General features: G+C 52.8%; 100 protein-coding genes, 1 tRNA gene and 1 pseudogene (2 of these 102 running past the window's edge). 42 read left to right on the top strand and 60 right to left on the bottom strand.

The window, feature by feature from the left end; translation table 11 throughout:
• A protein-coding gene (gene pdxR, locus I6L54_RS09690) for a MocR-like pyridoxine biosynthesis transcription factor PdxR (RefSeq protein WP_040230603.1) crosses the window boundary here: on the top strand, window positions 1-1,375 show its 3' portion. It extends 107 nt beyond the left edge of the window; 1,375 of the gene's 1,482 nt are visible here — the last part of the coding sequence; the start codon falls outside the window, past its left edge; it ends in the stop codon at window positions 1,373-1,375.
• A gap of 71 nt (window positions 1,376-1,446) precedes the next feature.
• On the opposite strand, the gene uxuA is transcribed toward pdxR, so the two are convergent.
• The gene (gene uxuA / locus I6L54_RS09685; RefSeq protein WP_040230602.1) at window positions 1,447-2,637 is read right to left on the bottom strand and encodes a mannonate dehydratase; all 1,191 of its coding nucleotides are present in this window, start codon (window positions 2,635-2,637) and stop codon (window positions 1,447-1,449) included.
• 202 nt (window positions 2,638-2,839) lie between these two features.
• Between uxuA and I6L54_RS09680 the strand changes: the two genes are divergently transcribed.
• From I6L54_RS09680 to yejF, 9 genes are all read left to right on the top strand, one after another.
• Complete coding sequence (locus I6L54_RS09680) at window positions 2,840-4,306, top strand: mannitol dehydrogenase family protein (RefSeq protein WP_040230601.1); 1,467 nt, start codon at window positions 2,840-2,842, stop codon at window positions 4,304-4,306.
• A 119-nt stretch (window positions 4,307-4,425) separates the two neighbouring features.
• The gene (locus tag I6L54_RS09675) at window positions 4,426-5,412 is read left to right on the top strand and encodes a CobW family GTP-binding protein (protein ID WP_005129264.1); all 987 of its coding nucleotides are present in this window, start codon (window positions 4,426-4,428) and stop codon (window positions 5,410-5,412) included.
• A 34-nt stretch (window positions 5,413-5,446) separates the two neighbouring features.
• Window positions 5,447-6,160 (top strand): phosphatase PAP2 family protein, encoded by a 714-nt coding sequence (locus I6L54_RS09670; protein ID WP_005129267.1) that lies wholly within the window; start codon window positions 5,447-5,449, stop codon window positions 6,158-6,160.
• Between the two features lie 413 nt (window positions 6,161-6,573).
• Window positions 6,574-7,143 carry a bifunctional murein DD-endopeptidase/murein LD-carboxypeptidase gene (mepS, locus tag I6L54_RS09665; protein WP_040230600.1) on the top strand — a complete coding sequence of 190 codons (570 nt, stop codon included), beginning with the start codon at window positions 6,574-6,576 and terminating at the stop codon, window positions 7,141-7,143.
• Window positions 7,144-7,325: 182 nt separating this feature from the next.
• On the top strand, window positions 7,326-8,885 hold the full coding sequence (locus I6L54_RS09660; protein WP_040230599.1) for a cyclic di-GMP phosphodiesterase: 1,560 nt from the start codon (window positions 7,326-7,328) through the stop codon (window positions 8,883-8,885).
• Between the two features lie 100 nt (window positions 8,886-8,985).
• Complete coding sequence (locus I6L54_RS09655) at window positions 8,986-10,800, top strand: extracellular solute-binding protein (protein WP_040230598.1); 1,815 nt, start codon at window positions 8,986-8,988, stop codon at window positions 10,798-10,800.
• Window positions 10,801-11,895, top strand: coding sequence for a microcin C ABC transporter permease YejB (locus I6L54_RS09650; RefSeq protein ID WP_040230596.1), 1,095 nt, complete (start codon window positions 10,801-10,803; stop codon window positions 11,893-11,895). It begins immediately after the preceding gene.
• Window positions 11,895-12,920, top strand: coding sequence for an ABC transporter permease (locus I6L54_RS09645; RefSeq protein ID WP_005129278.1), 1,026 nt, complete (start codon window positions 11,895-11,897; stop codon window positions 12,918-12,920). Before I6L54_RS09650 ends, I6L54_RS09645 begins: the two co-directional genes overlap by 1 nt.
• 1 nt (window position 12,921) lies before the next feature.
• Window positions 12,922-14,511: a microcin C ABC transporter ATP-binding protein YejF gene (gene yejF, locus I6L54_RS09640; protein ID WP_005129280.1), complete on the top strand. Its 1,590-nt coding sequence runs from the start codon at window positions 12,922-12,924 to the stop codon at window positions 14,509-14,511.
• Window positions 14,512-14,514: 3 nt separating this feature from the next.
• Here yejF and I6L54_RS09635 read toward each other — a convergent pair whose 3' ends face one another.
• The 3 genes from I6L54_RS09635 to rsuA all read right to left on the bottom strand — a co-directional run bounded on the left by I6L54_RS09635 (window position 14,515) and on the right by rsuA (window position 17,106).
• Entirely contained in the window at window positions 14,515-14,859 is a 345-nt protein-coding gene (locus tag I6L54_RS09635; RefSeq protein WP_087051313.1) for a YejG family protein, read from the bottom strand.
• Between the two features lie 333 nt (window positions 14,860-15,192).
• Window positions 15,193-16,383, bottom strand: coding sequence for a Bcr/CflA family multidrug efflux MFS transporter (locus I6L54_RS09630; RefSeq protein ID WP_040230595.1), 1,191 nt, complete (start codon window positions 16,381-16,383; stop codon window positions 15,193-15,195).
• A 15-nt stretch (window positions 16,384-16,398) separates the two neighbouring features.
• Window positions 16,399-17,106, bottom strand: coding sequence for a 16S rRNA pseudouridine(516) synthase RsuA (gene rsuA, locus I6L54_RS09625; protein WP_005129288.1), 708 nt, complete (start codon window positions 17,104-17,106; stop codon window positions 16,399-16,401).
• 151 nt (window positions 17,107-17,257) lie between these two features.
• Here rsuA and radD point away from each other — a divergent pair, with 151 nt between their 5' ends.
• Together radD and rplY are read left to right on the top strand one after the other, a co-directional pair.
• The gene (gene radD, locus I6L54_RS09620; RefSeq protein WP_040230594.1) at window positions 17,258-19,018 is read left to right on the top strand and encodes a DNA repair helicase RadD; all 1,761 of its coding nucleotides are present in this window, start codon (window positions 17,258-17,260) and stop codon (window positions 19,016-19,018) included.
• Between the two features lie 124 nt (window positions 19,019-19,142).
• Window positions 19,143-19,427 (top strand): 50S ribosomal protein L25, encoded by a 285-nt coding sequence (rplY, locus tag I6L54_RS09615; protein WP_005129291.1) that lies wholly within the window; start codon window positions 19,143-19,145, stop codon window positions 19,425-19,427.
• Between the two features lie 120 nt (window positions 19,428-19,547).
• On the opposite strand, the gene yejK is transcribed toward rplY, so the two are convergent.
• Entirely contained in the window at window positions 19,548-20,555 is a 1,008-nt protein-coding gene (gene yejK, locus I6L54_RS09610; protein WP_005129293.1) for a nucleoid-associated protein YejK, read from the bottom strand.
• 134 nt (window positions 20,556-20,689) lie between these two features.
• On the opposite strand from yejK, the gene I6L54_RS09605 reads away from it, so the two are divergent.
• From I6L54_RS09605 to narP, 4 genes are all read left to right on the top strand, one after another.
• Entirely contained in the window at window positions 20,690-20,917 is a 228-nt protein-coding gene (locus tag I6L54_RS09605; RefSeq protein WP_003027506.1) for a YejL family protein, read from the top strand.
• A gap of 31 nt (window positions 20,918-20,948) precedes the next feature.
• Window positions 20,949-22,709: an LPS biosynthesis-modulating metalloenzyme YejM gene (gene yejM / locus I6L54_RS09600; protein WP_005129294.1), complete on the top strand. Its 1,761-nt coding sequence runs from the start codon at window positions 20,949-20,951 to the stop codon at window positions 22,707-22,709.
• Window positions 22,710-22,784: 75 nt separating this feature from the next.
• Window positions 22,785-22,861: transfer RNA gene (locus I6L54_RS09595), tRNA-Pro, on the top strand.
• 209 nt (window positions 22,862-23,070) lie between these two features.
• Entirely contained in the window at window positions 23,071-23,718 is a 648-nt protein-coding gene (gene narP / locus I6L54_RS09590) for a nitrate/nitrite response regulator protein NarP (RefSeq protein ID WP_040230593.1), read from the top strand.
• Between the two features lie 101 nt (window positions 23,719-23,819).
• Here the strand turns inward: narP and I6L54_RS09585 are convergent, their stop codons facing one another.
• The 15 genes from I6L54_RS09585 to napF all read right to left on the bottom strand — a co-directional run bounded on the left by I6L54_RS09585 (window position 23,820) and on the right by napF (window position 36,279).
• Complete coding sequence (locus I6L54_RS09585; protein WP_040230591.1) at window positions 23,820-24,869, bottom strand: cytochrome c-type biogenesis protein CcmH; 1,050 nt, start codon at window positions 24,867-24,869, stop codon at window positions 23,820-23,822.
• Complete coding sequence (dsbE, locus tag I6L54_RS09580; RefSeq protein WP_040230589.1) at window positions 24,866-25,423, bottom strand: thiol:disulfide interchange protein DsbE; 558 nt, start codon at window positions 25,421-25,423, stop codon at window positions 24,866-24,868. Before dsbE ends, I6L54_RS09585 begins: the two co-directional genes overlap by 4 nt.
• Window positions 25,420-27,375: a heme lyase CcmF/NrfE family subunit gene (locus tag I6L54_RS09575; protein ID WP_005129317.1), complete on the bottom strand. Its 1,956-nt coding sequence runs from the start codon at window positions 27,373-27,375 to the stop codon at window positions 25,420-25,422. Before I6L54_RS09575 ends, dsbE begins: the two co-directional genes overlap by 4 nt.
• Complete coding sequence (ccmE, locus tag I6L54_RS09570; protein WP_005129319.1) at window positions 27,372-27,851, bottom strand: cytochrome c maturation protein CcmE; 480 nt, start codon at window positions 27,849-27,851, stop codon at window positions 27,372-27,374. Before ccmE ends, I6L54_RS09575 begins: the two co-directional genes overlap by 4 nt.
• Window positions 27,848-28,060, bottom strand: coding sequence for a heme exporter protein CcmD (ccmD, locus tag I6L54_RS09565; protein ID WP_020996676.1), 213 nt, complete (start codon window positions 28,058-28,060; stop codon window positions 27,848-27,850). Before ccmD ends, ccmE begins: the two co-directional genes overlap by 4 nt.
• Complete coding sequence (locus I6L54_RS09560) at window positions 28,057-28,794, bottom strand: heme ABC transporter permease (protein WP_040230584.1); 738 nt, start codon at window positions 28,792-28,794, stop codon at window positions 28,057-28,059. The genes ccmD and I6L54_RS09560 overlap by 4 nt, the downstream gene beginning before the upstream one ends.
• An 88-nt stretch (window positions 28,795-28,882) precedes the next feature.
• Window positions 28,883-29,542 (bottom strand): heme exporter protein CcmB, encoded by a 660-nt coding sequence (gene ccmB / locus I6L54_RS09555; RefSeq protein ID WP_005129323.1) that lies wholly within the window; start codon window positions 29,540-29,542, stop codon window positions 28,883-28,885.
• A complete protein-coding gene (ccmA, locus tag I6L54_RS09550; RefSeq protein ID WP_040230582.1) occupies window positions 29,539-30,150 on the bottom strand; it encodes a cytochrome c biogenesis heme-transporting ATPase CcmA in 612 nt (203 codons plus the stop codon). Before ccmA ends, ccmB begins: the two co-directional genes overlap by 4 nt.
• Before the next feature lie 20 nt (window positions 30,151-30,170).
• Window positions 30,171-30,773, bottom strand: coding sequence for a cytochrome c-type protein NapC (gene napC, locus I6L54_RS09545; protein ID WP_040230580.1), 603 nt, complete (start codon window positions 30,771-30,773; stop codon window positions 30,171-30,173).
• A 156-nt stretch (window positions 30,774-30,929) separates the two neighbouring features.
• The gene (gene napB / locus I6L54_RS09540; protein WP_005129333.1) at window positions 30,930-31,379 is read right to left on the bottom strand and encodes a nitrate reductase cytochrome c-type subunit; all 450 of its coding nucleotides are present in this window, start codon (window positions 31,377-31,379) and stop codon (window positions 30,930-30,932) included.
• Window positions 31,380-31,511: 132 nt separating this feature from the next.
• Window positions 31,512-32,363, bottom strand: a complete 852-nt coding sequence (gene napH / locus I6L54_RS09535; protein ID WP_005129335.1) for a quinol dehydrogenase ferredoxin subunit NapH — start codon at window positions 32,361-32,363, stop codon at window positions 31,512-31,514.
• Window positions 32,350-33,045, bottom strand: a complete 696-nt coding sequence (gene napG / locus I6L54_RS09530) for a ferredoxin-type protein NapG (RefSeq protein ID WP_005129337.1) — start codon at window positions 33,043-33,045, stop codon at window positions 32,350-32,352. Before napG ends, napH begins: the two co-directional genes overlap by 14 nt.
• A 6-nt stretch (window positions 33,046-33,051) precedes the next feature.
• Window positions 33,052-35,538, bottom strand: coding sequence for a nitrate reductase catalytic subunit NapA (gene napA / locus I6L54_RS09525; protein ID WP_005129339.1), 2,487 nt, complete (start codon window positions 35,536-35,538; stop codon window positions 33,052-33,054).
• A complete protein-coding gene (napD, locus tag I6L54_RS09520; protein WP_040230578.1) occupies window positions 35,535-35,798 on the bottom strand; it encodes a chaperone NapD in 264 nt (87 codons plus the stop codon). The genes napA and napD overlap by 4 nt, the downstream gene beginning before the upstream one ends.
• Window positions 35,788-36,279 (bottom strand): ferredoxin-type protein NapF, encoded by a 492-nt coding sequence (gene napF / locus I6L54_RS09515; protein WP_040230577.1) that lies wholly within the window; start codon window positions 36,277-36,279, stop codon window positions 35,788-35,790. The genes napD and napF overlap by 11 nt, the downstream gene beginning before the upstream one ends.
• 413 nt (window positions 36,280-36,692) lie before the next feature.
• On the opposite strand from napF, the gene eco reads away from it, so the two are divergent.
• Window positions 36,693-37,190: a serine protease inhibitor ecotin gene (eco, locus tag I6L54_RS09510; protein WP_005129346.1), complete on the top strand. Its 498-nt coding sequence runs from the start codon at window positions 36,693-36,695 to the stop codon at window positions 37,188-37,190.
• A 47-nt stretch (window positions 37,191-37,237) separates the two neighbouring features.
• Here eco and mqo read toward each other — a convergent pair whose 3' ends face one another.
• The gene (gene mqo, locus I6L54_RS09505; RefSeq protein ID WP_040230576.1) at window positions 37,238-38,899 is read right to left on the bottom strand and encodes a malate dehydrogenase (quinone); all 1,662 of its coding nucleotides are present in this window, start codon (window positions 38,897-38,899) and stop codon (window positions 37,238-37,240) included.
• 278 nt (window positions 38,900-39,177) lie between these two features.
• On the opposite strand from mqo, the gene I6L54_RS09500 reads away from it, so the two are divergent.
• Complete coding sequence (locus I6L54_RS09500; RefSeq protein ID WP_005129349.1) at window positions 39,178-40,425, top strand: SulP family inorganic anion transporter; 1,248 nt, start codon at window positions 39,178-39,180, stop codon at window positions 40,423-40,425.
• On the opposite strand, the gene mgtE is transcribed toward I6L54_RS09500, so the two are convergent.
• The 6 genes from mgtE to I6L54_RS09470 all read right to left on the bottom strand — a co-directional run bounded on the left by mgtE (window position 40,388) and on the right by I6L54_RS09470 (window position 47,709).
• Complete coding sequence (gene mgtE / locus I6L54_RS09495; RefSeq protein ID WP_005129351.1) at window positions 40,388-41,824, bottom strand: magnesium transporter; 1,437 nt, start codon at window positions 41,822-41,824, stop codon at window positions 40,388-40,390. The two genes, I6L54_RS09500 and mgtE, sit on opposite strands and share 38 nt — an antisense overlap.
• 106 nt (window positions 41,825-41,930) lie before the next feature.
• Window positions 41,931-43,574: a multidrug ABC transporter permease/ATP-binding protein gene (locus I6L54_RS09490; RefSeq protein ID WP_040230575.1), complete on the bottom strand. Its 1,644-nt coding sequence runs from the start codon at window positions 43,572-43,574 to the stop codon at window positions 41,931-41,933.
• 69 nt (window positions 43,575-43,643) lie between these two features.
• Entirely contained in the window at window positions 43,644-44,294 is a 651-nt protein-coding gene (gene alkB, locus I6L54_RS09485; protein ID WP_040230573.1) for a DNA oxidative demethylase AlkB, read from the bottom strand.
• The gene (ada, locus tag I6L54_RS09480) at window positions 44,294-45,358 is read right to left on the bottom strand and encodes a bifunctional DNA-binding transcriptional regulator/O6-methylguanine-DNA methyltransferase Ada (protein ID WP_005129364.1); all 1,065 of its coding nucleotides are present in this window, start codon (window positions 45,356-45,358) and stop codon (window positions 44,294-44,296) included. Before ada ends, alkB begins: the two co-directional genes overlap by 1 nt.
• Before the next feature lie 79 nt (window positions 45,359-45,437).
• Window positions 45,438-46,493, bottom strand: a complete 1,056-nt coding sequence (gene apbE / locus I6L54_RS09475) for an FAD:protein FMN transferase ApbE (RefSeq protein ID WP_005129367.1) — start codon at window positions 46,491-46,493, stop codon at window positions 45,438-45,440.
• Between the two features lie 115 nt (window positions 46,494-46,608).
• The gene (locus I6L54_RS09470; RefSeq protein WP_005129375.1) at window positions 46,609-47,709 is read right to left on the bottom strand and encodes a porin OmpC; all 1,101 of its coding nucleotides are present in this window, start codon (window positions 47,707-47,709) and stop codon (window positions 46,609-46,611) included.
• A gap of 741 nt (window positions 47,710-48,450) precedes the next feature.
• Here I6L54_RS09470 and rcsD point away from each other — a divergent pair.
• Both rcsD and rcsB read left to right on the top strand, forming a co-directional pair.
• A complete protein-coding gene (gene rcsD / locus I6L54_RS09465; RefSeq protein ID WP_040230572.1) occupies window positions 48,451-51,120 on the top strand; it encodes a phosphotransferase RcsD in 2,670 nt (889 codons plus the stop codon).
• 16 nt (window positions 51,121-51,136) lie between these two features.
• Window positions 51,137-51,787, top strand: coding sequence for a response regulator transcription factor RcsB (gene rcsB / locus I6L54_RS09460; RefSeq protein WP_003027592.1), 651 nt, complete (start codon window positions 51,137-51,139; stop codon window positions 51,785-51,787).
• A 112-nt stretch (window positions 51,788-51,899) separates the two neighbouring features.
• Here rcsB and rcsC read toward each other — a convergent pair whose 3' ends face one another.
• Both rcsC and gyrA read right to left on the bottom strand, forming a co-directional pair.
• Window positions 51,900-54,746, bottom strand: a complete 2,847-nt coding sequence (rcsC, locus tag I6L54_RS09455; RefSeq protein ID WP_005129385.1) for a two-component system sensor histidine kinase RcsC — start codon at window positions 54,744-54,746, stop codon at window positions 51,900-51,902.
• A gap of 120 nt (window positions 54,747-54,866) precedes the next feature.
• Window positions 54,867-57,503, bottom strand: a complete 2,637-nt coding sequence (gene gyrA / locus I6L54_RS09450; protein WP_005129387.1) for a DNA topoisomerase (ATP-hydrolyzing) subunit A — start codon at window positions 57,501-57,503, stop codon at window positions 54,867-54,869.
• Between the two features lie 158 nt (window positions 57,504-57,661).
• On the opposite strand from gyrA, the gene ubiG reads away from it, so the two are divergent.
• The 5 genes and pseudogenes from ubiG to I6L54_RS24495 all read left to right on the top strand — a co-directional run.
• Window positions 57,662-58,390 carry a bifunctional 2-polyprenyl-6-hydroxyphenol methylase/3-demethylubiquinol 3-O-methyltransferase UbiG gene (gene ubiG, locus I6L54_RS09445; protein WP_005129389.1) on the top strand — a complete coding sequence of 243 codons (729 nt, stop codon included), beginning with the start codon at window positions 57,662-57,664 and terminating at the stop codon, window positions 58,388-58,390.
• A 487-nt stretch (window positions 58,391-58,877) separates the two neighbouring features.
• A complete protein-coding gene (gene nrdA, locus I6L54_RS09440) occupies window positions 58,878-61,163 on the top strand; it encodes a class 1a ribonucleoside-diphosphate reductase subunit alpha (RefSeq protein WP_040230570.1) in 2,286 nt (761 codons plus the stop codon).
• 111 nt (window positions 61,164-61,274) lie between these two features.
• Window positions 61,275-62,405 (top strand): class Ia ribonucleoside-diphosphate reductase subunit beta, encoded by a 1,131-nt coding sequence (gene nrdB, locus I6L54_RS09435; protein ID WP_003834668.1) that lies wholly within the window; start codon window positions 61,275-61,277, stop codon window positions 62,403-62,405.
• Window positions 62,405-62,659: a class I ribonucleotide reductase maintenance protein YfaE gene (yfaE, locus tag I6L54_RS09430; RefSeq protein WP_005129393.1), complete on the top strand. Its 255-nt coding sequence runs from the start codon at window positions 62,405-62,407 to the stop codon at window positions 62,657-62,659. The genes nrdB and yfaE overlap by 1 nt, the downstream gene beginning before the upstream one ends.
• 17 nt (window positions 62,660-62,676) lie before the next feature.
• Window positions 62,677-62,769, top strand: a pseudogene (locus I6L54_RS24495) (LysR family transcriptional regulator); the annotation flags it as partial.
• Window positions 62,770-62,831: 62 nt separating this feature from the next.
• Here the strand turns inward: I6L54_RS24495 and glpQ are convergent.
• Complete coding sequence (gene glpQ / locus I6L54_RS09425) at window positions 62,832-63,899, bottom strand: glycerophosphodiester phosphodiesterase (protein ID WP_137378517.1); 1,068 nt, start codon at window positions 63,897-63,899, stop codon at window positions 62,832-62,834.
• A 3-nt stretch (window positions 63,900-63,902) separates the two neighbouring features.
• The gene (gene glpT / locus I6L54_RS09420) at window positions 63,903-65,261 is read right to left on the bottom strand and encodes a glycerol-3-phosphate transporter (RefSeq protein WP_040230110.1); all 1,359 of its coding nucleotides are present in this window, start codon (window positions 65,259-65,261) and stop codon (window positions 63,903-63,905) included.
• Window positions 65,262-65,533: 272 nt separating this feature from the next.
• Here glpT and glpA point away from each other — a divergent pair, with 272 nt between their 5' ends.
• The 4 genes from glpA (at window position 65,534) to I6L54_RS09400 (ending at window position 70,711) form a co-directional block, all read left to right on the top strand.
• Window positions 65,534-67,162, top strand: a complete 1,629-nt coding sequence (gene glpA / locus I6L54_RS09415; protein WP_040230112.1) for an anaerobic glycerol-3-phosphate dehydrogenase subunit A — start codon at window positions 65,534-65,536, stop codon at window positions 67,160-67,162.
• On the top strand, window positions 67,152-68,411 hold the full coding sequence (glpB, locus tag I6L54_RS09410; protein WP_040230114.1) for a glycerol-3-phosphate dehydrogenase subunit GlpB: 1,260 nt from the start codon (window positions 67,152-67,154) through the stop codon (window positions 68,409-68,411). The genes glpA and glpB overlap by 11 nt, the downstream gene beginning before the upstream one ends.
• On the top strand, window positions 68,408-69,598 hold the full coding sequence (gene glpC / locus I6L54_RS09405) for an anaerobic glycerol-3-phosphate dehydrogenase subunit GlpC (RefSeq protein ID WP_040230115.1): 1,191 nt from the start codon (window positions 68,408-68,410) through the stop codon (window positions 69,596-69,598). Before glpB ends, glpC begins: the two co-directional genes overlap by 4 nt.
• Window positions 69,599-69,781: 183 nt before the next feature.
• Window positions 69,782-70,711 (top strand): Rpn family recombination-promoting nuclease/putative transposase, encoded by a 930-nt coding sequence (locus I6L54_RS09400; protein WP_005129410.1) that lies wholly within the window; start codon window positions 69,782-69,784, stop codon window positions 70,709-70,711.
• 38 nt (window positions 70,712-70,749) lie between these two features.
• On the opposite strand, the gene I6L54_RS09395 is transcribed toward I6L54_RS09400, so the two are convergent.
• Window positions 70,750-71,946 (bottom strand): nicotinamide mononucleotide deamidase-related protein YfaY, encoded by a 1,197-nt coding sequence (locus I6L54_RS09395; protein WP_040230116.1) that lies wholly within the window; start codon window positions 71,944-71,946, stop codon window positions 70,750-70,752.
• A 79-nt stretch (window positions 71,947-72,025) separates the two neighbouring features.
• On the bottom strand, window positions 72,026-72,568 hold the full coding sequence (locus I6L54_RS09390; RefSeq protein WP_040230118.1) for a YfaZ family outer membrane protein: 543 nt from the start codon (window positions 72,566-72,568) through the stop codon (window positions 72,026-72,028).
• A gap of 315 nt (window positions 72,569-72,883) precedes the next feature.
• Between I6L54_RS09390 and nudI the strand changes: the two genes are divergently transcribed.
• The 8 genes from nudI (at window position 72,884) to arnF (ending at window position 80,970) form a co-directional block, all read left to right on the top strand.
• Window positions 72,884-73,309, top strand: a complete 426-nt coding sequence (gene nudI / locus I6L54_RS09385) for a nucleoside triphosphatase NudI (RefSeq protein ID WP_005129417.1) — start codon at window positions 72,884-72,886, stop codon at window positions 73,307-73,309.
• A 284-nt stretch (window positions 73,310-73,593) separates the two neighbouring features.
• Entirely contained in the window at window positions 73,594-74,733 is a 1,140-nt protein-coding gene (gene arnB, locus I6L54_RS09380) for a UDP-4-amino-4-deoxy-L-arabinose aminotransferase (protein WP_005129418.1), read from the top strand.
• A 2-nt stretch (window positions 74,734-74,735) separates the two neighbouring features.
• Window positions 74,736-75,719, top strand: coding sequence for an undecaprenyl-phosphate 4-deoxy-4-formamido-L-arabinose transferase (gene arnC, locus I6L54_RS09375; protein ID WP_005129419.1), 984 nt, complete (start codon window positions 74,736-74,738; stop codon window positions 75,717-75,719).
• Window positions 75,716-77,698, top strand: coding sequence for a bifunctional UDP-4-amino-4-deoxy-L-arabinose formyltransferase/UDP-glucuronic acid oxidase ArnA (gene arnA / locus I6L54_RS09370; protein ID WP_040230120.1), 1,983 nt, complete (start codon window positions 75,716-75,718; stop codon window positions 77,696-77,698). Before arnC ends, arnA begins: the two co-directional genes overlap by 4 nt.
• Window positions 77,695-78,597, top strand: a complete 903-nt coding sequence (gene arnD, locus I6L54_RS09365) for a 4-deoxy-4-formamido-L-arabinose-phosphoundecaprenol deformylase (protein WP_040230121.1) — start codon at window positions 77,695-77,697, stop codon at window positions 78,595-78,597. The genes arnA and arnD overlap by 4 nt, the downstream gene beginning before the upstream one ends.
• Window positions 78,594-80,252 (top strand): lipid IV(A) 4-amino-4-deoxy-L-arabinosyltransferase, encoded by a 1,659-nt coding sequence (arnT, locus tag I6L54_RS09360; RefSeq protein WP_040230122.1) that lies wholly within the window; start codon window positions 78,594-78,596, stop codon window positions 80,250-80,252. The genes arnD and arnT overlap by 4 nt, the downstream gene beginning before the upstream one ends.
• Window positions 80,249-80,584, top strand: a complete 336-nt coding sequence (gene arnE, locus I6L54_RS09355; protein ID WP_040230124.1) for a 4-amino-4-deoxy-L-arabinose-phosphoundecaprenol flippase subunit ArnE — start codon at window positions 80,249-80,251, stop codon at window positions 80,582-80,584. The genes arnT and arnE overlap by 4 nt, the downstream gene beginning before the upstream one ends.
• On the top strand, window positions 80,584-80,970 hold the full coding sequence (arnF, locus tag I6L54_RS09350; RefSeq protein ID WP_040230125.1) for a 4-amino-4-deoxy-L-arabinose-phosphoundecaprenol flippase subunit ArnF: 387 nt from the start codon (window positions 80,584-80,586) through the stop codon (window positions 80,968-80,970). Before arnE ends, arnF begins: the two co-directional genes overlap by 1 nt.
• A 2-nt stretch (window positions 80,971-80,972) precedes the next feature.
• Here the strand turns inward: arnF and pmrD are convergent, their stop codons facing one another.
• From pmrD to I6L54_RS09305, 9 genes are all read right to left on the bottom strand, one after another.
• Window positions 80,973-81,236 carry a signal transduction protein PmrD gene (gene pmrD / locus I6L54_RS09345; RefSeq protein ID WP_005129436.1) on the bottom strand — a complete coding sequence of 88 codons (264 nt, stop codon included), beginning with the start codon at window positions 81,234-81,236 and terminating at the stop codon, window positions 80,973-80,975.
• 95 nt (window positions 81,237-81,331) lie between these two features.
• Complete coding sequence (menE, locus tag I6L54_RS09340) at window positions 81,332-82,756, bottom strand: o-succinylbenzoate--CoA ligase (protein ID WP_040230127.1); 1,425 nt, start codon at window positions 82,754-82,756, stop codon at window positions 81,332-81,334.
• Entirely contained in the window at window positions 82,753-83,715 is a 963-nt protein-coding gene (gene menC / locus I6L54_RS09335) for an o-succinylbenzoate synthase (protein WP_005129439.1), read from the bottom strand. The genes menE and menC overlap by 4 nt, the downstream gene beginning before the upstream one ends.
• Window positions 83,715-84,572 (bottom strand): 1,4-dihydroxy-2-naphthoyl-CoA synthase, encoded by an 858-nt coding sequence (gene menB / locus I6L54_RS09330; protein WP_040230128.1) that lies wholly within the window; start codon window positions 84,570-84,572, stop codon window positions 83,715-83,717. The genes menC and menB overlap by 1 nt, the downstream gene beginning before the upstream one ends.
• A 14-nt stretch (window positions 84,573-84,586) precedes the next feature.
• On the bottom strand, window positions 84,587-85,345 hold the full coding sequence (menH, locus tag I6L54_RS09325; RefSeq protein WP_040230129.1) for a 2-succinyl-6-hydroxy-2,4-cyclohexadiene-1-carboxylate synthase: 759 nt from the start codon (window positions 85,343-85,345) through the stop codon (window positions 84,587-84,589).
• Window positions 85,342-87,012 carry a 2-succinyl-5-enolpyruvyl-6-hydroxy-3-cyclohexene-1-carboxylic-acid synthase gene (gene menD, locus I6L54_RS09320; RefSeq protein WP_040230130.1) on the bottom strand — a complete coding sequence of 557 codons (1,671 nt, stop codon included), beginning with the start codon at window positions 87,010-87,012 and terminating at the stop codon, window positions 85,342-85,344. Before menD ends, menH begins: the two co-directional genes overlap by 4 nt.
• Window positions 87,013-87,099: 87 nt before the next feature.
• Window positions 87,100-88,398: an isochorismate synthase MenF gene (gene menF / locus I6L54_RS09315; protein ID WP_040230131.1), complete on the bottom strand. Its 1,299-nt coding sequence runs from the start codon at window positions 88,396-88,398 to the stop codon at window positions 87,100-87,102.
• 94 nt (window positions 88,399-88,492) lie between these two features.
• Complete coding sequence (gene elaB, locus I6L54_RS09310; RefSeq protein WP_005129450.1) at window positions 88,493-88,798, bottom strand: stress response protein ElaB; 306 nt, start codon at window positions 88,796-88,798, stop codon at window positions 88,493-88,495.
• Window positions 88,799-88,851: 53 nt separating this feature from the next.
• Window positions 88,852-89,313, bottom strand: coding sequence for a GNAT family N-acetyltransferase (locus I6L54_RS09305; protein ID WP_005129453.1), 462 nt, complete (start codon window positions 89,311-89,313; stop codon window positions 88,852-88,854).
• 67 nt (window positions 89,314-89,380) lie between these two features.
• Here I6L54_RS09305 and rbn point away from each other — a divergent pair, with 67 nt between their 5' ends.
• On the top strand, window positions 89,381-90,298 hold the full coding sequence (gene rbn / locus I6L54_RS09300) for a ribonuclease BN (protein WP_040230132.1): 918 nt from the start codon (window positions 89,381-89,383) through the stop codon (window positions 90,296-90,298).
• A gap of 64 nt (window positions 90,299-90,362) precedes the next feature.
• Entirely contained in the window at window positions 90,363-91,367 is a 1,005-nt protein-coding gene (locus I6L54_RS09295) for a chemotaxis protein (protein ID WP_005129463.1), read from the top strand.
• Between the two features lie 59 nt (window positions 91,368-91,426).
• Here I6L54_RS09295 and nuoN read toward each other — a convergent pair whose 3' ends face one another.
• From nuoN to lrhA, 14 genes are all read right to left on the bottom strand, one after another.
• Window positions 91,427-92,884 (bottom strand): NADH-quinone oxidoreductase subunit NuoN, encoded by a 1,458-nt coding sequence (gene nuoN, locus I6L54_RS09290; protein ID WP_005129464.1) that lies wholly within the window; start codon window positions 92,882-92,884, stop codon window positions 91,427-91,429.
• A gap of 6 nt (window positions 92,885-92,890) precedes the next feature.
• Window positions 92,891-94,420 carry an NADH-quinone oxidoreductase subunit M gene (gene nuoM, locus I6L54_RS09285; protein ID WP_005129465.1) on the bottom strand — a complete coding sequence of 510 codons (1,530 nt, stop codon included), beginning with the start codon at window positions 94,418-94,420 and terminating at the stop codon, window positions 92,891-92,893.
• Between the two features lie 250 nt (window positions 94,421-94,670).
• Window positions 94,671-96,512 (bottom strand): NADH-quinone oxidoreductase subunit L, encoded by a 1,842-nt coding sequence (nuoL, locus tag I6L54_RS09280; RefSeq protein WP_005129466.1) that lies wholly within the window; start codon window positions 96,510-96,512, stop codon window positions 94,671-94,673.
• Window positions 96,509-96,811: an NADH-quinone oxidoreductase subunit NuoK gene (gene nuoK / locus I6L54_RS09275; RefSeq protein WP_000612644.1), complete on the bottom strand. Its 303-nt coding sequence runs from the start codon at window positions 96,809-96,811 to the stop codon at window positions 96,509-96,511. The genes nuoL and nuoK overlap by 4 nt, the downstream gene beginning before the upstream one ends.
• Window positions 96,808-97,362, bottom strand: a complete 555-nt coding sequence (gene nuoJ, locus I6L54_RS09270; RefSeq protein WP_003028059.1) for an NADH-quinone oxidoreductase subunit J — start codon at window positions 97,360-97,362, stop codon at window positions 96,808-96,810. Before nuoJ ends, nuoK begins: the two co-directional genes overlap by 4 nt.
• 11 nt (window positions 97,363-97,373) lie before the next feature.
• Window positions 97,374-97,916 (bottom strand): NADH-quinone oxidoreductase subunit NuoI, encoded by a 543-nt coding sequence (gene nuoI / locus I6L54_RS09265; RefSeq protein WP_005129470.1) that lies wholly within the window; start codon window positions 97,914-97,916, stop codon window positions 97,374-97,376.
• Between the two features lie 14 nt (window positions 97,917-97,930).
• Window positions 97,931-98,908, bottom strand: a complete 978-nt coding sequence (gene nuoH, locus I6L54_RS09260; protein ID WP_003028063.1) for an NADH-quinone oxidoreductase subunit NuoH — start codon at window positions 98,906-98,908, stop codon at window positions 97,931-97,933.
• Window positions 98,905-101,631 (bottom strand): NADH-quinone oxidoreductase subunit NuoG, encoded by a 2,727-nt coding sequence (gene nuoG, locus I6L54_RS09255; RefSeq protein WP_005129471.1) that lies wholly within the window; start codon window positions 101,629-101,631, stop codon window positions 98,905-98,907. The genes nuoH and nuoG overlap by 4 nt, the downstream gene beginning before the upstream one ends.
• Window positions 101,632-101,712: 81 nt before the next feature.
• Complete coding sequence (gene nuoF / locus I6L54_RS09250; RefSeq protein ID WP_005129472.1) at window positions 101,713-103,050, bottom strand: NADH-quinone oxidoreductase subunit NuoF; 1,338 nt, start codon at window positions 103,048-103,050, stop codon at window positions 101,713-101,715.
• Entirely contained in the window at window positions 103,047-103,547 is a 501-nt protein-coding gene (gene nuoE / locus I6L54_RS09245) for an NADH-quinone oxidoreductase subunit NuoE (RefSeq protein ID WP_003028069.1), read from the bottom strand. Before nuoE ends, nuoF begins: the two co-directional genes overlap by 4 nt.
• Before the next feature lie 2 nt (window positions 103,548-103,549).
• Window positions 103,550-105,352 carry an NADH-quinone oxidoreductase subunit C/D gene (gene nuoC, locus I6L54_RS09240; protein ID WP_082031705.1) on the bottom strand — a complete coding sequence of 601 codons (1,803 nt, stop codon included), beginning with the start codon at window positions 105,350-105,352 and terminating at the stop codon, window positions 103,550-103,552.
• Between the two features lie 85 nt (window positions 105,353-105,437).
• Entirely contained in the window at window positions 105,438-106,100 is a 663-nt protein-coding gene (nuoB, locus tag I6L54_RS09235; protein ID WP_003028075.1) for an NADH-quinone oxidoreductase subunit NuoB, read from the bottom strand.
• 15 nt (window positions 106,101-106,115) lie between these two features.
• A complete protein-coding gene (gene nuoA / locus I6L54_RS09230; protein ID WP_040230134.1) occupies window positions 106,116-106,559 on the bottom strand; it encodes an NADH-quinone oxidoreductase subunit NuoA in 444 nt (147 codons plus the stop codon).
• A gap of 626 nt (window positions 106,560-107,185) precedes the next feature.
• Window positions 107,186-108,124 carry a transcriptional regulator LrhA gene (gene lrhA / locus I6L54_RS09225; protein WP_005129482.1) on the bottom strand — a complete coding sequence of 313 codons (939 nt, stop codon included), beginning with the start codon at window positions 108,122-108,124 and terminating at the stop codon, window positions 107,186-107,188.
• Between the two features lie 925 nt (window positions 108,125-109,049).
• Here lrhA and alaA point away from each other — a divergent pair.
• Both alaA and yfbR read left to right on the top strand, forming a co-directional pair.
• Window positions 109,050-110,267 carry an alanine transaminase AlaA gene (gene alaA / locus I6L54_RS09220; RefSeq protein WP_005129483.1) on the top strand — a complete coding sequence of 406 codons (1,218 nt, stop codon included), beginning with the start codon at window positions 109,050-109,052 and terminating at the stop codon, window positions 110,265-110,267.
• A gap of 84 nt (window positions 110,268-110,351) precedes the next feature.
• On the top strand, window positions 110,352-110,951 hold the full coding sequence (yfbR, locus tag I6L54_RS09215) for a 5'-deoxynucleotidase (protein ID WP_005129485.1): 600 nt from the start codon (window positions 110,352-110,354) through the stop codon (window positions 110,949-110,951).
• Window positions 110,952-111,052: 101 nt separating this feature from the next.
• Here yfbR and I6L54_RS09210 read toward each other — a convergent pair whose 3' ends face one another.
• From I6L54_RS09210 to yfbV, 4 genes are all read right to left on the bottom strand, one after another.
• Window positions 111,053-112,885 (bottom strand): SLC13 family permease, encoded by a 1,833-nt coding sequence (locus I6L54_RS09210; protein ID WP_005129486.1) that lies wholly within the window; start codon window positions 112,883-112,885, stop codon window positions 111,053-111,055.
• A gap of 77 nt (window positions 112,886-112,962) precedes the next feature.
• Window positions 112,963-113,640: a sugar phosphatase gene (locus I6L54_RS09205; protein ID WP_087051296.1), complete on the bottom strand. Its 678-nt coding sequence runs from the start codon at window positions 113,638-113,640 to the stop codon at window positions 112,963-112,965.
• Window positions 113,633-114,127 (bottom strand): YfbU family protein, encoded by a 495-nt coding sequence (locus I6L54_RS09200; protein WP_003028086.1) that lies wholly within the window; start codon window positions 114,125-114,127, stop codon window positions 113,633-113,635. Before I6L54_RS09200 ends, I6L54_RS09205 begins: the two co-directional genes overlap by 8 nt.
• An 83-nt stretch (window positions 114,128-114,210) precedes the next feature.
• Entirely contained in the window at window positions 114,211-114,666 is a 456-nt protein-coding gene (yfbV, locus tag I6L54_RS09195; protein WP_003028087.1) for a terminus macrodomain insulation protein YfbV, read from the bottom strand.
• 339 nt (window positions 114,667-115,005) lie between these two features.
• On the opposite strand from yfbV, the gene ackA reads away from it, so the two are divergent.
• A protein-coding gene (gene ackA / locus I6L54_RS09190) for an acetate kinase (RefSeq protein WP_005129491.1) crosses the window boundary here: on the top strand, window positions 115,006-115,343 show its start. The gene runs 865 nt beyond the window's last position; 338 of the gene's 1,203 nt are visible here — the first part of the coding sequence; it begins with the start codon at window positions 115,006-115,008; its stop codon lies off the right edge, out of view.

The following is a 115,343-nucleotide window of genomic DNA, read 5'->3' as shown; positions in this document are numbered from 1 at the left end:
ACTGCCCTCTATCCGCGAGCAGGCGCAGACGTTAAACGTGGCCAAAATCACGGTGGTGATGGCGTATGAAAAACTGATGGCGGCCGGTTTTATTAAGAGCAGGCAGGGTATCGGCTATGAGGTCACATTTACGGCACCTATGCGTAGTCCCCCGGCACACGTGCCATCTGTGGAAGGCTCACCACCGATAAAGCCTAAGCCCGCCGGTGTTTCTACCGATGTTTACGCTGAAATGGGGCGTGAGTGCTATTGCCGGGTGGGCGTCCCTGACCCCAATGCGTTTCCCTGGTCAAGCTGGCGTAAATGGAATAATGCCCCCAGCGTACTTAAAGAGCAGTTACTGACCCGGTATCATTCACCAAATGGATTATTTTCATTGCGTGAGCAAATTGTCAGATACCTTAATTTATCCCGTGGCATTAATACCAGCGCACAAAATATCATCATTACTGATGGAATTCAGGAAGGATTATCACTGCTCAGTCAAATATTCATTATTCATCATGCACTAAGCCAGAATAAAAAATGTCACGTGGTCGCCGAATCACCTTGTTATTCTGGCGCATGGCATCTGTTTAATTATTATGGTGCCGATATTACGTCTATTGCCGTGGATAATCACGGGCTGTGCACCGATAATTTACCCGAAGTTGAAACCCAGCTTTGTTATGTGACACCCGCTCATCAGTATCCCATGGGCAGTGTTCTGTCACTTGAACGACGTAAGTCATTACTCTCGTGGGCACAGCGAGTGGGTGCCTGGATTATTGAAGACGATTACGACGCCGTATTTACGTATGGCGAGAATCCCCTTCCGGCACTGAAAGCCATGGATTACCACAACCGGGTTATCTACATGGGGACCTTCTCAAAAACGCTGGGACCGGGGGCACGTCTCGGTTACCTCGTTTGCCCTGATGAACTGCTGCCCGCCATTCAAAATATGAAAGCGCTGAACAACAATGGTAGCCAGTGGTTATTGCAGCAGTTTTTAGCCGAGTTAATGCAAAACCAGGTGTTTTATACCCATCTCGGCAAGCTAGCCTGCAACTACGCAGCACGCCTCGCATTACTGCGTGATGGCTTATCAACCCTGTTCCCTGAAGGAAAGATCGATGGTGCCACGGCAGGGTTACATCTCTCATTGCGCCTTAACTGGTCGCCTGACGTCATCGCAAAACTACGTCAGCGCTGTCTGCGGGCAGGGGTACGCTTTGATACATTACAGGAAATTGAAAACGGCTCAGAAACAGCCTGGCGGCAAAAAAATTCCGATGCGGTGATGTTCTTTGGTTTTGGCGGGCTGCAGGTGCCGCACCTCAGAAAGGTATTAAACGTACTGGAACAGGAAAGGTGTGCGTTATTACAGCAATAACAACGCACCTGAGTATTGCCAGAGGACGGGACAAGCGCCATCCGGCAATTTATCGCCTGGTGTTGGGCGAATTACAGCAGATCGCAGAACTGCGTTTTTTTCAGCGCCATCTCCACGCCGCGAACTTCTGCCAGCCCTTTCAGGCGACCAATCGCGGAGTAGCCCGGATTCGTTTTCTTGTGCAGATCATCAAGCATCTGATGCCCATGATCCGGGCGCATTGGGATCGGACGCAAATCACCCGCTTTCTTACGGCGTTGCTCTTCACTCAAAATGGCTGCCACCACCGATACCATATCCACATCGCCCTGCAAGTGTGCGCCTTCGTGGAAGGTTTTCGGGTTTTCTTCACGGCAGGTTGAACGCAAGTGTGTGAAGTGAATACGATCGCCAAAGGTCTCAATCATTTTTACCAGATCGTTATCGGCGCGCACGCCGTACGAACCGGTACACATAGTGAAACCGTTATTGATACTATCAACTGTTTCTTTCAGCCATTGCATATCTTCAATGGTCGACACGATACGTGGCAGACCGAGGATTGGCCGTGGCGGATCGTCAGGATGCACTGCCAGACGTACGCCAACTTCCTCAGCAACAGGCACAATCGCCCGCAGGAATACCGCCATATTATTGCGCAGATCGTCTTTGCTGATGCCGTCATATTCAGCAAGACGCGCGCGGAACTGATCCAGCGTATATCCCTCTTCGGCACCAGGCAGGCCAGCGATAATGTTGCGGGTCAGCTTTTCAATGTCGGCAGCGGTCATTGCATTGAAGTAATCCAACGCCTGACGCTGCTCTTCAGCGGTGTAATCGGCTTCTGCACCCGGACGTTGCAGAATGTGCAATTCAAAAGCCGCGAACGCAATCTGGTCAAAACGCAGTGCTTTGGATCCATCCGGTAACTGATATTCAAGGTCGGTACGCGTCCAGTCGAGGATCGGCATGAAGTTGTAGCACACAGTATCAATACCGCAGGTCGCCAGGTTACGAATACTTTGCTGGTAGTTTGCAATCCACGTCTGATATTGGCCGGATTGTGTTTTGATATCTTCGTGGACGGGGATGCTTTCCACCACCGACCAGGTCAGCCCTTTTTCGGCCAGAATCGCCTGGCGCTTTTGAATTTCTTCTACGGGCCACACTTCACCGTTTGGAATGTGGTGCAAGGCGGTCACAACACCCGTTGCGCCAGCCTGCCGCACATCATCAAGCGATACTGGATCGTTTGGTCCGTACCAACGCCAGGTTTGTTCCATTGCTTCACCTCACAAGTTGTTATACCAAATTAACCGACTTTTATGACGACTACCATACAGGCATCCGCTATACGATCAACACATCGCCCATCATTGATTGATCCAGCTCACATTACCCGGATAAATGAGGCACACCAATTCAATTTGTTGTCATATAACTTTATACTGCCATTGTTAATTAATGGTTAATCAGGTGTATTTAATGAAGACTATTGCCTCAGCGTCTCTTGCGGAAAATGTCGTGATGCCTCAGTACGATCGCCAACAGCTAAAAACGCGGATCGTACATTTTGGTTTCGGTGCATTTCATCGTGCCCATCAGGCGTTATTGACCGACCGGGTGCTAAATTCGCAGGGCGGAGACTGGGGAATTTGTGAGATCAGCCTGTTCAGCGGCGACCGGTTGATGAGCCAGCTACGCGAACAGGATCATTTATTTACCGTGCTGGAAAAAGGTGCGGCCGGCAACCAGCCGATTATCGTCGGGGCCGTCAACGAGTGTCTGAATGCAAAGCTGGATTCACTGGCGGCTATTATCGAAAAATTTTGCGAGCCTCAGGTCGCGATTGTCTCGTTAACCATTACGGAAAAAGGCTACTGTATTGATCCTGCCACGGGGTCACTCGATATCGCTAACCCGCGCATTATTCACGATCTGCAAGTACCGCATGAACCCCATTCTGCACCGGGTATTATTGTTGAGGCACTACACCGCCGACGTCAACGTGGGCTGCAACCGTTTACCGTCCTCTCCTGTGATAACATCCCGGACAACGGTCATGTGGTAAAAAACGCCGTACTGGGAATGGCGGAGAAACGCTCACCTGAACTGGCTAACTGGATTCGAGAGCACGTCAGTTTCCCGGGAACCATGGTAGACCGGATTGTCCCGGCAGCGACTGAAGAATCACTGGATGAAATTGCCCGCGAATTAGGCGTGGCAGACCCTTGCGCAATCAGCTGCGAGCCGTTTATTCAGTGGGTCATTGAAGACCATTTTGTCAGCGGCCGTCCGCAATGGGAAATGGCCGGTGTACAGATGGTTGATGACGTTTTGCCGTGGGAGCAAATGAAACTGCGGATGCTGAACGGTAGCCATTCGTTTCTCGCTTACCTCGGTTATCTGGCGGGATTCCAGCATATCAGCGACTGTATGCAGGACAGCGCATTTCGCGAAGCGGCTCATCGCCTGATGCTCAGCGAACAAGCCCCGACGCTGCGCATCACCAACGTTGATTTAGACCAGTATGCCGACAGCCTGCTGGAACGCTTTGCCAATCCGGCGCTGAAACATAAAACCTGGCAAATCGCGATGGATGGCAGCCAAAAATTACCCCAACGTATGCTGGACGGGATTCGCGTTCATTTAGCACGCCAAAGCGAGTGGCCGCTGCTGGCGCTCGGCATTGCGGGCTGGATGCGCTACGTAAGCGGGATTGATGATTCAGGTGAAATTATCGATATTCGTGACCCGATGAGTGACAAAATCCGCACTATCGTCGAACAGAGTACGGAATCAGAACGCGTCAGCGCGCTGCTTTCACTGCACGAAATCTTTGCCACTGACCTCGCACAGAACCCACGCTTCGTCGATACCGTAGAAAGAGCCTGGCAACGTATCGCCCAATACGGTGCACATCAGGCGGTCATCGAGACGTTAAAAAGTTAACGATTTCTGCCATTAAACAGGACGAAGTTCGTCTTCGTCCTCTCTGCGCTTCTCTTTTCCCCCGTTTTTCGCCAGGATTGTTAAAAGCCATCACGGTAATTTATGAATCTGGAGTAAACGTGACTAAAACCAATCTCATCACGGGTTTTCTTGGCAGTGGCAAAACCACATCTATTCTTCATCTATTGGCCAACAAAGATCCCGCAGAGAAGTGGGCCGTTCTGGTCAATGAGTTTGGCGAAGTGGGTATCGACGGCGCGCTGCTCGCCGACAGCGGCGCAATGCTCAAAGAGATCCCCGGCGGCTGTATGTGCTGCGTTAATGGTTTGCCCATGCAGGTTGGTCTCAATACGCTGTTACGTCAGGGAAAACCGGATCGACTGCTGATTGAGCCCACCGGTCTCGGGCATCCCAAACAAATTCTGGATTTACTCACCGCGCCGGTTTACGAACCGTGGATCGACTTGCGCGCAACGATCTGTATCCTTGATCCGCGCCTGTTGCTGAATGAAAAAAGCGTCGCGAATGAGAATTTCCGCGATCAGTTGGCCTCTGCCGATATTATCGTTGCCAATAAATCCGATCGTGCCACGACAGAAAGCGAAACTGCTCTGCAAACCTGGTGGCAGCACTACGGCGGTAACCGCCAGTTAGTTTATGCCGATCATGGACAGATCGACGGACACTTACTGGATTTGCCCCGACTGAATCTGACGGAGCTTCCCTCCAGTGCGGCACATACTCACCAGCATGCTGATAAAAAAGGGCTGGCAGCACTAAGCCTGCCTGCGCAGCAACGCTGGCGTCGCAGTCTGAACAGCGGTCAGGGGCATCAGGCCTGCGGCTGGATTTTTGACGCTGACACGGTGTTCGATACCATCGGCCTGCTGGAATGGTCACGTCTCGCCCCTGTCGGCCGCGTGAAGGGAGTGATGCGTATTAAAGAGGGGCTGGTGCGTATCAATCGTCAGGGTGAGGACTGGCATATTGAGACCCAAAACGTCGCCCCTCCAGATAGCCGCATTGAACTCATCTCCGATACCGAGACCGACTGGAATGCATTACAGAGTGCATTGTTGAGGCTTCGTTTAGACGCTGGCGCGTAAGGTTGCCTCCGTTTTATGGCAATGGTAAACGACGATGAAAACCCGATACCCACTAATACTCCTGCTTAATATTGCTGGTCTGGCGCTGTTTTTGTCCTGGTACCTTCCACACGGGCATGGGCTCTGGTTTTCTCTTGATTCGGGCATCTTCCACTTCTTCAATCATAAGCTGGTTGAGAGCCCGCTGTTCCTGTGGATTGTCGCGGTCACCAATAACCGGGCATTTGACGGCTGTTCATTATTGGCGATGGGCGCATTAATGCTGAGTTTTTGGTTAAAAGAAACGCAGGAAGGTCGTCGTCGTATTGTGGCGATTGGGCTGGTGATGCTGCTTACAGCGGTGATATTAAACCAACTGGGCCAGGCGCTTATTCCGGTTAAGCGCGCCAGCCCCACCCTCACGTTCGATAATATTAATCGCGTCAGCGAGCTGCTGCATATTTCAACAAAAGATGCGTCCAGAGACAGTTTTCCTGGCGATCACGGTATGATGCTGCTTATTTTTTCCGCATTTATGCTACGTTATTTCGGAAAAGTCGCAGGAATAATCGGCCTTATTATCACTGTGGTTTTTGCCTTTCCACGCGTAATGATCGGCGCACATTGGCTCACAGATATCGTGGTAGGTTCAATGACCGTCGTATTGATTGGCTTGCCCTGGTGGTTAATGACGCCATTAAGCGACCGCCTGGTTACGCTGTTTATTCATTATCTTCCCGGCAAAAATAAACAATTTTTAAACAAATAACGCAAAGTAATTAACATCATCAGGAATGCTTCTGATTTCCTGATGATATCTGCCAGGAAATTATCCTTCTGACTGTCATTCTCCTGTCATATTATTCCTGTTTAAAATGAATGAATTGCGTGTTTTTCACTCTATCTGTTCTTAATTTAGCCAATGCAGTTTATTCACTTTCTGTATCACTTTTTCTTATAAGAAATCACATAAAATCACTCGCAATGACCGGAGCGATCGGGTAATCTCAGACTCGTTTTGCCTCGCAGGATAATTGTTCACTATAAGAATAAATTTGTGCGTTCTGCCACAGATTTGACCTTAAAGAATTGTCTCATCATGCGTTGGTAATTAGTCTCGTCACGTTTGGCATTTTTTATAACGATATTTATCGTTAAGGACTTCAAGGGAAAACAAACAAAATGGTCAAATCTCAACCGATTTTGAGATATATCTTGCGGGGGATACCCGCGATAGCAGTTGCGGTTCTGCTTTCTGCATGTAGCACATCGAACACCGCGAAGAATATGCATTCTGAGACGCATGCTGTGGGTAATGGAGATAACTCTTCACTGCAAGCCTCTCAGGATGAATTTGAAAGTATGGTACGTAATATCGATGTTAAATCACGTATTATGGATCAATACGCTGACTGGAAAGGCGTGCGTTACCGCCTTGGCGGCAGCACTAAAAAAGGCATTGATTGCTCAAGCTTCGTACAGCGTACATTCCGCGAGCAATTTGGTTTAGAGCTTCCGCGCTCAACCTACGAGCAACAGGAAACGGGCAAATCCGTTTCGCGCACTAATCTGCGCACAGGCGATCTGGTTCTGTTCCGTGCGGGTTCCACCGGCCGTCACGTCGGTATCTATATCGGCAATAACCAGTTTGTACATGCCTCGACCAGCAGTGGCGTTATCATTTCCAGCATGAACGAGCCTTACTGGAAAAAACGTTACAACGAAGCTCGCCGGGTCCTGAGCCGCAGTTAATTTCGTTTGGCAGCTATCCCTTGGCTATCCTGATGAGACTTATCAAAAGCACTGCTTCGGCAGTGCTTTTTGCGTTGCGCTATATTTAAGAAAAATCTCACCATACGAATCAATCCAGGTTATAGTTTTACAGATCAAGCAGTTTAATAATAAGCAAATACCCCAGGTAAACATAAGGAACTATGTTCAGACGTCCCTCATCTTCCAGTCGAAATGTCCTTTTTACCTGTATTTTTACGGGGGTAGTCGTCGCGGTACTTGTCAGCACCCTGCAGTTTGTTGCCACCTGGCACAAACGAGATGTTAAGTACGAAACGCTTCTTTCCGATATCGATTCTTACATCAGCAGTTACCTCTCAGACCTCAAAAGCACAACAGATTCCCTGCAGCCGCTGGTCTCATACAATTGCCAACAAGTTGCCGCCAGGCTGACCGCCAGCGCAGCGTTTAACCTCAATGTACGCGCTTTTTTATTGGTAAAAGATGGTATTGCTTTCTGCTCCTCCGCAACTGGCGCGATGGACTCGCCTATTCTGTCGCTGGTTCCGAAGCTGGATCTCAAGCAAAATATCGATGTGGAATTACTGTCCGGTACCCCGATGATGCCGGACAATCCAGCGATCATGATTTGGCAGCGGAATCCTTCATTTAAGAATAGTGGCGTGTTTTCCTCACTGAATATCAATCTGGCGCCTTACCTGCTCTATACCGCCCGAGAAGATGATTTTGACGGTCTTGCAATTATTGTTGGTGATACCGCTATCACGACATTTTCATCCCAACTGATGGACGTTTCCGCGCTTCCGGAAACCACCTGGCGCCAGACAACGCTGAAAGGGATCCCGATGAAGATCCGGCTATACGCGCAAGAGTGGACGTACACTGACGTCTGGTATGCCGTCATGTTGGGATGTATGGCCGGGATCATGACCGGGTTGCTTTTGTGGTACTACAACTACGCCGTTCGTTTACGCCCGGGAAAGGATATTCTCAACGCTATCAAGCACGATCAGTTTTATGTGGTCTACCAACCGGTCGTTGAAATGCAGACGCTGGAAGTAAAAGGCGTAGAAGTATTGTTACGCTGGCGCCACCCGACAACAGGTGAGATCCCGCCAGATGCGTTTATTCACTACGCTGAATCACAGCAAATGATCGTGCCGCTGACGCAGCATCTGTTCAAACTGGTGGCCCGTGATGCCCCCGCATTAAAAAAAGAGTTACCGCAAGGCGCAAAGCTCGGGCTCAACATCGCCCCAACGCACCTGCATGGTGAGAGCTTTAAAGACGATATTCAGCGCCTGAACGCCTCCCTGCCGCCACACCATTTCCAGGTTGTACTCGAAATCACCGAACGCGATATGCTCAATCAGCATGAAGCATCAAAGTTATTTGAATGGCTACACGCTGCCGGATTCGAAATTGCCATTGATGATTTCGGCACCGGCCATAGCGCACTCATTTATCTGGAACGCTTTACCGTTGACTATCTGAAAATCGACCGAGGATTTATCAACGCTATTGGGACAGAAACGCTAACGTCTCCGGTACTGGATGCGGTGTTGACACTGTCTAAGCGTCTTAATATGCTGACGGTTGCCGAAGGGGTAGAAACGCCTGAGCAAGCCCGATGGCTGCGCGATCGCGGGGTTCATTTCTTCCAGGGATACTGGATCAGCCGCCCATTAGTGCTTGATGATTTTGTACGTTGGATGGCGCAATCCGATAAGCCAACGTGGTGATCGCACCAGGCGATTTATATATTTTCATTCGCCATCCCAACCGCTATTTCTCAGGCAAGAAGCCTGTCGGGTTGTGACAGGAAAAGGAAACCTCTGTGATATGATTCCTCGCGTACTGCTTCTGTTTATCGCCCTTATCGGGTTTAACGTTCATGCCCAATCCATCAAAGAAAGCTACGCCTTTGCCGTGTTGGGCGACCCCAAGTACGCGTTTAATTTTAATCACTTTGATTATGTTAACCCCGCAGCCCCTAAAGGCGGGCAGCTCACCCTCTCTGCCCTTGGTACCTTCGACAACTTCAACCGCTACTCGATGCGCGGCAACCCTGGCGCACGCACCGAAACGCTCTACGATACGCTGTTTACCACCTCGGATGACGAACCCGGCAGCTACTACCCGCTCATCGCTGACAGAGCGCGTTACGCCGATGATTACTCGTGGGTAGAAATCGCGATTAATCCGCGGGCCCGTTTTCACGATGGTTCACCCATTACCGCACGCGATGTCGAATTCACCTTCCATAAATTTATGACCGAAGGCGTACCGCAGTTTCGTCTGGTCTACAAAGGAACAACGGTAAAGGCAATTGCCCCGTTAACAGTGCGAATTGAACTCGCCAAACCGGGTAAAGAGGATATGCTCAGCCTGTTTTCCTTACCCGTTATGCCCGAAAAGTACTGGAAAGATCACAAGCTCAGCGACCCCTTGTCGTCTCCACCACTTGCCAGCGGCCCTTATCGCATCAGTCAATGGAAAATGGGACAGTACATTGTTTATTCGCGCGTTAAAGATTATTGGGCGGCAAACCTGCCCGTCAATCGCGGGCGCTGGAACTTTGATACCCTCCGCTACGATTACTATTTAGATGATAACGTCGCTTTTGAAGCATTTAAGGCTGGAGCGTTCGACCTGCGACTTGAAAACGATGCAAAAAATTGGGCAACCCGTTATACCGGTAAGAATTTCGCCAATCATTACATTATCAAAGACCAACAAAAGAATGAGTCCGCGCAGGACACTCGATGGTTAGCCTTTAATATTCAACGTCCAATGTTTAGTGACCGACGTGTACGGGAAGCGATTACGCTGGCCTTCGATTTCGAATGGATGAATAAGGCCCTGTTTTATAATGCCTGGAGTCGGACAAACAGCTATTTCCAGAACACCGAGTATGCAGCCAGAGGTTATCCCGATGCGGATGAACTGGTGATCCTCGCGCCATTGAAAAAAGAGCTGCCACCGGAAGTCTTCAGTCAAATCTATCAACCACCGATGTCGAAAGGCGATGGCTACGATCGTGAAAACCTGTTGAAAGCCGATACGTTACTCCAACAGGCGGGATGGATACTAAAAGGACAACAACGGATAAATATCACCAGCGGTAAACCGCTGACCTTCGAGTTATTACTCCCGGCAGGCAGCAACAGCCAGTGGGTATTGCCATTCCAGCACAACCTGCAACGGTTAGGTATTACGATGAATATCCGCCAGGTCGATAACTCGCAAATCACTAACCGTTTGCGCAGCCGTGACTATGACATGATGCCCAGGCTCTATCGCGCAATGCCGTGGCCAAGCTCAGACCTGCAAATTCTGTGGGCCTCTGAATATATAGACTCCAGCTATAACGCGCCCGGTGTGCAAAGCCCGGTCATTGATAAACTGATTAGCCAGATCATTGCCGCACAAGGGAATAAAGCCAAACTGATCCCGTTGGGGCGGGCACTGGACCGGGTATTAACCTGGAACTACTACATGTTGCCGATGTGGTACATGGCAGAAGATCGTATCGCCTGGTGGGATAAGTTTTCGCATCCGGCTATCCGCCCGATTTATACCATTGGCATCGACAACTGGTGGTATGACGTCAACAAAGCGGCGAAACTGCCCGCAGCCAGACGGCAGGGAGAATAAATGGGTGCTTATCTGATTCGACGTCTGCTGCTGGTGATCCCCACGCTCTGGGCCATCATTACTATCAACTTTTTTATCGTACAGATAGCACCTGGCGGTCCTGTTGAGCAGGCCGTCGCCGCCATTGAGTTCGGACAAAGCGGTGCGTTGCCCGGTGCGGGCAGCGAAGGTGTTCGCGCCAGCCACGCGCAAACCGGCGTTGGGAATATCAGCGACAGTAACTACCGTGGCGGTCGGGGCCTTGACCCGGAGGTTATTGCGGAAATTACCCGTCGCTACGGATTCGATAAACCCATTCATGAACGCTATTTCAAGATGCTCTGGGACTATATCCGTTTTGATTTTGGCGACAGTCTGTTCCGCAGCGCCTCTGTTCTTACGCTAATCAAAGACAGCCTCCCGGTGTCCGTTACCCTGGGGCTGTGGAGTACGCTTATCATCTATCTGGTGTCGATACCGCTTGGGATCCGCAAAGCGGTTCACAATGGCAGCCGGTTTGATGTCTGGAGCAGCGCATTTATTATTATTGGCTATGCCATTCCGGCCTTTCTGTTTGCCATTTTGCTGATCGTTTTTTTTGCCGGGGGCAGCTATTACGACCTGTTCCCGCTACGTGGGCTCGTGTCCGCTAACTTTGACGCCCTGCCATGGTATCAAAAAATTACCGATTATCTGTGGCACATTACTCTGCCAGTGCTGGCAACCGTGGTGGGTGGGTTCGCCGCGCTGACCATGCTGACTAAAAACTCATTTCTGGATGAGGTACGTAAGCAATATGTCGTTACTGCGCGTGCCAAAGGCGTTAGTGAGAAAAATATTCTATGGAAGCATGTGTTCCGCAATGCCATGTTGCTGGTAATCGCAGGATTTCCCGCCACATTTATCAGTATGTTTTTCACCGGTTCACTGCTGATTGAAGTGATGTTTTCACTTAATGGTCTGGGATTACTGGGGTATGAATCTACCGTATCGCGCGACTACCCGGTGATGTTCGGCACACTCTACATCTTCACCCTGATCGGCCTGTTGCTCAATATCCTCAGTGATATCAGCTATACGTTGGTCGATCCTCGTATTGATTTTGAGGGACGCTAATGTCGCGATTAAGCCCCGTCAATCAGGCCCGCTGGGCGCGTTTTCGTCATAACCGCCGCGGCTACTGGTCATTATGGATTTTTTTGGTGTTGTTTGGCCTGAGCATGTGTTCCGAGCTGATCGCTAATGATAAGCCGCTGTTGGTACGCTATGACGACAGCTGGTATTTCCCTCTGGTTAAAAACTACAGTGAGAGCGATTTCGGCGGCCCGTTAGCAACAAAGGCTGATTATCAGGATCCGTGGCTGCAACACCGTCTGGAGAGCCGGGGTTGGATACTATGGGCCCCCATCCGGTTCGGCGCTACCAGCATCAACTTTGCCACCGATAAGCCCTTCCCCTCTCCCCCCTCTGCGCAAAACTGGCTGGGTACTGACGCAAATGGTGGTGACGTGCTGGCGCGTATCCTTTACGGCACCCGCATCTCAATTCTGTTTGGCTTGATGCTGACCCTGTGTTCCAGCGTCATGGGGGTGATGGCCGGCGCGCTACAGGGCTATTATGGCGGTAAGGTAGACCTGTGGGGACAACGGTTCATCGAAGTGTGGTCCGGTATGCCAACGCTGTTTCTGATTATTTTGCTATCCAGCGTCGTTCAACCTAACTTCTGGTGGCTATTAGCTATCACCGTGCTGTTTGGCTGGATGAGCCTGGTTGGCGTGGTACGCGCGGAATTTCTGCGCACCCGAAACTTTGATTACATTCGCGCAGCGCAAGCGCTCGGGGTTAGCGATCGCAGTATTATTCTGCGCCATATGCTACCGAATGCGATGGTTGCCGCCCTGACCTTTTTACCGTTTATTTTATGCGCCTCGATAACGACCCTTACCTCGCTGGATTTTCTTGGGTTTGGCTTACCGCTTGGCTCGCCATCGCTGGGAGAACTCCTGTTACAGGGTAAAAACAACCTGCAGGCGCCGTGGCTTGGCATCACCGCGTTCATCTCCGTTGCCCTGCTATTATCGCTACTGATCTTTATTGGTGAAGCGGTACGCGACGCATTTGATCCCAATAAGGCGATTTAAGATGACACAACCTCTGTTAGCTATTGAGAATTTATCAGTCGGTTTTCGTCAACAAGATAGCGTACGCACTGTAGTCAATACACTCTCTTTGCGCGTTGATGCCGGGCAAACGCTGGCGCTGGTGGGTGAATCCGGTTCAGGTAAAAGCGTCACCGCGCTTTCGGTGTTGCGTCTGTTACCCACGCCGCCCGCGGTGTACCTCTCCGGTGATATCCGCTTTCACGGTGCATCATTACTTCACGCTAACGAGCAGACGCTTCGCGGTGTACGGGGAAATAAAATCGCCATGATTTTCCAGGAACCAATGGTGTCGTTGAACCCATTGCATAACCTTGAAAAACAGCTCTATGAAGTCCTGTCTTTGCATAGGGGAATGCGTCGGGAAGCCGCACGGGCAGAAATTCTGACCTGTCTGGATCGTGTAGGCATTCGCCATGCAGCGAAACGCCTTACAGATTATCCGCACCAGCTTTCCGGCGGTGAGCGCCAGCGCGTAATGATTGCTATGGCGCTGTTAACCCGCCCGGAGCTGCTAATTGCCGACGAACCCACAACCGCGCTGGATGTCTCTGTGCAGGCGCAAATTTTGCAACTGCTGCGGGAGTTGCAGCGTGAGCTGAACATGGGATTGCTGTTTATCACTCATAATCTCAGCATCGTGAGAAAGCTGGCCGATTCCATTGCCGTCATGCAGAACGGTCAATGCGTTGAACAAAACCGTGTCGAGCCACTGCTTGCCGCACCAACCCATTCCTACACACAGAAACTGTTAAATAGCGAACCCTCCGGCGATCCAGTCCCTTTACCCGCCGGACAACCGCCATTACTGGAAGTGAATGGGCTCAGGGTCGCCTTTCCTGTACGCAAAGGTATCCTCAAGCGCGTGGTGGATCATAACGTGGTGGTTAACAACGTCAGTTTTACCCTCAGACCCGGTGAAACACTGGGACTGGTGGGCGAATCAGGATCCGGGAAAAGTACCACCGGTCTGGCGCTGCTGCGATTAATCACATCACAAGGCAGTATTGTGTTCGATGGTCTGGCGCTGCATACCTTAAATCGTCGCCAACTGTTGCCAATACGCCACCGCATTCAGGTGGTCTTTCAGGATCCCAACTCTTCACTGAATCCGCGTTTGAGCGTATTACAAATTATTGAAGAGGGATTGCGCGTTCACCAGCCAACGCTTTCCGCTGAACAGCGTGAAGCGCAGGTAAAAGCAGTGATGGCTGAAGTCGGACTCGATAGCGAAACCCGCCATCGTTATCCTGCAGAGTTTTCCGGTGGTCAACGCCAGCGCATAGCCATTGCCAGGGCATTGATTCTGAAACCCTCGCTGATCATTCTGGATGAGCCGACATCCTCGCTCGACAGAACCGTACAGGCGCAAATCCTCACGCTGTTAAAGTCCTTACAGGAAAAGCATCGCCTGGCTTATATTTTTATCAGCCATGATTTGCACGTTGTACGTGCGCTATGCCATCAGGTAATTGTGTTGCGGCAGGGAGAAGTCGTGGAACAGGGGCAATGCGAGCACGTATTTAACGCGCCACAACAGGCCTATACGCGTCAGTTGCTCGCGCTAAGCTGACGCTCAAAACGGATTGTTGTTTGAAAACGGTTCTGCGATGGCCACGCCGAAATTTTTCAGCCTGCAGGTCGCGGCAAACTCATCCTGGCGATTCACAAACAGGCACGGTTCCCCTTCACATTCCAGTACGGAACAAGGAACTTCAATATCGCTAAGTGCCTGGCTGAGTTTATGCATGACTGACCACGCACTGTCACCATCAGGGCTAAGCAATTTGAGGGCCACCAGGCTGTTCTCATTGCTCTGACCGTTGTGCGGAATCGGTTCAACCTTTGAACCTGCGAAACCCACCGACCAACGATAGCACTGCGGCAGACGATGAACGATTGAGAGTTGTAATGTCATCACTTTCTTTCCCTGGAAGCACAATCACTTCACAATTATTTTACATCAATATTAACACATCATTGACAATACGTCTTTAGACAGTTGGTAAACGTTTACACCCAGTCTTTATGCCGCTTTCCGAATCCACTATTTAAATTTATTCAACGGTTCAGGCATGTTTCCGCGCTATATGTACTCGTTTCTGCGATCTAACTCAACCTTTTTAACTACAATGATGTGACTTTTTACATAAATTGATTTTACATAAAATAAACATAAGCGGGGAAAATGATAGATTTGCGGTTGATATACATCAACTCCGGAGGCCTTATGACCCCCAGGTTGTGTAATAGATCACCGTTTTTTGGCGCGACTGGCGTAGAGATAGAAGAGAATTGAGCTGGTGGCGCAAAATGCAATCGACCAAATCATTGGCCAGGCTGAGTTAAAGGTTGCCAGAGATAACAGCGCCCCAACGATGGCACCAATACCGAAGCGGAACGTTCCTGCCAGCGATGACGCCGTTCCCGCCATATGTGGGAATTCATCGAGAATCACCGCCATGGCGTTGGATGACACCATCGACACACAGCCTACAAACGCCGCAACACCGACAACCAGTGCCCAGAATCCAATCCCGAATAGCGCGCTGAATACCATCCAGCCCGCCATCACAAACTGGATCCACAGGCCAGTACGGAACATATTTAGTGCACCAACCCGCCGAACAAAGCGGCTGTTGATGATGGTCATCACGAACAGGAACACAATATTCAGCGCGAAGTAATAGCCGAAATTCTGCGGTGAAACGTGGTTGATCTCAATGTAGACAAAAGGTCCGGCGCTCAGGAATGAGAACATCCCGGCAAAGCTGAACCCACTGGCCAGCATGTAACTCAGGACGCGCTTGTGGCGAAACAGCGAGGCAAAGTTGCCCAGAGTAGTACGCAAGCGAAACGGCTGACGACGCTCAACGGGCAAGGTCTCTTTGATCAGCGTAAGGATCATCACCGACGCCAGAATAGCCGCCACGGCGAGGATCCAAAAGATGTAGTGCCAGCTCAGCCACACCAACACCCAGCCACCGATAATCGGCGCCATTAATGGCGCAATTGTCGTCACCAGCATGACGAATGACATCATGCGCGAAAACTCTTCTTTCGGATAGATATCACGCATCAGGGCGTTGATAACCACGCTCGCCGCCGCGGCCGCCAGGCCGTGGAAGAAACGCATCACGATCAGTTGATCGATGGTTTGCGCCAGCGCGCAGGCCACTGCCGCCGCCGCAAACACCAGCGTCCCGCCCAGTATCACCGGTTTACGCCCGATGCTGTCGGCCATCGGACCATAGATCAACTGCCCCACCGCGAACCCCAGAATATAGGTACTGAGGGTCATTTGCGCGCTACCTGCTGGCACACCAAACTGTTCAGAGATAACTGGCAGCGCCGGAAGATACATATCAATCGACAACGGCATCAACATGGCTAACAAGCCAAGGATAAAGACAATGGCAATTGACGAGTTCTGCCGGGTGGTCACATTTAGCTCCTGAAATTAACGCGGGGTTAAGTTAACGCTGGCGATTTCTTCTTCGGTCAAAAGACGGTATTCACCCGGTGCCAGATCATCATCAAGCCTGATGTCACCAATCCGTTCGCGGTGCAGTTCCACAACGTGGTTACCCACGGCGGCAAACATACGTTTAACCTGATGATAGCGCCCTTCGCTGATGGTCAAGCGCACCTGAGTTGGCGTAATGACTTCCAGCACGGCCGGTTTGGTCAGGTCTTTCTCATTATGCAACTGTACACCATGGGCAAACTGTTCAGCGGTATCATCTGCCACCGGCGATTCCAGCGTCACCAGATAGGTTTTCTCACAATGGTGGCGTGGCGAAGTGATCCGATGCGACCACTGTCCGTCATCGGTCATCAGCACCAGTCCGGTGGTGTCGATATCCAGACGCCCTGCCGCATGCAGTTTGTGCGCGACAGGCTCATCAAGAAAATAGAGCACCGTCGGGTGATCCGGGTCATCCGTGGAGCAAACATAGCCCTGAGGCTTATTCAGCATAAAATAGCGTGGGCCAGTCTGTTGAACCAGAGAATTGCCGTCATATTCAACGTCATGTTCTGGCAGCAGCTTAAAAGCGCTATTTCTGACGATTTCGCCGTCGACGGTAACACGGTTACCACGGATCTCACGCCCGGCAATAGCGCGGCTGACGCCGAGTTGCTGAGCGATAAATTTATCAAGTCGCATGAGTGTGATTTTGCCTGTAACAATACGGAAATCGGGCGTTATGCCCGAAAAGTGGAGCCGTTTTCCGCTCAGTATAACGAGCTAACAACTTCCCTCAAGGGAAAAAGATTCGTGGCATACTATACGCGAGACTGTTACATATTGTGAGCCCATGATTTTTACTCTTCGTCCTTACCAAAAAGAAGCCGTGGATGCCACGCTCAACCATTTTCGCCATCACCGCACTCCGGCAGTTATCGTCCTCCCCACAGGCGCAGGCAAAAGCCTGGTGATTGCTGAACTGGCGCGGGTTGCACGTGGGCGCGTATTGGTGCTGGCGCACGTCAAAGAGCTGGTCGCGCAGAATCATGCCAAGTACTGCGCTCTGGGGCTGGAAGCCGATATTTTTGCGGCAGGTCTGAAGCGTAAAGAGAGCCACGGGAAAGTGGTATTTGGCAGCGTACAGTCGGTGGCGCGTAATCTGGATGCCTTTCAGGGAGAATTCTCCCTGCTTATCGTCGATGAATGCCATCGCATTGGCGATGATGAAGAGAGTCAGTATCAGCAAATCCTCACTCACCTGACCAACGTAAATCCCCACTTACGACTGCTCGGGCTTACCGCCACGCCTTTTCGTTTGGGCAAAGGCTGGATTTATCATTTCCATTATCACGGAATGGTACGCGGCGATGAAAAAGCGTTATTTCGCGATTGCATTTATGAATTGCCGCTGCGCTACATGATTAAGCACGGTTATCTGACGCCGCCGGAACGCCTCGATATGCCGGTCGTACAATATGATTTCAGCCGCCTGCAGGCGCAGAGTAATGGCCTGTTCAGTGAAGCCGACCTTAATAAGGAGCTGAAAAAACAACAACGCATAACACCGCATATCATCAGTCAGATTGTCGAGTTTGCTCAGACGCGCAAAGGGGTAATGATTTTCGCCGCTACCGTTGAGCACGCCAAAGAGATTGTCGGCCTGCTGCCCGCTGATGATGCCGCACTTATCACCGGAGAGACACCGGGATCGGAACGTGATGTATTAATCGAAGACTTCAAAGCGCAGCGCTTTCGCTATCTGGTGAATGTGTCGGTCCTGACCACTGGCTTCGATGCCCCGCACGTCGACCTTATCGCCATTCTGCGCCCGACCGAGTCAGTTAGCCTTTACCAACAAATTGTCGGTCGTGGGTTGCGCCTGGCGCCGGGGAAAACCGACTGTCTGATCCTCGATTACGCTGGCAACCCGCACGATCTGTACGCCCCGGAAGTGGGTGCGCCGAAAGGAAAAAGTGACAACGTTCCGGTACAGGTGTTCTGTCCTGCCTGCGGCTTTGCCAACACCTTCTGGGGCAAAACAACGGCCGACGGCACGCTGATTGAGCACTTTGGCCGCCGCTGTCAGGGATGGTTTGAAGATGATGACGGCCATCGCGAACAGTGCGATTTTCGTTTCCGTTTTAAAAACTGCCCGCAGTGCAACGCGGAAAATGACATCGCCGCCCGCCGCTGCCGCGAGTGCGACACAGTACTGGTTGACCCGGATGACATGCTGAAAGCCGCGCTCAGGCTTAAAGATGCGCTGGTTCTGCGCTGCAGCGGGATGGCGCTACAAAATGGTCAGGATGAAAAAGGCGAATGGCTAAAAATTACCTATTACGATGAAGATGGCGCCGACGTCAGCGAACGCTTTCGCCTGCATACTCCCGCGCAGCGTACAGCCTTCGAGCAACTGTTTATTCGCCCGCACACCCGAACGCCTGGCATTCCCTTACGCTGGATAACCGCCGCTGATATCCTCGCCCAGCAGGCACTGTTACGTCATCCTGATTTCGTGGTGGCGCGCATGAAAGGTCAGTACTGGCAGGTGCGTGAAAAGGTCTTTGATTACGAAGGTCGTTTCCGGCGGGCACATGAATTACGCGGTTAATCGTACTTTTGATTGATGTACCAGCCGTTTGAGTATAGAATCTCGCCCGCTTTTGCATACGCAAAGCAGATCACTTACCTGTTGCTGGGTCGCCTGTAGCAGGAATTATTAAAGAGAGATTTAAATGTTTACTATCAACGCTGAAGTACGTAAAGAGCAGGGTAAGGGTGCGAGCCGCCGCCTGCGTGCCGCTAACAAGTTCCCGGCAATCATCTACGGTGGCGCAGAAGCCCCGGTTGCTATCGAACTGGATCACGATGCAGTTATGAACATGCAAGCTAAAGCTGAATTCTACAGCGAAGTTCTGACCATCGTTGTTGACGGTAAAGAAGTTAAAGTTAAAGCTCAGGCTGTACAGCGTCACCCGTTCAAGCCGAAGCTGTCTCACATCGACTTCGTTCGCGCGTAATCGCAAACAAGTTGAAGAAAAACCCCGCCAAGGCGGGGTTTTTTTATGGGATTTTGTAATCGATACTGATGGTTCTCGTCGACCGGATAAGGCGTTTACGCTCTCACCCGGCAAACGGTTTTATTTCCCGCCCGACGTGCGACGCTGCAGTTGGTCACGCAGGTTCGGCGGCGTACCTTTGATGGTCAAAGTATCTGTAGCCGGATCCCAGAAAATACGTTCACCCAGTAGCATGGCGTCGAAGTTGATGGTTAACCCACCGCCGCTGCCGGCAAATTTGGTTAACTGACGCAGCGTACTGCGATCCGCAGGGAAGCTCTCTTCCAGCTCGTAACCTTTATCAGCGGTAAATTCGCTGAAGCTAACTTCACTGACGCCGGAAAGCTCTTTGGACAGCGACTCCAGCTCGATCTCTTCACCGGCTTGTAGCTGTTCATTGCAGTAGCTGTACACCTGCTGACGCACGTTCTGGCGTTCAGCTTTATCGAGCTGCGCCTCGGCAGTAAAGTCATCGACCGCCTGCAGCAGGCCACGGTTTTGCGCTTTGGCATTCAGACCTTCGCTGGCGCCGAGGAAATCCATAAAGAAATCGGCAACTTTACGCCCGACCCGCCCTTTCAGGAACGTCAGATAGCGCGTGGACTCCGGGTTGGTTTCCCACTCGGTTAAATCAATACGCGCGACGATATCCGCATGATTGATATCCAGATAGTGCGTCGGGTTGATATCCAGATTTTCATTGACGCGCATGCTGCTTAAATTGTTCAGCACGGCGACCAGCAGATACTCTACCGCCAGATAACGGTAATGGCAGAACAGGACAATACCGCCGTCAGCAAAAGGATATTTCGCCAGCTCGTCCCGCAAACGCCCGGTCGCAGCACGACTAAAAGCCAGAAAATCCTCTTCACCCTGGCGCTGTAAGCGCAGCGTTTGCGCCAGCTCGCTCTCTTCGCTAAACAGGCCATAGGCTTTATTCTTGGCGCTATACACCCGGTGCAACTCAGCCATCATCTCGACAACCGTCGCTGTCGGTTCCAGTAATGAATCGCGCAAGACCAGCTCAAGATTCTGCTCGTCACGTTTGATAAGCTGGTGCAGGGCAATCTGGTTGATATCCAGACTCATGATAAACTCTCCTTTTAGACCGGGCGGTATTCAACCACCTGCCGGGCAGTGACGCAATAGAAGATAAAAAAGCAGAAAAAAAACTGTCTGTACGGTAATATGTTGCCCTTTCATGAACAGACTGATTTCGATTTATGCCACAAATTTCCCGCTATAGTGACGAACACGTTGAACAATTACTGAATGAGATGCTCAACGTACTGGAAAAACATAAGGCACCAACCGATCTTTCCCTGATGGTTTTGGGAAATATGGTGACTAACCTTATCAATACAAGCATCGCACCGGCCCAGCGCCAGGCGATTGCGAACTCTTTTGCCCGCGCATTGCAGTCTTCGGTAAACGACGACCAAGCGCACTAAGAGCCTGCTCCGGGGAAACGAACAACAGTTTATGGTAACTCATCGTCAGCGCTACCGTGAGAAAGTCTCCCAGATGGTTAGCTGGGGGCACTGGTTTGCCTTGTTCAACATTCTGTTGGCCATGGTACTCGGTAGCCGTTACCTGTTTGTCGCCGACTGGCCGACAACGCTTGCAGGGCGTGTTTATTCTTACCTGAGCGTTGTCGGGCATTTTAGCTTCCTGGTGTTTGCCACCTATCTGCTAATCCTGTTTCCTCTGACGTTTATCGTCATGTCCCAGAGGCTGATGCGATTCTTATCAGCGATTCTGGCGACAGCAGGCATGACGCTGTTGTTGATCGACAGCGAAGTGTTCACCCGCTTCCACCTGCATCTCAACCCCATCGTCTGGGAGCTGGTCATTAACCCTGACCAGAATGAAGCGGCCCGCGACTGGCAACTGATGTTTATCAGCGTGCCAATCATTCTGCTAATCGAAATGCTGTTTGCGACCTGGAGCTGGCAGAAACTGCGCAGCCTGACGCGTCGCCGCCATTTTGCCAAACCGTTAGCCGCATTCTTCTTCATTTGCTTTATCGCCTCGCACGTGATGTATATCTGGGCAGATGCCAATTTCTATCGCCCGGTTACCATGCAGCGCGCAAACCTGCCGCTCTCCTATCCGATGACGGCGCGTAAGTTCCTGGAAAAACATGGTCTGCTGGATGCGCAAGAGTATCAGCGTCGCCTGATCGAACAGGGGAATCCGGAAGCAGTTTCCGTGCAGTACCCGCTTAGCGAACTGCGCTATCGCGATATGGGCACCGGCCAGAACGTCCTGCTGATCACCGTTGACGGTCTGAACTACTCGCGCTTTGAACAGCAGATGCCTGCACTGGCAGAATTTGCCGGGCAGAACATCTCCTTTACGCGTCACATGAGCTCCGGCAACACCACGGATAACGGTATTTTCGGCCTGTTCTACGGCGTCTCACCAAGCTACATGGATGGCATTTTATCGACCCGAACGCCTGCGGCGCTGATTTCCGCGCTGAACCAGCAGGGTTATCAGTTAGGGCTATTCTCCTCGGATGGCTTTACCAGCCCGCTTTATCGCCAGGCGCTACTGTCAGATTTCTCGATGCCAAGCGTACAAACGCAATCTGACGAACAAACCGCAAGCCAGTGGATTAACTGGCTGGGACGCTACGCGCAAGAAGATAACCGCTGGTTCTCGTGGGTCTCCTTTAACGGGACGAACCTTGATGACAGCAACCAGAAGAATTTTGCCAAACGCTACGCCAGCGCGGCGCAAGATGTGGATGCCAACATCAACCGTATTCTCAGCGCACTGCGTGATTCCGGGAAGCTGAACAATACGGTGGTCATTATTACCGCAGGTCGGGGCGTGCCGCTGACGCAGGAAGAGAATAACTTTGCCTGGTCACGTGGCCATCTACAGGTGCCTCTGGTTATTCACTGGCCGGGAACACCTGCGCAGCGTATTAATAGTCTGACCGATCATACTGACCTGATGACAACACTGATGCAGCGCCTGCTCCACGTCAGTACCCCAGCAAGCGAGTACTCACAGGGTCAGGATTTGTTTAATGCAACACGCCGCCATTACTGGGTCACGGCAGCTGACAGCAGCACCATGGCCATTACCACACCAGAGATGACGCTGGTGCTTAATAACAACGGTAATTACCAGACCTATAATTTACGCGGCGAGAAAATTAAAGATCAGAAACCGCAGCTAAGTTTGCTGCTGCAAGTGCTGACGGATGAGAAACGATTTATCGCTAACTGATTAATTATAAATCAGTTAGCAGTCCATCCTCTTGCATTCGTGGTGGAAAGCAGTAGTATTAGCAGCCATAAGTGTCGGCACGTAGCGCAGCCTGGTAGCGCACCGTCATGGGGTGTCGGGGGTCGGAGGTTCAAATCCTCTCGTGCCGACCAAAATTCCCCAAAAAAACCAACCTTCTACGGTTGGTTTTTTTATGCCTGAGATTTAGCAATCCCTATTATTACCCCGGCCTTCAGCACAGGTTTTACTACTTACCCATGCACAAATTGGGGTAAAATTTATCCTCTCATCAGCGTATTGAATCTGGACGATTGATGCGCTGAAAACAATAATGATACTAATAAAAACTCAGGAGAATAGTATGCCTGAAGCAACGCCTTTTCGGGTGCTGATTGTTGATGACCACCCACTCATGCGGCGAGGAATCAGTCAATTACTGCAGCTGGATAGCGCATTTGACGTAGTTGCCGAAGCCGGCGACGGTGCGAGCGCTATCGATTTGGCAAACCGTCTGGACATTGATGTGATCCTGCTCGATCTCAATATGAAAGGCATGAGCGGACTGGACACCCTGAATGCGCTGCGCCGGGATGGCGTCACAGCGCAAATTATTATTCTTACCGTTTCGGATGCCGCCAGCGATGTGTATGCCTTAATTGATGCCGGCGCGGATGGCTATTTACTTAAAGACAGCGATCCTGAAGTCCTGCTGGAAGCCATTCGCGCTGGCGCAAAAGGAGGTAAAGCCTTTAGCCAACGCGTCAGCGATTATCTGCGGGAACGGGAACTGTTTGGCGCCGAGGAAGATCCGTTCAGCGTACTCACCGAACGCGAGCTGGACGTGTTACATGAACTGGCTCAGGGATTATCGAATAAACAGATTGCATCTGTACTGAATATTTCCGAGCAAACGGTGAAAGTGCATATCCGCAACCTGTTGCGAAAACTTAACGTCCGCTCTCGCGTTGCCGCCACCATCCTGTTTTTACAAACACGCGGCATGCAGTAATCAGATATTGCCCGATGGCGCTACGCTTATCGGGCCTACAAGTCACGTGCATCAGTAGGCCGGATAAGACGCTTTGCGTCGCCATCCGGCATCTTCCACTCTTACTTCTCCTGCGGCGTTAGCTGCTCCATCGCCTGTTTGATACTGCGCTCAATTACCGCCCGACGGGTATCATTGGCGGGCAATAATTTCAGCATCATCTCCCACGCCGCAACCGCCTCGCCGAAGCGTTGCTGTTCGAAAGCATTAAACGCGTACATGCTGAGAATCCGCACGTTGGCATGTTCGCCGCGCACCAACTGGCGTAGCAGCTCCCCTCCCCGACGGTTATCATCTGGATCGGAAGAACGGGTCAGCGCTTCCGCGTAGCCCAGCGCGGCATCGCTGTTTTTCGGATCCAGTCGGTAGGCATTGGCATACGCTTCAGTCGCCGTACTGGCATTACCGAGAACCATGCCTACGCGCCCAAGCATGATCCAGCCTTCAACGTTCCCGGCATCGGTTTGCAGCCGAGTGCGTAATCCCAACGCCAGACGCGCCATATCCTCTTCATTCAGCGGTTCAGCCTTTGGATCTAACGCCCGCTCCAGCAACGCCGGAGCCTGTGCCGTCGCCTGCTGCCAGACCTTAACCTGCTTATAACTGCCGGTTTGGTAATAGCTCACCGCACCCACCACCAGCGCCACGATAACGCCGGGTATAAAGAGTCCTAATCCACCGCGTTTGCCGTCGGGGGTAATATCATCAGGAAATTCTTCCTGCTTCACTCGTACACGACGGCGTGAACGGGCAAAAATAATCCAACCCCCCAGACCAATTGCCACAACGGGCATCACCCACAGCAGCACGGTCAGCGGCGTCAACGGCGGATCGTAAGTCACGAAGTTGCCGTAGCGCGCCACCATGTAATCGACAATTTCTTTCTGGCTTTTTCCTTCCTGCATCAGTTCGTAAACCTTCTGACGCAGATCGGTGGCAATCATTGAGTTAGAGTCAGCAATGCTGTTGTTCTGACATTTAGGACAACGCAGTTGTTCGGTAAGCTGGCGGAACTGCTGCTCCTGCGCTTCGTCCTTAAACTGCATCACGTCGATAGTCGCCAGAGCGGATCCCGAGATAACCAGCATCAGCAGGCCCAGTAAAAATCTCATTGCGCAGCCTCCTTACTGTACTTGTCCCATAACGGTTTGATCTCGCTTGCCCACACCCTGGCGTTTAAATCACCAGCATGGCGGTAGCGAATAATGCCTTTCCCGTCGATCAGGAACGTTTCCGGCGCGCCGTACACCCCAAGATCCAGACCAAGCATCCCGTCGCCGTCAAACAGGCTCAGCGCATATGGATTGCCCAGCTCTTTCAGCCAGACAATGGCTTTCTGACGATCGTCTTTATAGTTCAACCCAACGACCCGCACGCCTTGTGCCGACAGCTGGTTCAGATACTGGTGCTCAGCACGACAGGTCGGACACCAGGTCGCCCAGACGTTCAGCAATACCGGTTTGCCCTGCGTCAGCACATCGGCCTGATAATGCTGGCCCGGATTTTCCAGCGATTCGAGGCGGAATGTTGGAACGGGTTTGCCAATCAGCGCCGATTCCAGATTCGTCGGGTCGTCCCCCTGCGCGTTACGCGCTAACTGCCACAGCAGCGCCGCCGCAATGATGAGAAAAATAATAAACGGGATTAACAGTGCGTTGCGCTTCATACAGCCTCCGACGCGTTTTTTTGCACCGCAGCGCGAGGACGCATGCGCTGGCGATAGCGTGGATCAAACAGGCAGAACAACCCGCCCAGCGCCATCAGCAACCCTCCGGCCCAAATCCAGCGAATAAACGGTTTATAGTACAGACGCACTGCCCACGCGCCGTTGTCCAGCTCTTCGCCTAATGCCGCGTACAGGTCACGCGTCAGTCCGCCATCGATCGCCGCTTCGGTCATCATTGAACTGGTGCTGTTGTAAAAGCGTTTTTCCGCATGCAGCGTTGCTTCCGGCTTGCCGTCACGGGTAACACCAATCACGGCCACGCCCCCCCGGTAGTTAGGTCCGGTAATATCTTTTACTTCGCGGAAAGTGAACTGATAATCATGGATGCTGACGCTATCGCCCGCCTTCATGCGCACATCACGTTCAACGCTGTAGTTCTGGCTAAAGGCAATACCGACGATGGTAACAGCCAGTCCTACGTGACCTGAAACCATGCCCCAGTAGCTCGGCGTCAACTTCGTGCCGCGCGAAATGCGCAGGAACGCTTCGGACATCGCCAGCACAAAAATCCAGCACGCCATCGCCATACCCACGACGGTCATCGCCGCAACGCGATCCTCAAACAGCCACGGTAGCAGCACGGACAGTACCAGCGTGGTAACAAACGCGACAATCAGTAGCGTTTTCAGCTTACGCGGTCGGTCACGTCCCCAGCGCACCAGTGGCCCAATCCCCAGCAATAGCGCAAACGGCGCCATCAGCCAGGTAAACATAGTGTTGAAGAACGGCTCGCCAATCGAAATACTGCCCAGTCCCAGCTGTTTGTGCACCAATGGCAGCAGCGTACCCAACAGCACCACCAGCATCGCAGCAATCAGCAGCACGTTATTACCCAGCAACAGCGATTCACGCGACCACAGCGCGTTATTCACCCGCGAGCGAACCTTGTGACCGCGCACTGCAAACAGCAGCAGGGAACCACCGATAACCAGTACCATAAAGGCAAGAATGAACATCCCGCGTGACGGGTCAGAGGCGAAAGCGTGCACCGAAACCAATACCCCCGAACGCACCAGGAACGTCCCCAGTAAACAGAGCGAGAAGGCACAGATTGACAGCAGTAACGTCCAGGCTTTAAAGCTGGCGCGTTGTTCGGTCACTGACAGCGAGTGCATCAGCGCAGTCCCCACCAGCCACGGCATAAACGATGCGTTCTCTACCGGATCCCAGAACCACCAACCGCCCCAGCCCAGTTCGTAGTATGCCCAGGCAGAACCGAGCACAATACCCAGCGTCAGAAACACCCACGCCGCCAGCGTCCACGGACGCGAAAAACGGGCGAAGGTGCTGTCCAGTCGGCCGCTCATCAACGCGGCAATGGCAAAGGCAAACGCCACGGAGAAACCGACATAACCCATGTACAGCAACGGCGGATGGAAGATCAGCCCCGGATCCTGCAACAGCGGATTCAGGTCGCGGCCTTCAATAGGAAAATCTGGCAACGTGCGGGCAAACGGATTGGAAGTAAACAGGATAAACAGCAGGAAGCCAACGCTGACCATGCCCATCACCGCCAGTACGCGGGCGACGATATCCAGCGGCATCCGCTGGCTGAACAGCGCCACCGCGAACGTCCAGCCGCTCATCAGCAACACCCACAACAACAATGAGCCTTCATGCGCGCCCCATGTCGCGGCGACGCGATACCAGACCGGAAGTTGCGTATTGGAATTGCTGGCGACATAGGTCACGGTAAAGTCATTGACCACAAATGCGTTTACCAGCACCAGAAACGCACCCATCACACAGATAAACAACACCCAGGCAAAGGGGCGCGCAGAGGCCATCATCCGGACATCGCCACGCGCTACGCCCCACAGCGGATAGACCGACAGCAGTAATGCAACGCCAAGCGCAAGACACAACAGCCCATTGCCAATTTCAGGCATCATGACGTTTTATCCTTATAAACACTTTCCGGGCGACGGTGGTTCTCCTGCATCGCTTTTTCGACTTCCGGCGGGGTGTAATTTTCATCATGTTTGGCCAGAACCTCTTTGGCCTGCACATGATTCCCCTGATCCAGCTCTCCCTGAACAACGACGCCCTGCCCTTCACGGAACAGGTCCGGCAGGATACCTTCATAAGTCACATCCACCACGCCTTCGGCGTCATAGATGCTGAAGTTAACTTTCAGCGACTGCGGGTCGCGCTTCACACTACCCGGCATAACCATTCCGCCAACGCGCAGGCGTTGACCGACTTCCGGCATCTGCTGAGTTTCACGCTTGCCGTAGAGTATTTCTCCCGGCGTATAGAACAAATCGATATTGGAACGCAGCGCATAGAGCACCAACGTGATGGTCAAAGCCAGACCCGCCAGCACCGCACAGGCTATCCATAGCCGATTTTTACGTCGAATATTCACGCCGCCTCCCGTTGCACTTGCGCTGCACGCATGCGGGCTTCCCGCGCCCGTTGTTGCGCCACCCCGCGCAAAATCGCGCGATGCTGTAGTGCAGAATGCAGCACCAGCACCACCAACGGAATTACGCTCATGGCCACAGCCAGCCAGACATATAAGGCGTAACCGCCCATCGCGAAAAAATCACTCCATGATGCAAATGCAGGGGTCATTGGCGGCCTCTTTTTAAGATCAGTTCGCTCACCCACGGGCGGCGTTTTTCCATCATCAAAATCAGGTTACGCATGCGCATCAGCGCCAGCGTGACAAACAGGAGCAGATAGCCGACGATCGCCAGACGCAGCGGCGCGCGCATTGCCGGATCAATACTTTGCTGCATGCGGGTCGACCCCTGGTGCAACGTGTTCCACCACTCGACCGAGTAGTGAATAATCGGTAAGTTGACCACGCCAATTAGCACCAGAATGCCGGCAGCGCGCCCCGCCAGACGGCGGTCATCAAAGGCATGCCACAGCGCAATGGCACCAACGTAGAGAAACAGCAGCACCAGTTCAGAGGTGAGACGGGCATCCCAGACCCACCAGGTTCCCCACATCGGTTTGCCCCATGCGGAACCCGTCACCAGCGCAATAAAGGTGAACACTGCACCAATGGGCGCCATCGCAGCCAGCGCCAGATTAGCCATTTTCATCTGCCAGACCAGGCCGATAAATGCGGCAACCGCCATTGATGCGTAAATGCCCATCGACCAGATTGCCGCCGGGACATGCAGATAGATGATGCGATAGCTCTGCCCCTGCTGATAATCCGCTGGCGCGAAGCCAAATCCCCAAACCCATCCTGTTACCAGTACCACTGCGCTGGCAATCGCCAGCCATGGAATAAACCAGCCACAGACCTGATAGAGACGTGGGGGCATCGCCAGTTGATGAAGTGTTTTCCACATAGTTCAGTCACCAGACTCAGTAAATTAGTAAATGTCCGTTTTACCGGAGGGCGGCTTCGCCTTGTCCGGCCTACAAGTCATATCTGCGCTATTGCACGCTGATACGTAACGCTGCAGCCGTGGCAAACGGGCTTAGCGTGGCGCTACCTACCAGCAACGCGCCCAGAATCGCCATGTACCCCTCAACGGGTAAGTGCATCGAGGCGGCGTCCATCGCAGCGGTCGCAAAAATCAACAATGGAATGGTTAACGGGAGTACCAGCACGCTCAACAGCACACCACCGCGCTTTAAACCCACCGTCAACCCTACGCCCGGTGCGCCGAGAAAACCCAGCGTCGGCGTTCCAAGCAGCAACGTCAGCGCCATAATTTGCCAACCATACATATCCATACCCAGCAGCAATGCCACCAGCGGCGAGAGGATCAGCAGCGGCAAACCGGTCACAACCCAGTGCGCCATCACCTTCGCCAACACCACTGCCGGTAGCGGCAATGGCAGCAGCATCAATTGTTCGAGGCTGCCATCCTGCAAGTCATCCCGGAATAAACGTTCCAGCGCCAGTAATGAGGCCAGCAATGCGGCAACCCAGATAATGCCCGGTGCAATACGCGCCAGCAGCTGCGGCTCCGGCCCAATGCTGAGCGGGAACAGTGTTATGACGATCAGGAAGAACCATAACGGATTGGCGATCTCTGCACTATGACGAAACGCAACCCGCAGTTCTAAACGGAAGATTTGCCACATCATTGCGTTGCCCTCTCGCTGGTCAGCGCAATGCGTCGCACTTTATCGGTCTCGACATTGAGCGGTTGGTGGGTGGTGAGAATAACAATACCGCCCTGCTCCGTATGCTGCGCCATACGCTGAGTCAGTCGCTCAACGCCGTTCACATCAATGGCGGTAAAGGGTTCATCGAGGATCCACAGTCGCGCGCGGGTCAGCCAGAGGCGGGCCAGTGCCACGCGCCGCTGTTGTCCGGCGGAGAGTTGGTTAACCGGAATATCTTCATATCCGGCAAGCCCTGCCTGCGCCAGCGCCGCCAGACAATCGCCATCGTGATGGAAAAACCGCAGATTCTCCAACGCCGAAAGCCGGGTTTTTATCCCCGGCTGATGTCCGATCCACAACAATTGTTGATGGTAGCTGTCCCGCACGTGATGCAGCGGTTGCTCTTGCCAGCAAACCTCCCCTGCATCGGGACGCGCCAGCCCGGTAAGCAACCGCAGCAGAGTGGTTTTCCCTGCGCCGTTGCTGCCGGTAATTTGTACCCATTCCCCTGCGTTGACGCGAAATGACAACTCGCTGAACAGTATTCTGTCATCCCGCTCGCAAAGTAATTCTCTGGCTTCAAGCATACCTGGTTATCTACATCCTGTTAAAAGCCCGGTTTGACTTCGCGCATATCAGGCAGTTTGTGCGCTATCCCTTTATGACAGTCAATACAGGTTTGCCCGTCTTTCACGGCCTGGTCATGCATTTTAGCCGCTACGCCTTTCTGGGCGGTTAAATCCATAAACTCGAAGTTGTGACAGTTCCGACACTCTTGCGAATTATTGTCTTTCATACGCCGCCATTCATTTTGCGCCATCGATAAACGGTGGTCTTCAAATTTTTGCGGTGTATCTATCAACCCCAGTGCTTTCGCGTACAGCTCCTTGCTGGCCTTGATTTTGCGGATCATTTTCGGCCCCCACTCATGAGGGACGTGGCAATCAGGGCAAGTCGCGCGCACACCGCTGCGGTTGTTGTAGTGTACGGTTTCCATGTATTCCTGGTATACCGTGTTGCGCATTTCGTGACAGCTAATGCAGAACTCTTCAGTATTGGCCTTTTCCATACCGGTATTAAAGCCGCCCCAGAAAATAATGCCGCCCACAAAGCCGATTAACAACAGCGTGCCGAGCGCCAGACGGCTGGGGCGACGCCACCATTGCCAGACGCGCTTAATCCAGCCTGGTTTACGGTTAGAATTTTCCATAATGACCTCCCGAGCCTATTCCAGTAGGCGTAAATTGTTGCAGCCAGTTTGGACACGGACAGCGCGGAACAACCGGAGCGTACTTACAGTACGTGAGGACTGTGAGCACTGCCCTGGTCCGAAATGGCAAATAAAATAGCCTAATGGGACAGGCTCTCATTTCCCGTAACCTTTCGAGGGGGTAAAGGTATTTTCAACAATCGGCGCAGCGTCAGCCTGCGGAACGTGACATTGCAGGCAGAAATAACGACGCGGCGCGACTTCAGCCAGTACCTTGCCGTTGCTGTCCATAAAGTGCGTCGGGCTGATGCGCGGCGCACCGGTGGTGCGATAGCTTTCCACACCGTGGCATTGCAGGCAGCGGTTAGTGTTAGTCGTCACCTGATACCCTTCAACGCTGTGCGGAACCATCGGCGGCTGATTCACATAATTCAGCGGCATACGCTCCTGCTCTTTCGGCATGCGAATTGCCCCTTCCTGTGTCCCTGAGACTTCCGGTGACTGGCTCAGATCCACTCCGTTTGCAGCCCAAACGGCCCCACTGACTAGCAAGGCCAGCGCGGCGGTCCATTGACTCAGCGCTTTAATCAGGTCATGGCTTTTCATTGTTTCGCTCCCGAACTCCATCGCATTTACACTTCATCCTTTAAGCTGCCTCTTTGTTAGCTGCGCTCCGAAACCCCAGTCACATAGTTACTATGCTCCTGGGGAATTTCTCGCTTGCCGCCGCGATGCATCTCAAATGATTTTGTGTATCGTTATTGTAAAAACATCCTCAGAACAGACATCCACACAGCGACCGCAGGCCATGCAATCGCGACTGGTTACCTGCACCGGACTTTGCTCATCCAGCACCGGCGCACGTAGCACATGCGGTTCCGGGCAAACATGAAAACAATCCATACAGCGGTTACATCTGTTACGTTCTTTTGCCGAGACGGTTAATGCACCTTTACTGCCCACTATGCTATACAGCGCACCCAGTGGGCAGAGATGCCCGCACCAGCCATGCTCAACAACCAGTAAATCAAATAAAAACAGCGCGAGGATCAGCAACGCTCCGCTACCGAATCCCATTACCAGACTACGTCCCAGCAGAGAGACCGGGTTTATCCACTCCCACAGCAGCGTACCGGTCAGCGCAGAACCGACCAGAATGACCACCAGCAGGACGTACCGTATATAGCGCGGCAGGGTCGCGGACTGATTCAGGTCAAACCTTCTGCGCAGCCAACTGGCTAAATCGGTAACCGGGTTCATTGGGCAAACCCAACTGCAAAACAGTCGCTTACCTGCCAGGGCATACAGCACCGTGATGATGGCGGCGCCTGTTAACGCGACTGTTGCTGGCAGGTGCCCGCTGGCCAGGCTTTGCAGGGTAATGAGTGGATCGGTTAACGGAATGGTATCCAGCAACAGGCTACTGCTGTAATTACCATGCAGGATCCACACGCCCAGCCACGGACCGCTGAGGAACATCGCCAGGATCAAAAACTGACTCAGACGACGCAGCACCAGCCAGCGATGGCTCCGCCACCACCCTTTTTTCGCCTGCGCTTCACGCCCGGCATCACGTTTACGATTTGCCATTGTTCCCCTCCAGCCAACCGAAGCGGTAATGGTGTCCTAACTCCCCTTTCGCCAGCGACAGCGGCAGCACTTTTATTGCAGGCTGCTCCAGTACGCAGACTTTTTCGCATTTCCCACAGCCGGTACAGGCATCGCTGTGCACGGTCGGAATAAACCTCGCGTGCTTGCCGGTACGCATGTTGCGGTCCAGCTCCAGGGTGATAGCCTCATCGATTTTCGGGCACTCGCGATAGCAAACGTCGCAGCGTAACCCCTGATAGTTGAGGCAGTTTTCGTGATCCAGCAGTACCGCCAGTCCCATGCGTGAATCGTCAATAGACTCAATCTCCCTGTCCAACGCGCCGCTGGGGCAGACTTTGGCGCACGGAATGTCTTCACACATCTCGCAGGGGATGTCGCGAGCGACAAAATAGGGTGTTCCGGCCGCCAGCCCGGAGGCCAACGTTGCCAATTTCAGCGTGTCGTATGGGCAAGCCTGGACGCACTGGCCACAGCGCACGCAGGCGCTGGCAAATGCGTCCTCACTCAGAGCCCCAGGCGGGCGCAGCCGCACGCCGGTTGCTCGTGCGGTTTGCTGTTGCAACCCCAGCGCCACGCCAACGACGGCCAGCCCGCCTGCTGCGCGAACCATATCGCGCAGGAAGCGGCGGCGGCCATTTTGGGGTTTTGCTGACCGGGTCATAACGCGTTACACCTTCGCCAGTTTCACAGCGCACTTCTTGAAATCCGTCTCTTTAGAGAGCGGATCCGTCGCATCCAGCGTCAGGTTGTTCACCAACTGTGCGGCGTCGAAGAACGGCATGTACACCAGCCCCTGCGGCGGACGGTTGCGGCCGCGTGTTTCAACAATCGAAATCACTTCACCACGACGGGATACCACTTTGACCTTGTCGCCACGGCGCAGATCGCGCGCTTTCGCGTCCAGCGGATGGATAAACAGCACCGCCTCCGGGAACGCACGGTGCAGTTCCGGCACGCGGCGCGTCATGCTGCCGGTGTGCCAGTGTTCCAGCACGCGACCGGTGGAGAGCCACAGGTCATATTCTTTATCCGGCGCTTCAGCAGCAGGCTCAAACGGCAGCGCGAAGATGACCGCTTTGCCGTCCGGTTTGCCGTAGAACTTGTAGCTTTCTCCAACCTTCACGTACGGATCGTTGCCTTCGCTGTAGCGCCACTGAGTCTCCTTACCGTCGACCACCGGCCAGCGTAACCCGCGCGCCTTGTGGTAATCATCAAACGGTGCAAGATCGTGTCCGTGTCCGCGACCAAACCAGGCATACTCTTCGAACAGACCTTTTTGCAGGTAGAAACCGAGTTCGCGAGATTCATCGTTCAGTTGATCTTCAGCCAGTTCGCTGACCGGGAATTTCGTTACCGCTGGCGTGGCGAACAGCACGTCATACAACGTCTTACCGCGCAGCTCGGGTTTCTTCGCCAGCAGTTCCTCCGGCCACACTTCTTCCGTTTTGAATCGGCGGGCAAACTGCACCATCTGCCACAGATCAGATTTCGCTTCACCCGGTGCTTTAATCTGCTGACGCCAGAACTGAGTACGGCGCTCGGCGTTACCGTAAGCCCCTTCTTTCTCTACCCACATCGCTGTTGGCAGGATCAGGTCGGCCGCCAGAGCACTGACCGTCGGGTACGGATCGGAAACGATGATAAAGTTGCGCGGATCGCGCCAGCCAGGCATACGCTCTTCGTTGATGTTCGGCCCAGCCTGCATATTGTTGTTACACATCACCCAGTAGACATTGAGCTTGCCATCTTTCAGTGCGCGGTCCTGCGCCACAGCATGCAGACCGATTTTCGCCGGAATTGTCCCCGCCGGAATGTTCCAGTGTTTTTCGCAGATATCGCGGTGTTTCTCGTTCGTCACCACCATGTCCGCAGGCAGACGGTGAGAGAAGGTCCCGACTTCACGCGCGGTACCACAAGCGGAAGGCTGACCCGTCAGCGAGAATGGGCCGCAGCCTGGTTGAGAAATTTTACCGGTCAGCAGGTGCAGGTTATAGACCAGGTTGTTAGCCCATACGCCACGGGTATGCTGGTTAAAGCCCATCGTCCAGTAGGAGATGACTTTTTTCTTCGGATCGGCATACAGCTGCGCCAACTGTTCCAGTTGATCTTTTGGTACGCCGGTCATTTCGGCGGTTTTGTCCAGTGTATACTCGGCAACGAAGGCTTTGTAGTCCTCAAAGCTCATCGGTTCAGAGGCATCGGAACCTGGATTTTTCGCCGCTTTTTCCAGCGGATGGGTAGGACGCAGACCGTAGCCGATATCCGTCGCCCCTTTACGCAGATTAACGTGCTTGCTAAAGAAGTCCTGGTTTATCGCATTGTTTTGAATGATATAGTTTGCGATGTAGTTGAGGATCACCAGGTCGCTTTGCGGCGTAAAGACGATGCCGTTATCCGCCAGCTCAAAGCTACGATGCTGGAAGGTAGAGAGAACGGCGACGTTGACGTTAGGATCGGACAGACGACGGTTGGTAATACGCGACCACAGGATTGGGTGCATTTCCGCCATATTTGCGCCCCACAGGACGAAAGCATCCGCATGCTCGATATCGTCATAACAGCCCATCGGCTCATCCATCCCAAAGGTACGCATAAAGCCCACAACGGCTGACGCCATGCAGTGACGCGCGTTCGGATCGATGTTGTTCGAGCGGAAACCGGCTTTGAACAGTTTTGCGGCAGCGTAGCCTTCCCAGATGGTCCACTGACCGGAGCCAAACATACCAATAGCGTCTGGCCCTTTCTCTTTCAGAGAGGCTTTAAATTTCTCTTCCATCACATCAAAGGCCTGATCCCAGCTAATCGGGGTGAATTCGCCTTCTTTGTGATATTTGCCGTCTTTCATGCGCAGCATCGGCTGCGTTAAACGGTCTTTTCCGTACATGATTTTCGGCAGGAAGTAACCTTTGATGCAGTTAAGCCCACGGTTAACCGGCGCATCCGGGTCCCCCTGACATGCCACAACACGCCCTTGTTGAGTGCCTACCAATACGCCACAACCGGTACCGCAAAAACGGCACGGGGCTTTATCCCATTTGATGGCTTCTTGCTGACCGACTACCGCACGGGCTACGCCCGGCACGCTTAACCCGGCAGCCGCCGCAGCGGCCGCAACGGCGTTAGCTTTCATAAAGCTACGACGACTGAGTTTCATGGTGTTTCCTCACCTTGCTCATCCTGCTGGTGATAAACCAGCGACACCGCCAGCACGCCCGCAACGTTGCGCACTGACTCAATTGTTTTCATTAGCGTTTCACTATGCTCAGCTTCTACCACCACAATCAGCTGACCGCTTTCCACATCGCTGAGAGCAACTTCGCAACCCGGAAACGGACGTAACTGCGTGGCGATATCGCTGATGTACTGACTTTTGGCCTGAACGACCAGGCTGCAGACCTGCCAGTTAGTGTCCATGGTTGTACTCCGCATTAATGGCTGATACCGGACAGATAGCGACACACGCGCCGCATCCGTTACATGCCTGGTTGTCGAGCTGTGGCTGATAAATACCGGACAGCGTGGGACGAAAGGTAATGGCCATGGGTTCACAGCTATCCTGACAGCGATGGCATTCAACGGACTGATGCGCGAGACAGTTGTCACCGATCGAAAAATTCAGATCCCATGCCCTGGTGTGGCGCGGAAGAAAAAGTGATTCGGGACAGGCTTCTGCGCAGGCATAGCAAAAGCTGCACTCGCCATGTTTGAAATTTACGCTCGGGTAACCACCCTGGCCTCGCTGCAGGATGTCGGTTTCACACGCCTGGATGCAGGCGTCACAACGGAGGCAATGAGCCAGAAAGTGAGAGTCTTCCTTGCTCCACGGCGGACGAATCCCATTGCTGGCTTTACGCCAACTGCCTGTCAACATGCCTCGACGGGATAAATCAACCATGACATTGTCCTTCCATAATGACGCTCTCCCTGAGCGGGTTGAACGACAATAAAAAACGCACTATTTATGAGTAGTTATTTTTAGCCGTAAGATATTTCAGGATGTGTTTGAGGTGCATACCCCAATTGGGGTAAATGCTGTTGCCGGATCAAAAGAGTGTTGAGTTGGCGGGAAAAAGTGCGCTTTTGTTCACATTTCAATGAGTTATATAATCAATTATATAACGAAAAAATTAAACAGAGAATAATCTCATTATTCAGATAATTCATGGTGTTTATCGCTACATAAATTATAAATCTTCAATTAATACACTTAAAATATAAGTAAATTTAGATTAATGGACGATATAAATATGCTAACCTGCCCTTGATACGTTCATAAGACAGAAGAAAGGAAATACTGTGAACAATAAGATGAAGACAATTGTCCCTGCCGTACTCCTTGCCGCCTTCGCCAGCACCTCTGTGTGGGCGACAACCACCGATGCCAGCGCTCAGCCGCTGGAAAAAGTCGCCCCTTATCCTAAAGCGGACAAGGGAATGAAGCGTCAGGTTATTCAGCTTACTCCTGAGAAAGATGAATCTACTCTCAAAGTAGAACTGCTGATCGGACAAACGCTGGAAGTTGACTGCAACCAACACCGCCTGGGCGGAGAACTGGACAGCAAAACGCTGGAAGGTTGGGGATATGACTACTATGTCTTTGACAAAGTTACGTCTCCGGTCTCAACCATGATGGCTTGCCCGGACGGTAAGAAAGAGAAGAAATTCATCACCGCGTATCTGGGTGATGACGGTATGCTGCGTTACAACAGCAAGTTGCCGATTGTGGTCTACACCCCGGAAAACGTGGAGGTGAAATACCGCATCTGGAAAGCAGAAGATAAGATTCAGGACGCCGTCGTGCGATAAGTGAGAATGTGCCGGATGGCGGCGTAGCGCCTCATCCGGCATTTTATTTACAGCGCGATATCCGCCACGGCTTTCTGCTCAGGTTGCGGTTGTGCCTGAGGTTTCAGCTGTGGTTTCGGCGCTTCATCAGCGACCTGCGGCTTATCATATTTCAGCCCCAGAACGTCACTGGTGTACTGCAGCTCTTGTTCCGTAGCCTCAACGTTACCGTTCAGCTTCGTGCCATAAGACGGAATAATCGTTTTCAGCTTCGCCTGCCACTCAGGGCTGGCTACTTTATCTTTAAACACTTTTTCCATCAGATGCAGCATGATCGGCGCCGCGGTTGACGCTCCCGGAGAAGCCCCCAGCAGTGCAGCAATGGTTCCCTCTTTATCGCTGACCACTTCGGTTCCCAGACGCAGAACGCCGCCCTTCTCAGCATCGCTTTTGATGATCTGCACGCGCTGACCCGCTTGCCACAAACGCCAGTCTTCTTTCTTCGCCTCTGGATAGTACTCCTGCAGAGCAGCAAAACGATCGTCGTCGCTGAGCATCACCTGGCTTACCAGATATTTCACCAGATCGAAGTTATCCAGACCAACATTCACCATCGGCATAAAGTTCGACGTGGTGGTAGAACTGAGCAGATCCCACAATGAACCATTTTTCAGGAACTTGGTGGAGAAGGTCGCGAACGGCCCAAACAGCACCACGCGTTTACCATCGAGGATACGGGTATCGATGTGCGGCACGGACATCGGCGGCGCGCCGACTGATGCCTGACCATACACTTTCGCCAGATGGCGATTTACCACGTCCGGATTGTCCGCAACCAGGAACTGCCCACCAACCGGGAATCCGGCATAGCCTTTCGCTTCCGGAATGTCGGTTTCCTGCAGCAGTTTCAGTGCTGCACCACCGGCACCAATGAAGACAAACTTCGCCTTAATATCGTGTTCCGCTTCGTTGTTTTTCAGATCGGCAACCGTGACGGTCCAGCTATTATCCGCGTTACGCTTAAAGCCGCGAACTTCGGTGTTCAGTTGCAGCGCAAAATTAGATTTTTTCTGCAACGATGCAATCAGCTGGCGCGTAATTTCACCGTAGTTCACGTCAGTACCGATCTCGGTACGCGTTGCCGCAACTTTCTGTTTCGGATCGCGGCCTTCCATAACCAGAGGCGCCCATTCTTTAATCTGCGCGTGATCTTCAGAGTAGCGCATACCGCGGAACAGGGTGCTTTGCTGGAGTGCCGTGTAACGGGCACGCAGGAAATTCACGTTCTCGTCGCCCCAGACAAAGCTCATATGGGGAACAGTGGTGATAAACGAGCGGGGTTCATGCATCACGCCGTTGTTGACCTGATACGCCCAGAACTGGCGGGAAATCTGGAAGGCTTCGTTAATGTCGACTGCCTTTTCAATACTGATGCTACCGTCAGCCTTTTTAGGCGTGTAGTTCAGTTCCATCAGTGCGGAGTGGCCTGTTCCGGCGTTGTTCCAGCCGTTTGAACTCTCCTGAGCAACGCCATCCAGTCGCTCTACCATGGTCATTGACCATTGCGGCTCCAGCTCCTGCAAATAGGTTCCCAGTGTGGCGCTCATAATGCCGCCGCCAATCAACAGTACATCCGTTTCCTGCTCTTCCGCCGCTTTCGCTTTTGCTGCCATTGAGACAACATTCAGCCCTAGGGCCATGGTGAAGAGCATGGCAGTCACTTTTTTCATAATGTTAATGCCTTACTTTTAGTATCGCTTTTTGCTTTTTATGCAGGTGAAAATCGAGCGGCATCAACGGTAACACTTAAGTAAAAATAATTAAATATTGTTTATAAATTATATTTAAATTTTAAAAATGTTATTAATACGTTGATTCTTTATGTGGTTATTGACAATCATTTCTGGAAACCTCCCCGTCAGACGGGTACTATGCTGCGCTTTGCTATTCACCGCACGGATGCCTGTCGGTCTGCTGTCATCAGGCCTTTTCTGACCTGAGAGTAACTATGTCTGCAACACACTCTTCCCCTGCCGCGATGGCAGAACACACCACCCGCATCGTGTTACGCCAACCCCACCTGCTGGTTCGTGAAACGCTGGCTGGTGTGGTAACCGCCCTGGCGCTGATCCCGGAAGTGATTTCGTTTTCAGTTATCGCCGGCGTGGACCCTAAGATCAGCCTGATAGCCTCGGTAGTACTGTGCCTGGCGATGTCCTTTTTAGGTGGGCGTCCGGCAATGGTTACCGCCGCTGCAGGATCGGTTGCATTAGTCATTGGCCCGATGGTGCATCAACACGGCGTGCAGTACATCCTGCCTGCGGTAGTGCTGGCCGGGATTATTCAGATCCTGTTTGGTGTGTCAGGAATGGCACGTTTGATGCGGTTCATCCCCACAGCTGTGATGACCGGTTTCGTCAACGCGCTGGGTATTTTGATTTTCTTTGCTCAGGTCCCGCACTTCTGGGGGAAAAGCCCGTTAATCTGGGGGCTGTTCGTCCTGACGCTGCTGATTGTGCTGTGGGTTCCGCGGTTTATCAAAGCCATCCCCGCGCCGCTTATCGCCATTGTGCTGCTGACGGTGTTCACTGTCGCCAGCGGGCAACTGTTACCGACCGTCGGTGACGAAGGTTCAATGAGCGGCGGTCTGCCGGGCTTGACGCAGTTACTCGTACCACTCAACCTGCAAACGTTAGCCATTATCTGGCCCTGCGCGCTGAGCATCGCTTTTGTTGGATTGATGGAATCGCTATTAACTGCCCGACTGGTTGACGACCTGACGGTCACCCCGTCGAATAAAAACCGCGAAAGCACCGGACTGGGCGTAGCCAATATCCTGGCCGGTTTTTATGGCGGCATCGCCGGATGCGCGATGATCGGTCAAACGATTGTCAACATTGAGATGGGGAAAGCCCGCAGCCGTGTTTCCACGTTTGCCGCCGGGCTGGTCTTGCTGCTGCTCGTCACCGCACTCAGCGAGGTGATGGCAAAGATACCGATGTCAGTACTGGCGGGAATTATGGTGATTGTGGCGGTAAAAACGTTTAGCTGGCACAGCATCCGCCCCACGACGCTGACCAACATGCCGGTCGCCGAAACGCTGGCAATGTTGGCTACCGTCGCCGCGACAGTCTCTACCGGCAACCTGGCGATTGGCGTGGTTGCCGGCGTGATCACGATGTTGATACTGCCGCGCATCGTCAGAGGGAAACGGGCGTCTACATCAAAAACAGCGTCGCCAGACCCAGAAAAATAAAGAATCCGCCGGTGTCGGTGATAGCGGTAATCATGACGCTGGAGCCGACCGCCGGATCGCGCCCCAGCTTGACCATCGTCATCGGAATGATAACGCCCATTAGCGCCGCCATCAGCAGATTGAGCATCATCGCCAGGGTCATCACGCCGCCCAGCGCCATATCATCGTACAGCCACCAGGTGATGCCGCCCATGATTCCGCCCCAGACAAGGCCGTTGATCAGCGCCACCCCCATTTCACGCAGGATCAGAAACGTCAGGTTGCCAGGCTGAATATTCTGCAACGCCAGCGCCCGGACGATCATGGTGATGGTCTGATTACCCGTATTACCACCAATCCCTGCCACAATGGGCATCAGCGAGGCCAGCGCCACCAGTTGTGAAATGGTGTGCTCGAAACCGTCGATTACCCGCGAGGCGATAAAGGCGGTACAGAGATTAATTGCCAGCCACGCCCAACGGGTTTTTACCGCTTTGGTGACCGGAGCGAATACGTCCTCTTCGGCACTTAAGCCCCCCATTCGACGCAGATCGGTATCGGTTTCTTCATAAACCACGTCGACGATCTCATCGACGGTTAAGCGTCCCATCAGCTTGCCGGAAGGGTCAACCACCGCAGCACTGACCAGGTTGTCACGTTCAAACGTACGCGCAGCGTTCTCGGCGATATCTTCCGGAGAAAATGTCAGCGGATCATCCTCCATCACTTCGCTGACTTTGCGCTGCACGTCATTGAGCAGAATACAGGTTAGCGTCAGTTCGCCCACCAGAACTTTATTGCGATCGGTTACGAAGAGTTTATCGGTGTTCTCCGGCATTTTTCCCAGCCGCCGCAAGTACCGCTGCACCACTTCCAGCGTCACGTCCGGACGAACGGTGATGACTTCGAACTCCATAATCGCACCAACGCGATTCTTCTCGTAGTGCAGCACCTGACGTACGCGCGCCCGCTCTTCAGCAGGCAATGATGCCAGCAGTCGACCGGTAAGGTTACGGGGTAAATGCTGTACCAGATAAATCTGTTCGTCGATGTCGAGATATTGCAGCGCATCCAGTAGCTCGCGGTCGCTCATCTCGTCGATCAGGTCATCCCACACATTTTCTGATGCTTCAAGCAGGACGTTGCCGCGTTTTTCACTTTCGACCAGTCGCCACAGGGCGTGACGCTCTTCGGAGGGCAGTGCTTCAAGGGTATCGGCCAGATCGGGTGGCGGCAGATGCGCCACCAGTGCCCCTACCTCAGCAATATCGTCGGCTAACGTACCGACGTCATATTGCTCAGCCAGGGTAAGCTTACCCAATAATGTTGAAATAATGGCTTTATCAGTGGTCAGTAGCCAGATAAGACGAGCACGTTCCTCGTCACGTAGCCTGGCGCTGTTTTTGTTTATTACGGACATTAATCATAAATCCATGATATGAAATATCATCAATCATGATGCCGAATTATGTAAATAACAATAAACGAGGCCGCCGGCTGGATAAAAAACCGGCGGCTTACGGAGATCAGGCGGTACGGGCTACCGCATCACGCGAGGCGGCGTCGCGCTCATCACCCAGCAGCTCGGTTAGCTGGCCGTTGCGCATCTCGAGCAGCCTGTCGGCATGGATAAAGTAGTGATCGTCATGACTAATGGCGAAAATGGTTTTGCCCATCTCCTGCATCAGCGGCAACAATACCTGGTAGAATTCACGCCGGAAATGCGGATCCTGATCGGCGGCCCATTCATCCAGCAGAATAATGTCGCGCTCCTCCGCTAAAGCCAGCAACAGCGCCACACGCTTTTTCTGCCCTTTCGACAGCTTCAGGTTGAGAATGCGCCCGTCGTTCAGCTCCAGCTTGTGCACCATTTGCAGATGTTCCAGCCACTTTGCTACCAGCACCGGAGAAGCCTCTCTGCCTTCGGGTCCCAGCAATTTGTCAAACAGCCAGACGTCGGTAAACACCGCAGAGAACAGCTTGCGGTAGTCCTCCGGTTTTTCGACAGCAACCGCCTTGCCATCCAGTAAAATCTCACCAGACTGCGGCTGGTACAACCCGGTCAGCAACATCGCCAGCGTGGATTTACCGCTGCCGTTACCACCAATCAGGAAGATCAGTTCACCACGACGAATGGTCAGATTCACTGGCCCAACGGAGAACGTATTATCCTGATAGTGGAAAACCACGTCGCGTAACTCCAGCGTTTGCCAGTTCGGAAATGCGGTTGGCCGCGGGAATTCTGCCTTGAAGGGGGCCAGGGAGAACTTATTCAGCTTGTTGAACGCCACCTGTGCAGTCAGCAGCGTTGGCAGCGCGCCGACGGCAGAGAGCAGCGGCGTGCGCAGGAATAGCAGCGTCAGCGAATAGGTCGCCGCCACGGCGGTATCCGCCCAGCCCAGACTGTTGGCCATCCAGAATACCAGGCCAATGGCGCCCAGCATCATAATGTTCGACCAGTTGACCGCGCTCAGGTGGAAGGTATCGGCACGGATAATATGATGACGGTACTCTTTGGCATCCGGGACGTACAGCTGATTAAAGATATGCTCCGCACGTTCCCGGTTGAGCGTCAGCTCTTTGCGCCCTTCCAGCACCGTCTGGTAGTCGTTGTACAGCTTGTCTTCGGTTTCACGCAGGGTAGCCATGTGTTTATACACCCGCGCCACCAGCACAAATCCGCCCCAGATGGTGATTGCCATCCAGATTGCCGTCACCAGCAGCATTTTAGTCGACAGCATGGCCAGATACGCCGCCGACCCCACGGTCAAAATAATCCCCTGTACCAGCTCAGGTAGGCGGACAAAGGCAATGGTAATGTTACGGATATCGCTGGTTAAACCGGCCAGTAACGAGGCGCTACCGATTTGCTCGATACGTTCGACGTGGGTGTCCAGAATTCGTTTGATAAATTCGCTACGCAGACGGTAGACAAAGTGGTGCCCCAGCGTGGTGAGCGCCAGCTGTGAACCGAGGGTGACGACCATCAGTAACAGCAGCAGGCCAAGAAACTCCGGTAGCACCATCAGCGTGGTGTCGACCGTTTCAATCAGGCGCTGATTAATAAACGCAATCAGCCCAATCCCCAGCGCGGCACTGACAAGGCTGAGCGCCATGACGCTGATAAATGGCCAGCGATACTGCCGCCAGACAAGAAGTAAAAGTTCCATGCAAACAACCCGGACAAGTAATAACAGCCCGCAGTTTAAACATCTCTTCGCTGACAGCAATAATAATTCTTATTCTTTTTTACCTGCCTGGCGAAACGTCAGGTTGTAACGACAATCTCCCGTCAATGGATGATACCCCGTCTTGAGAGGCTGGACGCCGTGATAAAACAGCCGCGAGTTTCCCCCCCATACCACCACATCGCCATGTTCCAGCAATACTCGCTTTAAGGGATCGTTGCGCCGTAAGCCACCAAACTGAAAAATTGCCGGCAGGCCCAGCGATACCGAAACGATAGGCGCTCGCAGGTCAGGCTCATCTTTATCCTGATGTAAAGACAGTTTTGCCCCCGGCGTATAGCGATTAATAAGGCAAGCATCCGGTTGAAAATCAGGATAGCCTGCGGCCGTTGCCGCCTGTTGGCACTGCTCAGCAAAGACCTCGGGTAATGGCGGCCAGTGAGCGCCAGTTAATGGATCGACCGGTGAATAGAGGTAGCCATGTTGATCCGTTGTCCAGCCCAGATGGCCGCAATTCGTCATGGCTACCGACATCGTATAACCGCCAGGGGTGACCATCTGGCGAAACGGCGACTGTCTGGCTGTCGCCGCGATTGCCCGCAGTAAAGCGGGGGCGGATTCAAATGCAAAACGCCGCAAAATCACCGCACCTGACGCCAGCGGCTCGTGCCAGGGTTTCTCATCTGCAAAGAGATCGAGCATTATGTTTCCTCACGGGTGGCTTCACGTTGCAACAGTTGCGCCTTGCGTGTTATTCCCCAACGATAGCCAGAAAGCGCACCATCGCCGCGAATTACGCGGTGACACGGGATCACAATGGCCAGTTTGTTCGCCGCACAGGCGCTGGCTACGGCACGCACCGCCTTCGGCTTACCGATAGTGCTGGCCAGTTGCTGATAACTCACCGTCTCACCACAAGGGATTGCCCGCAGCGCTTGCCATACCTGCTGCTGAAAGGCGGTTCCCTGAATATCCAGCGGCAGTGACAGTGCAGTATTGCGCGTGTTAATCACGGCGATCACTTCACGCACATGTTGTTGAAACTCCGCATCGGCGGGCTCGTCACGTGCCGTCGGAAACAGTTCCTGCAATTCTGCTATCAGCGTAGCATCGTCGTCGCCCAGCAAGATCGCGCAGATACCTCGTTCACTTTCCGCTACCAGGCAGCGACCCAGAGCGCAATCTGCGAGGGTATAGCGCACAGAAACATTACCGCCGCCTTTACGAAATTGCCTGGCGGTCATGCCTAACGCCTGATCCGCTTTGCGGTAATAGCTGCTGCTGTCGGGGAATCCGGCGTCAAGAATCGCCTGCGTTACCGGTGCGCCTTTTGCCAGCGCGTCACGCAGGCGACGGGCACGCCACGACTGTTGCCAGGCTTTGGGGGTCATCCCAGTGGTTGCTTTGAACAGGCGATGCAGGTGAAACGGGCTCATCGCAACATGCTGCGCAAGAGCCTCCAGTGTGAGGGGGGACTCTCGCTCCAGCAACTGACAGGCGTGGGCTATTTTGCCCAGCCGCTGCTGTTGCGCGCTATCTTTGTCCGGCTGGCAACGTTTGCAGGGACGAAACCCTGCCGCCTGTGCCTGCTCTGCATCCGCGAAGAAACTGACATTTTTACGCAGCGCATGTTTTGCCCGACAGGACGGTCGACAGAAAATGCCGGTAGTCTGAACAGCAAAAACAAACTGACCGTCAGCATCCGCGTCACGGTCCAGCACAGACTGCCAGCGTTCATCATCAGTTATATGTAAGAGATTTGTCATGATGGACTCCTTTGTTAAGCATAGCGCTTAGCCTCAGTGTGTCCGCATTGTGGGTTATAAAAACCCGCAATCTTGCTTTTTAATTTTTTTCGCTGACCAGGAAGCTTTTAAATTGCGGCGACATCCAGGTTTTAAACCCTTCGCCTTCTTTAACAATCATATACACCGCCAACCCTTCGCGACGCACGACCTCTTTGGCTTTTTGCGGGCCAAGCACCATTAGCCCGGTATCCCAACCGTCAGCCTCCAGCGCCGTAGGTGCAATCACCGTCACAGAGACCAGATTGTGTTCGATCGGACGGCCGGTTTGCGGATCGATAACATGGGACAGACGTTTTCCGTCCAGTTCGTAATAGTTGCGATAGCTACCGGAGGTGCTGATGCCATGTCCATTGATATCGACAATCGCCTGGACCGCGTTTTCACGATCGGTCGGTTTCTGTATTGCCACACGCCACGGTTGCCCCTCGGCATTCATTCCACGGCTGCTCAGAGCACCACCAACAGAAACCAGATAGCGGGCGATCCCTTCCTGTTCCATCAATCGCGCCAGATGATCAGCCGCATACCCTTCCCCCACGGTGGAGAGATCAACGTACAGCGCCGGCAGATCTTTCTGCAAATAATTCTGGTGCGCCTCATTAACAACCTTCAGATGTGAAAGCCCGGTTTGCGCTTTTGCCGCATCAATTCTTGCCTGTACAGGAGTATGCAGCGGTTGCTGCTGTGGACCAAAGCCCCACAGGTTCACCAACGGACCGACGGTGATGTCCATCGCGCCGTTGGTTTTTGCGCCAATACGTAACGCCGATGTCACAATATCCGCCAGCGCATCATTCACCGGCCACGGTGACAGGCTTTTTGACAGGTTAAAACGCATCAGCGCAGAATCGTTCTTATAGGTAGAAAGCAGTTGATCATCAGCATCGAGCTGAGTCTGGATCTTCGCCTGCAACTCTCCGGCACGTTTGGCATCCACGCCAACCACACTGACCCGCCAGAAAGTGCCCATGGTTTTGCCTTCCAGGACTGTCGCGGTTGATGGCGCGGTCTGGGTTGATTTCGGAGCCTCATCGCACCCGACAAAAAAGAGTGTTACAGCCACGAGCGCTGCACGATAAAAAATCATATCCATACGTGATTACCCTTATGAAAACGGGCGCAAGAGTACACCAAAAAAGAGTGTTTGTACGTCAGAAAAACGGCATTAAAAAAGGCCCCGTAGGGCCTTTGATAGAAATAGATACAGATTAGAACTGGTAAACCAGACCCAGTGCTACGATATCATCGGTAGAGATACCTGCATTACGGGTGAACTGGTTGTCATCCAACAGGTTGATTTTGTAATCAACATAGGTAGACATGTTTTTGTTGAAGTAGTAGGTCGCGCCAACATCAACATATTTCAGGATATCCTGGTCGCCGTAGCCGTTGTCCAGATCTTTACCTTTGGACTGCAGGTAAGCCACGGACGGACGCAGACCGAAGTCGAACTGGTACTGCGCAACAGCTTCAACGTTCTGTGCTTTGTTAGCCCAGCCCAGTTTACCTGCACGCGTTGCGTTGTAGGTCTGGGTGTACTGTGCTGCCAGGTACACATTGTTCGCGTCGTATTTCAGACCGCCGGTGTAGGTTTCAGCACGATCGCCGGTACCGAAGTTCAGCTTGTTCTGCTCATCAGTACGTTTGGAGCTGGTGACCGCGGTACCCAGGGAGAAGCCTTCACCGATATCATAAGTGATAGATCCGCCGACGCCGTCACCGTTCTGATTCAGTGCGTCACGACCGTTGCCAGTCACGCCAGTCATGCCTTCACCTTCCGGACTGCCGTTTTTACCCTGGTACTGCAGGGCAAAGTTCAGACCATCAACCAGACCGAAGAAATCGGTGTTACGGTAGGTTGCAAAGCCGTTACCACGCTGCTGCATGAAGTTGTCAGAACCGTAGGTATCGCCGCCGAATTCCGGCAGAACGTCGGTCCAGGACGTGACGTCATACACCACGCCGTAGTTACGACCGTAGTCGAAAGAACCTGCATCAGCGAATTTCAGACCGGCAAACGCGACACGCGTCCAGGCATTGTTTTCGTTTTCAGAGGAGTTACCCATGATCTGGTATTCCCACTGGCCGTAACCGGTCAGTTGGTCGTTAACCTGGGTTTCACCTTTGAAGCCGATACGCATATAGGTCTGATCACCATCTTTAGTAGAGTCATCAGAGAAATAGTGCAGACCGTCGACTTTACCGTACAGATCTAATTTGTTGCCGTCTTTGTTGTAAATTTCAGCCGCATTTGCTGCGCCTGCTACCAGCAGAGCCGGTACCAGGAGGGACAGTACTTTAACTTTCATGTTATTAACCCTCTGTTATATGCCTTTATTGCTTTTTTATGCCACTGCTCACTGGCTAACCCTCATTAACCAGTCGGCAACTTCATTCTCCGCAAAAATACAGAATAATCCAACACGAATATGATACTAATACTTTAAAGATGTTTCATTTATCGATGTAGATGTTTCAAAATATTAACAAAAGGGAACTTTTTTTAATTAATAAAATGGTGATAATAAGCACGAATAGTCAAGAATCATTACAAAATATATATAAATCAATAAATTACGCAAAACACAACCATAGCACTGAATGATAAAACAAAATCTTCACTCACAACTAAAATAGACTCGCTATCATCATTAACTTTATTTATTACCGTCATTCATTTATGAATGTCTGTTTACCCCTATTTCAGCCGAATGCTCTGCGTTCGGTTTTTTTTTACCCTTCTTTACACAAACATCACCGTTCTGTGCTACCAATGAAAAACTATAACGACTATTAACTATCTCACCTGTTCACCATCACATATAAATCAGGTAAATAATTTCTTGTTATTTAATGCTAAATCTGTAGGTTTCATACCTCTATTTGTACTGATAGTGACCGGCTGTACACGTTTGCATTGCCTGCCTGGCAACGATACACAGCAATAAAAAACGCAGCTCAGCAGATGTTGCGTAAGTATGGCAATTCATACATTACCCTTTATACTGCCCCTTCATCTTTAGCGTCGTTTTAACAGGTCATAAACACGAATGAGTCAGTCTGACACAACGGCTTCTACCCGATTCTCCCTGCTTCCGGGAAGTATTACCCGTTTCTTCTTATTACTCATCGTTGTGCTGTTGGTGATGATGGGCGTGATGGTCCAGAGCGCGGTCAACACCTGGCTAAAAGATAAGAGCTATCAGATTGTCGATATCACCCACGCAATTCATAAAAGGGTGGATACCTGGCGATACGTGACCTGGCAAATCTATGACAATATTGCAGCGACAACCAACTCATCGACTGCCGACGGGTTACAGGAAACCCGACTCAAGCAAGATGTCTACTATCTTGAAAAACCCCGTAGAAAGACCGAGGCGCTGATTTTCGGCTCGCATGATAGTTCTACGCTGGAGATGACCCAACGCATCTCCACCTATCTGGATACGCTGTGGGGCGCGGAAAATGTTCCGTGGTCAATGTATTACCTAAATGGTCAGGACAATAGCCTGATCCTTATCTCAACGTTGCCGCTGAAAGATCTCACCTCCGGCTTTAAAGAATCGACAATTGGCAATATTGTCGATTCGCGCCGCGCTGAAATGTTACAACAGGCCAATGCGCTCGATGAGCGTGAAAGCTTCTCATCCCTTCGCCGACTGGTCTGGCAAAACGGCCATTACTTCACGTTACGCACAACCTTTAATCAGCCAGGGCATCTGGCAACCGTGGTCGCGTTTGACCTGCCGATTAATGATTTGATCCCGCCGGGCATGCAGTTGGACAGTTTTCACCTGGAGCCTGATGCCACGTCTACGTCTGAGCATCTCAGTGAAAAAGAGTCGCCTGACAGCGTCAGCATCAACTTTAACAATAGCAAGATTGAGATCTCCTCAGCGCTAAATTCAACGGATATGCGACTGGTCTGGCAGGTTCCCTTTGGTTCATTACTGCTTGATACGCTGCAAAGCATTCTGCTGCCGCTGTTACTGAACATCGCTCTGCTGGCGCTGGCGCTGTTTGGCTATACCACTTTCCGCCACCTCCCTGCCCGCTCAAACGAAGTGGTGCCAAACCTTGCCGCAAATAATGAACTCCGGGTGCTTCGTGCAATCAATGAAGAAATTGTTTCACTGCTGCCGCTGGGGTTATTGGTTCACGACCAGGAATCCAACCGCACAGTTATCAGCAATAAAATTGCCGACCACCTGCTGCCACATTTAAATCTGCAAAATATCACCAGCATGGCGGAGCAGCATCAGGGGGTCATCCAGGCCACAATCAATAATGAATTGTATGAGATCAGGCTGTTCCGCAGCCAGATCTCAGCCCGCACGCAGATCTTTATCATTCGCGACCAGGACCGCGAAGTGCTGGTTAATAAAAAGCTGAAACAAGCGCAGCGACTGTATGAGAAAAACCAACAGGCTCGCGCCGCCTTTATGCAAAACATTGGTCGCGCACTGAAAGATCCTGCCAAAACGCTGGCCATCAATGCTGCCGCACTCAATACGCCCGACAGCCACAAACTGGCAAACCAGGCAGACGTTCTGGTACGTATGGTCGATGAGATTCAGTTGGCCAATCTTCTGGAAAGCGATGACTGGAAAAGTGAATCAACGCTGTTTTCCGTGCAGGCGTTAATTGACGACGTGGTACCTGAAGTGCTACCCGCCATCAAGCGTAAAGGGTTACAGCTGCTGATTAAAAATCACCTGAGCGCCAATGATGAGCGCCGCGGCGACCGCGATGCCCTACGTCGTATTTTGCTGCTGCTAATCCAATATGCCGTGACCACAACGCAGATTGGCAAAATTACGCTGGACGTCGACCAGGATGAGTCGGAGGCAGAGCGTCTGACCCTCCGTATTCTGGATACCGGGGAAGGCGTCGCGCTGAATGAAATTGATAACCTGCACTTTCCGTTCAGTAATGACACGCAGAGCGATCGATATGGCAAAGCGAATCCACTCACGTTCTGGTTGTGCGATCAGCTAGCGCGCAAACTGGGTGGACATCTGAATATTAAAGCGCGGGAAGAACTTGGAACGCGTTATATCGTCCATGTTAAGATGCCGCTGCATGACCAACATGCTGATAATGAAGAACGGCTGTTGGATGACGTCTGTGTGATGGTTGACGTCACCTCAAATGACGTACGCAGCATTGTATTGCGTCAGCTGGAAAACTGGGGAGCAACCTGCATCACGCCCGATGAGCGACTGAATAGTCAAGAATATGATCTCTTTATCACTGATAATCCGTCTAATCTTACTGCCTCGGGCTTGCTTTTAAGCGATGATGAGTCTGGCGTGCGAAAAATTGGCCCCGGTCAGCTGCGCGTCAACTTTAATATGAGCAATGCTATGCAGGAAGCTGTTCTGGAGCTAATAGAAGAACAACTGGCGCAAGAAGAGATCCAGGAACTCCCCCTCGGCGGTGATGAAAACGCCGAACTTCATGCCAGTGGTTACTATGCACTCTTTGTAGACACAGTACCGGATGATGTTAAGAGGTTGTATACTGAGGCAGCAACCAGCGATTTCGCTGCGTTAGCCCAAACAGCCCATCGCCTGAAAGGCGTGTTTGCCATGCTTAATCTGGTACCCGGCAAGCAGTTATGTGAAGCGCTGGAACATCTTATTCAAGAGAAAGATGCTCCAGGTATAGAAAAGTACATCAGCGACATTGACGTTTACGTCAAGAGCTTGCTGTAGCAAGGTAGCCCAATACATGAACACTATGAACGTAATTATTGCCGATGACCATCCGATTGTACTGTTCGGTATTCGTAAATCACTTGAACAAATCGAGTGGGTGAACGTTGTCGGCGAATTTGAAGACTCCACTGCACTGATCAACAATTTGCCTAAATTAGATGCTCATGTGTTGATTACCGATCTCTCAATGCCGGGAGATAAATATGGTGATGGGATCACGTTAATTAAATATATCAAACGCCATTTCCCGAGCCTGTCGATCATCGTTTTGACCATGAACAACAACCCGGCCATCCTGAGCGCGGTACTGGATCTCGACATTGAAGGGATCGTGCTGAAACAAGGTGCGCCAACTGACCTGCCTAAGGCGCTGGCGGCGCTGCAAAAAGGTAAGAAATTCACCCCGGAAAGCGTCTCTCGCCTGCTGGAAAAAATCAGCGCCAGCGGTTATGGCGACAAACGCCTGTCACCGAAAGAAAGTGAAGTTCTGCGCCTGTTTGCCGAAGGTTTCCTGGTGACTGAAATCGCTAAAAAGCTCAATCGCAGTATTAAAACCATCAGTAGCCAGAAAAAATCTGCAATGATGAAACTCGGCGTGGAAAACGATATCGCCCTGCTGAATTATCTGTCATCTGTGACGTTAAGCCCGTCAGACAAAGAGTAATTCGGTTTCATATCATCTGCCTGATGGCACCGCGTTTATCTGGCCTACGAACAATACAGCGTTGTGTATGTTCTGTAGGCCGGATAAAGCACACAGCGCTACCCTGCCTCTTTTATCCCCGCGTTTTTCTCACGCGATCCGCATAGACCGTTAGCGTCTGCTTCAGCACGTCTAACGTTACTGGCTTGGATAAGCAACTGTCCATTCCCGACTCCAGACAACGCTGCTTCTCTTCCGCCAGAGCATTGGCCGTCACACCGATCACCGGCAGCGTTAACCCCAGTTGGCGAATGCGCTGCGTCAAACGATAGCCATCCATATTCGGCATGTTGACGTCGCTCAGCACGATATCAATATGGTTTTTACTCAACACATTGAGCGCGTCCACACCGTCGTTGGCGGTTTTACACTGATACCCCAACGATCCCAACTGATCGGCCAGTAAACGACGGTTAATCGGATGATCGTCAACCACCAGAATCATCATGTCATCGTTTGTGGCTCCCACTTTGTCCGGAGCTGGCAATGCGGTGGAAAGCTCTTCACTGCCCAGTTCAACGCTGTAGATATGCGCCAGCAGCGCTGGCAACTCGTGCGGTGATGCCACACTGTGCACCCACTCGCCAGGCGTTCTTTCCAGCGGAATACCAATGTGGCGACGACAGAAAATCACCGTGGCTCGTCCCTGCCACGCCTGATCCAACACATCATCAGCAATCAATACATCATTTGCATCAGGTTGCTGCCCCTCATAACGCAGCACCGTCATCCCGGTACGCGTGAGGCTGGATTCGATAAAGTGATAGAGTGACGCGTTTCGCACCGCCAGCCAGCAGCGGGTACTGGCAAGACCGTCCACACTTTTATTCTGTGGATACTGAGCACCATACAGCGGTATCCGCAGCGTAAACTGGCTCCCCATCCCCGGTTCAGAATCAACGGAAATATCCCCGTCCATCATGCTGATCAGTTTTTCACAGATAGCCAGACCCAACCCGGTCCCCTGGAAATTACGCTGCACACCCGTCCCCACCTGGAAGAAGGGATCGAACAGACGAACGACTTCTTTGGCCGGGATCCCCACGCCAGTATCACGCACACGAATGCTGAGGTAGTCGCCGCTGCACTGAACATGCAACACAATACAGCCGGTATCAGTGAATTTAATCGCATTACTCAACAGGTTAGAAATGACCTGCTGTAAGCGCATCGGATCGCCATTTAATGCCACTGGCACATCCGGTTCAATGAAACAGTACAATCCCAGTTGCTTGCGTACCACCAGCGGCAGATAGTTGGCCGTAATATGGCTCATCACTTCCCGCGGTGAAAATTCACGCGGTTCAATCTTCAACTGTTCGGATTCAATTTTCGAGAAATCGAGAATATCACTGATAATCTTCAATAACAGGCTGGAGGAGTTATTCATCGCCGTCACCAGGCGATCCACTCCGCTGGGCAGTTCTTTCGTTTGCAGCAGGTCAAGGTTGCCGATAATGCCATACAGGGGCGTGCGTAATTCATGACTCACCGTCGCAAGGAACATTGATTTTGACTGGCTGGCCTGTTCCGCCGCCTGCGCCATCTCCTGTAACGACTCTTCCATTTTCACACGCGCACTCACATCGACCAGGACGCATATCGCTACGTTCTCATTGCGATAACGTGAATGCACAAAGCTGATTTGCAGATTGGTATTATTGCTGGTCAACACATCGACGAAATTAACCTGCTGGCCGCAGATAATTTGCGTCAACCGTTGCCTGTCTTCATGCGTCAGCATGTTGAGATAGGTATGCGCCAGCTCGTTGCTCAGAATATTAATGCCATCAATTGTGCGCAGAATACAAATACCGACCGGTGCAGAAGCCACAATTTTACGGTTAAACTGTTCATGCTCTTCCAGGCGCTGGGCATCGCTTTCCGCTGGAATAAAAATACGCCGCTCATACATGCGCGTCAGCATAAACAACGCTGCACCTACCAGCACATTCAGCAGAACCGCATTCAGGATCATCATGCGTATCCGCTCCAGCACCAGATCGACCGGCACGGAGTACACAATACTGAGCGATGATGGCGGCAGGTTTTTCTTCAACACCAGATTACGAAAGCCCGGCGTGTAGCCAAACCACGAGCGCTCCTGCATCCAGCGCGGTTCAGACTGAATATTGCCTTCAGGACCGGTGAGTGAAATCAGCGCATGACCATTTTCATCAAGGATTGTCACCCCCATCGGCAAACTGCCCGGCGTGAAGAAGTTCTCCATACGAATCGGCTGTTCCACACCCAGCAACGCCTGCAGACGATTGGCAAGATAGACCGGCGTCAGTGCATAAAAATACCCCACCCCCGGACGCGGTCCCTGGCTTATCCAGAACAGGTTATTGCCGTTTTCTTCCTGCGGTGCATTGCGATACTTAATGATGCGCTCATGCAGCGCTTTCAGCGCCTCGTCACGTTCGACAGGCATATCCCGCAGACCAAAATTGGCCATACAGAGGTTATCGCTGCCGATCAGGAACACACGGTTCAAATCATAAGCCGCTGAGAAATTGTCGCGCCAGTAGCGCATAAACCACGCCAATGACTCCAGCGAGCCACGCCAGGCATTACCCATCACCGCACAGTCGGAATCGGCAAACAGCGGTTCAAAATTCGGCACCACGGTTTTATCATCCCGTGCCCGCAATGACATCACGCCGTTTTCTGCCGTTAATCGGTTTTCAGCAATGTATTTCAGCTCTTTTATTACGTCAGAAGTACGCTGAATGTAGCGTTGGGCCTGATCGGAGCTGAGATTAAACTCCTGACGGATCTCAGACTCTCGCTGGTGCAGCGCATTCACAATGTAGAACACCGAAGCAAAAGCAATCAGACACCAGACCAGTAAGGCCAGCGCTCTGAACAGGTAGCGTGAGACTTTTAGAGTTGAATGAACGGAAGCAAGGTATTTCAAAGGGGCGAAGCTCCGCCTCAGGGTATCAATAGAGTGTGGTTAAGGTAGCGGTAAATGTCTTTTGTCGCAATGCCAATAAAAAAGGGTCGGATTTCTCCGACCCTTCTCATCACAACTTAATTACTCTTCTGCGTCATCTGCCGCATCATCGTCGCTCTCAGCTTCAGGAGCGATATCCTCGTCCCCTTCCGCAGCGCTGCCGTCGATGGAGTCGAGCTCTTCATCATCAACCGGTTCAGCAACACGTTGCAGGCCGACTACGTTTTCATCTTCCGCCGTGCGGATGAGGATCACGCCCTGGGTGTTACGCCCTACCACGCTGATTTCCGACACGCGTGTACGCACCAGCGTACCGGCATCGGTGATCATCATGATCTGGTCGGTATCCTCAACCTGCACTGCGCCCACAACGGAACCGTTGCGTTCGGTGACTTTGATGGAGATAACGCCCTGCGTCGCACGAGACTTCGTCGGATACTCTTCCGCTGCGGTACGCTTACCGTAGCCGTTCTGCGTCACGGTCAGGATGGCACCTTCACCGCGCGGAACAATCAGAGAAACAACTTTATCTTCCCCGGCCAGCTTGATACCACGTACACCGGTCGCGGTACGCCCCATCGCACGAACGGCGTCTTCTTTGAAGCGCACCACTTTACCGGCAGCAGAGAACAGCATGACTTCATCGGAACCGGACGTCAGGTCAACGCCAATCAGTTCGTCGCCTTCGTTCAGATTAACCGCAATGATACCGGCTGAACGCGGACGGCTGAACTCGGTCAGCGCCGTTTTCTTCACGGTACCGCTGGCGGTCGCCATAAAGACGTTCACGCCCTCTTCGTACTCGCGTACTGGCAGAATCGCGGTGATACGTTCGTTGGCTTCCAGCGGCAGCAGGTTGACGATTGGACGTCCACGCGCGCCACGGCTCGCTTCCGGTAGCTGATAAACCTTCATCCAGTACAAACGACCACGGCTGGAGAAGCAGAGGATCGTGTCATGGGTGTTGGCCACCAGCAGGCGGTCGATAAAGTCTTCTTCTTTAATGCGTGCTGCTGATTTACCTTTCCCGCCACGACGCTGTGCTTCGTAGTCGGTTAACGGCTGATATTTCACGTAGCCCTGATGAGACAAGGTCACGACAACATCTTCCTGGCTAATCAGATCTTCGATGTTGATGTCAGCGCTGTTCGCGGTGATTTCGGTACGACGTGCGTCGCCGAACTGCTCACGAACCAGCTCCATCTCTTCACGGATAACTTCCATCAGACGATCGGCACTGCCCAGAATGTGCAGCAGTTCAGCGATCTGCTCCAGCAGCTCTTTGTATTCGTCGAGCAGTTTTTCATGCTCAAGGCCGGTCAGTTTCTGCAGACGCAGATCCAGAATCGCCTGGGCCTGCTGTTCAGTCAGATAGTACTGGCCGTCACGCACGCCAAATTCTGGCTCCAGCCACTCAGGACGCGCGGCATCATCACCGGCACGTTCCAGCATGGCAGAGACGTTACCCAGTTCCCAGGAACGAGCAACCAGCGCCGCTTTCGCTTCTGCCGGGGTCGGTGCACGACGGATCAGTTCGATGATCGGATCGATGTTGGCAAGAGCAATCGCCAGCGCTTCGAGGATGTGTGCACGGTCGCGGGCTTTACGCAGTTCAAAGATAGTACGACGAGTTACGACTTCACGGCGGTGACGTACGAACGCAGCAATAATATCTTTCAGGTTCATGATCTTCGGCTGGCCATGGTGCAATGCAACCATGTTGATACCGAAGGAAACCTGCAATTGGGTCTGGGAGTAAAGGTTGTTCAGAACCACTTCCCCGACCGCATCGCGTTTCACTTCAATCACGATGCGCATACCGTCTTTGTCAGACTCGTCACGCAGCGCGCTGATGCCTTCAACGCGTTTGTCTTTTACCAGCTCGGCGATTTTCTCGATCAGGCGTGCTTTGTTCACCTGATACGGAATTTCATGCACGATGATGGTTTCACGGCCAGTTTTCGCGTCAGCTTCAACTTCTGCACGTGCGCGAATGTATACCTTGCCGCGACCGGTACGGTAAGCTTCTTCGATACCACGACGACCATTGATGATCGCTGCGGTCGGGAAGTCCGGACCCGGAATATGTTCCATCAGCCCTTCAATGCTGATGTTTTCATCGTCAATATATGCCAGACAGCCGTTGATCACTTCCGTCAGGTTGTGCGGCGGAATATTGGTTGCCATACCTACCGCGATACCGGACGAACCGTTCACCAGCAGGTTAGGAATTTTGGTTGGCATAACGTCTGGAATGCGTTCAGTGCCGTCGTAGTTATCGACGAAATCAACCGTTTCTTTTTCCAGGTCAGCCATCAGCTCGTGGGCGATTTTCGACATACGGATTTCCGTATAACGCATCGCAGCTGCGGAGTCGCCATCGACAGAACCAAAGTTACCCTGACCATCCACCAGCATGTAACGCAAGGAGAATGGCTGCGCCATACGAACAATGGTGTCGTAAACGGCGGTATCACCATGAGGGTGGTATTTACCGATTACGTCACCAACGACACGGGCAGATTTTTTATAGGCTTTATTCCAGTCGTTGCCCAATACGTTCATGGCGTAAAGTACGCGACGGTGTACCGGCTTCAGGCCATCTCGGACGTCCGGCAGCGCACGGCCAACAATGACCGACATCGCATAATCCAGATAGGAGCTCTTCAGCTCTTCCTCAATGTTGACCGGTGTAATTTCTCTCGCAAGGTCGCTCATCTAACCGCTATCCCTCTACTGTATCCCGGATTCAAAGGTCGCAAATTATAACACATACGTGAAGATTCAGGTAAATGGATTCCCCCTGACAGAGGCTTTATTCATCCCGTCAGGCTGATATACTCGTTTGCATCGCAAATTTAGGAGTAGAAGCCCCAATGAATGCCGAAAAACCCCCGGTAACTCACAACGTTGACCATGAAGAAATTGCCAAATTTGAAGCAGTCGCGTCGCGCTGGTGGGATCTTGAGGGTGAATTTAAGCCTCTGCACCGCATAAACCCGCTGCGTCTGGGCTATATCGCCGAACGGTCAGGTGGTCTGTTTGGTAAAAAGGTACTCGACGTCGGCTGCGGCGGCGGGATTCTGGCAGAAAGCATGGCGCGTGAAGGCGCAACGGTCACCGGCCTGGATATGGGGTTTGAACCCTTACAGGTGGCAAAACTGCATGCGCTGGAAAGTGGCATTCATGTTGAGTATGTGCAGGAGACTGTCGAAGAACACGCCGAGAAATATGCGCACCAGTATGACGTCGTCACCTGTATGGAAATGCTGGAACACGTACCAGACCCGCAGTCGGTGGTCAGAGCCTGCGCCAGACTGGTCAAACCCGGCGGCGAAGTATTTTTCTCCACGCTCAACCGTAACGGTAAATCCTGGTTGATGGCCGTGGTCGGCGCGGAATATATTCTGCGCATGGTGCCTAAAGGTACGCACGATGTGAAAAAATTTATTAAGCCGGCTGAATTGTTACAGTGGGTTGACCAGACTGTGCTGAAAGAGCGTCACATGACTGGTCTGCATTACAACCCCATTACCAACACCTTCAAACTGGGCCCCGGCGTGGATGTGAACTATATGGTGCATACCACCGCCAAAAGCGAATAAGCCGGCGCTCATGGCCTGATGACGCTCGATTGTAGGCCGGATAAAGCGCACCAGCGCCGCCATCCGGCACGACTCCGGGCTTTAACGCCTGATGACGCTTCGCTTATCAGCCTACGTGATTACGCATCGCCTACTGATCCTGAGTAGGCGCCTTAGGGCAATTTTTGTGCCAGATCATAAGAACTTTCTTTGCCTTAGATGAAGAAATCAGCACTCGATCAAATTTTCTATTTTTTTTCTCAATTATTGACATCCCCGCCAGGCCTTATAAGACGCGCACTTAGCGATTCTTACCCTTTTGCAACCTCAATTTAACCTCAAAATCAACTCTTGTGCTGAAAAGAATCCCTACTAGAATACTCACCATATAGCGTCTATTTTATCAAACAACCCCTACATATAGTATTTATCCACAGACTTAGTCACAACATGGCACTGTGGATAATATGGGGGATATTTTTTCTTTCACGGACAGGTAAAAAACCACATGAATCAGAGTCTGCTGGTGACAAAGCGTGATGGTAGTACAGAGCGCATCAATCTCGACAAAATCCATCGAGTTCTGGATTGGGCGGCAGAAGGACTGAATAACGTATCGATTTCACAGGTCGAGTTGCGCTCCCACATTCAGTTTTATGACGGTATCAAGACTTCCGATATCCATGAAACAATCATCAAAGCAGCTGCAGACCTGATCTCCCGCGACGCGCCGGATTATCAGTACCTGGCTGCTCGCCTGGCAATTTTCCACCTGCGTAAAAAAGCCTACGGCGAGTTTGAGCCGCCAAAACTGTTCGACCATGTGGTGAAAATGGTTGAAATGGGCAAATACGATAATCATCTGCTGGAAGACTACACGGAAGAAGAGTTCAAGCAGATGGACTCGTTCATCGTGCACGACCGTGATATGACCTTCTCTTATGCTGCGGTGAAGCAGTTAGAGGGCAAATATCTGGTGCAAAACCGTGTGACCGGTGAGATTTATGAAAGCGCACAGTTCCTCTACATTCTGGTCGCTGCCTGCCTGTTTTCTAACTACCCGCGTGAAACCCGTCTGGAATACGTTAAACGTTTCTACGACGCCGTTTCTACGTTCAAAATCTCGCTGCCAACCCCCATCATGTCCGGCGTGCGCACCCCAACCCGTCAGTTCAGTTCCTGTGTACTGATCGAGTGCGGCGACAGCCTGGATTCCATCAACGCCACCTCCAGCGCGATTGTGAAATACGTTTCTCAGCGTGCCGGTATCGGCATTAACGCCGGTCGCATCCGTGCGCTGGGTAGCCCGATTCGCGGCGGTGAAGCGTTCCACACTGGCTGTATTCCGTTCTACAAGCATTTCCAGACTGCGGTGAAATCCTGCTCTCAGGGTGGCGTACGCGGCGGTGCAGCCACGCTGTTCTACCCGATGTGGCATCTGGAAGTAGAAAGCCTGCTGGTGCTGAAAAACAACCGTGGCGTAGAAGGCAACCGCGTCCGTCACATGGACTACGGCGTACAAATCAACAAGCTGATGTATACCCGCCTGCTGAAAGGTGGTGACATCACGCTGTTCAGCCCGTCCGATGTTCCGGGCCTGTACGACGCATTCTTCGCCGATCAGGACGAGTTTGAACGCCTGTACACAAAATATGAAAACGACGACAGCATCCGCAAACAGCGCGTGAAAGCGGTTGAGCTGTTCTCGCTGATGATGCAGGAACGTGCCTCTACTGGTCGTATCTATATTCAGAACGTTGACCACTGCAACACCCACAGCCCGTTTGATCCGGTTGTCGCGCCGGTACGCCAGTCCAACCTGTGCCTGGAAATCGCCCTGCCGACCAAACCGCTGACCGACGTTAACGATGAAAACGGCGAAATTGCGCTGTGTACGCTGTCCGCATTTAACCTGGGCGCTATCGAAAGTCTGGACGAACTGGAAGAGCTGGCCGTACTGGCGGTACGTGCGTTGGATGCGCTGCTCGATTACCAGGATTATCCGATTCCGGCCGCCAAACGCGGTGCGATGGGGCGTCGTACGCTGGGTATTGGCGTTATCAACTATGCCTACTGGCTGGCGAAAAACGGTAAACGCTACTCTGACGGCAGCGCCAATAACCTGACTCACAAAACCTTTGAAGCCATTCAGTATTACCTGCTGAAAGCGTCTAACGAGCTGGCGAAAGAGCAAGGCGCATGCCCATGGTTTAACGAAACCACCTATGCGAAAGGCATTCTGCCGATCGATACCTATAAAAAAGACCTGGATGCTATCGTCAGCGAATCCCTGCATTACAACTGGGAAAGCCTGCGCGAATCAATTAAAACTCACGGTCTGCGTAACTCCACGCTCTCCGCGCTGATGCCGTCCGAGACCTCTTCGCAGATCTCCAACGCCACCAACGGTATTGAACCACCACGCGGTTACGTGAGCATCAAAGCATCGAAAGATGGAATTCTGCGTCAGGTCGTGCCGGACTACGAACACCTGCACGACGCATATGAACTGCTGTGGGAAATGCCGAACAACGACGGCTACCTGCAGCTGGTAGGTATCATGCAGAAATTTATCGATCAGTCGATTTCTGCCAACACCAACTACGATCCGTCGCGCTTCCCGTCCGGAAAAGTACCGATGCAGCAGTTGCTGAAAGACCTGCTCACCGCCTACAAATTTGGTGTCAAAACGCTGTATTATCAGAACACCCGTGACGGTGCGGAAGATTCTCAGGACGATTTGGTGCCATCCATTCAGGATGATGGCTGCGAAAGCGGCGCATGTAAGATCTGATGAATGATGCCGGGTGGCGCTACGCTTACCCGGCCTACGATTGCACGGTTTGTAGGCCGGACAAGGTGCTTGCACCGCCTCCGGCGCTCATCCCACAAAGGATTCACATCAATGGCATACACCACTTTTTCACAGACGAAAAATGACCAGCTTCTGGAACCGATGTTTTTCGGCCAGCCGGTGAACGTCGCCCGCTACGATCAGCAAAAATATGACATCTTCGAAAAACTGATCGAAAAGCAGCTCTCTTTCTTCTGGCGTCCGGAAGAAGTCGACGTTTCACGTGACCGCATTGACTTCCAGGCACTGCCGGAACATGAAAAACATATTTTTATCAGCAACCTGAAGTATCAGACGCTGCTGGACTCTATTCAGGGACGTAGCCCGAACGTGGCGCTACTGCCGCTGATTTCTATCCCTGAGCTGGAAACCTGGGTGGAAACGTGGGCATTTTCCGAAACTATCCACTCCCGCTCTTACACCCACATCATTCGTAACATCGTGAACGATCCCGCGGTGGTGTTCGACGATATCGTCACCAACGAACAGATCCAGAAACGCGCGGAAGGCATTTCCAGCTACTACGATGAGTTGATCGAGATGACCAGCTACTGGCATCTGCTGGGCGAAGGCACGCATACGGTCAATGGTAAAACGGTTGTCGTCAACCTACGTGAACTGAAGAAAAAACTGTATCTGTGCCTGATGAGCGTTAACGCGCTGGAAGCGATTCGCTTCTACGTCAGCTTTGCCTGCTCTTTCGCTTTTGCGGAACGCGAACTGATGGAAGGCAATGCAAAAATCATTCGTCTGATTGCCCGTGATGAAGCCCTGCATCTGACCGGCACCCAGCATATGCTGAACCTGCTGCGCAGCGGCGTGGACGATCCGGAAATGGCGGAAATCGCCGAAGAGTGTAAACAAGAGTGCTATGACCTGTTTGTACAGGCCGCGCTGCAGGAAAAAGAGTGGGCGGATTATCTGTTCCGTGACGGCTCGATGATCGGCCTGAATAAAGACATTCTGTGCCAGTACGTTGAGTACATCACCAATATCCGTATGCAGGCTGTTGGCCTTGATCTGCCATTCCAGACACGCTCGAACCCGATCCCGTGGATCAATACCTGGCTGGTATCCGATAACGTCCAGGTTGCACCGCAGGAAGTCGAAGTCAGCTCTTACCTGGTCGGCCAAATCGACGCCGAAGTTGATACCGACGACCTGAGTAATTTCCAGCTCTGATGGGCCGCGTTACTCTGCGCATCTCTGGCACACAACTGCTGTGCCAGGATGAACACCCTTCCCTGCTCGCCGCGCTCGAATCGCACAACGTTGAAGTCGAGTATCAGTGCCGTGCAGGTTACTGCGGTTCCTGCCGTACCCGCCTGGTGGCGGGACAGGTTGACTGGATTGCCGAACCTCTGGCCTTTATTCAGCCGGGTGAGATATTGCCCTGCTGTTGCCGGGCAAACGGGGATATTGAAATAGAGCTGTAACGCAAGGCGGGAAAAAAACGTTACTGGCAAAAGAGCCGCCGATAGACGGCAGCCCTTTATTTCTCCTGCAGGCATGTAGGAAAACGTTGACAGCAGACGGCCTTATCTAGCAGTTAATCACGTTTCGTCCAATAATGCCTGTGACCGGAGGTGCATCACAGGCCTTATGCCATTACTCTTTATTCAGGAATTTCACTGCTTTGTCGGGGAAGTCGGTGAACAGCCCGTCAACACCCGCTTTGTTATAAAGAATGTCATACAGCTGGTTTACGTCAGTGGTGTAATCCGGCAGTTGATCGGCGCGAACGGTATAAGGATGCACCACCATCTTATTCTGATGTGCGTCCTGCACCATGCCAGTTAACGAGATATTGCCCTTCTTCGACTTCTCATCAATCAGCATGTGGTAGTCCGGCCCAATGCCGTCCGCATACTGCGCAACCTGCTTCATGGCACCCGGTTTAAACATCCAGTCGTAGTTGTAATTCACCCAACTGCCGTCTGGTTTTTTCTCCTGAGTTTCATTCCAGTCAGTGTACGCAATCAACTGCACCAGATTGAGATCCATCCCCATCTTCGGTTCCAGTTCATTTTTGATGCGTTTTAACTCCACAACATCAAAGCACTGCAGATAGACATTGTCTTGTTTACCGGTGTACCCGTACTTTTTCAGCACTTCCAGCGTCTTAGCGGCGATATCCTTCCCTTCCTGGTGATGGAACCACGGCGCTTTCATTTCCGGGTAAATACCGATATTTTTACCGGTTGAATGATTTAATCCCTGAACAAATTCAATTTCTTCTTCGAAAGTGTGCACACGGAAATCAGATTTACCCATCGGGAAACGCCCTGGATATGTCTGTACCTTTTTGCCATTTTCGATATCGAAACCTTCGGTAAATTTCAGCGATTTGATCTCATCCAGCGTAAAGTCGATGGCATAGTAACGCCCATCTTTACGCGCACGATCCGGGAAGCGCTCAGCAACATCGGTGACGCGGTCAAGATAGTGGTCATGCAGGACAACCAGATGATCATCCTTAGTCATCACCAAATCCTGCTCCAGAAAATCCGCGCCCTGAGCATAAGCCATCGCTTTCGCAGGCAGCGTATGCTCCGGTAAATATCCGCTGGCGCCACGGTGCGCAATGACAATTTTATCTGCGGCAACCGCCGCACTGCTCACAACCATACCTGCCAGCATCAGCGCCACGCTGAGACTTTTCAATGTGGTTTTCATCTATTAGCCCCCGTTACGCTTGAGCAGCATCTCTTCGTGATGGCGTTTTTCACCAATCATGACGACTACCAACAGAATAACCGCCAGCACGCTACCGCCAATCATCACCATAAAGCCGCCGTCCCAGCCGAAGAAGTCAACGGTGTAACCGACAATGGCGCTCGCCGCGACAGAACCACCGAGATAACCGAACAGTCCGGTGAAGCCTGCCGCCGTCCCCGCCGCTTTTTTCGGTGCCAGTTCCAGCGCATGCAGACCAATCAACATGACCGGGCCGTAGATCAGGAAGCCGATGATAATCATACAAGCCATATCCACGTTCGGATTGCCTGCCGGGTTCATCCAGTAAACGACCGTCGCGATGGTGACCAGCGTCATAAAGAACACGCCGGTGGCGCCACGGTTACCGCGGAAGACTTTATCCGACATCCAGCCACACAGCAGCGTCCCCGGGATACCGGCATACTCGTACAGGAAGTAAGCCCAGGACGATTTATCCAGTGCAAAATGCTTCACTTCTTTCAGGTAAGTCGGCGACCAGTCCAGGATGCCGTAGCGCAGCAGATAAACAAACACGTTGGCGATAGCGATGTACCACAACAGTTTGTTCGGCAGTACGTACTGCATGAAGATCTGCTTCGCAGTCAGCTCTTCTTCCGCTTTCTCGTTGTAATCGTCCGGATAATCGTTCTTGTACTCTTCGATTGGCGGCAGACCACAGGACTGCGGCGTATCACGCATCAGAGCAAAAGCAAACAGCGCGACGACGATCGCACCGAAAGCAGGCATGTACAGCGCCGCTTTCCAGTCGTTAAACCAGGCCATACCCAGCAGGAACAGCAGCGGAGGCAGACCGCCACCCACGTTATGCGCACAGTTCCAAACGGAAACGATGCCGCCACGCTCTTTCTGCGACCACCAGTGCACCATGGTACGACCACACGGCGGCCAGCCCATCCCCTGGAACCATCCGCAGAGGAACAGCAGCACAAACATCACTGCAATGCTGGATGTCGCCCACGGCACAAAGCCCATAAACAGCATCACCGCAGCAGCCAGAATCAGGCCCGCGGGCAGGAAAACGCGCGGATTCGAGCGATCTGAGACGGACCCCATGATGAATTTCGAAAATCCGTATGCAATGGAGATACCGGACAACGCAAAACCCAGATCGCCACGCGAGAAACCCTGTTCAACCAGATACGGCATGGCCAGAGCAAAGTTCTTACGTACCAGATAGTACGCGGCATAACCGAAAAATATTCCCAGGAAAATCTGCCAGCGCAATCGACGATAAGTCGGATCGATCTCCGCTGCAGCTAAACGCGCTTTATGTGGCGCAGGTTTAAAAATGCTCAACATATATAGTAGCCTCCGTGGCCGTCTTTCATTCGAAGGAAACACTGCAGATTGCCGTAACAACCCTACCGCTCCCAGTGTGGCCGCGATGTTAAGGAAACATTCCAGGCAATAATGTGAATTACAGCACAGATTGTTACACATTTATGACAAATGTTCATAAAAGCGCACGGAATCACGTTTCATTTTCGAATTATGAGCGATTATGCGCGAAATCAAACAATCCATGTTTTTTATGTGGCTAAATGATAAAAAACGAACTGTGAGGAAAAACAATGAAAACTCGCGACTCGCAAACAAGTGACGTGATTATCATTGGTGGAGGAGCAACAGGTGCAGGGATCGCACGCGACTGTGCCCTGCGCGGATTGCGCGTCATCTTAGTAGAACGCCACGATATCGCCACAGGTGCGACCGGGCGCAACCACGGCCTGCTGCACAGCGGTGCACGCTACGCCGTCACCGATGCTGAATCTGCCCGTGAGTGCATCAGCGAAAACCAAATTCTGAAACGTATCGCCCGCCATTGCGTTGAGCCAACGGACGGTCTGTTTATTACCCTGCCGGAGGATGAGCTCTCCTTTCAGGCGACCTTTATTCGCGCCTGTGAAGAAGCAGGGATTCGCGCAGAAGCGATTGACCCTCAGCAGGCACGTATTATCGAACCTTCCGTGAATCCACAGCTGATTGGTGCGGTAAAAGTGCCGGACGGCACGGTTGATCCTTTCCGCTTAACCGCCGCCAACATGCTGGATGCGCGTGAGCATGGCGCGGTTATCTTAACGGCGCATGAAGTGACAGGACTGATTCGCGAAGGCGCGACGGTTTGCGGCGTTAACGTGCGCAATCATCTGACGGGCGAAATGCAGTCTCTGCATGCGCCGGTGGTCGTGAATGCCGCCGGGATCTGGGGCCAGCGCATTGCGGAATATGCCGATCTGAGCATCCGTATGTTCCCGGCCAAAGGTTCGTTGCTGATTATGGATCATCGCATTAACCAGCATGTCATCAACCGCTGCCGTAAACCGTCTGACGCCGATATTCTGGTGCCAGGCGATACCATCTCATTGATCGGTACCACCTCGCAGCACATTGATTACGATGATATCGACAGCAACCGCGTCACCGCAGAAGAAGTCGACATTCTGCTGCGTGAAGGCGAGAAACTGGCGCCGATTATGGCGAAAACGCGCATTTTACGCGCCTACTCCGGCGTACGTCCGCTGGTGGCCAGCGACGACGATCCGACCGGTCGTAACGTCAGCCGTGGGATTGTACTGTTCGATCACGCAGAGCGTGACGGACTGGAAGGGTTTATCACCATTACCGGCGGCAAACTGATGACTTACCGCCTGATGGCGGAATGGGCCACCGATGCTGTTTGCCGTAAGCTGGGCAATACCCAGCCTTGCACAACCGCAGACACCGCGTTGCCTGGCTCACAGGAATCTACCGAGCATACGCTTAAACGCGTTATTTCGTTACCTGCGCCGCTACGCGGTTCAGCTGTCTATCGCCATGGGGATCGTACCCCAGCGTGGCTGAGCGAAGACCGTCAGCACCGCAGCCTGGTCTGTGAATGTGAAGCCGTCACCGCAGGTGAAGTGCAATATGCCGTTGAAAATTTAACCGTCAACAGTTTGCTCGATTTACGTCGTCGCACCCGCGTCGGGATGGGGACGTGTCAGGGCGAATTGTGTGCCTGCCGCGCCGCAGGTTTGCTACAACGTTTTAATGTCACCACCGCCGCACAATCCATTACTCAGCTTTCCGACTTCCTCAACGAACGCTGGAAAGGTGTGCAGCCTATCGCCTGGGGAGATGCACTGCGCGAAAGCGAGTTCACTCGCTGGGTTTATCAAGGGTTGTGTGGTCTGGAAAAGGAGCACCAGGATGAAATTTGATACCGTCATTATCGGCGGCGGCCTCGCTGGACTGCTATGCGGCCTGCAACTGCAAAAAAGCGGACTGCGCTGCACGATTGTTACCCGCGGCCAAAGCGCCCTGCATTTTTCCTCCGGCTCACTGGATTTGCTCAGCAGCTTACCCGATGGTCAACCGGTGACGGATATAGAAGCGGGTTTGAATGCGCTGCGTACTCAGGCACCAGGTCATCCTTATAGCACCATCGGCACGCAGACCGTACTGGCACTGGCGCAGCAGGCGCAGGATCTGTTGGAAGAGTGCGGAACACATTTGCACGGTAAGGTTCATCAGGCTCATCAACGTGTAACACCGTTGGGAACCCTGCGTTCAACCTGGCTTAGTTCAGCAGAGGTGCCGGTCTGGCCGTTATCAGCGCAACGTGTCTGTGTGGTGGGAATTAGCGGCTTACTGGATTTCCAGGCGCACCTTGCCGCGGCCTCACTGCGCCAGCGTAACCTCAGCGTCGAAACGGCTGAAATCGATTTGCCAGAACTGGATGTCCTGCGTGATAACCCAACCGAATTTCGCGCCGTCAACATTGCTCGTCTGTTAGATAACGAAGATAAATGGTCGCTGCTCTATGACGCCCTGCTGCCAATCGCAAAAACCTGCGACATGATAATTATGCCAGCCTGTTTCGGCCTGGCTGACGATCGGCTCTGGAAGTGGCTCAACGACCGCCTGCCCTGCTCACTGATGTTATTACCAACTTTACCGCCGTCAGTGCTGGGCATGCGCCTGCATAACAAATTGCAGCGCCAGTTTGTACGCCAGGGTGGGGTGTGGATGCCAGGTGATGAAGTGAAAAAAATCACCTGTCAGGATAGCGTTGTCAGCGAAATCTGGACCCGCAACCATGCCGATATTCCTTTGCGGCCACGTTTCGCCGTGCTCGCCAGCGGCAGTTTCTTTAGCAGCGGACTGGTTGCCACGCGCGAAGCCGTTCATGAGCCGATTCTCGGTCTGGATGTGCACCAAACCGCCACACGTGCGCAGTGGTATCAGCGTGACGTCTTTGATCCACAACCGTGGCAACAGTTTGGCGTAACCACCGATGCTGAACTGCGTCCATCGCTTGCAGGAAAAACAGTAGAGAATATGTTTGCCATCGGATCGGTACTTGGCGGTTTTGACCCTATCGCCCAGGGTTGCGGAGGCGGAGTGTGCGCAGTGAGCGCTTTACACGCCGCACATCATATTGCGAAACGTGCAGGAGGCCAGCAATGAGCGACACACGTTTTGAAAGTTGTATCAAATGCACGGTGTGCACCACTGCCTGTCCGGTAAGCCGCGTCAACCCAAGCTACCCTGGCCCTAAACAAGCCGGGCCAGACGGCGAACGCCTGCGCCTGAAAGATGGTGCGCTCTATGACGATGCGCTGAAATATTGCATCAACTGCAAACGCTGTGAAGTGGCCTGCCCTTCGGATGTCAAAATTGGCGATATCATTCAACGCGCGCGTGCCAAATACGACACGACGCGTCCGTCGATACGTAACTTTGTCTTAAGCCATACCGATTTGATGGGCAGTGTTTCTACGCCGTTCGCACCCATCGTGAACACCGCGACTTCACTGAAACCAGTGCGCCAGCTTCTTGATTATGCACTAAAAATCGATCATCGCCGTACGCTGCCAAAGTACTCCTTCGGTACCTTCCGCCGCTGGTATCGCAGCATAGCCGCACAGCAGGCGCAGTATCAGGATCAAGTCGCATTTTTCCACGGTTGCTTTGTGAACTACAACCATCCGCAACTCGGTAAAGATCTGATAAAAGTGCTGAACGCGATGGGTACCGGCGTACAACTGCTGAGTAAAGAGAAATGCTGTGGCGTACCACTGATCGCCAACGGTTTCACCGATAAAGCCCGTAAGCAGGCGGTAAGTAATGTGGCTTCACTGCGAGAAGCGATTGACGGAAAAGGCATCCCGGTTATTGCCACCTCTTCAACCTGTACCTTTGCGCTACGTGATGAATACCCTGAAGTGCTGGATGTCGACAACTCAGGTCTGCGCGACCATATTGAACTGGCTACACGCTGGCTGTGGCGCAAGCTGGACGAAGGGAAAACGTTGCCGCTGAAAACGCTGCCGCTAAAAGTGGTCTATCACACACCATGTCATATGGAGAAAATGGGCTGGACGCTCTACACGCTGGAACTGCTGCGACAAATTCCTGGACTTGAACTGACAGTGCTGGATTCACAATGCTGCGGCATTGCCGGAACTTACGGATTCAAAAAGGAAAACTATCCGACGTCACAGTCAATTGGCGCACCGCTATTCCGCCAGATTGAAGAAAGCGGCGCGGATATCGTCGTGACCGACTGTGAAACGTGTAAATGGCAGATTGAGATGTCGACAAGTAAGCGTTGCGAACATCCTATTACCCTGCTCGCCAAAGCGTTGGGGTAACTCAGTTGCCCGGTGGTGTTTGCTACCGGGCATTTTTGCGCATCCAGTTCCGCTTATTTGAATACGTTGCAGTCGGGCGTATTTATCTCTGATTCACCCACGCAAAGAATCAATTTCTCATATGCAGCGCTTGTGAAAAGTGGATACCGTCACGCCATCTTCTCTTTCTGGTGACGGACTACCATGGCTATACCCACCACATCCACACCGCATGATGCGGTTTTTAAAAAGATAATTTCTTATCCTGAGATGGCCCGGGATTTTCTGGAGATTCACCTCCCCGTCACATTACGTGAGATATGCAATTTGCAAACGCTGAAGCTGGAGTCCACCAGTTTTATCGAACAGGATCTCCGCGCGTACTACTCCGACGTATTGTGGTCGCTAAAAACCCACGAAGGTGATGGCTATATCTATTGTGTCATCGAACATCAGAGTACAGCTGTGCAGCACATGGCATTCCGCCTGATGCGCTATGCCACCGCTGCGATGCAGCACCATCTTGATGTCGGGAATAAAACGCTGCCGCTGGTGATCCCCATGTTGTTTTATCACGGTCAACAAAGCCCCTATCCCTGGTCACTCAACTGGCTGGATGAATTTGACAACCCACAACTGGCGCGACAACTTTATTCGGAAGCTTTTCCGCTGGTCGACATTACCGTGATTCCTGACGATGAAATCGCGCAACATCGGCGTGTTGCGTTGCTTGAGTTGATGCAAAAACATATCCGCGATCGCGATTTGATGGGATTAGTGGACCGACTGGTCTCGTTATTAGTTACAAGCACCGCTAATGACAGCCAGCTACAGACGCTATTTAATTATCTGCTACGGTACGGCGACGTTTCTCACGTCAACGAATTTATCCATAAAGTTGCCGAACGTTCCCCTCATAACAAGGAGAGGCTGATGACAATCGCAGAGAGACTCAGACAAGAAGGCCACCACGATGGGCTGCAACAAGGGTTACAACAAGGATTGGAACAAGGAGTACAAAAAGGTATGCAAGAAGAAGCAACAAGGATCGCTCGCATGATGCTGGAACAAGGGATTGATCGTGATTTGGTTCAGTTAATTACCGGGTTATTGCCAGACGATGTCACAGCGTGAGTCAGACAGGGAAGGTTTGTAACCTTCCCTGCCACTAATCAAACCGTCAGGGATTCTACCACGTCTATCCAGCCGTGTTCCCCGGCGATATCCTGACCATTTAGCCAACGCCGCAGCATATTAAGCGCCATCATTGCGCAAACTTCCTGACGAACAGCCAAACTATAGCGATTTGCATTGAGTCGCACCCGCAAGGCATGCGTGCCGTCAGGTGTTGCCAGTGCGAAGTTAATATGTTCGTTTTCGAAACCCGATACCGCCAGCGCCAGTTCGGCATAATGGTTGCCGCGTCGCTCGGTTATCCAGTGAGCCGTTTGCGCCAGCGTTTCTTCCTGAGATGGCACTACCTCGCTCGCTAACAACGGGGCACTGGCGCGAGACAGCTGCAGAGCAATTAAGCCTCCGGTAAATTGCTCGCTCAGCGTCAGACTGTACTGGCGCTCCTGGAGCTTACGGGCAATTTGCACAGGTAACCCTTCGGTACCTTCAAAAATCATATTCTGGCCGGCAACACGTTTCACCTCTGGCCATAGCGCCAGCATCGCTTCACGTTGGGAATCGGGCCCGGTTAACTTCAGCTCGATAATCGGCATCGACGAGCGATACCCCATTGTCACCCCGGGCGGTAAAACCAAAGAGTCCAGGCTCTGCGCCAGATCGCTTTCAGAACGACCAAAAGTCGTTAAGCGCAGGCATAGCGGGGGTTGAGAGAGAGAAAAACGTTCGCGCAGGCGCGGCAGGATCTCATGTTCAACCATGACTTTAAATTCTGACGGCACACCCGGCGTAAAGAACATCAGGCAGCGATTAAGCTTTACGGCGAACCCGCAGGCAGTTCCGACCGGATTATTAATAAACTCCGCGCTGGCCGGAAGCTCAGCCTGTTTGCGATTGCCCGGTGCCATGACGCGTCCCCGCTCACGGAAAAAACGCGCCATTTCGGCCAGCCACGCTTCATGCAGTACCAGCCCTTCACCTTTTGCCGTTGCCGCCGCCAGTGCGCTCAAATCATCGCTGGTCGGCCCTAAGCCGCCATTGACGATCAGTACATCAGCATGTTCGCTACGCTCACGCAGAATAGCGACCAAATCGTTCAGATTGTCGCCAACCGTATTGCGGCGTGTTAACGGTAATCCCTGATTAAAGAAAAAATCTGCCAGCCAGGCGGCATTGGTGTCGACGATTTGTCCGTGCAACACTTCATCCCCGGTGGATAGCATCTCCACGTTTAACATCGTGTTCTCCTGCTTTTATGATGAAAACACTATAACGCATGGAGGGGGGAAGGCGCGACTGAAGGCCGCGCCGGAAAAATCAGAAACTCGCGTTAACCCCAACGTACGGGCCATCCGCAATCGCGTTATCGCGGTTGCCGTCTTTGCCCGCCAGATTCAGGTAACGATAACCGGCTTCGATGCTCAGCGGACGCATAATGGTCAGGCGCGCACCGGCATTCGCCTCTTCATAGCTGTCGATCCCGCTGGAGAGTGAATCCGGGGAGTAGTAGTATTCACCAAACAGACGGATGCTGTCGCCAATCGGCCACTGCAAACCGCCACCGACCGCCGCAGCGTAACCCTCATCACCATCATTCGGGTTAGTATAAATGCCTTTACCACCAACTGTTGCCAGCAGTGGACCGAGTGGAATATTCAGACCCAGCCCCAGACCAGCCGCATCACCGTCGTCATCGTTATGCATCCAGTTGCCGCTAACGGCAAGACCCGTGGTTTCAGTGCCCATACCGAAGCCAAGGTTGGTGTAATCTTCGCCCGCCTGGCCGCTAATGCTAATTGCGCTCGCCGACGCAGAAACAAACAGCATTCCGGCAAAACCCAACAGTAAACTTTTTTTCATTTTCTATCCTTTCCAGCAAGAATCAAAACATAGCCCCAAAACCGAGGGATTGTACTTCCAGATGGCGAGGAATCAATGAGCTAAAAAAGCGATGCAATACCATATTGTAACTAAATACTACTCAGAAAATTTAGATAAGGTTAAATTTTTGTATGAAATCTATCGCTGAGCGTCTCTGAATGCCATTTTCAACAACTATCAATTTTTCCCCAGCCACACGGGCTTAATCGTCGATGAAGCGTTTTTTCTTCAACCTGCAAAAGGTAAGATAGGTGGATGATGGAATTCTCAATCTCCCCTGGAAGGACTTGACCTATGCGCCAAAGAACAATTGTTTGCCCATTAATTCAAAACGATGGCTGCTATTTACTGTGTAAAATGGCTGACGACCGCGGCGTGTTTCCCGGTCAGTGGGCGCTATCTGGCGGGGGTGTTGAGCCGGGTGAGCGCATCGAAGAGGCTTTGCGTCGGGAAGTGAGGGAAGAGCTGGGTGAACAACTGGTATTATCAGAAATTACTCCGTGGACCTTCAGCGATGATATTCGCACCAAAACCTATGCCGATGGCAGTCAGGAAGAGATTTATATGATTTATCTCATCTTCGATTGTGTGGCAACTAATCGTGAAGTGAACATTAACGAAGAGTTTCAGGACTTCGCATGGGTTAAAGCGGAAGATCTTGGCACCTACGACTTAAATATCGCCACGCGTAACACGTTGACCTTGAAAGGGTTACTGTAAATCCCACGAATTTAAACGTAATATAAACAATGTTCACATTAGCGGTATTGTTCTCAACATTCAGCAACAGAGACCAATGCCGCCATAACGGCTAAAAACACTTTATATTCAAACAAATAAATCACTTCTCCCTGTTTTTATCTTTATACCACAAACCTTAAACTCTTAAGGATAAATTAACCTTCGGCCATTAACCTTTATAACCTGATGAAATAATTAACGACGCCCCTGTTTAGTCCTAAAAATAAAACTTCGGTAGCGTTAAATGGCTTGAAGGAATAATGATGTCTGACTTTTTGCCTTTCTCTCGCCCGGCAATGGGTGCTGCAGAGCTTGCCGCGGTGAAAGCGGTGCTGGACTCTGGATGGATAACCACTGGCCCGAAAAATCAACAGTTGGAAGAAGCCTTCTGCCAGCTGACGGGAAATCAACACGCCGTCGCCGTCTGTTCCGCCACTGCAGGTATGCACATCACGCTAATGGCGCTGAACATAGGTGCAGGCGATGAGGTCATTACGCCGTCAATGACGTGGGTTTCTACCCTCAACATGATTGTCCTGCTGGGCGCAACACCCGTGATGATCGATATTGACCGCGATACGCTGATGGTCACACCGGAGCAAATTGAAGCCGCTATCACGCCACGCACCAAGGCCATTATTCCCGTACATTACGCTGGCGCCCCAGCCGATCTTGATGCCATTTACGCCATCGGTGAACGCTATGGAATCCCTGTCATTGAAGACGCAGCGCACGCCGTCGGAACGTTATACAAGGGTCGTCATGTCGGTGCTCGTGGTACCGCAATCTTTTCCTTTCACGCTATCAAGAATGTGACCTGTGCCGAGGGTGGACTGATTGTTACTGACGACAGCCAACTCGCTCAACGGCTTCGCAGCCTGAAATTTCACGGCCTGGGTGTAGATGCGTATGACCGTCAAACCTATGGTCGCGCGCCGCAAGCTGAAGTTCTCGCACCGGGATACAAGTACAACCTGACTGACATCAACGCCGCCATCGCTCTGGTGCAGTTGAACAAACTGGATCGCCTGAACGCACGCCGTGCGCGAATTGCGCAGCAGTATCAACAGGCGCTGGCCGATACGCCGTTTCAACCGCTCGCCCTGCCTCAGTGGTCGTATGTGCACGCCTGGCATTTGTTCATCATTCGCGTGGATGAAGCCCGCTGTGGGCTAAGCAGAGATACTCTGATGGAAGCACTAAAGGCCAGAAATATTGGCACAGGCCTGCATTTTCGCGCGGCCCACACGCAGAAATATTATCGCGAACGTTTCACCGATCTTTCTCTGCCTAATACCGAATGGAATAGCGCACGCATTTGTTCACTGCCGCTATTTCCCGACATGACCGACGATGACACACAACGCGTCATTACGGCACTTCGCCAGATTGCAGGACAATAAGCATGTTTGAAGCCTCACCGATTAGTAAAGTCTCGGTGGTCATTCCCGTTTTTAACGAACAGGAAAGCCTGCCAGAATTAATCAGGCGCACCAGCGCCGCCTGCGAAAAACTGGATACTGAATATGAAATCCTGCTCATTGATGACGGTAGCAGTGACAATTCGGCTCAACTGATGATGGACGCCTCCCAGGCACCGAACAGCCATATTGTCTCTATTCTGTTGAATCGAAACTATGGGCAACACTCGGCGATTATGGCCGGTTTCAGCCACGTCACTGGCGACCTGATCATCACGTTGGATGCTGATTTACAAAACCCACCAGAGGAGATCCCGCGGCTGGTTGCCACGGCAAAAGAAGGCTTCGATGTCGTCGGTACGGTGCGTCAGAACCGCCAGGACAGCCGCTTTCGTAAGACCGCCTCACGGATGATCAACCATCTGATTCAGCGCACGACCGGTAAAGCCATGGGCGATTATGGCTGCATGCTCCGCGCTTATCGCCGTCACATCGTCGATGCCATGTTGCATTGCCAGGAGCGCAGCACCTTTATTCCGATCCTGGCTAACATCTTTGCCCGCCGCGCCACGGAAATCCCGGTACACCATGCCGAGCGTGAATTTGGCGACTCTAAGTACAGTTTCATGCGTCTGATAAACCTGATGTATGACCTGGTAACCTGCCTGACCACCACGCCATTGCGTATGTTGAGCCTGCTGGGCAGCATCATTGCCGCCACAGGCTTTACCCTGTCGGTCCTGCTTGTTGTTCTTCGCCTGACGCTCGGCCCGCAGTGGGCTGCAGAAGGTGTGTTTATGCTGTTCGCCGTGCTGTTTACCTTTATCGGCGCGCAATTCATTGGCATGGGATTACTCGGCGAATATATCGGTCGCATCTATAACGATGTCCGCGCACGCCCTCGCTATTTTGTTCAACACGTTATCCGTCCACAAACCACGCAGTCAACTGAGGAAAACCGCGCATGAAAGCCGTCGTATTTGCTTATCACGATATGGGTTGTCAGGGAGTCCAGGCCCTGTTGGATGCGGGTTATGACATCGCTGCTATTTTTACGCACGCTGATAACCCAGGTGAAAAAGCGTTTTTTGGCTCAGTTTCCCGCCTCGCTGCCAGCGCAGGTATTCCGGTGTACGCTCCGGACGAGGTCAATCATCCGCTGTGGATCGAGCGGATCGGGCAGCTCGCCCCCGATATGATCTTCTCATTCTACTATCGCCATTTACTCAGCGATGAGATCCTGCGTCTTGCGCCTGCGGGTGCCTTTAATCTGCACGGCTCATTACTGCCCAAATATCGTGGCCGTGCACCGCTGAACTGGGTATTAGTCAATGGCGAAACCGAAACAGGCGTGACGCTTCATCGCATGGTCAAGCGCGCAGATGCCGGTGCCATCGTCGCCCAACAGCGCATAACCATTTCCCCCGATGACGTAGCGTTAACCCTGCACCATAAATTATGCCAGTCTGCCCGCGAGGTACTGGCGCAGGCGCTGCCAGCCATCAAAGCCGGTGATTTTCAGGAGTACCCACAACAGGAAGCCGACGCCACCTGTTTTGGTCGCCGCACGCCGGAAGACAGTTTCCTCGACTGGAACAATCCCTGCGCACAACTGCATAACATGGTTCGCGCCGTGTCCGATCCATGGCCGGGTGCATTTAGCTATGCCGGTACGCAAAAATTCACCATCTGGTCATCGCGCCAGAGTGCAAATACATCTGCGGCTCTGCCGGGAACGGTTATCTCCGTATCACCCTTGCTGATTGCCTGTGCCGATGGCGCACTCGAAATCATTACCGGGCAAGCGGGTGATGGCATTACTATGCAGGGCTCACAGCTGGCACAAGTTTTGGGTCTGGTTGCGGGTTCTCGCCTCAACAGCCAGCCCGTTTCCGCCAGCAAACGTCGTACCCGCGTTTTGATCCTTGGCGTTAACGGTTTCATTGGCAACCACCTGACCGAACGCCTGCTACGCGAAGATAACTACGAAATCTACGGGCTTGATATTGGCAGCGATGCGATTGAGCGTTTTCTGCAACACCCACGATTCCATTTTGTGGAAGGTGATATCAGCATTCACTCCGAATGGATTGAATATCATGTGAAAAAATGCGACGTTGTGCTGCCACTGGTCGCCATTGCCACGCCGATCGAATATACCCGCAACCCGCTGCGCGTCTTCGAACTCGATTTTGAAGAAAATCTGAAAATTATTCGTTACTGTGTCAAATACCGCAAACGCATCATTTTCCCGTCAACATCTGAAGTCTACGGTATGTGTACCGATAAAGACTTCGATGAAGACAGCTCCAACCTGATCGTCGGCCCGGTTAATAAACCGCGCTGGATCTACTCGGTCTCTAAACAACTGCTGGATCGCGTCATTTGGGCATACGGTGAAAAAGAAGGGCTACGTTTCACCTTATTCCGTCCGTTTAACTGGATGGGACCGCGTCTGGACAGCCTGAACGCCGCACGTATCGGCAGCTCACGCGCCATTACCCAACTGATCCTGAATCTGGTGGAAGGCTCCCCCATCAAGCTGATTGAAGGCGGCAAGCAGAAGCGTTGCTTTACCGACATTCGTGACGGTATCGAAGCTCTGTTCCGTATCATTGAAAACGAAGGCGGGCGCTGTGATGGCGAGATCATCAATATCGGTAACCCGGATAACGAAGCAAGTATTCAGGAACTGGCTGAAATGCTCCTTTCCTGCTTCGAAAAACATCCATTGCGCCAACACTTCCCGCCGTTTGCTGGTTTCCGCGACGTTGAGAGTAGCAGCTACTATGGCAAAGGCTACCAGGACGTTGAGCACCGCAAACCCAGTATTCGTAACGCCAAACGTTGCCTGAACTGGGAACCAACAATCGAGATGCAAGAAACGGTTGAAGAGACGCTGGACTTCTTCTTACGCAGTGTGGACATCACGGAACACACATCATGACCAAAGTGGGCTTGCGCATAGATGTCGATACATTCAGAGGGACACGCGAAGGCGTGCCCCGCCTGCTGGAGACATTGAACCGGCATAACGTTCGGGCAAGTTTCTTTTTTAGCGTCGGGCCCGACAACATGGGACGCCATCTCTGGCGTCTGGTGAAGCCGCAATTTTTGTGGAAGATGCTGCGCTCAAACGCAGCCTCACTCTACGGGTGGGACATTTTACTGGCCGGCACCGCCTGGCCTGGAAAAGAAATTGGCCTGGCCAATGCGGCCATCATTTCGCAAGCTGCCCGGTATCACGAAACAGGCTTACACGCTTGGGATCATCATGCCTGGCAATCACGAAGTGGCAATTGGAACGATAAACAGCTGATTGATGATATTTCGCGAGGCATTAATGCGCTCGAAACAATCATCGGCCAACCGGTTACCTGCTCTGCCGTTGCTGGTTGGCGTGCCGACTCACGCGTCGTCGATGCGAAAGAAACATTCCATCTGCGCTATAACAGCGATTGCAGGGGAACATCGTTATTCCGTCCTGTACTTGAAACTGGAGAAATGGGGACGCCACAAATTCCGGTCACGCTACCGACATGGGATGAAGTAGTTGGTCAGGAGGTGCAGGCAGCGGACTTCAACGACTATATTCTCTCCTGCATTCAGAGGGACAAAGGCACCCCGGTCTACACGATTCACGCAGAGGTGGAAGGCATTGCTTTTCATCAGAATTTTGACGAGCTGCTGACTCGCGCTGCCGACATGGGAATTATATTTTGCCCGCTCGGCGACCTGTTACCTGACAATGTCAGTTCGCTGCCGACAGGGCAGATCGTGCGTGGAAAAATACCCGGCAGAGAGGGATGGCTCGGCTGCCAACAACCGGTGAGTGCGACACAATGAAACCTGCTGCCCGCTACACTCTGGCCTGTATCGCGTTTATTGCGCTGTATTTTATTCTCCCCATCAACAGCCGCCTGCTCTGGCAGCCTGATGAAACGCGCTATGCTGAAATCAGCCGGGAAATGCTGACGTCTGGCGACTGGATCGTGCCGCACTTTTTAGGGCTGCGTTATTTTGAAAAACCCATTGCCGGATACTGGTTAAACAGCATCGGACAATGGTTGTTTGGCGCTAATAATTTTGGCGTCAGAGCGGGGGCCATTTTTGCCACCTTACTGACGGCACTCCTGGTCGCCCGGCTTGCCATGCGGTTATGGCAAGACAAGCGTACCGCCATTCTCTCTTCAGTTATCTTTTTAACGTTTTTCTCGGTTTACAGCATCGGCACCTACGCGGTACTTGATCCCATTATCGCGCTGTGGCTAATGGCAGGCATGTGCTGTTTTTGGGAGGGAATGCAGGCCACCACCAGAACACGTAAAGTTGTCGCCTTTTTGCTGTTAGGATTCACCTGCGGCATGGGCGTGATGACCAAGGGTTTTCTGGCGCTTGCCGTTCCTGTGCTCAGCGTACTGCCGTGGGTTTTCATGCAAAAGCGTTGGAAAGATCTCATTATCTACGGTCTACTGGCAGTGGTCGGCTGCGTGGTAATTGTGCTGCCATGGGGAGTTGCGATAGCCCAGCGTGAACCGGATTTCTGGCATTACTTCTTCTGGGTTGAACATATTCAACGCTTCGCACAGGATGATGCCCAACACAAGGCTCCCATCTGGTACTACATTCCGGTATTCGTGGCTGGCGCATTACCGTGGCTCGGGCTGCTCCCCGGCGCGCTGCGTACGGGCTGGCGTGAGCGGGATGTTCCGCGCAGCGCACAGTACCTGTTAAGCTGGATTGTCATGCCAATCCTGTTTTTCAGCATCGCCAAAGGAAAACTACCGACCTATATTCTCTCCTGCTTCGCGCCGCTGGCGATATTAACGGCGCGTTTCGGCCTGCAGGCCGCGGAAAAAGGCTCAGCCGCGCTGCGCGTAAATGGCTGGATCAACGTGCTGTTCGGTGTGTCCGGCATTGTCGCCACGATTATCGTGTCCACGCTCGGACCGTTGAAGACACCGGTCTGGTCGCATATCGAAACGTATAAAGTGTTTTGCTCATGGGGTATTTTTATCACCTGGACGCTATTTGGCTGGTATACGCTTAACAACCGTGAAAAAAACTGGAAATTAGCAGCGCTCTGCCCGCTGGGGCTGGCGCTGTTGTTCGGCTTCTCAGTACCTGACCGGGTAATGGAATCCAAACAGCCGCAGTTTTTTGTCGAGATGACCAAAGAGTCGCTGGAGTCGAGCCGTTATATTTTCACCGACAGTGTTGGCGTTGCTGCTGGCCTGGCCTGGAGCCTGAAACGCGATGACATCAACATGTACGGGCAAACAGGTGAGTTAAAATACGGCCTTAATTATCCGGATGCCCAGGGACGCTTCGTCAGCCGGGATGACTTTGCCGGCTGGTTGGCGCAACATCGTCAGGAAGGGATCATTACGCTCGTGCTGTCAATTTCGAAGGATGAGGATATTAATCAGCTTGCCATTCCCCCCGCTGACTATATCGACAATCAGGGGCGCCTGGTCTTGATTCAGTACAGGCCTAAATGATCTGGCTAACCTTAGTCCTTGCCAGCCTGCTCAGCGTCTGTGGACAATTGTGTCAGAAGCAGGCCACCCGCCCGGTACCCGCTCACGCGCGAACACGCTATATCGCGCAGTGGATTGGTCTGGCGCTGGCCTGTCTGGGACTGGCCATGCTGCTCTGGCTGGCAGTATTGCAGAATATTCCCGTCGGTATCGCCTACCCAATGCTAAGCCTGAACTTTGTATGGGTCACGCTGGCGGCATGGAAAATCTGGCGCGAACCTGTCACAACGCGTCACTGGCTGGGGGTTGGGCTACTCATCACAGGCATATTTATTCTTGGGAGCGCGGTGTAATGGGCATCTTTTGGGGGCTGTGTAGCGTGATTATTACGTCGTTTGCTCAGCTAAGTCTGGGCTACGCGATGGATAATCTGCCGCCCATGCTGCAACCGCTGGCGTTTATTTCCGCCGTTTTTTCAACCAGCAACAACGCACTCGCCTTATATGGCGGGCTGGTAGGTTATTTACTGTCAGTGATGTGCTGGCATAAAGCCCTGCATCAGCTCGCGCTGAGCAAAGCCTATGCCTTGCTCAGCCTCAGCTATGTGCTGGTGTGGATCGCATCAATGATTTTACCGGGCTGGCAAGGAACCTTTTCAATAAAAGCCCTGGTGGGTGTGCTGTGTATTATGGCGGGGTTAATGACCATATTCTTACCTGTCCGCCAACACACACCCTGAGATCATTTATCGTCAGACAGTTGTCGCAGACGCTCCCATTCTTCGCAGAGATACTGTCTGGCATCAATGATTTTAATCACTCGCGATGTGTCACGGTTAATACAATACTGGGCATCTTTTAGCGGTGACAGGAGATCGCCAGCTTTTACACGCTCGCTGGCTTGCGCTTCAGCCAGCATTTTCAACGAACCACCGGTATCACAAAGTACAATATAGAGCCTCCCTGCTTTTTGGTTACAGCAAGATTTCTTCACATGCCATTCCATAGCGCACCTTTTGCTATTGATTTTCACACCAGGTTACACTTCAGCAGATAAACAAAACCGCAATGGCCTGGGAATGGCAAAAGTGAGAAATGTAATCAATGTTTTCCTAATGTTAATACTGAAGCACTTACCCAATCCGACAGCGCACGACGAGAGATTTTGATTCCTCCGGCTTTGAGTTCGGGTGGCAATGTCAGCCAGCATACCGGTTGTTGAAAGCGAGCTAGCTTGTCTTTAACCCACTCTGCCAGATTGGTGTCCCCAGCGTTGGCGTCATACTCAACGACCGCAACGGGGCGGCTGCCAAACTCTTCATCTTCTATTGGAACAATAAAAGCTTGCAGAACATGGGGATGCGATACAATAACGCGCTCCACCTCTTCCGGTTGGATCCCTTCTCCGCCACTAAAAAACAGGTTGTCCATCCGTCCGACAAGGGTTAACTTGCCATCATGCACGATGCCGCGATCGCGGGTGGCAAACCAGCCTTGCGCATTAACCAGTGGATAAAGCTGTCCGTTGCGCCAGTACCCTTGCGCCATGCTGGCGGCACGAAGCCAGACTTCATCATCAACAATCCTGACTTCTCTGCCTGGTAGTGCAGAGCCGACATCCGCCTTACCATCGGCTTCTTTCGCACACACCGTGGAGGCAAATTCCGTCAACCCGTAACCGCACCAGCAACGAATACCCTGCTCACGCGCTTGTTCAGTCAATTCAACAGGAATCGCTGCACCGCCCAGCAACACGGCCTTTAGCGATACCGGTGTGTTATTGACCAACAGTCGCCAAAGCTGCGTGGGAACCAGCGAAGCATGGGTACACCCCGTCAGCATTTGCTCTAACGGTTGCTTATCGCGCACGGTCATACGCGCGCCCGCAAACAGCCAGCGCCACATAATCCCCTGGCCGGAAACGTGAAATAACGGTAGCGAGAGCAGCCAGTCATCGTCTTCGCCAAATGGCATCAGTGACAGCACCCCCTGCGCACTCGCCAAATGCGCCTGACAGGTATGTACCGCTGCTTTCGGCACTCCGGTTGAGCCGGAAGTTAATGTCATTGTGCTCAAGCGCTGAGGCAACCAGACGGCAGCATGCTCGCCAGACTGTTCCAGCATCCGCAGCGGTGCCAACCCCGGGAGCGGGCTTTCGCCTTCCAGATCCAGCGCAAAACGCAGCGTCAGATCCGGGATTAACATATCCAGCAACGGCTGTGGTAACTGCGGGTTCACAGGTAATATTCGTGCTCCGCACTGCAACAATGCCAGCCATGCCAGCAGCGGACGGGGATGATTCCAGGCGCGGAGCAATATGCCATCGCCCTCTTCCACCCCCTGAGCCGCAAAGCCGCTTGCCAGACGATCGACCCGCGCACAGAGATCGCCCCAGCGTAACACCTCATCGTTGAGGCGTAAGGCTGGCGCGTCCGCACGAACCTGTCGCCAGTGACGCCACGGCCAGTCAGCAAATTGCACCAGGCCTGATATGCTTACGCTATCGGGCATTTCCTGCTGGATCATAGCAGGCGTTCCAGCGCATCGACCTCAATGCATGGCAACGTACTGCCAGGCCACGCGCGTACCTGCTGACACTGCATCAGGTTGAGCGTATCCAGACCAGGGATAGTCTGTGGCGTCAACCAGGCAGCAATGCGTGCCAACTGGGTTAAGCCCAGGCTCGATTCGATAGAGGAGCTGATCACGGCGGTGAGACCGAGCGCGTGTGCGGCTGCAACCTGCTCACGCACCTTGTCGAGGCTACCCGTCAGCGTAGGCTTGATAACGACTGCCTTCACGCCCTCTTCGGCCATAAAGGTGAAATCGGCTTCACGCAGACTTTCATCCCAGGCAATGGCAATCCCTGTTTCACGCGAGAACGCACGGGAATCATCACGGGTTTTACACGGCTCTTCGAGGAAGGCAATGCGCCCGCGATACTCAGGATTGACATATTTCGCAAACTGCTGGGCTTTCAGCGGCGTCCAGGCACGATTGGCATCAAGCCGCAGGTGCAGTTCCGGGATCGCCTCCAGCAACAGGTTGACGACCATACCGTCGCGAACAGCTTCATACAGACCGACTTTTACCTTCGCAACTTTCTCGCCAGGCATGTCTGCCAGTTGCAGCACCAGATCGTCAGGATCACCTGTACACAACGGCGCAGCACGATAGTCCGCCGCCTCAGGCAACGTACCCGCAAGCTCGGCCAGCGCACAGCTAACACCAAATGCAACGGCAGGCAGCTGTGGTGAGGATGAATCCCCCTGCAGCCAACCGTTAACCCAGGCCAGCAGCGCAGTTTGCGCCTCTTCCCAGGTTTCCTGGCTGAAGCCCGGTAGTGGAGAGATCTCCCCCCACCCTTCGCGCTCGCCGTCACGAAGACAAACGTACAGCCCGTCACGCGTTTTTAACCGCCTGTCACGCAAAATCACCCCCGCGTCCATGGGGATCTGCCAACGGTATACCTGCGCGCTACGCATTACGGATTCCGTTTGAATTTGCTGAAGTCAGGCTGGCGTTTCTGGTTAAAGGCATTACGGCCTTCCTGACCCTCTTCAGTCATGTAGAACAGCATGGTCGCGTTCCCGGCCAGCTCCTGCAGACCCGCCTGGCCATCGCAGTCGGCATTCAGTGCAGCTTTCAGGCAGCGCAGCGCCATCGGGCTGTTTTGCAGCATTTCACGACACCAGCGCACAGTTTCTTTTTCCAGATCGACCAGCGGAACCACGGTATTGACCAGGCCCATATCCAGCGCCTGTTTTGCATCGTATTGACGGCACAGGAACCAGATTTCACGTGCTTTTTTCTGACCTACGATACGCGCCATGTAGGACGCGCCCCACCCGCCGTCGAAGGAACCGACTTTCGGGCCAGTCTGACCAAAGATGGCGTTTTCAGCCGCAATGGTCAGGTCGCACATCATGTGCAGCACATGACCACCGCCGATGGAATACCCTGCCACCATCGCGACAACCGGTTTCGGGCATGTGCGGATCTGGCGCTGGAAGTCCAGAACGTTCAGATGATGCACGCCGGAGTCATCCTGGTATCCGCCGTAATCGCCACGTACTTTCTGATCGCCACCCGCACAGAACGCTTTGTCGCCCGCACCGGTCAGAATAATCACGCCGATATTGTCGTCATAGCGTGCATCCGCCAGCGCCTGAATCATCTCTTTGACGGTAACAGGACGGAAAGCATTGCGTACCTGCGGACGATTAATGGTGATTTTTGCGATACCGTCGGTGGATTTCTCGTAAAGAATATCGGTATAGCCTTCAGAGCAATCGTGCCATTCTACCGGTGCGTAAAGCATTGTTTCATCAGGATAGATCATAAAATGTCCTATAGTCAGCGACGCAGAATCTGAGCCAGACAGTCCACTACACCCGCGGGGTTGTCCCGATGCGCGTTGTGTCCGGCATTACGAATCACATGGTTTGGTACTGATATTTCCGCCGCCAGAGCGCGGAATTTATCGTCACGTTCACCACATAAATAATAAAACGGAAATGTGCGCGTCGTGAGTTGCGCACGTAAATCAGGTTGTACGGCAAGCGAGGTGGCCTCCAGCATTGCCGCCAGCGTTTGCCCATTATTCTGGCTACGCAGAGCGACCAGCGCCTCTCTTTGCGCCGTGTTCAGCGAGGAAAAAACGGGCTGTTGATACCAGTCATTAAACACCTCACGTAGCGGCTCTGCGCGGAATCGCGCAGCCCAGCGGCCATCCGAGAGAAGACGCTGAACGCGCGCCTCTTCGCCTTGCAAGCCTGGATGTCCACCTTCAATCACCAGACCACAAAGCCCTGGCATCTCCTGACAGGCAGCCATCATCGCGACTCTGCCACCAAGAGAGTATCCCACCAGCCAGTAGTTGTGTATGTTGTAACTAAGTAGAGTGTTACGCAGCAAAACGTTTACGTCATCGAATCCGCTCACGCTGATGTCAGCAGAGTCACCGTGTCCCGGCAGATCGATGTATAGCCGCGAATAATCCTGAAACGCTTCGCCGACCGTCTGCCATTCCCGACAATCGCCAGAGAAACCGTGCAGGAAAACCAGCCAGGGAAATCCCGTCTGGCCCTCTTTCGCCTGCGCATGCAGGATCATAGATGACTTACCTGCGCCAGCAGTTGCTGCAAGGTTTGCGCCCCGTCAGTTTCATTCACCACCAGCTCAATCACCGTGGCCGCAGGAGTACGCCAGGCGTTAGTCAACGCGCTCTCCAGCTGCTCCCAGTTTTCCGGGCGCTGGTATTTAAGGTTAAACATGGCGGCAGCATGTTCGAAATGTACGTTCTGCGGCATCAGATAGAACCGTTCACGTTCGCCTGGCGGGGTTGGCAGCAGGGAGAAAATCTGTCCGCCGTTATTATTCACCACAATCAGGACAAACGGCGCGGAAACCTGACGCAAAAGCGCCAGCGCATTCAGGTCATACAGCGCGGATAAATCGCCAACAATAGCCAGCGTCGATTTTGCACTGGCACGCTGTACGCCTGCCGCCGTTGATAGCAGACCGTCAATACCGCTCGCACCGCGATTGCTGTAAACCGGGAAACCTGCCGGAAGCTGAGACAGTGCGTCAATCAGCCGTACAACCAGGCTGTTCCCCACGAACAACTGTCCCTGCTCTGGCAGATACTCGCGAATACGGTGCGCCAGCTGTGCTTCGCCAAACGTGTCACGGCGGGCTTCTACCGCCTGCCATGCCTGTTGCGCCAGCCGTGGGATCTCCACACACCAGGGCTGGCGTTTCTCCGCCGGATGCAGCTCCAGCCAGTCGCCTACTTTTGCCACCAGCCGGCGCCCACGATGGTGAGCCGGATCGAGGCGGCCTTCGATATTGTCGACAATCCAGAATTCCTGTGGGTCGCAATTGGCCTGCCATTGCAGCAGTCGTTTACCGGTCAGACTACTGCCGAGCTGCACCACAATCTGCGCCTGCTCTAATTCAGCTATCGCTTTCGCGTTCCCCAGCCACAGATCGGCGCAGGGCAACGGCTGTCCGGTTTGCGACAGCACATCACCAATGAGTGGCCAGCCTAACGTCTGCGCCCAGAGCGCAACTTTCTTGCCCTCTTCGGCGCTCATGCGCCCGGCAAGTACTACACCACGTTTTTGCCGCCAGAAAAACCAGTCGCGTTGTTTATCACTTTCCAGTCGACGCGCTGCGCTCAACCAGGGTTTATCATCCTGCCACCAGTCACCAAGACGCTGCTGCCAGGCCAGACCCGTTTCGTCCATCTCGCCATATAAGGGTTCTGCAAACGGACAGTTTATATGAACCGCCCCGCTATGCAGCGCGGCTAAGGCGTTATCGATGGCAGACACCAGCCAGCTTGCCGGAATGTCCTGCGTCGGACGCGGTAAAGAGAGCGTTTGCGACGGATGCGAGGCAAACATGCCGGCCTGACGAATAGCCTGGTTAGCGCCACAGTCAATAAGCTCAGGCGGTCTGTCAGCGGTAAGCAAAATCAGTTTTTCACCGGTCAGCCCGGCTTCAATCAGCGCCGGATACAAATTCGCTACCGCCGTACCAGAGGTGACAATAACGGCAACAGGTTGCCTACTGACTTTCGCCAGACCTAAGGCGAGATGCCCCAGTCCGCGCTCGTCAAAATGGGTATGATGGATAAAAGCGGGATTTTCCGCTGCCGCTAAAGTCAACGGCGTCGAACGAGAGCCAGGGGCAATGCAAACATGCCTGACGCCGTGGCGAGTGAGAGCTTCCAGAATGACCGCCGCCCAGCGTCGGTTAAATGCGCTTACTGACATGAGATTGTCCGGTATCAATATTGCGACACAGTATAAAGAATCGAATAAATGGATTTTTGATATGAGTCGGGAATATACACGAAATCATTATCCTTCTATCGATAATAAAGTACGTAACCCTGCCGCTTTATTATCTATTTCTTGCCATTCTTGCTCAGGTTCTGAACCGCGCACGATCCCCGCCCCGGCATACAGGCGTACGACATTTGCGCTAATTTTCGCTGAACGTAATGACACGCAAAACTCGCTCTGACGCAGTGAAAGATAACCCGCAGAACCGGCATACCACTCGCGTTCAAAGGGTTCATTATGTTGGATAAATTCACGCGCCAGCTCGCGTGGAATACCCGCTACGGCCGCAGTAGGCTGTAGCTGTACCAGACAGAGCGTATCATCCGCCTGATTGAGCGCAGTCCAGATACAGCGGCGCAGATGCTGTACTTTGCGCAGTCTAAGTACCTGTGGCGGCAGGACATCGAGGGTTTGCGTACAGTTCTGCAGCCGTTGGCAAATATCTTCCACCACCAACATGTTCTCACGCTGATTTTTATCGTCCTTCATCAGCCATTCACCCAACTGCCAGGCGCGATGATCGTTAGGGTGATTGGCAACGGTTCCGGCCAGCGCCTCAGTGCGCAGTGCCGTGTCACGCCGCCTGTACAGACGTTCAGGGGATGAGCCAAGAAAAGCAGATTCGGCGGAAAACGCCATATAGAAGTGGTAACAGTTGAGATTTAAACGACGACTGGAGGCCATAACCGCCGCGGCATTAACCGGCTGAGAAAACTGTAAATCGGTCGCCCGCGCCAGCACCACTTTGTCGAGTTCTTCCTCAGCAATGGTCTGCGTGGCAAGCTCAATAAGTCGAACCCAACCATCTTTATCCGGCCAGTGCTGCTCTCCCGTCAAAATCAGACGCAATGCGGGAAGCGGTTTTACCTGTGCAAGTGTTGAAATAAACGCAGCGGCCTGCGCGGCATCTTCACGCAACGACACGTCGCTATACAGGTGTAGTCGTAAGGTAGCAACCCCGGCGCAGCGTCGCCATTCCAGTCGCGGCAGCAATAAATTACCGCGCTGCGGCTCAAACGCATTCAGGCCCCAGACGCGCAGTTCGGGGTAATTATCATGTTGGCGTAAAAACCGTTGAGCAGATTCCAGTGAGGAGAATGTCGCAACTGCGCCCAGCACAGCTGCTTCTTCATCGCCGTTACGTTGCTGCCAGTAAAACTGAGGCCAGACGGGCTGGCTGGCCAGCCATCCTAAAGCGTCAAAAGCATCGTTCAGTGGGAAAGGTATGTCGTAAATACGAATGCCAGGTGCTGCCGGTATCTCTTGCGACAAAATGCGCATCAGACTTTCCAGCGCAGTAGTGATTGAATGCACGCGGACCTCTCCCTGTTAAAAACCTCTCATTATACGGGGTACTGAGCAGAAAAAGCAGTACCCCCGTATAGGGGGTGCGATAACAGCGCTATATTTATCGCCGTGCCAGCAATAATCCCATCACTAAACCGACTGTCGCCCCCACGCCGATCCCACGCCAGGGTTTTTCGTGTACATAGTCATCTGCCCGGCAAACAGCCTGCTTTGCACGATAATAGTAACTGTCAGAGGCGTGACTAACGCGATTTCTCACCTCTTCTAACGCCTGCTCAGCCCGCGCTTTCAACTCAAGGTACTTCTGGTCGGCAGGATCGCCGGAAGAACGTAACACTTCTTCCAGCGTTTCACTCAACAATTCCAGATCGTCATCAATACGTGATTCGTAAGAATGAAAAGACATTTTATTCTCCCTTTCTATTGACGTATCCGCTAACTATAGACGACAGGTGCTGTTTACGCTTGATGCCCCTCACGCGCCATGCCGATGTGTGGAATACCGTCTTCGTCATAGATCTCCGTGACGGGAACAAAACCAAATCTCGCATAGAACGATTGCAGATGCGCCTGAGCCCCCAGGTATAACGCCTTATGCGGCCAATGCTGCGCACAGGATGCCAGCGTTTGCATCATTAACTGCTGCCCCAATTTTTCGCCGCGTAGCGCTTCGCTTACAATCACCCGGCCAATTACTACCGGCTCCAGATCATCGTCACTTTTCAGAATCCTCGCATACGCCACCAGTTCATCATTATGCCATCCCAGAATGTGACGGTTCTCGCCGACTAAGTCGTCGCCATCCACGTCCTGATACGGACATTGTTGCTCAACAACGAATACTGCGCAGCGAAGCTGAAGAATGGCATACAGCTCCTGAACACTCAGCTTTGCATGATGGAGATCTTGCCAGTGGATCATTGTCTGCCCCTTTGTTGTGATAACCTGAACACCCTGCCTCATTGATGGCGAAAAGTGTAACGTAAAGATGGAATTACTATTTTTAGGTACGTCTGCGGGAGTTCCCACACGTTCTCGCAATGTAACGGCAATATTACTGAATCTGCAACACCCGACTCAGGCAGGTTTGTGGCTTTTTGATTGCGGCGAAGGGACGCAGCATCAAATGCTTAGCTCCCCGTTCAACCCAGGCAAACTTGATCGTATTTTTATCAGTCATCTGCATGGCGATCACCTGTTTGGTTTACCGGGGCTGCTGTGCAGTCGTTCAATGGCCGGAAACGTCCAGCCGTTGACGCTTTATGGGCCGAAAGGATTACGGGAATTTACCGAAACAGCCCTGCGACTGAGCGGTTCCTGGACCGATTATCCACTGGAAATTGTGGAAATCACCGCCGGTGATGTTGTGGATGACGGCCTGCGCAAAGTGACCGCGTTTCGACTGGAACATCCGCTGGAGTGCTACGGTTTTCGTGTTGAAGAACACGACAAGCCGGGGGCGCTTAATGCCAGCGCCCTGAAGGCGGCAGGCGTTAAAGCGGGCCCGTGGTTCCAGGATTTGAAAGCCGGGAAAACCATCGTGCTGGAGGATGGTCGCGCGATTAACGGCGCCGATTTTCTCTCCCCGGCAACCCGAGGAAAATCCGTGGCAATTTTCGGTGATACCGGGCCCTGTGCGAGCGCTATCGAACTGGCAAAAGGGGTGGACGTGATGGTACATGAAACCACGCTGGACGCCTCAATGGAGGAAAAAGCCAACAGCCGCGGGCATAGCTCCACCCGGCAGGCCGCACAGCTGGCACTGGACGCCGGTGTGGGCAGACTCATCATGACCCACGTCAGCTCACGCTACGATGCAAAAGGCTGCCAGCGGTTACTTGAAGAGTGCAGAGCGATTTTTCCAGACACGGAACTGGCTCACGATTTCGCCATTTTCACCGTTTAGCGCTTTATTTTTCCGCCTCAATGCCGATAACAGTGGAAAGGCTGGCTTTCACACTGAGGACAGGATGAACAATTTTCAGAAAGATATTGATGACAGGACCAATTTAACCTTGTCGAACCGCTTTGAGCTGCTGCTGTTTCGCCTTGGCAAATCCGTTGAGGAGCAGAAATCAGAGCTGTTTGGCATCAACGTATTCAAACTGCGTGAAATCGTACCGATGCCGACCTTCACGCGTCCGGCAGGCATGAAGGCACCGCTTTTAGGGATGGTTAACATTCGCGATCAGGTGATACCGGTGATTGACCTGCCTGCCGTCGCAGGCTGTAAGCCAGAGACCGGACTCAACATCCTGTTGATCACAGAGTACGCCCGCAGCGTCCAGGCGTTTGCGGTGGAGTCAGTAGAGAACATTATGCGCCTCGACTGGCAACAGGTGCATACCGCCGAGAAAGCCGTCAATGGCCGCTACATTACCAGTATCGCCTGTCTGGACGACAACAAAGAGACCAACAACCTGGCGCTGGTGCTCGACGTTGAGCAAATTCTGTACGACATCGTACCGTCGAACCACGATCTGCGCGCAACTGATCTGAAAACCAATAAGTTCAACATCACGCCAGGTGCGGTGGCGATAGTGGCAGATGACTCCAAAGTGGCTCGCGCGATGCTGGAAAAAGGGCTCAACGCCATGGAGATCCCACACCTGATGCATGTGACGGGCCAGGATGCGTGGGAAAAAATTCAACAGCTATCTGAAGAAGCGGAAGCGGAAGGTAAGCCAATCAGCGAAAAGATTGCCCTGGTGCTCACCGACCTGGAAATGCCGGAGATGGATGGTTTTACGCTGACCCGTAAGATAAAAACCGACGAACGCCTGAAGAAGATCCCGGTCGTGATTCACTCCTCGCTTTCCGGTAGCGCTAATGAAGATCACGTCCGCCGGGTGAAAGCCGATGGCTATGTGGCCAAATTCGAAGTCAATGAGCTTTCTTCAGTAATCCAGGAAGTGATGGATCGCACAGCGAAAGGCATCAGCGGTCCACTGGTGAGCAGGCAGCTTTTGAACTAACTATCTTTCACGCATAAAAAAACCCGCCGAGGCGGGTTTTTTCGTTATTGCATTTAGCCTTACATCAGCGGAGCCGCTAACTGCACGATGCTGATCAGCGGTTGCGGGTAGATACCCAGCACCAGTACCAGCAGGGCAGAAATCAGCACCACGATACCGCCCGCGCTGTACTGCCAGTTGGATGGCGCATCGCGGTTCAGTTGCTGCGGTGCGCTCAGGTACAGGCTCACGGCAACGCGCAGGTAGTAGTACAAACCAATCGCCGAACCGACCACCACGGCGGCAACCAGCCACCACAGGTTAGCCTGCACACCGACCGCCAGTACGTAGAACTTACCGATAAAGCCCAGCGTCATCGGGATACCCGCCAGAGACAGCATCATCACCGTCATCACCGCAGCGAGGATCGGACGATGCCAGAACAGACCACGGTAAGAGAACAGAGAATCTGCATCCGGACCACGGTACGGGCTGGACATCAGGCTGACCACACCGAACGCGCCGAGGCTGCTGAACAGATAACCAGCCAGATAAACGCCAACGGCTTCCATCGACATCTCACCGCTCTGCAGGGCAATCAGTGCCACCAGCAGGTAACCGAGGTGAGAGATGGAGGAGTAGCCGAGCAGACGTTTGATGTTGGTCTGGCTCAGCGCCATCAGGTTACCGAAGATGATGGACGCAAAGGCAATCACGCCCAGTACGATACGTACTGCTTCGCTGTCACCGACCGGCGCGTACAGGAACAGACGCATCACCACGCCGAAGATAGCGATTTTACTCGCCGTCGCCAGGAAGGTGGAAACCGGAGCCGGAGCGCCCTGGTAGACGTCTGGCGTCCACAGATGGAACGGAACCAGTGAAAGTTTGAAGCCGAGGCCAACAATCATCAGACCAAAGCCCGCCAGCAGCAGCGGTTCGCTCAGCATGCCGTCACCGAGGCTCTTACCAAGCGCAATGAACGACAGGTTGCCGGACTGCGCGTACACCAGCGCCATACCGAACAGCAGGAAGGAAGACGCTGCGGCAGACAGGATGGTGTATTTGATACTGGCTTCCAGCGAACGCTTCTGACGGAACGCATAGCCAACCAGGCCAAACAGCGGCAGAGAGATCAGTTCGATACCGAGGAACAACGCCGCCAGATGGTTAGCGTTAGCCAGCAGAATACCGCCGAGCGCGGCAATCAGTACCAGCAGGTAGAACTCTTCCCGGTTGTCATCGTAGCCTTCCAGCCACGGGTAAGCGAAGGTACAGGTGGCAAGACTCGCCAACAGCACCAGCCCGGTGTAGAGCATGGCGAAACCGTCAACCCGCATCAGCGGGGTGACGTCCATGGCGCCCGCCTGGCCAACAAACCAGAGCGAAACCAGCGCGGCGTTAAGCCCAATGACCGACAGCGTGGCATTGAGGAAGTGATTGCGTCGCCACGCAATGGAGAGCATCACAACCACCACCGTCAAGCCGACGATCAGCAGCGGTAGCAGCGCAATCAGGTGTTGTGGAGTTATTGTCATGGCGATTTACGGCCTTGTAGTAGTAACGGAATTAACAAACCACTGCTGGATGTTGCTCATCGCAGAATGCGAGGTATCCAGAATCGGCTGCGGATAGAAGCCAAGCAGTACCAGAAGCACAACCAGCAACAGGATGATAAACAGCTCACGCAGCGACATCCCTGGCAGTTCAACACTGGCAATCTGGCTTTTCGCCTTACCAAAGTAAGCGCGATGCAGCATCGCCAGCGAGTATACAGAAGCAAACACCAGACCAAAGGTTGAGATCACCGTAATGACCGGAACCACCTGGTAGCTGCCGAACAGAATCATAAATTCGCCAACGAAGTTACCTGTACCCGGCATACCCAGCGTACACACTGCGAAGAACATCGACAGCGCTGGCAACCATTTCATTTTGCCCCACAGGCCGCCCATCATACGCATATCACGCGTGTGCAGACGTTCGTACAGCTGACCACACAGAATGAACAGACCGGCTGCGGACAGACCGTGAGCGATCATCTGGATAACCGCACCCTGGTACGCCAGCTGGCTGCCGGTGTAGATAGCAATCAGCACGAAGCCCATGTGCGATACGGAAGTGTAGGCAATCAGACGTTTGATATCGTACTGATTAAAGGCCATCCACGCGCCGTAGAAGATGCCGATTACGCCAAGCCACATAGCGATAGGTGCAAACTCCGCCGACGCGTTCGGGAACAGCGGCAGAGAGAAACGCAGCAGACCGTAGGCCGCGGTTTTCAGCAGAATCCCCGCCAGGTCAACGGAACCAGCGGTCGGTGCCTGGGAGTGCGCATCCGGCAACCAGCCGTGCAGCGGAACCACCGGCATTTTCACCGCAAAAGCGATGAAGAAGCCCAGCATCAGCAGGTATTCCACGCCGTGGGACATCGGGGTATTCAGCAGTTCTTCATAGTTGAAGGTCCACACGCCGGTCGCTTTGTAGTGCACAAACACCAGCGCCAGGATGGCAATCAACATCACCAGACCACTCGCCTGGGTATAAATGAAGAACTTGGTCGCCGCCGTGATACGCGTTTTACCGTCAGAGGCTTTATGCCCCCACAACGCGATCAGGAAGTACATCGGCACCAACATCATTTCCCAGAAGAAGAAGAACAGGAACATGTCGATGGCAAGGAACACGCCGATAACGCCGCCTAAGATCCACATCAGGTTCAGGTGGAAGAAGCCCTGGTATTTTTCGATTTCATTCCAGGAGCAGAGTACCGCCAGAACACCGAGCAGACCGGTCAGCACCACCATCAGCAGCGATAAACCGTCGATGGCTAAGTGAATAGAGATGCCGAAACGCGGGATCCACGGCAGGATAAACTCAGACTGCCACTGCGGAATGCCAGCGGATTGCGTCAGTGAATAGCCGCCCTGCAACCACAGTTGCAGGCCAAGCGCCAGCGTCAGTCCCATGGTAATCAGCGCGATCCAACGCGGCACCTTCACGCCAAAGCGCTCGGTCTGCCAGCACAGGAAGCCACCGATAAAGGGGATTAATATCAACCAGGGTAATAACATAGCTAAGTATGTCCCTTATATTTACTCCTGCTCAGGCTATCTCACTCGTCAGCCCAAATCCCGGCAGTGCTCGCAATCCTCACGTACTTCAGTACGCTCCGGTTGCTCTGCGCTGGCGGTATTCGGTCTGACTTCGCCGATGACGCCTGTACTTCAGGAACAGATTTTCAACGAATTCTAAAAATTATTTTGGGTTTGTAGGCCGGATAAGCGCAGCGCCATCCGGCAGTTGTTCATCCAGCCAACAAACTCAACGCAGTACCATCAACAGTGCCAGCACAACAACGGCGCCGATGCTCATTGATGCCACATACCAACGCAGATAGCCGTTCTCGCTTAACAGCAGGCCTTTACCTGCAAAGCGGGACAGGATCGCCGGAATGTTCATCATTGCGTTCAGCGGATCGCGTTTCAGCAGCCATGCAATGCCAAGGAACGGCTTGACGAACACTTTGTCGTACAGCCAGTCGAAGCCCCAGGCGTTATACCACCAGGTACCCAGCAGACGGCCTGGCGCACTGTTGGCAATCGATGTCACAAGCTGGCGTTTACCCAGCCACAGCCATGCTGCGATCAAGATACCCGCAATCGCGACGATACCGGAGGTAATTTCCAGCGTCATAACGCGACCATGCTCAAGCTCGGTCGTCGAAGGCAGTACACCATGAAGCGGCGGCACAATCAGCGCGCCAACGAAGGTGGACAGGATCATCAGCACAATCAGCGGCAGATGATGGGTAATCCCCTTCCCGGCGTGAGCGTGAATTTGTTCTTTACCGTGGAACACGATGAAAATCATACGGAAGGTATACAGAGAGGTCATAAACGCACCGACCAGACCTGCAACCATCAGATTGATATGACCGTTCGCCATTGCACCGGCCAGAATCTCATCCTTACTGAAGAAACCAGCGGTAATCAGCGGCAGAGCCGACAACGCTGCGCCACCAATCAGGAAGCAGAGATACACCAGCGGAATAGACTTACGCAGGCCGCCCATCTTGAAGATGTTCTGTTCGTGGTGGCAGGCCAGGATAACCGAGCCGGATGCCAGGAACAGCAGCGCTTTAAAGAAGGCGTGCGTCATCAGGTGGAAAATCGCCGCATCCCACGCCTGTACACCGAGAGCCAGGAACATATAACCAATCTGGCTCATGGTGGAGTACGCAAGAACGCGTTTGATGTCGGTCTGTACCAGCGCAGCAAAACCCGCCAGCACCAGAGTGATAGCCCCGATAATCCCCACCAGGTGCAGGATTTCTGGGGTCATCAGGAACAGGCCGTGGGTACGTGCAATCAGGTAGACACCGGCGGTAACCATCGTTGCAGCGTGGATCAGCGCAGAGACGGGCGTTGGGCCTGCCATCGCATCAGCAAGCCATGTTTGCAACGGCAGCTGCGCGGATTTACCGACCGCACCACCCAGCAGCATCAGGGTTGCCCACATCAGCATGTTGTTGCCGTCTGCAAAGTGCGCAGGTGCCAGTTCCACCATCTCGCGGAAGTTCAGCGTACCCAGCTCGTTGTAGAGAATGAACAGTGCGAAGGCGAGGAACACGTCACCGACACGGGTCACCACGAAAGCTTTCATTGCCGCTGCGCCATTCTTCGGATCGGTGTAATAGAAACCGATCAGTAAGTAAGAGCACAGACCCACGCCTTCCCAGCCGAGGTACATCAGCAGCAGGTTATCCGCCAGTACCAGAACCACCATGCTGGCGATAAACAGGTTAGTGTAGGCGAAGAAGCGGGAGTAACCCTCTTCCCCGCGCATATACCAGGAAGCGAACATGTGGATCAGGAAGCCGACACCGGTTACCACGGAGAGCATGGTCAGCGACAAGCCGTCCAGCACCAGGTTGAAACCGATGTTGAAATCACCGACGGACATCCACGTCCACAGCGGCTGGCTGTAGGCCTGCTGGCCATTAGCAAAGAAGTCAACGCCAACAAACGCAGTAACCAGCGCCGCCAGGCCAATCGACCCGACACCCACGGTCGCGGACAGATTTTCTGACCAACGGCCGCGGGAGAACGCCAGTAATACAAAGCCAATAAATGGCAGAATAATGGTTAAGGCAAGCATGTTCATCCACGCATCTCACTTACTGAATCGATGTTCAGGTTCTGGCGACGGCGATGAAGTTGCAACAACAGCGCAAGTCCAATGCTCGCTTCCGCAGCCGCAAGGCTGATGGCGAGAATGTACATCACCTGACCATCGGTCTGGCCCCAGTAGCTTCCGGCGACCACAAAGGCCAGCGCAGAGGCGTTAATCATGATTTCCAGCCCGATCAGCATAAACAGCAGATTGCGGCGGATAACCAGACCGGTCAAACCCAGGACGAATAAAATCGCAGCGAGGATCAGTCCATGTTGTAAGGGGATCATGCGTGCTCCTCCGTTTTTCTTTTCGCGCGGTCATCGGTGCGATTGCTCAGCACTTCACCTGAACGCTCTTCGCGCCCCACGTGGAAGGCCACAACCAGACCCGCCAGCAGCAGCATCGAAGCCAGTTCAACCGCCAGTACATACGGTCCGAACAGGGAAATACCGACTGCTTTCGCGCTAATTGGCGTCCCGTCGATGCCCTGATCGTTTACGCCCAGAATGGCGTAAACAATGACCACCAGCATGATGGCCGACAGAATCGCCGGTCCAATCCACACCTGAGGTTTCAGCCACTGGCGTTCCTGTTCAATTTCAGAACCACCGAGGTTGAGCATCATTACCACGAATACGAACAGCACCATGATGGCGCCCGCGTAGACGATAATTTCCAGCGCACCCGCGAAGTAAGCGCCTAACGAGAAGAACACCCCGGAAATCGCCAGCAGCGAAATAATCAGATACAACAGTGCGTGTACCGGATTGGTGTGGGTGATCACCCGCAAGGTTGCGAGAATGGCTATCAGGCCACAGATATAAAAAGCGAACTCCATTGCCCCTCTCCTTACGGTAACAGGCTCTTGACGTCGATAGGCTTGGCTTCGTTCTCTGCTTCGCCCTTATCTTTGCCGTCGATTGCCATACCTGCCATCCGGTAGAAGTTATATTCCGGGTATTTGCCCGGACCGGAGATCAGCAGATCCTCTTTCTCGTAAACCAGGTCCTGGCGCTTGTACTCACCCAGCTCGAAATCTGGAGTCAGCTGAATAGCCGTTGTCGGACAGGCTTCTTCACACAGGCCGCAGAAAATGCAGCGTGAGAAGTTAATGCGGAAAAACTCCGGATACCAGCGGCCATCTTTGGTCTCTGCTTTTTGCAAAGAGATACAGCCTACCGGACACGCTACCGCACACAGGTTACAGGCAACGCAGCGTTCTTCACCGTCAGGATCACGAGTCAGAACGATACGACCACGAAAACGGGGCGGTAGATAGACCGGCTCTTCCGGGTACATCTGCGTTTCGCGTTTCGCGAACGCATGCAGGCCGATCATCCAGATACTGCGTACCTGGGTGCCGAAGCCTACTAACAATTCTTTTAAGGTCATGGTGTTTGTGTCCCTTATTGCGCCTGCCAGAGAATGACAGCCGCCGTTACCAGCAAGTTGACGAGCGTCAGCGGCAGACAGACTTTCCAGCCGAAGGACATTACCTGGTCATAACGAGGACGCGGTAACGACGCACGAATCAAAATGAACATCATCATGAAGAACGCGGTTTTCAGCGCGAACCAGACGAATGGCGGTAAGAACGGGCCATGCCAGCCACCGAAGAACAGGGTAACCATCAGCGCGGAAATGGTGACGATACCGATGTACTCACCCACGAAGAACAGACCGAATTTCATACCGGAATATTCAATGTGGTAACCGTCGGCCAGTTCCTGCTCGGCTTCTGGCTGGTCAAACGGGTGACGGTGACACACCGCCACGCCCGCGATGGCAAAGGTGACAAAACCAAAGAACTGCGGAATAACGTTCCAGATATCAGCCTGGTTATTGACGATGTCGGTCATGTTAAATGAACCGGCCTGCGCCACCACGCCCATCAGGGAAAGTCCGAGGAACACTTCGTAGCTCAGGGTCTGCGCAGACGCACGCATCGCACCGAGTAGCGAGTATTTGTTGTTACTCGACCAACCGGCGAACAGCACCGCGTAGACCGCGAGGCCTGCCATCATCAGGAAGAACAGGATCCCGATGTTCAGGTCAGCAACGACCCAGTTCGGACTCACCGGTACAATGGCGAAAGCCAGCAGCAGCGAGGTGAAGGCGATCATCGGTGCCAGGGTAAAGATGACGCGATCCGAGAATTTCGGGATCCAGTCTTCTTTAAAGAACATCTTGATCATGTCCGCAACCAGCTGGAGCGAACCGCCCCAGCCAACACGGTTCGGTCCGTAACGGTTCTGGAACAGACCCAGCAGACGGCGTTCGCCAAAGCTCATGAATGCCCCGCAGGTGACCACCACCAGCAGGATCACCACCGCTTTGAGGATGCTCAGCAGGATCTCAATCAGATCGGGTGTAATCCAACTCATTGTTGTGCCTCCTGCAGATCCTCAAGACGCGCACCTGCCAGAACCGGCGCGATGCCAGGCATGCCCATCGGCAAACCAACCTGTCCTGCCGTTAATCCTTCAGCGATTTCAACCGGCAGCGTGACCGTGTTGCCATCGTAGCTGAAAGAAACGCGCGTACCGGCATTAACACCCAACTTCGCGGCATCTGCCGGGTTGAGCTTGATGTACGGCTGCGGCATACGGGTCTGGAAGACCGGCGCACGCTGGGACATTTCATCACTACCAAACAGGTGATAGTAAGGCGCGATACGCCACTGACCTTCCTGAGCCTGGAAACTCGCCGGAACGGTAGTGAAGTAATCCATACCATCCGCAGAAGCTTCGATCAGACGCACGCCCGGATCGCCATGACGCAGTTTACCGCCCACTTCATCCTGGAACTTGTTCCACGCCTGTGGGGAGTTCCAGCCCGGAGCCCAGGCAAACGGAATTTGTGAACGCGGCGCAGACGGCTGGTTGTTGCCTTCCATCGAGAAGGCGAACATGGTGTCTTTGTCCTGCGGTTGACGTGGTTCGTGTACGCTGATGTTGGCGCGCATTGCGGTACGCCCACTGTAGCGATGCGGTTCACGCGCCAGCTTCTGTCCACGGATACGGAAGCTTGCGTCCGGCGCGGCATCTTTAATACCCGCCAGTTGCGGCAGCTTCTCAACGACCGCGTCGATAACGTGGTCGAGCTGCGTCCAGTCCACTTCACGGCTCTGCACGGTGCTGTGCAGCGAGTGCAGCCAGCGCCAGCTTTCCAGCATGATGGTGTTGCTGTCGTAGTACGACGGGTCATAGACCTGGAAGAAGCGCTGGGCGCGACCTTCGTTGTTAATCACCGTACCATCGCTTTCGGCGAAGCTTGCGGCGGAAAGCACCAGATGGGCGTTTTCCATAATCGCGGTGCGCTGATGGTCAACAACCAGTACCAGCGGCGCTTTCGCCAGCGCGGCATCAACGCGGGCGGCTGAAGCATGGCGATGCAAGTCATTTTCCAGCACCACAACGGCGTCAGCGCGACCTGTTTCCAGTTCAGTCAGCGCATCGTCGAGGGAACCACCGCCCATCATGCCGAGGCCCATGCTGTTGACCGAGCGAGCAATCATGGTGATGCCGACGTCTGCGCCACGACCCTTCAGCGCCTTCGCCACGTTGGCAGCAGCCTGAATCACCTCGGCGCTACCGGCATTGGTACCGGAAATAATCAGTGGTTTCTTCGCCCCGGCCAGGGCCTGAACGATAACGTCAATTTTGTTCTGCAGGTCACGGTCGATGCCGTCAACCGCTGGTGCGTTGTTATCCAGCGCATGGGCGATAGCGAAACCTAAACGCGCCTGATCTTCAACCGGTGCACGGTAGGTCCATGCCGCGATGTCGTCCAGACGGGTGTTATCGACGTTAGTGACAAACAGCGGGTGCTTGGCGCGCTGGCCGATGTTAAGGATGGCCGCGATCTGCCAGTCGGCCACTTTCTGCGCCGCCGCCATTTCGCGAGCTTTACCTTTCACCGCCTGGCGCACCGCCAGCGCAACGCGCGCACCGGTCTGGGTCACATCTTCACCCAGCACCAGGACTGCATCGTAAGATTCGATTTCACGCAGCGCCGGGGTATGAATACCACCGTCACGCAGCACGCTCAGCGCCAGTTGCAGGCGTTCCTGCTCACCCTGGGCGATACCGGTATAGAAGTTATCCGCACCGACCAGTTCACGCAGCGCGAAGTTGCTCTCAACGCTGGCGCGTGGGGAACCGATACCGATCACTTTCTTCGACTGACGCAGAATGTCAGCCGCGCCCTGCATCGCCTGTTCGGCGTTGAGGGTGATCAGGTCATCGCCACGGCGCTGTACCGGCTGACGCGGACGGTCTTTCAGGTTCACGTAACCATAGCCAAAACGACCACGGTCGCAGAGGAAGTAGTGGTTAACGGTACCGTTGTAGCGGTTTTCGATACGACGCAGTTCGCCATAACGCTCACCCGGGCTGGTGTTACAGCCAATGGAACACTGCTGGCAGATGCTCGGCGCAAACTGCATATCCCATTTACGGTTATAACGCTCGGAGTGCGTTTTGTCGGTAAACACGCCGGTCGGACAAATTTCTACCAGGTTACCGGAAAATTCGCTCTCGAGCGTACCGTCTTCCGGACGACCAAAATAGACGTTGTCATGTGCGCCATAGACGCCCAGATCCGTGCCATCGGCGTAATCTTTGTAGTAACGCACGCAGCGATAGCAGGCGATGCAGCGGTTCATTTCGTGGGAGATGAACGGCCCCAGGTCCTGGTTGCGGTGTGTACGCTTCGTGAAGCGGTAGCGACGGAAGCTATGACCGGTCATGACGGTCATATCCTGAAGGTGGCAGTTACCGCCCTCTTCGCAGACCGGGCAGTCGTGCGGGTGGTTGGTCATCAACCACTCGACGACACTTTCGCGGAACTGCTTCGCTTCTTCGTCATCAATCGAAATAAAGGTGCCTTCGGTGGCCGGTGTCATACAAGACATCACCAGGCGACCACGCGTGTCTTCCGCGTTCTGATATTGCTTCACCGCACACTGGCGGCAAGCACCGACGCTGCCCAGCGCCGGGTGCCAGCAAAAGTACGGAATATCAAGGCCGAGAGACAGACAAGCTTCCAGCAGGTTGTCCGCTCCGTTGACCTCATATTCTTTGCCGTCTACATGAATCGTAGCCATAGTCAGCATGCTTCCAGTTGGCTCGGTCAGTGACCAAGCGTTAATCGAATTTCTTATCGCGACACAGGGCTAACCCTGCTATTACCAGCGCTCTTTCAGCAGGTTCGGCTGAATACCACCAATAGCGTGGGTATTGCTGAAGGTCTGCTTGATGCCAGCTTCGAATTCTTCGCGGAAATATTTAATGGCGCTCTGCAGCGGTTCCACCGCGCCCGGTGCGTGCGCACAGAAGGTTTTACCCGGGCCGAGGAAACGACACAGTTGCTCAAGTGTCTCGATATCCCCAGGCTGGCCTTCGCCACGCTCCAGCGCGCGCAGAATTTTCACACTCCACGGCAGACCGTCACGGCACGGCGTACACCAGCCGCAGGACTCGCGGGCAAAGAACTCTTCCAGGTTACGCACCAGCCCAACCATGCCAATCTCGTGGTCGACGGCCATCGCCAGCGCGGTACCCAGACGGCTACCCGCTTTACCGATGCTTTCGAATTCCATCGGCAGGTCGAGGTGTGCTTCAGTCAGGAAGTCAGTCCCCGCGCCGCCAGGCTGCCAGGCTTTGAACTTCAGGCCATCGCGCATGCCGCCCGCGTAATCTTCGAGGATCTCACGCGCGGTAGTGCCAAATGGCAGCTCCCACAGTCCCGGATTCTTCACGCGACCAGAGAAGCCCATCAGTTTGGTGCCTGCGTCTTTGCTCTTCGAAATGTTCTGGTACCACTCCACGCCGTTTGCGAGGATAGCCGGTACGTTACACAGGGTTTCGACGTTGTTAACGCAGGTCGGTTTACCCCATGCGCCAGAGCTTGCCGGGAACGGCGGCTTGGAACGCGGGTTAGCACGGCGACCTTCGAGGGAGTTAATCAGCGCAGTTTCTTCACCACAGATGTAACGCCCTGCCCCGGTGTGTACGAACAGTTCGAAATCGAAACCGGTGCCCATGATGTTTTTACCAAGCAGACCGGCTTCGGTCGCTTCGGCAATCGCGCGGCGCAGATGCACAGCCGCTTCGATATACTCACCGCGCAGGAAGATGTAACCACGGTACGCTTTCAGCGCAAACGCGGAGATCAACATACCTTCCACCAGCAGGTGCGGCAGCTGTTCCATCAACAGGCGGTCTTTATAGGTGCCCGGCTCCATTTCATCAGCGTTACACAGCAGGTAACGGATGTTCATGGATTCGTCTTTCGGCATCAGGCTCCACTTCAGACCGGTGGAAAAGCCCGCGCCGCCGCGCCCTTTCAGGCCAGCGTCTTTTACCTGGTTGACGATTTCATCCGGTGACAGCCCGGTCAGGGCCTTACGCGCACCTTCATAACCGTTCTTGCTACGGTATTCGTCCAGCCAGACTGGCTGTTTGTCATCACGCAGACGCCAGGTCAGCGGATGTGTTTCGGGAGTACGGATAATGTCTTTCATTTATACCGCTCCAGCAGTTCGGGAATGCCTTCCGGGGTCAGGTGAGCATGAGTATCTTCATCGATCATCATGTTCGGCCCCTTGTCGCAGTTCCCCAGGCAACAGGTCGGCAGCAGCGTAAAGCGACCGTCAAAGGTCGTCTGCCCCGGCTTGATGTTGAGTTTTTTCTCAAGCGCAGCCTGGATCCCCTGGTAGCCATTGATATGGCACACGACGCTGTCGCAATAGCGGATCACGTGGCGACCGACCGGCTGGCGGAAGATCTGGCTGTAGAATGTCGCAACACCCTCGACGTCGCTTGCCGGGATCCCCAGCACATCAGCGATCGCATAGATCGCCCCATCCGGCACCCAGCCACGCTGCTTCTGAACGATTTTCAGCGCTTCAATGGACGCCGCACGTGGGTCTTCGTAGTGGTGCTTCTCGTGCTCAATCGCTTCACGCTCAGCCGCACTCAGCTCAAAAGCCTCGGTTTGTGGTTGTTGATTCTCGTGCATAATTAGCGGTCCACATCTGACATAACAAAATCGATACTACCCAGATGGACGATCAGGTCGGACACCAGGCTGCCACGTACCGCTACCGGGATCTGCTGCAGATGCGCATAGCTCGGGGTACGGATACGGGTACGATAACTCATGGTGCTGCCATCGCTGGTCAGGTAGTAACTGTTGATACCCTTGGTTGCTTCCACCATCTGGAAGGACTCGTTCGCCGGCATAACCGGGCCCCACGAAACCTGCAGGAAGTGGGTGATCAGGGTTTCGATATGTTGCAGCGTGCGCTCTTTCGGCGGCGGCGTGGTCAGCGGATGATCCGCTTTGAACGGGCCTTCCGGCATGTTGTTGAGGCACTGCTCAAGGATGCGCAGACTCTGGCGCAGCTCTTCAACTTTCAGCATCACGCGGGTATAGCAGTCGGAAACGCCGCCGCCAACCGGGACTTCAAAGTCAAAGTTTTCGTAGCCAGAGTACGGACGTGATTTACGCACATCAAAATCAATACCCGTCGCACGCAGCGCAGCACCGGTACAACCCCAGTCCAGCGCTTCTTTCTTACCGTAAGCGGCAACCCCCTGCGAACGGCCTTTCAGGATGGTGTTGCGCAGTGCGGCTTTCTCGTAGGAATCCAGACGTTTCGGCATCCAGTCAAGGAAATCACGCAGCAGTTTGTCCCAACCGCGCGGCAGATCGTGTGCCACACCGCCGATACGGAACCAGGCCGGGTGCATACGGAAACCGGTGATCGCTTCGACGACGTCATAGATTTTCTGACGGTCGGTAAAGGCGAAGAATACCGGGGTCATTGCGCCGACGTCCTGAATGAACGTGGAGATGTACAGCAGATGACTGTTGATACGGAACAATTCAGACAGCATGACGCGAATCACGTTGACGCGATCCGGCGTGGTGATGCCTGCCAGTTTCTCAACCGCAAGTACGTAAGGCATTTCGTTAACGCAGCCGCCGAGGTACTCGATACGGTCGGTGTACGGAATGTAGCTGTGCCAGGACTGACGTTCGCCCATCTTTTCAGCGCCACGGTGGTGGTAGCCGATGTCAGGTACGCAGTCGACGATTTCTTCGCCATCAAGCTGCAGCACAATACGGAACGCACCGTGGGAAGACGGGTGGTTAGGACCGAGGTTGAGGAACATGAAGTCCTCATTTTCGGTGCTACGCTTCATACCCCAATCTTCAGGTTTGAAGGTCAGCGCTTCCATTTCCAGATCCTGTTTGGCTTTAGTCAGCTCAAACGGGTCGAATTCAGTCGCACGCGCCGGGTAGTCCTTACGCAGCGGATGGCCTTCCCAGGTATGCGGCATCAGCAGACGCGTCAGGTGCGGATGACCTTCGATGTCGATGCCAAACATTTCCCAGGTTTCACGCTCATACCAGTTGGCGTTCGGGAACAGTTTGGTGAAAGTCGGTACGCGCAGATCGTTTTCAGACAAAGCCACCTTGAGCATGATATCGCGATTGCGTTCAATGGAGATCAGGTGATAGAAAACGGAAAAATCCGCGGCGGGTAACCCTTCGCGGTGCGTACGCAGACGTTCGTCCATGCCGTGTAAGTCAAACAGCATGACGTAAGGTTTCGGCAGTCTCTTTAAGAAATCGCCAACTTCCAGTAATTGTTCACGCTTGACCCAAACAACGGGTACCCCGGTGCGAGTCGCCTGAACGGTAAAGGCATCCGGCCCAAAACGGTTGCGCAGTTCGCCAATGACCGGGTCATCAAGGTGATCCCGTGTTTGCCATACGGCGTCTTGCGCGGTTAAGTCGGTCATATTGTTCACCATTGCAAATGGTCCGTGGTGGTCGGCAGTGCTTCGCGCTATTTATGTAGTGGTAAGCGAAGGAAGTGCTGCTGCCGACAGGCGCAAATTAAATCTCGTCTGGTGTACGAAGATTCGTTACAGCAATACGTTCGCCGCGTTTACGCTCGCGTTCTGACTGCATATTGGCGCGATAAACGCCCTGATCGCCAACCACCCAGGAGAGCGGACGGCGTTCTTTGCCAATGGAATCTTGCAGCAGCATCAGAGCCTGCATATACGCTTCCGGACGCGGCGGGCATCCCGGGATGTACACATCGACCGGAATGAATTTGTCAACGCCCTGCACTACCGAGTAGATATCGTACATACCGCCGGAGTTGGCACAGGCGCCCATGGAAATAACCCATTTCGGTTCCAGCATCTGATCATAGAGACGCTGAATAACCGGCGCCATTTTGGTAAAGCAGGTTCCGGCTACGACCATCAGGTCAGCCTGACGCGGCGATGCACGCAGAACTTCCGCACCAAAACGGGCTACATCGTGCACGGCGGTAAACGAGGTCACCATCTCTACGTAGCAGCAGGACAGGCCAAAGTTATATGGCCAAATTGAGTTTTTACGGCCCCAGTTAACCATGTCATGCAGTTTGCCCATGAACACGTTTTTGTTAACTTCTTGCTCCAGGGGGTCGGTTACGATCTCCTGTTTTTGCAGGGGGTAACGGTCGTTCTCACCGTTAGGATCTATGCGGGTGAGCGTATAATCCATCTTAATGCCTCGCGGTTAGCGTTGACGATTAGCGATACTGTTCGTTTCCGGGTTCATACGCTCGCGGCGTGAACGCGCGGGCGTCCAGTCCAGCGCGCCAATACGCACCAGATAAACCAGACCTGCCAGTAACACAAAAATAAAAATTGCAGCTTCCACAAAGCCAATCCAGCCGCTTTCACGGATAGAAGTTGACCATGCGAACAGATACAGCGCTTCAACGTCGAAGATAACGAAGAACATGGCTACCAGATAAAACTTGGCAGACAGGCGCAAGCGGGCGGTGCCGACCGAGTCGATACCTGATTCAAACGGCACGTTTTTAGATCTCGCGCGTGCGCGACCACCTAAAAACCAACCGCCGACGAGCATCAGGCAGCACAGGCCAATGGCGACAATAAGAAAGATAGCGAATGCCCAGTGATGAGCGATGACTTCAGTGGATGTTGACATACTCATTGCTTACTCATCAAAAGTAGCGCCAAATTCTCTGCTCTTTTCGGCAGATGAACGCCACATCGATTCATGGGGAGGAATAAAAAAAACCTTACAATCACTGTAGAAAATCATTTATACAGCCAATTGATGGGGTTTTTTACTCCTTTCTATAACCTTTTGTCAACTTTAACAAAAGTTTCCTCACATTATTTTACACTGTTCCAACTTCATTAACATAAAGTGCTCTTTAGACCAATTTCGATCGCATCATCAGTCATTTTTAATGTTGTTGAATCGTGTCCGTTGTGAAGTAAAAAAGATAATACACGTCTATTTTGACAGGAATTCGCACAGATGCCTCCCCCTAAATGGGAGTATTTTCTTGATCTGTGACACGCTTTTGTTAATTCACCATAAAAAACAGCAACAATTTCTCTAGTTTTTTAACATGAAAATGCAGAGCGCCTCGAGTGATTATTTTTTGCACTATTTGTAGGTGTTTTTTTTACCTACTGATTTTGTTAAGTTTTGGTATACAAAATGACATCTCCGGCCATTATTTGCATAAAAAAAGAGCCGATGGATGTTTTTTCATCACCAGCGACTCATTTTTGCACTTACATTTTATAACGATTATTTATGGTACATCACTCGAAGTCGCCCTCAACAATCAGCGAATCGTCTCCCCCTTCAGGGGTAAACTGGTTGTATTGCCAGGGATTTTGATAGGTCTGCATCGACTTAAAGATCACCTGAGCCAGCTCATTTTGTGAGGCAGGGTCGCAGCACAGCAAGTACTCTGTTTCCGGCAATGGTGGCAATCCGTCCGCCGCGCCCAGTACGCGTAAATCAGGGCTCATCATTTCTACAGGACGGGCAGTCACGCCCAACCCCGCCTTCACTGCCGCACGCACAGCCGCTAATGTTGAAGCAACATAGGCCAGACGCCACGGGATCTGTGCAGCGTTCAGCGTTGCCAGTACCATATCGCGGAACGGACTCGGATCGTCCAGCAGCACCAGCGGCACCGGCTCACCTTTTTGTAAAATATATTCGGCCGCACAATACCAGTGCGTAGGTGAGGTACGCAGATTCAGACACTCAAAATCGCCTGGCCGGTTGGTTGTCACCACCAGATCAACGTCTTGTGACTTCAGCATATCCACCATGTAGGCGTTGCGTTTCACTCTGACATCCAGCGCAAGCTTCGGATAAACCGAACTTATCCGGTTCAGCAGAAAAGGAAGGATGGTATCCGCTGACTCATCAGAAGCGCCAATAGTTAACACTCCCTGAAGATTGTTAAACATCAATGATGAGCATGCCTCATCATTAAAACGCAATATTTTTCTGGCGTAACCCAGCAACTGAATCCCATGCTCGGTCAGTAGTTTGTTACGTCCATGGCGCGCGAACAACTCTTTCCCCACCAGTTGTTCGAGGCGTTGCATTTGCTGACTCACCGCAGACTGAGTGCGACATACCGCAGCTGCCGCAGCCGCGAAGGTATTCAGATCGGCAACAGCAACGAAGGTTCTCAGCAGATCGAGATCGAGGTTAATTATCGGACGATTTGCATTTATCATAATTTTTCACTTACTCGCGGGTCATACCGGGTTAATGCTGTGCATTCAGAAACAAACAACTCCATTTGTAATGGACCTCCCTCGCAGTTTCACCAGGTGTAACCGGGTGAAAATAAGGATGTATTTTCTTTAACAAACGAAACAATTTCTCTTCAGCGCTATTTAATACCCATAGCACTCATCGGAATATAGCAACGAGAAAGAGTCATTTTTTAGCTATTGGATGATTCTGACTAATGGAAAACATGTAAATTTTGTAAATTTAAAAAATAGTTAACAAACGCTAATTTACACATTAAAAACTAACTTTTCAGTATGTTAGAAAATCTTAACTAACATTAGAATTATCGCAAAACACAAGTTTCGCACCATTTCATGGGACTTATCTTAACCTAAAACCACTATATTTATAAGTGTTATCGCGAATTAATCGAAGCAAAAAGGTGTTAACTCAGACTAGCTGTTTTCGTATTATTAACGCGTTCAATAAATACTGTTTAAATATTAAATAATAATTAATTAAGAATGCCACCATTCATTAATTATACTTAACAATAGATTCACACCGCGTCGTTGTCAGATCAGGCCGATAACAGTTAGTCAGGCTCAAACCTCAGTATTTTCGAATTGCGCAATACAGCAGATACTGCCGACCGCGCACCGCTTTGCACATCTCACTATTTTTAGCCAAACAAATCACCATATCCAAGTCGCCATTACAAAACATATAACCACAAAAAACAAAATACCAAGATTATAATTCTATATTAATTTCATTATTTAGTTATTACCAGTTAATTATAACCTCGCAACTTTCAAAATCTTCTACTAAAGACCCTTCAAAACTCACCGTCGGGGGAGTACATTGTTCTGTGCTGACTTCCACGGCAGGGAGTGGCATTCACAGCTAAAAAGGTCAAGATTCATGTCCCCCATTGAAAAATCCAGCAAATTAGAAAATGTCTGTTATGACATTCGTGGCCCGGTTCTGAAGGAAGCAAAGCGCCTGGAAGAAGAAGGCAATAAAGTTCTCAAACTCAACATCGGCAACCCTGCGCCATTCGGGTTTGAAGCACCAGATGAAATTCTGGTCGATGTGATCCGCAATTTGCCCACCGCACAAGGGTATTGCGATTCAAAAGGTCTTTATTCAGCCCGCAAAGCGATCATGCAGCATTACCAGGCCCGCGGGATGCGCGATGTTACCGTGGAGGACATTTATATCGGTAACGGCGTTTCTGAATTAATCGTTCAGGCGATGCAGGCGTTGCTGAACAGTGGGGACGAAATGCTGGTTCCTGCACCCGATTACCCGCTGTGGACAGCGGCAGTATCGCTCTCTGGCGGTAATGCCGTGCACTACCTGTGTGATGAATCGTCAGACTGGTTCCCGGACCTTGATGATATTCGGGCAAAAATCACCCCGCGCACACGTGGGATCGTCATCATCAATCCAAACAATCCTACCGGTGCCGTTTACTCTAAAGAGCTGCTGATGGAGATTGTTGAGATTGCTCGCCAGAACAACCTCATTATCTTTGCTGACGAGATTTATGACAAAATTCTCTATGATGATGCCGAGCATCACTCAATTGCGGCAATGGCCCCGGATCTGCTGACTATTACCTTCAACGGCCTGTCAAAAACTTACCGTGTTGCGGGGTTCCGCCAGGGCTGGATGGTACTGAACGGACCGAAGAAACATGCCAAAGGGTATATTGAAGGTCTTGAAATGCTGGCCTCCATGCGTTTGTGCGCCAACGTTCCAGCGCAACACGCCATTCAAACCGCGCTGGGTGGATACCAGAGCATCAGCGAATTTATCATGCCAGGCGGACGTTTGTATGAACAACGCAACCGGGCCTGGGAATTACTTAATGATATTCCGGGCGTTTCCTGTGTGAAACCGCGCGGCGCGCTGTATATGTTCCCGAAAATTGATGCCAAACGCTTCAATATTCATGATGACCAGAAAATGGTTCTGGACTTTCTGCTACAGGAAAAAGTGCTGCTGGTTCAGGGTACGGCATTCAACTGGCCGTGGCCGGATCATTTCCGTATCGTCACGCTGCCGCGTATTGACGATATCGAAATGTCGCTGAGTAAATTCGAGCGCTTCCTGTCAGGCTATCACCAGCTGTAATAACGTAGAGTGCTACCGAGATTTGCATCCGGTAGCACTCTCTGCGCAAAATACCTTTACTGAAGTCACTGAGTAAGGGTCGTTATGAAGCAGAGTCATTTTTTTGCCCACCTATCTCGTCTGAAACTCATTAACCGCTGGCCGCTGATGCGCAACGTGCGCACCGAAAACGTGTCTGAACACAGTCTGCAGGTCGCCATGGTTGCTCATGCGCTGGCCGCGATCAAAAACCGTAAATTTGGCGGTCAGGTTAATGCTGAACGTATTGCCCTGCTGGCGATGTATCACGATGCCTCCGAAGTGCTGACCGGCGATCTCCCTACCCCGGTGAAATATTTCAACTCGCAGATTGCTCAGGAATATAAAGCGATAGAGAAAATTGCCCAGCAAAAGCTGGTCGATATGGTTCCCGATGAGCTGCGCGATATTTTTGCGCCGTTAATTGATGAGCACGCCAGCAGCGATGAAGAGAGAGCGATTGTGAAGCAGGCCGATGCCCTGTGCGCCTATCTGAAATGTCTGGAAGAGCTTTCAGCCGGTAACAACGAGTTTCTGCTTGCAAAAACACGGCTGGAAAAAACGCTGGAGTCACGGCGTAGTGAAGAGATGGACTATTTTTTAGCGATCTTTGTCCCAAGCTTCCATCTTTCACTGGATGAAATTAGTCAGGATTCACCGCTTTAAACGATTTTGCCGGATGGCGGCTAACGCCTTATCCGGCCTACAGGTAGCGTGATATCCGTAGGCCTGATAAGCGCAGCGCCATCAGGCGTTTACTGCGGTGGTCAAAACGGGAACAACATAGGGATCATCACCACACACACCGCCATCACGATCACCGTAAATGGCACACCAATTTTCACGAAGTCGCTAAAGCTATAGTTACCCGGCCCCAATACCAGCGTGTTGACGGGTGATGAGACTGGCGTCATAAAGGCTGCAGATGCGGCCATCGCAATGACCATTGCAAAAGGATAGGGCGAAACCCCCATCGACTTCGCAGCCGCTAACGCAATCGGCGCCATCAGCACCGCTGTTGCAGTATTCGAGATAAATAAGCCAATGGTCGCACACAGGACAAACAGACAACCCAGCATCATGTACGGGCCATATCCCCCACCGACGTCCATGAGTCCTTTTACCACCAGATCGACACCGCCGGTCTTTTGTAAAGCCAGTGCGAAAGGCATCATCCCGACGATCAAGATAATGCTTGGCCAGTGGATCGCCTTATAGGCGCTCTCTGCATCAATACACCGGAATTTTCCCATCAGCAGGCAGGCGATAATTGCGGCCACCGTATTGGGTATTTCATCGGTGAGCATCAGGGCGACCATCAGCACCAGGCAGAAAATCGCGTGCGGTGCCTGGCTGTGTGCCGGAGACGCTTCACTGACTTCGACCGGCATATTCAACACCACAAAGTCGCGGCCTTTTTTACCCAGCGATGTGATAAGTTTCCAGTTACCCACGACCAGAATGATATCGCCCATCAGCAACGGTTCATCCACCACCGCTCCGTCCATCGCCGAACCATCACGCTTCACTCCGACGACGTTCAGGCCGTAACGCGTACGAAACGCGATTTCCCGTACCGTTTTACCGATTAATTCTGATTCCGGGATCAACGAAATCTCAGCCATCCCCACATCAAGCGCCTGTTCGGAAAAATACTCGCCGCGCAACACCATCGGCTCCAACAATTGTTCACTGCAGAATTCGCGCAGATCGACATCAGCCGCGGACATATCAATCAGCAATACATCACGGGCGCGAAACTCAGAAACCCCGTTTACGTCAACTATCACACGACGAAAGCGACGCCAGCGCTCAACACCAATCACGTTCGCCCCGTAGCGCTCGCGTAGCTTCAGGTCGTCAAGACGCTGGCCAATCATCGGCGAGCCGGGACGAATAGCCAGGCGGCGGGCACGCCCCGTCAGACGATACTCTTTGATAAGATCGCGAAAGGTCCGGCGTTTCCAGCCATCCCCCTGTTGCCCCGAGTCCTCCCCCTTGAGCATAAAACGCATCAGCAGCATGTAAATGATGCCGAGCACCAGAACAACCAACCCCAACGGAGTCACGCTGAAAAAACTGAAGCCGTTAAGTCCCTCGCGCAGTAACTCACTGTTGACGACCAGGTTCGGTGGTGTCGCCACCAGCGTCATCATACCGCTGATAAGCCCCGCGAAGCTAAGCGGCATCATCAGGCGTGAGGGAGAGGTTTGCATGCGCATAGATACGCTTAAAACAACAGGAATAAAAATCGCGACTACGCCGGTGGAACTCATAAAGGCACCGAGTCCGGCAACGGTAATCATCAGCAAAACCAGCATTTTGACTTCACTACTGCCGGCCACCTTCACCAGCCAGGCACCCATTACCGTCGCCACCCCGGTACGCACCAGGCCGTCGCCGATAATGAACAAAGCCGCTATCAAAATAACGTTAGGATCGCTGAATCCGGAAAAGGCTTCTGTGATGCTCAATGTTCCACTCAGAACAAAGGCAATAATGACCAGCAAAGCGATCGCGTCCATACGCACTCTGCCAGTTGCAAACAAGACGACGGCAATCGCCAGCAATGAGAGAACCCATATCAATTCACCGTTCACAACATATCCTTGTTAAATGAGAGGGATGAGTCGATTCTGCCATAAAAAAGCCCCAACAATCTGGGGCTAAATCATGATCAGGTATTTCTTACAACGACCACATTTCCGTTAGGTTGTTTGGTCACAGAAATATGTTCCAGACTGGTCAGCGAAAAATCGACCTCGTCCAGACGCGGCGTGTCCGCAGGCGCATTGACCGCGATCACATGACACCCAGCCGCCAGTCCTGAAAGCACCCCGGCGGGCGCATCTTCCACTACCGCACACTCCTGTGGCGCAAGCCCCAGAAGCTGAGCGCCTAGCAGATAAGCGTCTGGTTCTGGTTTCCCTCTTTTTACCCGCTCAGCGGTGACAAACACTTCTGGAGCGGGAAGCCCCGCGACACGATGGCGCGCCCGTGCGACCGGCATCGATCCGGAGGTCACAATCGCCCATGGAATGCCCGCTTTATTGAGGTGATTGAGTAAATCAACCGCCCCCGGCAGCGCGGTGATCCCTGCGGTTTCCGTCGCTTCGATCTGCTCCAGGCGGGTGAACTCCGCGGCGATCTCGGCCTCAGACTTACCCACCATAAAGTGTCTCAGAGAGGTAATGGCCTGCTTGCCATGAATAAAACCGAGCACCTCGGCGTGATCGAGGCCAAAACGATCGGCCCAGTTGCACCACGCGCGTTCTACTGCGGGTAAGGAATCGACCAGCGTTCCATCCAGATCAAACAGAAAACCTTTGCACTGCACGCTCGCCCCCTCAGGCATTAATGATTTGGTTAATTTCATTCGCGCTCAGATGATACTGGCGCGGGCAAGAGTGCCAGACGTTCAACATACGCTGATATTTTTCCCACATCGGAGTCTGGGCGTTGAAGCCATGCGTACCCGCATCAAAGTGGGTATAGCGACCTTCCACATTGACCATAAAGCGAACATACCCGAGGAAACGGGCTTCCGTTGCGGCGTCAAAACCGAGGAACGTCACGCGGCGCTCATCAATAGCCTGCGCATCCTTAAGATTAGTCCAGGACACATGTAATGCGTGATACATCTCCATAATATCGATAATCGTACGACAGGTTTCTTCCGTCAGCTCACCAAACTCACGATCCAGCTCGCGCATCTGCAAGCCGTAACCGCGTTCAATAATCGTCTGCAAACGACGATAACGCTCGGCGTTAGTGGGATCGAGCATAGTCATCATTTTGTACTGATTAGACAAAATCAGACGTTGAGCGTTGGTCATTTCCATTTGGGACTCCTGTATCACTACTACTGCGATGAAAAAAAAGAAGGCATCTTGTGCCTTCTTTTATATGCGTAATCAGGGGTCAATTACAAATCATCGAGGAAAGTTTTATCCAGTTGTTTGAAGGCACGCTTAAGCGTGTCAGCCAGCGCCTGGTAATCCGGCTTTCCTTCAACCGGAGAGAGCGCCTGTCCGGCTTCCTGCAATTTACCCCGAACTTCGTAGAACCAGTTGAGTATTGAAGGCGGCAGCGGCGTCACGGAACGTTTACCCAGCCACCACATACCTTGCATCGGCAGGCTGAGCGCAAACAGCGCAGTCGCCACGGCCGGTCCCAACTGCCCCCCTAGCGCAATTTGCCAGCATAAGGTGAAGACGGCGATGGGCGGCATAAAACGGATGGCGTAACGCGTCATACGGATCACGCGGTTCTCTACAAACACGGGCGCGAGGCGCTTTTCCATTGGCCACGTCTTCGCGTAGTGCTGCCCCCGGCGAAACAAGCTAAAAAAATTGACGGAACGATTATCCGGTGTCGACATGGCGGTTACCTCAACTTCACATATAAAAATTAAAAAATTTGTGCAAAACAACAACTACAAAGGACATCGTTCAAAACATTTTGTCTTTGATACCCACATTCAGGTATCCTGTGCCGGCCTGTAAGGCCTTTAGTCCAAAATCATTGAGTCGTCAAATTGACACATAGTATGCCATTGGCTGAAAAATACGCAAAATGACATAGACTCAAAGGTATTTATTCCATCGTGCCCAAAAAGACCCTGGCGCATGATGTTAATCATAAACGTCGGTGTCATCATGCGCTACGCTCTATGACTTCCTGACGTTTTTTTAGCCACGTATCATAAATAGGTACTTCCATGTCGAGTAAGTTAGTACTGGTTCTGAACTGCGGTAGCTCCTCACTGAAATTTGCCATCATCGATGCAGTAAACGGTGAAGAATACCTCTCTGGTTTAGCCGAATGTTTCCATCTCCCAGAAGCACGTATCAAGTGGAAAATGGACGGCGGTAAACAAGAAGCGGCTTTAGGTGCAGGCGCCGCTCACAGTGAAGCGCTGAATTTTATCGTTAATACTATTCTGGCACAAAAACCAGAACTGTCTGCTCAGCTGACTGCGATTGGTCACCGTGTTGTTCACGGCGGCGAAAAATACACCGGCTCTGTGGTTATCGACGATTCCGTTATTCAGGGTAT

Origin of the sequence: Citrobacter pasteurii, from assembly GCF_019047765.1 — a bacterium.
Classification (GTDB): domain Bacteria; phylum Pseudomonadota; class Gammaproteobacteria; order Enterobacterales; family Enterobacteriaceae; genus Citrobacter; species Citrobacter pasteurii.
This window is presented reverse-complemented; position numbering and strand designations above follow the sequence as displayed.

What these genes read in the sequence shown, in the direction of transcription:
- uxuA (WP_040230602.1), bottom strand. Translation starts at nt 2,637, where the DNA reads ATGGAACAAACCTGGCGTTGGTACGGACCAAACGATCCAGTATCGCTT.
- I6L54_RS09680 (WP_040230601.1), top strand. Translation starts at nt 2,840, where the DNA reads ATGAAGACTATTGCCTCAGCGTCTCTTGCGGAAAATGTCGTGATGCCT.
- I6L54_RS09670 (WP_005129267.1), top strand. Translation starts at nt 5,447, where the DNA reads ATGAAAACCCGATACCCACTAATACTCCTGCTTAATATTGCTGGTCTG.
- mepS (WP_040230600.1), top strand. Translation starts at nt 6,574, where the DNA reads ATGGTCAAATCTCAACCGATTTTGAGATATATCTTGCGGGGGATACCC.
- I6L54_RS09660 (WP_040230599.1), top strand. Translation starts at nt 7,326, where the DNA reads ATGTTCAGACGTCCCTCATCTTCCAGTCGAAATGTCCTTTTTACCTGT.
- I6L54_RS09655 (WP_040230598.1), top strand. Translation starts at nt 8,986, where the DNA reads ATGATTCCTCGCGTACTGCTTCTGTTTATCGCCCTTATCGGGTTTAAC.
- I6L54_RS09650 (WP_040230596.1), top strand. Translation starts at nt 10,801, where the DNA reads ATGGGTGCTTATCTGATTCGACGTCTGCTGCTGGTGATCCCCACGCTC.
- I6L54_RS09645 (WP_005129278.1), top strand. Translation starts at nt 11,895, where the DNA reads ATGTCGCGATTAAGCCCCGTCAATCAGGCCCGCTGGGCGCGTTTTCGT.
- yejF (WP_005129280.1), top strand. Translation starts at nt 12,922, where the DNA reads ATGACACAACCTCTGTTAGCTATTGAGAATTTATCAGTCGGTTTTCGT.
- rsuA (WP_005129288.1), bottom strand. Translation starts at nt 17,106, where the DNA reads ATGCGACTTGATAAATTTATCGCTCAGCAACTCGGCGTCAGCCGCGCT.
- radD (WP_040230594.1), top strand. Translation starts at nt 17,258, where the DNA reads ATGATTTTTACTCTTCGTCCTTACCAAAAAGAAGCCGTGGATGCCACG.
- rplY (WP_005129291.1), top strand. Translation starts at nt 19,143, where the DNA reads ATGTTTACTATCAACGCTGAAGTACGTAAAGAGCAGGGTAAGGGTGCG.
- yejK (WP_005129293.1), bottom strand. Translation starts at nt 20,555, where the DNA reads ATGAGTCTGGATATCAACCAGATTGCCCTGCACCAGCTTATCAAACGT.
- I6L54_RS09605 (WP_003027506.1), top strand. Translation starts at nt 20,690, where the DNA reads ATGCCACAAATTTCCCGCTATAGTGACGAACACGTTGAACAATTACTG.
- yejM (WP_005129294.1), top strand. Translation starts at nt 20,949, where the DNA reads ATGGTAACTCATCGTCAGCGCTACCGTGAGAAAGTCTCCCAGATGGTT.
- narP (WP_040230593.1), top strand. Translation starts at nt 23,071, where the DNA reads ATGCCTGAAGCAACGCCTTTTCGGGTGCTGATTGTTGATGACCACCCA.
- I6L54_RS09585 (WP_040230591.1), bottom strand. Translation starts at nt 24,869, where the DNA reads ATGAGATTTTTACTGGGCCTGCTGATGCTGGTTATCTCGGGATCCGCT.
- dsbE (WP_040230589.1), bottom strand. Translation starts at nt 25,423, where the DNA reads ATGAAGCGCAACGCACTGTTAATCCCGTTTATTATTTTTCTCATCATT.
- I6L54_RS09575 (WP_005129317.1), bottom strand. Translation starts at nt 27,375, where the DNA reads ATGATGCCTGAAATTGGCAATGGGCTGTTGTGTCTTGCGCTTGGCGTT.
- ccmD (WP_020996676.1), bottom strand. Translation starts at nt 28,060, where the DNA reads ATGACCCCTGCATTTGCATCATGGAGTGATTTTTTCGCGATGGGCGGT.
- I6L54_RS09560 (WP_040230584.1), bottom strand. Translation starts at nt 28,794, where the DNA reads ATGTGGAAAACACTTCATCAACTGGCGATGCCCCCACGTCTCTATCAG.
- ccmB (WP_005129323.1), bottom strand. Translation starts at nt 29,542, where the DNA reads ATGATGTGGCAAATCTTCCGTTTAGAACTGCGGGTTGCGTTTCGTCAT.
- ccmA (WP_040230582.1), bottom strand. Translation starts at nt 30,150, where the DNA reads ATGCTTGAAGCCAGAGAATTACTTTGCGAGCGGGATGACAGAATACTG.
- napC (WP_040230580.1), bottom strand. Translation starts at nt 30,773, where the DNA reads ATGGAAAATTCTAACCGTAAACCAGGCTGGATTAAGCGCGTCTGGCAA.
- napB (WP_005129333.1), bottom strand. Translation starts at nt 31,379, where the DNA reads ATGAAAAGCCATGACCTGATTAAAGCGCTGAGTCAATGGACCGCCGCG.
- napH (WP_005129335.1), bottom strand. Translation starts at nt 32,363, where the DNA reads ATGGCAAATCGTAAACGTGATGCCGGGCGTGAAGCGCAGGCGAAAAAA.
- napG (WP_005129337.1), bottom strand. Translation starts at nt 33,045, where the DNA reads ATGACCCGGTCAGCAAAACCCCAAAATGGCCGCCGCCGCTTCCTGCGC.
- napA (WP_005129339.1), bottom strand. Translation starts at nt 35,538, where the DNA reads ATGAAACTCAGTCGTCGTAGCTTTATGAAAGCTAACGCCGTTGCGGCC.
- napD (WP_040230578.1), bottom strand. Translation starts at nt 35,798, where the DNA reads ATGGACACTAACTGGCAGGTCTGCAGCCTGGTCGTTCAGGCCAAAAGT.
- napF (WP_040230577.1), bottom strand. Translation starts at nt 36,279, where the DNA reads ATGGTTGATTTATCCCGTCGAGGCATGTTGACAGGCAGTTGGCGTAAA.
- eco (WP_005129346.1), top strand. Translation starts at nt 36,693, where the DNA reads ATGAAGACAATTGTCCCTGCCGTACTCCTTGCCGCCTTCGCCAGCACC.
- mqo (WP_040230576.1), bottom strand. Translation starts at nt 38,899, where the DNA reads ATGAAAAAAGTGACTGCCATGCTCTTCACCATGGCCCTAGGGCTGAAT.
- I6L54_RS09500 (WP_005129349.1), top strand. Translation starts at nt 39,178, where the DNA reads ATGTCTGCAACACACTCTTCCCCTGCCGCGATGGCAGAACACACCACC.
- mgtE (WP_005129351.1), bottom strand. Translation starts at nt 41,824, where the DNA reads ATGTCCGTAATAAACAAAAACAGCGCCAGGCTACGTGACGAGGAACGT.
- I6L54_RS09490 (WP_040230575.1), bottom strand. Translation starts at nt 43,574, where the DNA reads ATGGAACTTTTACTTCTTGTCTGGCGGCAGTATCGCTGGCCATTTATC.
- alkB (WP_040230573.1), bottom strand. Translation starts at nt 44,294, where the DNA reads ATGCTCGATCTCTTTGCAGATGAGAAACCCTGGCACGAGCCGCTGGCG.
- ada (WP_005129364.1), bottom strand. Translation starts at nt 45,358, where the DNA reads ATGACAAATCTCTTACATATAACTGATGATGAACGCTGGCAGTCTGTG.
- apbE (WP_005129367.1), bottom strand. Translation starts at nt 46,493, where the DNA reads ATGGATATGATTTTTTATCGTGCAGCGCTCGTGGCTGTAACACTCTTT.
- I6L54_RS09470 (WP_005129375.1), bottom strand. Translation starts at nt 47,709, where the DNA reads ATGAAAGTTAAAGTACTGTCCCTCCTGGTACCGGCTCTGCTGGTAGCA.
- rcsD (WP_040230572.1), top strand. Translation starts at nt 48,451, where the DNA reads ATGAGTCAGTCTGACACAACGGCTTCTACCCGATTCTCCCTGCTTCCG.
- rcsB (WP_003027592.1), top strand. Translation starts at nt 51,137, where the DNA reads ATGAACACTATGAACGTAATTATTGCCGATGACCATCCGATTGTACTG.
- gyrA (WP_005129387.1), bottom strand. Translation starts at nt 57,503, where the DNA reads ATGAGCGACCTTGCGAGAGAAATTACACCGGTCAACATTGAGGAAGAG.
- ubiG (WP_005129389.1), top strand. Translation starts at nt 57,662, where the DNA reads ATGAATGCCGAAAAACCCCCGGTAACTCACAACGTTGACCATGAAGAA.
- nrdA (WP_040230570.1), top strand. Translation starts at nt 58,878, where the DNA reads ATGAATCAGAGTCTGCTGGTGACAAAGCGTGATGGTAGTACAGAGCGC.
- nrdB (WP_003834668.1), top strand. Translation starts at nt 61,275, where the DNA reads ATGGCATACACCACTTTTTCACAGACGAAAAATGACCAGCTTCTGGAA.
- yfaE (WP_005129393.1), top strand. Translation starts at nt 62,405, where the DNA reads ATGGGCCGCGTTACTCTGCGCATCTCTGGCACACAACTGCTGTGCCAG.
- glpQ (WP_137378517.1), bottom strand. Translation starts at nt 63,899, where the DNA reads ATGAAAACCACATTGAAAAGTCTCAGCGTGGCGCTGATGCTGGCAGGT.
- glpT (WP_040230110.1), bottom strand. Translation starts at nt 65,261, where the DNA reads ATGTTGAGCATTTTTAAACCTGCGCCACATAAAGCGCGTTTAGCTGCA.
- glpA (WP_040230112.1), top strand. Translation starts at nt 65,534, where the DNA reads ATGAAAACTCGCGACTCGCAAACAAGTGACGTGATTATCATTGGTGGA.
- glpB (WP_040230114.1), top strand. Translation starts at nt 67,152, where the DNA reads ATGAAATTTGATACCGTCATTATCGGCGGCGGCCTCGCTGGACTGCTA.
- glpC (WP_040230115.1), top strand. Translation starts at nt 68,408, where the DNA reads ATGAGCGACACACGTTTTGAAAGTTGTATCAAATGCACGGTGTGCACC.
- I6L54_RS09400 (WP_005129410.1), top strand. Translation starts at nt 69,782, where the DNA reads ATGGCTATACCCACCACATCCACACCGCATGATGCGGTTTTTAAAAAG.
- I6L54_RS09395 (WP_040230116.1), bottom strand. Translation starts at nt 71,946, where the DNA reads ATGTTAAACGTGGAGATGCTATCCACCGGGGATGAAGTGTTGCACGGA.
- I6L54_RS09390 (WP_040230118.1), bottom strand. Translation starts at nt 72,568, where the DNA reads ATGAAAAAAAGTTTACTGTTGGGTTTTGCCGGAATGCTGTTTGTTTCT.
- nudI (WP_005129417.1), top strand. Translation starts at nt 72,884, where the DNA reads ATGCGCCAAAGAACAATTGTTTGCCCATTAATTCAAAACGATGGCTGC.
- arnB (WP_005129418.1), top strand. Translation starts at nt 73,594, where the DNA reads ATGTCTGACTTTTTGCCTTTCTCTCGCCCGGCAATGGGTGCTGCAGAG.
- arnC (WP_005129419.1), top strand. Translation starts at nt 74,736, where the DNA reads ATGTTTGAAGCCTCACCGATTAGTAAAGTCTCGGTGGTCATTCCCGTT.
- arnA (WP_040230120.1), top strand. Translation starts at nt 75,716, where the DNA reads ATGAAAGCCGTCGTATTTGCTTATCACGATATGGGTTGTCAGGGAGTC.
- arnD (WP_040230121.1), top strand. Translation starts at nt 77,695, where the DNA reads ATGACCAAAGTGGGCTTGCGCATAGATGTCGATACATTCAGAGGGACA.
- arnT (WP_040230122.1), top strand. Translation starts at nt 78,594, where the DNA reads ATGAAACCTGCTGCCCGCTACACTCTGGCCTGTATCGCGTTTATTGCG.
- arnE (WP_040230124.1), top strand. Translation starts at nt 80,249, where the DNA reads ATGATCTGGCTAACCTTAGTCCTTGCCAGCCTGCTCAGCGTCTGTGGA.
- arnF (WP_040230125.1), top strand. Translation starts at nt 80,584, where the DNA reads ATGGGCATCTTTTGGGGGCTGTGTAGCGTGATTATTACGTCGTTTGCT.
- pmrD (WP_005129436.1), bottom strand. Translation starts at nt 81,236, where the DNA reads ATGGAATGGCATGTGAAGAAATCTTGCTGTAACCAAAAAGCAGGGAGG.
- menE (WP_040230127.1), bottom strand. Translation starts at nt 82,756, where the DNA reads ATGATCCAGCAGGAAATGCCCGATAGCGTAAGCATATCAGGCCTGGTG.
- menC (WP_005129439.1), bottom strand. Translation starts at nt 83,715, where the DNA reads ATGCGTAGCGCGCAGGTATACCGTTGGCAGATCCCCATGGACGCGGGG.
- menB (WP_040230128.1), bottom strand. Translation starts at nt 84,572, where the DNA reads ATGATCTATCCTGATGAAACAATGCTTTACGCACCGGTAGAATGGCAC.
- menH (WP_040230129.1), bottom strand. Translation starts at nt 85,345, where the DNA reads ATGATCCTGCATGCGCAGGCGAAAGAGGGCCAGACGGGATTTCCCTGG.
- menD (WP_040230130.1), bottom strand. Translation starts at nt 87,012, where the DNA reads ATGTCAGTAAGCGCATTTAACCGACGCTGGGCGGCGGTCATTCTGGAA.
- elaB (WP_005129450.1), bottom strand. Translation starts at nt 88,798, where the DNA reads ATGTCTTTTCATTCTTACGAATCACGTATTGATGACGATCTGGAATTG.
- I6L54_RS09305 (WP_005129453.1), bottom strand. Translation starts at nt 89,313, where the DNA reads ATGATCCACTGGCAAGATCTCCATCATGCAAAGCTGAGTGTTCAGGAG.
- rbn (WP_040230132.1), top strand. Translation starts at nt 89,381, where the DNA reads ATGGAATTACTATTTTTAGGTACGTCTGCGGGAGTTCCCACACGTTCT.
- I6L54_RS09295 (WP_005129463.1), top strand. Translation starts at nt 90,363, where the DNA reads ATGAACAATTTTCAGAAAGATATTGATGACAGGACCAATTTAACCTTG.
- nuoN (WP_005129464.1), bottom strand. Translation starts at nt 92,884, where the DNA reads ATGACAATAACTCCACAACACCTGATTGCGCTGCTACCGCTGCTGATC.
- nuoM (WP_005129465.1), bottom strand. Translation starts at nt 94,420, where the DNA reads ATGTTATTACCCTGGTTGATATTAATCCCCTTTATCGGTGGCTTCCTG.
- nuoL (WP_005129466.1), bottom strand. Translation starts at nt 96,512, where the DNA reads ATGAACATGCTTGCCTTAACCATTATTCTGCCATTTATTGGCTTTGTA.
- nuoK (WP_000612644.1), bottom strand. Translation starts at nt 96,811, where the DNA reads ATGATCCCCTTACAACATGGACTGATCCTCGCTGCGATTTTATTCGTC.
- nuoJ (WP_003028059.1), bottom strand. Translation starts at nt 97,362, where the DNA reads ATGGAGTTCGCTTTTTATATCTGTGGCCTGATAGCCATTCTCGCAACC.
- nuoI (WP_005129470.1), bottom strand. Translation starts at nt 97,916, where the DNA reads ATGACCTTAAAAGAATTGTTAGTAGGCTTCGGCACCCAGGTACGCAGT.
- nuoH (WP_003028063.1), bottom strand. Translation starts at nt 98,908, where the DNA reads ATGAGTTGGATTACACCCGATCTGATTGAGATCCTGCTGAGCATCCTC.
- nuoG (WP_005129471.1), bottom strand. Translation starts at nt 101,631, where the DNA reads ATGGCTACGATTCATGTAGACGGCAAAGAATATGAGGTCAACGGAGCG.
- nuoF (WP_005129472.1), bottom strand. Translation starts at nt 103,050, where the DNA reads ATGAAAGACATTATCCGTACTCCCGAAACACATCCGCTGACCTGGCGT.
- nuoE (WP_003028069.1), bottom strand. Translation starts at nt 103,547, where the DNA reads ATGCACGAGAATCAACAACCACAAACCGAGGCTTTTGAGCTGAGTGCG.
- nuoC (WP_082031705.1), bottom strand. Translation starts at nt 105,352, where the DNA reads ATGGTGAACAATATGACCGACTTAACCGCGCAAGACGCCGTATGGCAA.
- nuoB (WP_003028075.1), bottom strand. Translation starts at nt 106,100, where the DNA reads ATGGATTATACGCTCACCCGCATAGATCCTAACGGTGAGAACGACCGT.
- nuoA (WP_040230134.1), bottom strand. Translation starts at nt 106,559, where the DNA reads ATGAGTATGTCAACATCCACTGAAGTCATCGCTCATCACTGGGCATTC.
- lrhA (WP_005129482.1), bottom strand. Translation starts at nt 108,124, where the DNA reads ATGATAAATGCAAATCGTCCGATAATTAACCTCGATCTCGATCTGCTG.
- alaA (WP_005129483.1), top strand. Translation starts at nt 109,050, where the DNA reads ATGTCCCCCATTGAAAAATCCAGCAAATTAGAAAATGTCTGTTATGAC.
- yfbR (WP_005129485.1), top strand. Translation starts at nt 110,352, where the DNA reads ATGAAGCAGAGTCATTTTTTTGCCCACCTATCTCGTCTGAAACTCATT.
- I6L54_RS09205 (WP_087051296.1), bottom strand. Translation starts at nt 113,640, where the DNA reads ATGCCTGAGGGGGCGAGCGTGCAGTGCAAAGGTTTTCTGTTTGATCTG.
- I6L54_RS09200 (WP_003028086.1), bottom strand. Translation starts at nt 114,127, where the DNA reads ATGGAAATGACCAACGCTCAACGTCTGATTTTGTCTAATCAGTACAAA.
- yfbV (WP_003028087.1), bottom strand. Translation starts at nt 114,666, where the DNA reads ATGTCGACACCGGATAATCGTTCCGTCAATTTTTTTAGCTTGTTTCGC.